At 36.3% G+C, this 115,343-nt stretch carries 109 protein-coding genes, 1 tRNA gene, 1 pseudogene and 2 riboswitches (2 of these 113 only partly in view); of the genes and pseudogenes, 30 read left to right on the top strand and 81 right to left on the bottom strand.

Translation table 11 applies throughout. From position 1 onward, the window contains the following. Positions 1-323 carry the start of a CdaR family transcriptional regulator gene (locus NST63_RS03010; protein ID WP_341041231.1) on the bottom strand. It extends 775 nt beyond the left edge of the window, so 323 of the gene's 1,098 nt are visible here — the first part of the coding sequence; the start codon lies at positions 321-323; the stop codon falls past the left edge of the window. Between the two features lie 355 nt (positions 324-678). Between NST63_RS03010 and NST63_RS03005 the strand changes: the two genes are divergently transcribed. After that, positions 679-1,818 (top strand): glycerate kinase, encoded by a 1,140-nt coding sequence (locus NST63_RS03005; RefSeq protein ID WP_341041230.1) that lies wholly within the window; start codon positions 679-681, stop codon positions 1,816-1,818. A gap of 55 nt (positions 1,819-1,873) precedes the next feature. Continuing rightward, positions 1,874-3,220 (top strand): GntP family permease, encoded by a 1,347-nt coding sequence (locus NST63_RS03000; protein WP_180213683.1) that lies wholly within the window; start codon positions 1,874-1,876, stop codon positions 3,218-3,220. Between the two features lie 182 nt (positions 3,221-3,402). On the opposite strand, the gene NST63_RS02995 is transcribed toward NST63_RS03000, so the two are convergent. The 8 genes from NST63_RS02995 to NST63_RS02960 form a co-directional block, all read right to left on the bottom strand. Continuing rightward, the gene (locus NST63_RS02995) at positions 3,403-3,567 is read right to left on the bottom strand and encodes a hypothetical protein (RefSeq protein WP_212946344.1); all 165 of its coding nucleotides are present in this window, start codon (positions 3,565-3,567) and stop codon (positions 3,403-3,405) included. 133 nt (positions 3,568-3,700) lie between these two features. Continuing rightward, the gene (locus tag NST63_RS02990) at positions 3,701-4,081 is read right to left on the bottom strand and encodes a VOC family protein (protein WP_341041229.1); all 381 of its coding nucleotides are present in this window, start codon (positions 4,079-4,081) and stop codon (positions 3,701-3,703) included. A gap of 203 nt (positions 4,082-4,284) precedes the next feature. Continuing rightward, positions 4,285-5,412, bottom strand: coding sequence for a DNA polymerase III subunit beta (dnaN, locus tag NST63_RS02985; RefSeq protein WP_341041228.1), 1,128 nt, complete (start codon positions 5,410-5,412; stop codon positions 4,285-4,287). A gap of 231 nt (positions 5,413-5,643) precedes the next feature. Then, complete coding sequence (locus tag NST63_RS02980) at positions 5,644-6,420, bottom strand: SDR family oxidoreductase (RefSeq protein ID WP_212946285.1); 777 nt, start codon at positions 6,418-6,420, stop codon at positions 5,644-5,646. Positions 6,421-6,532: 112 nt separating this feature from the next. Further along, complete coding sequence (locus NST63_RS02975; RefSeq protein WP_212946286.1) at positions 6,533-6,778, bottom strand: hypothetical protein; 246 nt, start codon at positions 6,776-6,778, stop codon at positions 6,533-6,535. A gap of 21 nt (positions 6,779-6,799) precedes the next feature. Next, positions 6,800-7,498, bottom strand: a complete 699-nt coding sequence (locus NST63_RS02970; RefSeq protein ID WP_212946287.1) for a class I SAM-dependent methyltransferase — start codon at positions 7,496-7,498, stop codon at positions 6,800-6,802. Between the two features lie 30 nt (positions 7,499-7,528). Further along, positions 7,529-7,981: an NUDIX domain-containing protein gene (locus tag NST63_RS02965; protein WP_078109120.1), complete on the bottom strand. Its 453-nt coding sequence runs from the start codon at positions 7,979-7,981 to the stop codon at positions 7,529-7,531. A 10-nt stretch (positions 7,982-7,991) separates the two neighbouring features. Then, positions 7,992-8,480, bottom strand: a complete 489-nt coding sequence (locus NST63_RS02960) for a tetratricopeptide repeat protein (protein ID WP_341041227.1) — start codon at positions 8,478-8,480, stop codon at positions 7,992-7,994. 66 nt (positions 8,481-8,546) lie between these two features. Between NST63_RS02960 and NST63_RS02955 the strand changes: the two genes are divergently transcribed. Then, entirely contained in the window at positions 8,547-8,996 is a 450-nt protein-coding gene (locus NST63_RS02955) for a DUF3888 domain-containing protein (protein ID WP_212946289.1), read from the top strand. 84 nt (positions 8,997-9,080) lie between these two features. Here NST63_RS02955 and NST63_RS02950 read toward each other — a convergent pair whose 3' ends face one another. The 9 genes from NST63_RS02950 to NST63_RS02910 form a co-directional block, all read right to left on the bottom strand. Continuing rightward, on the bottom strand, positions 9,081-9,530 hold the full coding sequence (locus NST63_RS02950; protein ID WP_341041226.1) for a GNAT family N-acetyltransferase: 450 nt from the start codon (positions 9,528-9,530) through the stop codon (positions 9,081-9,083). A gap of 14 nt (positions 9,531-9,544) precedes the next feature. Continuing rightward, on the bottom strand, positions 9,545-9,802 hold the full coding sequence (locus NST63_RS02945; RefSeq protein WP_180213675.1) for a DnaA N-terminal domain-containing protein: 258 nt from the start codon (positions 9,800-9,802) through the stop codon (positions 9,545-9,547). A gap of 591 nt (positions 9,803-10,393) precedes the next feature. Beyond that, positions 10,394-11,407, bottom strand: coding sequence for a S66 family peptidase (locus NST63_RS02940; protein ID WP_341041225.1), 1,014 nt, complete (start codon positions 11,405-11,407; stop codon positions 10,394-10,396). A gap of 190 nt (positions 11,408-11,597) precedes the next feature. Beyond that, a complete protein-coding gene (locus NST63_RS02935) occupies positions 11,598-11,777 on the bottom strand; it encodes a hypothetical protein (RefSeq protein WP_058004115.1) in 180 nt (59 codons plus the stop codon). 77 nt (positions 11,778-11,854) lie between these two features. Further along, the gene (locus tag NST63_RS02930) at positions 11,855-12,280 is read right to left on the bottom strand and encodes an NUDIX hydrolase (RefSeq protein WP_078109129.1); all 426 of its coding nucleotides are present in this window, start codon (positions 12,278-12,280) and stop codon (positions 11,855-11,857) included. Between the two features lie 93 nt (positions 12,281-12,373). After that, positions 12,374-12,754, bottom strand: a complete 381-nt coding sequence (locus tag NST63_RS02925) for a nucleoside 2-deoxyribosyltransferase (RefSeq protein WP_078109130.1) — start codon at positions 12,752-12,754, stop codon at positions 12,374-12,376. Positions 12,755-12,821: 67 nt separating this feature from the next. Beyond that, a complete protein-coding gene (locus NST63_RS02920) occupies positions 12,822-13,448 on the bottom strand; it encodes a class I SAM-dependent methyltransferase (RefSeq protein ID WP_078109131.1) in 627 nt (208 codons plus the stop codon). A 186-nt stretch (positions 13,449-13,634) separates the two neighbouring features. Further along, a complete protein-coding gene (locus tag NST63_RS02915) occupies positions 13,635-14,363 on the bottom strand; it encodes an MOSC domain-containing protein (RefSeq protein ID WP_341041224.1) in 729 nt (242 codons plus the stop codon). Positions 14,364-14,400: 37 nt separating this feature from the next. Beyond that, a complete protein-coding gene (locus tag NST63_RS02910) occupies positions 14,401-14,721 on the bottom strand; it encodes a MazG nucleotide pyrophosphohydrolase domain-containing protein (RefSeq protein WP_078109133.1) in 321 nt (106 codons plus the stop codon). Positions 14,722-14,809: 88 nt separating this feature from the next. On the opposite strand from NST63_RS02910, the gene NST63_RS02905 reads away from it, so the two are divergent. Next, on the top strand, positions 14,810-15,385 hold the full coding sequence (locus tag NST63_RS02905) for an LOG family protein (protein WP_078109134.1): 576 nt from the start codon (positions 14,810-14,812) through the stop codon (positions 15,383-15,385). 31 nt (positions 15,386-15,416) lie between these two features. Here NST63_RS02905 and NST63_RS02900 read toward each other — a convergent pair whose 3' ends face one another. The 4 genes from NST63_RS02900 to NST63_RS02885 form a co-directional block, all read right to left on the bottom strand. Beyond that, complete coding sequence (locus NST63_RS02900; RefSeq protein WP_341041223.1) at positions 15,417-15,845, bottom strand: NUDIX hydrolase; 429 nt, start codon at positions 15,843-15,845, stop codon at positions 15,417-15,419. Positions 15,846-16,056: 211 nt separating this feature from the next. Then, on the bottom strand, positions 16,057-16,593 hold the full coding sequence (locus NST63_RS02895) for a GNAT family N-acetyltransferase (RefSeq protein ID WP_341041222.1): 537 nt from the start codon (positions 16,591-16,593) through the stop codon (positions 16,057-16,059). A 77-nt stretch (positions 16,594-16,670) separates the two neighbouring features. Further along, a complete protein-coding gene (locus NST63_RS02890) occupies positions 16,671-17,546 on the bottom strand; it encodes an MBL fold metallo-hydrolase (RefSeq protein ID WP_078109137.1) in 876 nt (291 codons plus the stop codon). Between the two features lie 44 nt (positions 17,547-17,590). Further along, a complete protein-coding gene (locus tag NST63_RS02885; protein WP_341041220.1) occupies positions 17,591-18,475 on the bottom strand; it encodes a LysR family transcriptional regulator in 885 nt (294 codons plus the stop codon). A 155-nt stretch (positions 18,476-18,630) separates the two neighbouring features. Between NST63_RS02885 and NST63_RS02880 the strand changes: the two genes are divergently transcribed. The 4 genes from NST63_RS02880 (at position 18,631) to NST63_RS02865 (ending at position 21,050) form a co-directional block, all read left to right on the top strand. Continuing rightward, on the top strand, positions 18,631-19,638 hold the full coding sequence (locus NST63_RS02880) for a YeiH family protein (RefSeq protein WP_180213693.1): 1,008 nt from the start codon (positions 18,631-18,633) through the stop codon (positions 19,636-19,638). Positions 19,639-19,742: 104 nt separating this feature from the next. Then, positions 19,743-20,327 carry a TetR family transcriptional regulator gene (locus tag NST63_RS02875; RefSeq protein WP_058004104.1) on the top strand — a complete coding sequence of 195 codons (585 nt, stop codon included), beginning with the start codon at positions 19,743-19,745 and terminating at the stop codon, positions 20,325-20,327. 79 nt (positions 20,328-20,406) lie between these two features. Further along, complete coding sequence (locus NST63_RS02870; RefSeq protein WP_078109140.1) at positions 20,407-20,736, top strand: DMT family transporter; 330 nt, start codon at positions 20,407-20,409, stop codon at positions 20,734-20,736. Further along, positions 20,736-21,050: a DMT family transporter gene (locus tag NST63_RS02865; RefSeq protein WP_058004102.1), complete on the top strand. Its 315-nt coding sequence runs from the start codon at positions 20,736-20,738 to the stop codon at positions 21,048-21,050. Before NST63_RS02870 ends, NST63_RS02865 begins: the two co-directional genes overlap by 1 nt. 61 nt (positions 21,051-21,111) lie before the next feature. Here NST63_RS02865 and NST63_RS02860 read toward each other — a convergent pair whose 3' ends face one another. Continuing rightward, positions 21,112-21,651: a GNAT family N-acetyltransferase gene (locus NST63_RS02860; protein WP_341041218.1), complete on the bottom strand. Its 540-nt coding sequence runs from the start codon at positions 21,649-21,651 to the stop codon at positions 21,112-21,114. A 230-nt stretch (positions 21,652-21,881) separates the two neighbouring features. Here NST63_RS02860 and NST63_RS02855 point away from each other — a divergent pair, with 230 nt between their 5' ends. Beyond that, complete coding sequence (locus NST63_RS02855) at positions 21,882-22,643, top strand: class I SAM-dependent methyltransferase (RefSeq protein ID WP_078109142.1); 762 nt, start codon at positions 21,882-21,884, stop codon at positions 22,641-22,643. A gap of 290 nt (positions 22,644-22,933) precedes the next feature. Here NST63_RS02855 and NST63_RS02850 read toward each other — a convergent pair whose 3' ends face one another. Further along, complete coding sequence (locus tag NST63_RS02850; RefSeq protein ID WP_212946298.1) at positions 22,934-24,277, bottom strand: HD domain-containing protein; 1,344 nt, start codon at positions 24,275-24,277, stop codon at positions 22,934-22,936. 118 nt (positions 24,278-24,395) lie between these two features. On the opposite strand from NST63_RS02850, the gene NST63_RS02845 reads away from it, so the two are divergent. Beyond that, positions 24,396-25,265, top strand: coding sequence for a hypothetical protein (locus tag NST63_RS02845; protein ID WP_341041217.1), 870 nt, complete (start codon positions 24,396-24,398; stop codon positions 25,263-25,265). A 27-nt stretch (positions 25,266-25,292) separates the two neighbouring features. Here NST63_RS02845 and hflX read toward each other — a convergent pair whose 3' ends face one another. Both hflX and NST63_RS02835 read right to left on the bottom strand, forming a co-directional pair. Beyond that, positions 25,293-26,549, bottom strand: a complete 1,257-nt coding sequence (hflX, locus tag NST63_RS02840) for a GTPase HflX (protein ID WP_078109146.1) — start codon at positions 26,547-26,549, stop codon at positions 25,293-25,295. Positions 26,550-27,119: 570 nt separating this feature from the next. Then, complete coding sequence (locus NST63_RS02835; protein ID WP_341041216.1) at positions 27,120-31,454, bottom strand: S8 family serine peptidase; 4,335 nt, start codon at positions 31,452-31,454, stop codon at positions 27,120-27,122. A 684-nt stretch (positions 31,455-32,138) separates the two neighbouring features. Here NST63_RS02835 and NST63_RS02830 point away from each other — a divergent pair. After that, positions 32,139-33,608, top strand: coding sequence for an MDR family MFS transporter (locus NST63_RS02830; protein WP_341041215.1), 1,470 nt, complete (start codon positions 32,139-32,141; stop codon positions 33,606-33,608). A 75-nt stretch (positions 33,609-33,683) separates the two neighbouring features. Here NST63_RS02830 and liaG read toward each other — a convergent pair whose 3' ends face one another. The 3 genes from liaG to NST63_RS02815 all read right to left on the bottom strand — a co-directional run bounded on the left by liaG (position 33,684) and on the right by NST63_RS02815 (position 36,113). Next, a complete protein-coding gene (liaG, locus tag NST63_RS02825) occupies positions 33,684-34,541 on the bottom strand; it encodes a LiaG family protein (protein ID WP_341041214.1) in 858 nt (285 codons plus the stop codon). Between the two features lie 118 nt (positions 34,542-34,659). Further along, positions 34,660-35,121 carry an NUDIX hydrolase gene (locus NST63_RS02820; RefSeq protein WP_212946303.1) on the bottom strand — a complete coding sequence of 154 codons (462 nt, stop codon included), beginning with the start codon at positions 35,119-35,121 and terminating at the stop codon, positions 34,660-34,662. Between the two features lie 17 nt (positions 35,122-35,138). Further along, positions 35,139-36,113: a 2-hydroxyacid dehydrogenase gene (locus tag NST63_RS02815; protein WP_212946304.1), complete on the bottom strand. Its 975-nt coding sequence runs from the start codon at positions 36,111-36,113 to the stop codon at positions 35,139-35,141. A 275-nt stretch (positions 36,114-36,388) separates the two neighbouring features. Here NST63_RS02815 and NST63_RS02810 point away from each other — a divergent pair, with 275 nt between their 5' ends. Both NST63_RS02810 and NST63_RS02805 read left to right on the top strand, forming a co-directional pair. Beyond that, positions 36,389-37,582 (top strand): MFS transporter, encoded by a 1,194-nt coding sequence (locus tag NST63_RS02810; protein ID WP_341041213.1) that lies wholly within the window; start codon positions 36,389-36,391, stop codon positions 37,580-37,582. 47 nt (positions 37,583-37,629) lie between these two features. Further along, positions 37,630-38,472, top strand: coding sequence for an aldo/keto reductase (locus NST63_RS02805; protein WP_341041212.1), 843 nt, complete (start codon positions 37,630-37,632; stop codon positions 38,470-38,472). 262 nt (positions 38,473-38,734) lie between these two features. Here NST63_RS02805 and megL read toward each other — a convergent pair whose 3' ends face one another. The 4 genes from megL to NST63_RS02785 all read right to left on the bottom strand — a co-directional run bounded on the left by megL (position 38,735) and on the right by NST63_RS02785 (position 44,078). Next, a complete protein-coding gene (gene megL / locus NST63_RS02800; protein ID WP_341041211.1) occupies positions 38,735-39,916 on the bottom strand; it encodes a methionine gamma-lyase in 1,182 nt (393 codons plus the stop codon). A 114-nt stretch (positions 39,917-40,030) separates the two neighbouring features. Further along, on the bottom strand, positions 40,031-40,849 hold the full coding sequence (locus NST63_RS02795) for a carbohydrate ABC transporter permease (RefSeq protein ID WP_071975448.1): 819 nt from the start codon (positions 40,847-40,849) through the stop codon (positions 40,031-40,033). Between the two features lie 4 nt (positions 40,850-40,853). Beyond that, on the bottom strand, positions 40,854-41,822 hold the full coding sequence (locus NST63_RS02790) for a carbohydrate ABC transporter permease (protein WP_341041210.1): 969 nt from the start codon (positions 41,820-41,822) through the stop codon (positions 40,854-40,856). Between the two features lie 972 nt (positions 41,823-42,794). Further along, on the bottom strand, positions 42,795-44,078 hold the full coding sequence (locus tag NST63_RS02785) for an ABC transporter substrate-binding protein (protein WP_078111266.1): 1,284 nt from the start codon (positions 44,076-44,078) through the stop codon (positions 42,795-42,797). Between the two features lie 262 nt (positions 44,079-44,340). Further along, positions 44,341-44,442, top strand: a riboswitch (cyclic di-GMP riboswitch). Positions 44,443-44,567: 125 nt separating this feature from the next. Between NST63_RS02785 and NST63_RS02780 the strand changes: the two genes are divergently transcribed. Next, a complete protein-coding gene (locus tag NST63_RS02780) occupies positions 44,568-46,259 on the top strand; it encodes a methyl-accepting chemotaxis protein (RefSeq protein ID WP_341041209.1) in 1,692 nt (563 codons plus the stop codon). A 462-nt stretch (positions 46,260-46,721) separates the two neighbouring features. Here NST63_RS02780 and NST63_RS02775 read toward each other — a convergent pair whose 3' ends face one another. The 5 genes from NST63_RS02775 to NST63_RS02755 form a co-directional block, all read right to left on the bottom strand. Further along, on the bottom strand, positions 46,722-47,144 hold the full coding sequence (locus NST63_RS02775; RefSeq protein ID WP_058004083.1) for a Fur family transcriptional regulator: 423 nt from the start codon (positions 47,142-47,144) through the stop codon (positions 46,722-46,724). 243 nt (positions 47,145-47,387) lie between these two features. Then, positions 47,388-48,839: a catalase KatA gene (gene katA, locus NST63_RS02770; protein ID WP_078109450.1), complete on the bottom strand. Its 1,452-nt coding sequence runs from the start codon at positions 48,837-48,839 to the stop codon at positions 47,388-47,390. Positions 48,840-49,053: 214 nt separating this feature from the next. Then, complete coding sequence (locus NST63_RS02765; RefSeq protein ID WP_235813319.1) at positions 49,054-50,568, bottom strand: response regulator; 1,515 nt, start codon at positions 50,566-50,568, stop codon at positions 49,054-49,056. A 13-nt stretch (positions 50,569-50,581) separates the two neighbouring features. Next, positions 50,582-52,015, bottom strand: coding sequence for a sensor histidine kinase (locus tag NST63_RS02760; protein ID WP_058004080.1), 1,434 nt, complete (start codon positions 52,013-52,015; stop codon positions 50,582-50,584). Continuing rightward, positions 52,012-53,004: a sugar-binding protein gene (locus NST63_RS02755; protein WP_341041208.1), complete on the bottom strand. Its 993-nt coding sequence runs from the start codon at positions 53,002-53,004 to the stop codon at positions 52,012-52,014. The genes NST63_RS02760 and NST63_RS02755 overlap by 4 nt, the downstream gene beginning before the upstream one ends. A gap of 219 nt (positions 53,005-53,223) precedes the next feature. On the opposite strand from NST63_RS02755, the gene NST63_RS02750 reads away from it, so the two are divergent. Beyond that, the gene (locus NST63_RS02750; RefSeq protein WP_078109448.1) at positions 53,224-54,003 is read left to right on the top strand and encodes a class I SAM-dependent methyltransferase; all 780 of its coding nucleotides are present in this window, start codon (positions 53,224-53,226) and stop codon (positions 54,001-54,003) included. Positions 54,004-54,097: 94 nt separating this feature from the next. Here NST63_RS02750 and pepF read toward each other — a convergent pair whose 3' ends face one another. Both pepF and NST63_RS02740 read right to left on the bottom strand, forming a co-directional pair. After that, positions 54,098-55,885 carry an oligoendopeptidase F gene (pepF, locus tag NST63_RS02745; protein WP_341041207.1) on the bottom strand — a complete coding sequence of 596 codons (1,788 nt, stop codon included), beginning with the start codon at positions 55,883-55,885 and terminating at the stop codon, positions 54,098-54,100. Between the two features lie 239 nt (positions 55,886-56,124). Further along, positions 56,125-56,982 (bottom strand): CvfB family protein, encoded by an 858-nt coding sequence (locus tag NST63_RS02740; protein WP_341041206.1) that lies wholly within the window; start codon positions 56,980-56,982, stop codon positions 56,125-56,127. 353 nt (positions 56,983-57,335) lie between these two features. Here NST63_RS02740 and NST63_RS02735 point away from each other — a divergent pair, with 353 nt between their 5' ends. Both NST63_RS02735 and NST63_RS02730 read left to right on the top strand, forming a co-directional pair. Further along, on the top strand, positions 57,336-57,473 hold the full coding sequence (locus NST63_RS02735; protein ID WP_158022182.1) for a hypothetical protein: 138 nt from the start codon (positions 57,336-57,338) through the stop codon (positions 57,471-57,473). After that, positions 57,470-57,595: a DUF6254 family protein gene (locus NST63_RS02730; RefSeq protein ID WP_235813315.1), complete on the top strand. Its 126-nt coding sequence runs from the start codon at positions 57,470-57,472 to the stop codon at positions 57,593-57,595. Before NST63_RS02735 ends, NST63_RS02730 begins: the two co-directional genes overlap by 4 nt. Positions 57,596-57,996: 401 nt before the next feature. Here NST63_RS02730 and NST63_RS02725 read toward each other — a convergent pair whose 3' ends face one another. The 5 genes and pseudogenes from NST63_RS02725 to NST63_RS02705 all read right to left on the bottom strand — a co-directional run bounded on the left by NST63_RS02725 (position 57,997) and on the right by NST63_RS02705 (position 62,982). Beyond that, positions 57,997-60,597, bottom strand: coding sequence for an endonuclease (locus NST63_RS02725; RefSeq protein WP_341044138.1), 2,601 nt, complete (start codon positions 60,595-60,597; stop codon positions 57,997-57,999). A gap of 409 nt (positions 60,598-61,006) precedes the next feature. Continuing rightward, positions 61,007-61,189 (bottom strand): cold-shock protein, encoded by a 183-nt coding sequence (locus NST63_RS02720; RefSeq protein ID WP_058004073.1) that lies wholly within the window; start codon positions 61,187-61,189, stop codon positions 61,007-61,009. A gap of 147 nt (positions 61,190-61,336) precedes the next feature. Then, a pseudogene (locus tag NST63_RS27750) lies at positions 61,337-61,414 on the bottom strand (YjcZ family sporulation protein); the annotation flags it as partial. A 96-nt stretch (positions 61,415-61,510) separates the two neighbouring features. Beyond that, positions 61,511-61,600, bottom strand: a complete 90-nt coding sequence (locus NST63_RS02710) for a YjcZ family sporulation protein (RefSeq protein ID WP_071977175.1) — start codon at positions 61,598-61,600, stop codon at positions 61,511-61,513. A 245-nt stretch (positions 61,601-61,845) separates the two neighbouring features. Further along, positions 61,846-62,982: an acyl-CoA dehydrogenase family protein gene (locus NST63_RS02705; protein WP_341041205.1), complete on the bottom strand. Its 1,137-nt coding sequence runs from the start codon at positions 62,980-62,982 to the stop codon at positions 61,846-61,848. Positions 62,983-63,159: 177 nt separating this feature from the next. Here NST63_RS02705 and NST63_RS02700 point away from each other — a divergent pair, with 177 nt between their 5' ends. Further along, positions 63,160-63,603: a site-2 protease family protein gene (locus tag NST63_RS02700; protein WP_058004071.1), complete on the top strand. Its 444-nt coding sequence runs from the start codon at positions 63,160-63,162 to the stop codon at positions 63,601-63,603. A gap of 156 nt (positions 63,604-63,759) precedes the next feature. Here the strand turns inward: NST63_RS02700 and NST63_RS02695 are convergent, their stop codons facing one another. The 6 genes from NST63_RS02695 to pdxS all read right to left on the bottom strand — a co-directional run bounded on the left by NST63_RS02695 (position 63,760) and on the right by pdxS (position 68,967). Further along, positions 63,760-64,398 carry a PspA/IM30 family protein gene (locus NST63_RS02695; RefSeq protein ID WP_341041204.1) on the bottom strand — a complete coding sequence of 213 codons (639 nt, stop codon included), beginning with the start codon at positions 64,396-64,398 and terminating at the stop codon, positions 63,760-63,762. Between the two features lie 55 nt (positions 64,399-64,453). After that, positions 64,454-64,804, bottom strand: a complete 351-nt coding sequence (locus tag NST63_RS02690; protein ID WP_058004069.1) for a lmo0954 family membrane protein — start codon at positions 64,802-64,804, stop codon at positions 64,454-64,456. Between the two features lie 218 nt (positions 64,805-65,022). Next, the gene (locus tag NST63_RS02685; protein WP_341041203.1) at positions 65,023-65,436 is read right to left on the bottom strand and encodes an APC family permease; all 414 of its coding nucleotides are present in this window, start codon (positions 65,434-65,436) and stop codon (positions 65,023-65,025) included. Further along, entirely contained in the window at positions 65,436-66,368 is a 933-nt protein-coding gene (locus tag NST63_RS02680; protein ID WP_341041202.1) for an APC family permease, read from the bottom strand. The genes NST63_RS02685 and NST63_RS02680 overlap by 1 nt, the downstream gene beginning before the upstream one ends. 18 nt (positions 66,369-66,386) lie before the next feature. Next, a complete protein-coding gene (locus NST63_RS02675; protein ID WP_071977180.1) occupies positions 66,387-67,106 on the bottom strand; it encodes a cysteine hydrolase family protein in 720 nt (239 codons plus the stop codon). A 543-nt stretch (positions 67,107-67,649) separates the two neighbouring features. Further along, a riboswitch (Lysine riboswitch) is annotated at positions 67,650-67,833 on the bottom strand. Positions 67,834-68,082: 249 nt separating this feature from the next. Next, positions 68,083-68,967, bottom strand: coding sequence for a pyridoxal 5'-phosphate synthase lyase subunit PdxS (gene pdxS, locus NST63_RS02670; protein WP_058004068.1), 885 nt, complete (start codon positions 68,965-68,967; stop codon positions 68,083-68,085). A gap of 170 nt (positions 68,968-69,137) precedes the next feature. Here pdxS and pdxR point away from each other — a divergent pair, with 170 nt between their 5' ends. Then, entirely contained in the window at positions 69,138-70,571 is a 1,434-nt protein-coding gene (pdxR, locus tag NST63_RS02665; protein WP_341041201.1) for a MocR-like pyridoxine biosynthesis transcription factor PdxR, read from the top strand. A 192-nt stretch (positions 70,572-70,763) separates the two neighbouring features. Here pdxR and NST63_RS02660 read toward each other — a convergent pair whose 3' ends face one another. The 4 genes from NST63_RS02660 to NST63_RS02645 form a co-directional block, all read right to left on the bottom strand. Further along, entirely contained in the window at positions 70,764-71,447 is a 684-nt protein-coding gene (locus NST63_RS02660; RefSeq protein ID WP_071977182.1) for a response regulator transcription factor, read from the bottom strand. Positions 71,448-71,449: 2 nt separating this feature from the next. Beyond that, positions 71,450-72,904 carry a sensor histidine kinase gene (locus NST63_RS02655; RefSeq protein WP_212946336.1) on the bottom strand — a complete coding sequence of 485 codons (1,455 nt, stop codon included), beginning with the start codon at positions 72,902-72,904 and terminating at the stop codon, positions 71,450-71,452. Between the two features lie 265 nt (positions 72,905-73,169). Then, complete coding sequence (locus tag NST63_RS02650; protein ID WP_445663887.1) at positions 73,170-74,150, bottom strand: DUF4822 domain-containing protein; 981 nt, start codon at positions 74,148-74,150, stop codon at positions 73,170-73,172. 596 nt (positions 74,151-74,746) lie between these two features. Next, positions 74,747-74,833: transfer RNA gene (locus NST63_RS02645), tRNA-Ser, on the bottom strand. Between the two features lie 168 nt (positions 74,834-75,001). Here NST63_RS02645 and NST63_RS02640 point away from each other — a divergent pair. Then, positions 75,002-75,181, top strand: coding sequence for a hypothetical protein (locus tag NST63_RS02640; protein ID WP_078109346.1), 180 nt, complete (start codon positions 75,002-75,004; stop codon positions 75,179-75,181). Between the two features lie 153 nt (positions 75,182-75,334). After that, complete coding sequence (gene nagE, locus NST63_RS02635; protein WP_341041200.1) at positions 75,335-77,296, top strand: N-acetylglucosamine-specific PTS transporter subunit IIBC; 1,962 nt, start codon at positions 75,335-75,337, stop codon at positions 77,294-77,296. A gap of 48 nt (positions 77,297-77,344) precedes the next feature. Here the strand turns inward: nagE and NST63_RS02630 are convergent, their stop codons facing one another. The 5 genes from NST63_RS02630 to NST63_RS02610 form a co-directional block, all read right to left on the bottom strand. Next, positions 77,345-77,488, bottom strand: coding sequence for a YvrJ family protein (locus NST63_RS02630; protein ID WP_341041199.1), 144 nt, complete (start codon positions 77,486-77,488; stop codon positions 77,345-77,347). A gap of 79 nt (positions 77,489-77,567) precedes the next feature. Beyond that, positions 77,568-77,786: a DUF2922 domain-containing protein gene (locus NST63_RS02625; protein ID WP_212946319.1), complete on the bottom strand. Its 219-nt coding sequence runs from the start codon at positions 77,784-77,786 to the stop codon at positions 77,568-77,570. A 38-nt stretch (positions 77,787-77,824) separates the two neighbouring features. After that, positions 77,825-78,043, bottom strand: a complete 219-nt coding sequence (locus NST63_RS02620) for a DUF1659 domain-containing protein (RefSeq protein ID WP_212946320.1) — start codon at positions 78,041-78,043, stop codon at positions 77,825-77,827. Positions 78,044-78,139: 96 nt separating this feature from the next. After that, on the bottom strand, positions 78,140-78,556 hold the full coding sequence (locus NST63_RS02615; RefSeq protein ID WP_058004059.1) for a VanZ family protein: 417 nt from the start codon (positions 78,554-78,556) through the stop codon (positions 78,140-78,142). Between the two features lie 17 nt (positions 78,557-78,573). After that, positions 78,574-79,239: an SOS response-associated peptidase gene (locus NST63_RS02610; protein WP_341041198.1), complete on the bottom strand. Its 666-nt coding sequence runs from the start codon at positions 79,237-79,239 to the stop codon at positions 78,574-78,576. A gap of 331 nt (positions 79,240-79,570) precedes the next feature. On the opposite strand from NST63_RS02610, the gene NST63_RS02605 reads away from it, so the two are divergent. Further along, on the top strand, positions 79,571-79,837 hold the full coding sequence (locus NST63_RS02605) for a hypothetical protein (protein ID WP_180213825.1): 267 nt from the start codon (positions 79,571-79,573) through the stop codon (positions 79,835-79,837). A 185-nt stretch (positions 79,838-80,022) separates the two neighbouring features. Here the strand turns inward: NST63_RS02605 and NST63_RS02600 are convergent, their stop codons facing one another. The 6 genes from NST63_RS02600 to NST63_RS02575 form a co-directional block, all read right to left on the bottom strand. Continuing rightward, the gene (locus NST63_RS02600; protein ID WP_276514010.1) at positions 80,023-81,024 is read right to left on the bottom strand and encodes an ABC transporter ATP-binding protein; all 1,002 of its coding nucleotides are present in this window, start codon (positions 81,022-81,024) and stop codon (positions 80,023-80,025) included. Positions 81,025-81,036: 12 nt separating this feature from the next. After that, entirely contained in the window at positions 81,037-82,038 is a 1,002-nt protein-coding gene (locus tag NST63_RS02595) for an ABC transporter ATP-binding protein (protein ID WP_058004056.1), read from the bottom strand. 35 nt (positions 82,039-82,073) lie between these two features. Then, entirely contained in the window at positions 82,074-83,003 is a 930-nt protein-coding gene (locus NST63_RS02590; protein ID WP_071977189.1) for an ABC transporter permease, read from the bottom strand. Further along, complete coding sequence (locus NST63_RS02585) at positions 83,003-83,932, bottom strand: ABC transporter permease (protein WP_071977190.1); 930 nt, start codon at positions 83,930-83,932, stop codon at positions 83,003-83,005. Before NST63_RS02585 ends, NST63_RS02590 begins: the two co-directional genes overlap by 1 nt. Before the next feature lie 68 nt (positions 83,933-84,000). Then, complete coding sequence (locus NST63_RS02580; protein ID WP_251339736.1) at positions 84,001-85,683, bottom strand: peptide ABC transporter substrate-binding protein; 1,683 nt, start codon at positions 85,681-85,683, stop codon at positions 84,001-84,003. A gap of 461 nt (positions 85,684-86,144) precedes the next feature. Beyond that, positions 86,145-87,065: a DUF1002 domain-containing protein gene (locus NST63_RS02575; RefSeq protein ID WP_212946322.1), complete on the bottom strand. Its 921-nt coding sequence runs from the start codon at positions 87,063-87,065 to the stop codon at positions 86,145-86,147. A gap of 179 nt (positions 87,066-87,244) precedes the next feature. Here NST63_RS02575 and NST63_RS02570 point away from each other — a divergent pair, with 179 nt between their 5' ends. From NST63_RS02570 to fdhD, 4 genes are all read left to right on the top strand, one after another. Then, complete coding sequence (locus tag NST63_RS02570) at positions 87,245-87,709, top strand: hypothetical protein (protein WP_242598354.1); 465 nt, start codon at positions 87,245-87,247, stop codon at positions 87,707-87,709. Positions 87,710-88,231: 522 nt separating this feature from the next. Continuing rightward, entirely contained in the window at positions 88,232-89,497 is a 1,266-nt protein-coding gene (locus NST63_RS02565; protein WP_341041197.1) for an L-lactate MFS transporter, read from the top strand. 34 nt (positions 89,498-89,531) lie between these two features. Beyond that, a complete protein-coding gene (locus tag NST63_RS02560) occupies positions 89,532-91,883 on the top strand; it encodes an FdhF/YdeP family oxidoreductase (RefSeq protein ID WP_341041196.1) in 2,352 nt (783 codons plus the stop codon). A 74-nt stretch (positions 91,884-91,957) separates the two neighbouring features. Then, entirely contained in the window at positions 91,958-92,752 is a 795-nt protein-coding gene (gene fdhD / locus NST63_RS02555) for a formate dehydrogenase accessory sulfurtransferase FdhD (protein WP_341041195.1), read from the top strand. 146 nt (positions 92,753-92,898) lie between these two features. Here the strand turns inward: fdhD and gntK are convergent, their stop codons facing one another. Next, the gene (gene gntK, locus NST63_RS02550; protein WP_341044135.1) at positions 92,899-94,431 is read right to left on the bottom strand and encodes a gluconokinase; all 1,533 of its coding nucleotides are present in this window, start codon (positions 94,429-94,431) and stop codon (positions 92,899-92,901) included. A gap of 122 nt (positions 94,432-94,553) precedes the next feature. Continuing rightward, positions 94,554-95,897 carry a GntP family permease gene (locus NST63_RS02545; RefSeq protein ID WP_341041194.1) on the bottom strand — a complete coding sequence of 448 codons (1,344 nt, stop codon included), beginning with the start codon at positions 95,895-95,897 and terminating at the stop codon, positions 94,554-94,556. A 512-nt stretch (positions 95,898-96,409) separates the two neighbouring features. On the opposite strand from NST63_RS02545, the gene NST63_RS02540 reads away from it, so the two are divergent. Continuing rightward, on the top strand, positions 96,410-97,270 hold the full coding sequence (locus tag NST63_RS02540; protein ID WP_341041193.1) for a MurR/RpiR family transcriptional regulator: 861 nt from the start codon (positions 96,410-96,412) through the stop codon (positions 97,268-97,270). A 301-nt stretch (positions 97,271-97,571) separates the two neighbouring features. Here the strand turns inward: NST63_RS02540 and lepB are convergent, their stop codons facing one another. From lepB to NST63_RS02500, 8 genes are all read right to left on the bottom strand, one after another. Then, positions 97,572-98,090, bottom strand: a complete 519-nt coding sequence (gene lepB, locus NST63_RS02535; RefSeq protein WP_251345580.1) for a signal peptidase I — start codon at positions 98,088-98,090, stop codon at positions 97,572-97,574. Positions 98,091-98,107: 17 nt separating this feature from the next. Continuing rightward, on the bottom strand, positions 98,108-98,689 hold the full coding sequence (locus tag NST63_RS02530) for a hypothetical protein (protein WP_341041192.1): 582 nt from the start codon (positions 98,687-98,689) through the stop codon (positions 98,108-98,110). A 94-nt stretch (positions 98,690-98,783) separates the two neighbouring features. Then, positions 98,784-99,548: a hypothetical protein gene (locus tag NST63_RS02525; RefSeq protein ID WP_341041191.1), complete on the bottom strand. Its 765-nt coding sequence runs from the start codon at positions 99,546-99,548 to the stop codon at positions 98,784-98,786. 38 nt (positions 99,549-99,586) lie between these two features. Next, on the bottom strand, positions 99,587-100,003 hold the full coding sequence (locus tag NST63_RS02520; protein ID WP_341041190.1) for a hypothetical protein: 417 nt from the start codon (positions 100,001-100,003) through the stop codon (positions 99,587-99,589). A 1,375-nt stretch (positions 100,004-101,378) separates the two neighbouring features. After that, positions 101,379-102,995 (bottom strand): long-chain fatty acid--CoA ligase, encoded by a 1,617-nt coding sequence (locus NST63_RS02515; RefSeq protein WP_341041189.1) that lies wholly within the window; start codon positions 102,993-102,995, stop codon positions 101,379-101,381. 18 nt (positions 102,996-103,013) lie between these two features. After that, on the bottom strand, positions 103,014-104,618 hold the full coding sequence (locus NST63_RS02510) for a fatty acid--CoA ligase (protein ID WP_341041188.1): 1,605 nt from the start codon (positions 104,616-104,618) through the stop codon (positions 103,014-103,016). 42 nt (positions 104,619-104,660) lie between these two features. Continuing rightward, a complete protein-coding gene (locus tag NST63_RS02505) occupies positions 104,661-105,797 on the bottom strand; it encodes a thiolase family protein (RefSeq protein ID WP_212946343.1) in 1,137 nt (378 codons plus the stop codon). 25 nt (positions 105,798-105,822) lie between these two features. Further along, the gene (locus tag NST63_RS02500) at positions 105,823-106,968 is read right to left on the bottom strand and encodes an acyl-CoA dehydrogenase family protein (RefSeq protein ID WP_341041187.1); all 1,146 of its coding nucleotides are present in this window, start codon (positions 106,966-106,968) and stop codon (positions 105,823-105,825) included. A gap of 417 nt (positions 106,969-107,385) precedes the next feature. Here NST63_RS02500 and NST63_RS02495 point away from each other — a divergent pair, with 417 nt between their 5' ends. The 3 genes from NST63_RS02495 (at position 107,386) to murB (ending at position 109,518) form a co-directional block, all read left to right on the top strand. After that, a complete protein-coding gene (locus NST63_RS02495; RefSeq protein WP_341041186.1) occupies positions 107,386-108,000 on the top strand; it encodes a DNA alkylation repair protein in 615 nt (204 codons plus the stop codon). A gap of 106 nt (positions 108,001-108,106) precedes the next feature. After that, positions 108,107-108,349 (top strand): hypothetical protein, encoded by a 243-nt coding sequence (locus NST63_RS02490; protein ID WP_341041185.1) that lies wholly within the window; start codon positions 108,107-108,109, stop codon positions 108,347-108,349. 242 nt (positions 108,350-108,591) lie between these two features. Then, complete coding sequence (murB, locus tag NST63_RS02485) at positions 108,592-109,518, top strand: UDP-N-acetylmuramate dehydrogenase (RefSeq protein WP_212946331.1); 927 nt, start codon at positions 108,592-108,594, stop codon at positions 109,516-109,518. A 284-nt stretch (positions 109,519-109,802) separates the two neighbouring features. Here murB and NST63_RS02480 read toward each other — a convergent pair whose 3' ends face one another. The 5 genes from NST63_RS02480 to metH form a co-directional block, all read right to left on the bottom strand. Next, the gene (locus tag NST63_RS02480) at positions 109,803-111,017 is read right to left on the bottom strand and encodes a coiled-coil domain-containing protein (protein ID WP_212946332.1); all 1,215 of its coding nucleotides are present in this window, start codon (positions 111,015-111,017) and stop codon (positions 109,803-109,805) included. A gap of 290 nt (positions 111,018-111,307) precedes the next feature. Beyond that, entirely contained in the window at positions 111,308-111,790 is a 483-nt protein-coding gene (locus tag NST63_RS02475) for a hypothetical protein (RefSeq protein ID WP_212946333.1), read from the bottom strand. A gap of 47 nt (positions 111,791-111,837) precedes the next feature. After that, positions 111,838-112,473, bottom strand: a complete 636-nt coding sequence (locus NST63_RS02470; protein WP_341041184.1) for a permease prefix domain 1-containing protein — start codon at positions 112,471-112,473, stop codon at positions 111,838-111,840. Continuing rightward, a complete protein-coding gene (locus NST63_RS02465) occupies positions 112,473-112,799 on the bottom strand; it encodes a PadR family transcriptional regulator (protein WP_212946335.1) in 327 nt (108 codons plus the stop codon). Before NST63_RS02465 ends, NST63_RS02470 begins: the two co-directional genes overlap by 1 nt. A 381-nt stretch (positions 112,800-113,180) precedes the next feature. Beyond that, positions 113,181-115,343 carry the 3' portion of a methionine synthase gene (gene metH / locus NST63_RS02460; protein ID WP_341041183.1) on the bottom strand. It continues 1,278 nt past the right edge of the window, so 2,163 of the gene's 3,441 nt are visible here — the last part of the coding sequence; its start codon lies off the right edge, out of view; its stop codon occupies positions 113,181-113,183.

Genomic DNA, 115,343 nt, shown 5'->3' with positions numbered 1-115,343 from the left:
GTTATCATCTTTACTAATTCGCTGAACTCAGCTATTTCATCCGGATGTCCGGTAATTCCTATGACTCCGATGATTTTCTCTTGAAACACAATTGGAAGATTGATCCCAGGTAGTGAACCCTCCCACTTATGAGGGTCCTGTTCGTATATATATAATGGCTTGCCCGATCGTAAAACTTCCATTGCTCCGAAGTGGGCCTTATTCACCCTTGTAGGATCACTTGAAGCAATAATCGTTCCTCGGTCATCCATAATATTTATATTTCGGCGCAGTCTTAACGTGGTTTGTTTTACGATTTCTGTCGCTATCCCCTGTGTTAACAATTTTATCCTCCTTTTTTACATAAAGGCCTGTTTCGTATAGTTTGTTAGTTTAGTATAAAGCCACCTTTCAGCTCTCCTAATAAAGGGTTCCTCGGTTCTAAGAAGGATTTTCATCTCTCTTCTCGCCCTATGTTTGAAAAAGTGCATAAAGAAAAAACGACGCTTCATTGGCCCACTTCATGTTCTATTAATCGATACGATGCCCTTTTATCAATGAGGATTTATTCTTTTTTGTATAGTATAAACAAAAAATATTCTAAAATCATATAAAATTTCATACATTTTGTACGATGTATAACGATTATTGCAAGATTATAATATTTTTAAAAGTTATTTAGTAAGGTGGTAATTTTTAATGAAAATTGTAATCGCACCTGATTCCTTTAAAGGCAGCTTATCAGCCTTTGAGGCAGCCTCTGCAATAGATCGCGGAATTAAGAAAGCGCTTCCCGGAGCGGAAACCTTAGTTGTTCCCGTTGCAGACGGTGGAGAAGGCACGATGGATAGCTTAGTAGCTGCTACAAATGGACGTAAAGTGGATGTAACTGTGACAGGTCCATTATTAGACAAGGTTCAAGCTTCTTATGGCATTCTCGGAGATCAACAAACATGTGTGATTGAAATGGCTAGTGCCTCTGGGCTTTGTCTGATTCATCCTGAACAAAGGAATCCACTTCTAACCACTTCATACGGAACGGGTGAACTCATCAAAAAAGCGCTGGATGATGGATGTAGAAAATTTATTCTTGCTATCGGTGGAAGCGCTACCAATGATGGTGGGATTGGGATGCTTCAAGCATTAGGAGTAAAATTGCTAGATTCAAAAAGAAAGCCAGTCGGCTATGGTGGGGCCGAGTTATCACAAATCGTAGCCATTGATATGGAGGAATTTGATGCACGAATTTCGACTTGTGATTTTATTATTGCCTCCGACGTACAGAATCCTCTAATAGGAAGGAATGGTGCCAGCCACATTTTTGGCCCACAAAAGGGCGCAACACCTGAAATGATCACATTTTTAGATCACCATCTATCAATCTGGGCAGATTTAGTAGAGGAGACAACTGGGACTCGTTTACATGATAAGCCAGGAGCAGGTGCTGCAGGCGGCATTGGTGGAGCCTTTCAAGCCTTCTTTCCTTCCATAACTAAAAGAGGAATCGATATCGTCATTGAGTATACAGAATTGGAAAGGAAATTAGCTGGAGCACAATGTGTATTTACTGGTGAGGGACAAATTGATGCCCAAACTGCATCCGGTAAAACACCTATGGGCGTCGCACAAATTGCGAAAAAACATGGCATACCTGTTTTTGCCCTTGCTGGTTCAATTGGTAAGGGAATTGAACGATTATATCCTTATGGAATAACAAGTGTGCATAGTATTGTAAACGCCCCTATATCATTGGAGGAAGCTATAGAGAAAGCAAATGAATTATTAGCAGCAACTGCTGAACAAGTGATAAGAACTTACACTGCCACACTAAATGGCTAGGTCAATTCACAAATTTTGGCGATCAGATAACAAAATATTAAAGGAGCTGAATATCATGTTATTTTTAGTATTAATTATTGGGGTATTATTAATTGTTTTAGCAACAACTAAGTTCAAGCTTCACCCGTTCTTATCCCTTTTACTCGGAACGCTTTTCGTTGGATTTGCCTCTGGTATGCCGTTGACAAAAATTGTAGAAAATATTAACGGTGGTTTCGGTGGATTAATGACTAGTATTGGTCTTGTGATTGTCTTCGGAACCATCATCGGTACGATTTTAGAAAAATCAGGTGCTGCCTTACGTATGGCAGAGGTCATTCTCCGAATTGTCGGTCCCAAAAGACCACAGCTTGCTATGAGTTTAATTGGATACATTGTTTCTATACCTGTATTTTGTGATTCTGGATTTGTTATTTTATCGAGTCTAAGAAAAGCATTAGCTAAACGAGCTAAAGTCGCTGTTGCCTCCATGTCTGTAGCACTTGCCACCGGATTATATGCGACACATACACTTGTTCCACCTACTCCTGGTCCAATTGCAGCAGCAGGAAATATCGGTGCCGATGGATTTTTAGGTACAATCATCCTTATTGGACTAATTGTCTCTATTCCTGCAACAATTGTTGGCTACTTTTGGGCAAAAAAAGTGGCAAGTAAAATTGAAGTTGAAGATGATCGAAATGAACTAGAATACGATTATGATAAAATTGTAGAATCATTTGGTAAAATGCCATCCGCCTTCCAAGCCTTTTTACCGATCATCTTACCAATTATTTTAATCGGAATTGGTTCTATCATCACCGTCGTTGGTGGTAATGGAAATATTGCAGCTTTCTTTATATTCTTAGGCCAGCCTGTCATTGCCTTATTAGCAGGTGTAATTGCAGCATTTACTTTATTGCCAAACTATACTGAAGAAACCTTAACCAAATGGGTTGGTGAAGGTCTATATGATGCTGCACCTATTCTATTAATAACTGGTGCTGGCGGCGCCTTTGGAACAGTCATCAAAAATACTGGGATTGCCGACGTGATTCAAGGCTGGGATCTCGCTAATACTTTCGGAGGAGTATGGTTCTTACTCATTCCTTTCCTTATTGCAGCTGCCTTAAAAACGGCTCAAGGTTCTTCCACAGCAGCTTTAGTCATTACCTCTTCATTAATTGCACCTATGCTGCCATTAATGGGAATTGAAGGTGCAATACCACTTGCATTAGTTGTCATGGCTGTTGGAGCTGGTGCAATGACTGTCAGCCATGTCAATGATAGCTTCTTCTGGGTGGTGACACAATTCAGTGGAATGAAGGTAACAGATGCTTATAAAGCACAAACGATAGCAACGTTATTACAAGGAGTAGTCACCATTATTTTTACGATGATTCTATGGATGATTCTCGTCTAATTCGTTAGTATACAACAAGTTTAAATCGTTCAAAGCACTTGGTTTATCCAGGTGTTTTTTTGGCTCTTTTCTCAAATGCTATTTAAGTAAAGTTTTATTTTACTATGCCATAAGAACCTGTAGAATCCTTTAATCGGAGCAAATGTGTAGTTTGCTGCTACAAGAGTAACAAACTACAGCGTTTATTTCTTTTGAGTGGTTCCAAATGCTGCACCTAGGGCAATACCAATTCCCAGACCTAAAGCAAGTTGATCGAAAAGTAATCCAAAAACTACTCCAAGTGAAAGGCCCATTGCTATACCATAACTAAAGGAATGATTTTGTTTCTTCTTGTTATCTTTCGTCAATTGAAAAACTCCCTTGATGAAAAATGATAGGATATTACTTCATACGGATGGACGATCAAATGGTTTCAACTTTCGTATGTTTGAAATACAAAAAAGAGGCGGTTTATCGCCCCTTCCCCTCTCTATTCATTATTCACTTTTTCTCCATTACCGCAAAGTAATTATTTTCATTATCAGCAAAGTTAAATACTTTACCCGTAGGTAGATGAACCATTTCCCCTACAGTAATCTGTTTATCTTTAATTTCCTTATATAATTGATCCACATCATTGGCGAAAAACATTAACGAAGGTGTACCCAGATGCAATTCTGGCTCCATCTTTGCAATGATTTCCTTATTATGAAGAATAATACTTGTTTCTGCCTCTTTCGTTGGTGCGAGCTCAAACCATTTCATTCCTTGACCATTATCTTGCTCAGAAACAATGACAAATCCTAACTTCTCTGTCCAAAATTTAACTGTTTCCTCTTGATTATTTACATATAGCATGATTTGACCGACTTGATTAATCATTTGCTTCCCCCATTTCCTCTATCTCCGAATTTTATTCCTATTTTTCACATACAAAGCAATGGTTAAACACTATCGGATTTTTTTAATGTAGTACTTAACATTACATTCCCTTATTATACTTCCATATTTCCTTTGTTTAAAATTAATACTGGATTTTAAATGAACCCATTTTCACTACTATAAAAAGCTTTATAATCATTGATCTAATAAGACCTCACCGGTGAAATTAAATGAAGCTGAGCGGAATTCCCGACAGGTTCAATTAAAATTGGTTTCATCGTTCCTCCAAAGCTTATTTTGATTTCCTCGTCACTTATTGCCTTTAAAGCATCCATTAGGAATCGTCCATCTAATGAAATACTTAGTTCATTAAAACCATCCATTGATATTATCGCTTGTGTCTCTTCGATCTTTCCTATTTCAGAAGCATTCGAAGAAATTTTCAACTTCTCCCCTTCGATACTTAAATGGACATTATTATTTCTCCATTCATTGGCGAATAGACAAGCGCGGTCAATACCTTGTAGGAATTGGTTTGTATTTAATATAATTTTTGTTTTACCATCTTTCGGTATAAGTCCAGCTATATTAGGATATGCCCCCTCGATTAGTCGTGAATAGAGAGTAGTAGCTTCAGATTTTACAATGAAATAATTGTCGGTAATATACAGATCTATGACACTCGATTCAAATTCGGAAAGCTTAATTAGCTCATTCAAGCTAAATCTTGGGATGACAACTGAGCATTGAAGATTAGATTCGACTGGCTGTTCACATAATGCTAAGCGATGAGAATTGGTCGCTGCACAAACTAGTTTATTAGGAGAGAAAGACATATTCACACCTGTTAGAATCGGTTTCATCTCATTTTGTGAAGCGGCAAAGGCAGTTCGTTTGATTGTATCGAACAATTTACTCCCTACCATTCTTATATGTCCTTCATCATTGAATACTGGTAGATTTGGATACTCCTCTGAATTTAATCCATTAATATTCGTTATTATTTCACGCGATTGAATGGTTACAACATTTTTATGATTCACCTTAATATGCAGATCATCTGGCATTTTTTTAACGATCTCGCTCAAAAACTTTGCGGGGACGACCACACTTCCTTCACTTTGAACCTGGATCATTTGCTTACCATCACGCATTAATGGGATATACTTTTCAATAATAATATCTGAATTACTACCGATTAAGATTACTCCATTTTCATCTACACTCATCTTTATTCCTGTCAAAATAGGAAACGGTGTTTTTGAGGAGACCGCTTTACTTACATCGACTATGGCTTGATTTAAACTCTCTTTATTGATGATAAACTCCATTTTGATAGTCCTCTCAATTTTGAATAGTATATTAATCTAACAATTCGTCATGATTCGATAAAATCCCTGTTAGATATTTGTCTTACAGCCATAAAAAAAGATTTACCCCACTGTAGAGCAAATCTCCATTATCATGAACAACAATTATATTATCTATTTGAATAAGAATGTTCTTTAAATTTTATATCTATGTAAATTAATCTCTGTTAAGATGGTCCAATTAACCTCTAACTAATCCCAGAAGCCTCCATCGGAATGAATAATTTGGCCTGTAATCCATCTAGCGTTATCACTTGCAAGAAAAGCAATTAAGCGTGCAGCATCCTCAGGTTGTCCAATTCTCCCCATAGGAAACTTCGGTATTAGATACTCCTTAAGCTCCGGATTCATCCATCCCGTATCTGTTGGACCTGGGTCCACTGCATTCACTGTAATAAATTGCTTGGCTAAATCAGGGGCAATCGATAAGGTGAAGGCAGAAATTGCTCCTTTCGTTGCTACATATGCTAAATTTCCAGGCTCAGGTGCTTTATCTTGACCAGAGATAAGGTTGATCACACTTCCACTCTGTTTGCCCTCGATTCTTTTTGCAAATTCAACCGTAAGCATACAGGTACCGCGAACATTCACTGCATAATGCAGGTCAAGCATTTCAGCTGTCATCGTTCGATAATCAACATCTACACTATAGGTTGCGTTATTTACTAAAATAGCGGGGAGCCCAAGTTGAGCTTCAACCTCATTTAAAAGGATGGAAGGAGCTTCTGGCTTACTTATATCTAATTCCATAGAACCCACTCGTCTGCCCATTTCTTTTATTTGCCGTTCTAATTCTTTAGGGAAGTCTTTTTCTGGAATATAATAATCCATCTTTTGATCATATGGACGGAGGTGGGTAAAAAATATATCTGCTCCACTTTTTGCAAGTTCTAAACAAATAGCCGCACCAATTCCTTCCCTTCGACTAGCTCCGGTAACGATAGCAATTTTCCCATGTAATTGGTCCATTTAATTTCCCTACCCCCTTGTTAATCTTTGTATCTGTTTATTATCCTCTGTAACAATTTGTTTTTTTTATGTTAAATGATGTGTAAATAGAAAACGTATTAGTTAAATAAATTTAGAGAAAGTATTGCTTAAATAAGTTAAATAAAATAATAATTCCTCCAATGATCATAAATGAGATTCCAAGAAAATATGGGGCTAAACCATTAATCTGATCAAGTATTGTTGCAAGCTTACCGGGAGGATCACCCCATCCAGTTAGATGTGGCACATAAATCGCAAACGCAAGGTGCATCATTCCAAATAAGAAAACACCAGCTAGAAACAAGATATAGCCTAATATTTGTACATCTTTTCTCAATGTATCCGTCCCCCTGTATATCTATCTTTTCCTAACAACAAAGGTCACCGCATTGGTTTTCATTAAAATATCATTCTCATTTCTTTGAATCTTATATTCGAGTGGTTTAACCTGCATTGTAAGCTCATCCCATTTAGAGTATGTGTCTCTCAATTTCTCTAGCATATGATCCGTTGAAAGATTAACCTCCATCATTGGTTCTAACTTCTTACCACTTTTAATATCTATCTCTTGGACATTTGAATTTACGACTAAACAGTTGATTCCGCCTCGTATTGTTCCTTTCACCATTCGATTTAGAACAAGATCCAAGCATTCTTCCGAGTCAACATGCTCTATACTCGATACAGCGACAATATAATGAAACGCACATTTTTGAATTTCAAAGCAAGCAATATCTTCTTTTATCGGATAAATCCTATCTTCTACCCCAAATCTTTGGCTATAAAGACTCAGCTTTTGTATAGCAGAATCAAGTATATCGACGCAAACCACTTTCCCTTTGTCTAGCTTCTGGGCCATCGGAATGCTATTTCTTCCTATACCACTACCTAAGTCGAGAATCTTTACCTCTTCGATCCCCTCTAAAAAATCCATATAATCCAACACTGTTTTCACTGGTTTATGTAACCATGATCCTTCAGTAAATAATGAATATTGGTCATAGCAATAATCGTGATAGTTCTTTTCTGCTTCCCGTATACTTTTGATTCTATCCATTGATAGTCCCCTATATTTATAAAAATTCACTCATAAGCATTGTTCTTTATTTAATTTCATGTTCTCCTTTAATAAACAATGAGCATGTTGGATATTTCTCCTCAAATAATCAGGCAATTCCTCATTTGTTACAATTTGTTCAGTAGTCAGCCAAAGAATGCCATCCACTTCTTCCGGACTTTTGGCATATGCCTCACCAGATACATGCTCACATAAAAAAACGATATCCACTACATGTTCTCCCATATCCGTTAAAAAAGAGGAACTATTCACATACCCGTGGATTTTTACCTTTATCCCCACTTCCTCTTCAATTTCTCGGTGCAATGTTCTTTCTAATATGTCAAATGAAGGTCCCTCTCTATCCACCTTGCCCCCAACTAATGATAATTCTCCTCCTGCATGTTCTTCCAATATACTTCGCTCAATCAAAAGCCATTTCCCATCCTTAAAAATGGCACCTTCGACATTAACAATAAACATACACTTCCCCCTATTTCCAAACTTCATCTAATTTATCTGAATAAAATTCCAATGCTTTTTTATATTCAAGAATATTTGTATCTACAGTTGTTTCTACTAAATTTCTCAAAAGAATTTCCATTGCATGATGATGCTCATTCAAATTGTATAAAGTCAATGCATAGAATACTCGAATCGCACGGTTATTTGGAAATTGCTCGATTCCCTTTGTCAAAATTCCCTTCGATTTCTCGTATTGTCCTAATGTACGATAGGTGCTGCCTAATCCTAATAGAGCACCTTCTAATGCTTCATCTTGAAGTCCCAGTGAAATCGCTCTAGTATAGTAAGGAACCGCTTCACTTTCTTTCCCCATTACATCAAAGCTCCAAGCACATTGATAATTCACCATTGGATTATCTGGTTCATGTTCAGCTAGTTGGATTAACATTTCGTTGGATTCCTTGAGATGTCCTTCCTTTCTCAAAAGCAAGGCTTGATCCATTAGATTCATTTCCATTCCCCCTTTTAATTTTCTATGTATATTCAAAATTCCTTTGGAAACATTAATTTCGAGGTGATATATATGAAAAAATTCACAATACTATTCTTGGTATTTTTCCTTATCGGAAGCGGTTCAATTGGGGTCAATGCAGAGACACTTAAACCGGCCAAGAAAACAAAGATTAATGTAACAACGGAAAACATTTTTGTCGATTTAGTCACTCCTTATGTAACAGAAGCAGTTAAGAAGGAACATGGAAATAAGGCATCATGGAAGTCGGAAGGTGTAAAGCATCTTTCAATCAATAATGACCACACGGTGGATCCACCTAAAAGCTGGTATGAGGTAAGACTGAATATTTTAGTTCACGACAATGAGAAAAATGAAAACCATTCGGATACTGTGATAGTAAAAATTGATACAAACACATACCTAGGAAATTCTCTTCAAAAAGATATCAACTTGGACAATGTATCAATCCAGGTTAAGCAATACATTCATGGTGAACAAAGTGAAAAGCAAATGAACTAGGATTTTATAAAAGGCACGGATTCGTCTCAAATCGCCTATTGTATACGAAACCGCTGCCTTTTTTCTAAGAACTAATAAAACTGGCTAAAAGCTGATTTCATAATTTAACCATTCCGAATTTGTTTGTTTTCCGCCCATTTTCTCATATAATGACTGAGCATGGTAATTATCATGTGCTGTCTTCCAAGTCATTGCCGCATAGCCATGATTTTTCGAAAATGTTAAGCTTTCTTTAAATAACTGTTCTCCCACCTTTTTCCCCCTAGAGTCTGGAGCAACAAACAAATCATTTAATATCGCTATTTCCTTTACCCTTGTCGTACTAAACGTAAAATATAAAGTGGAAAAACCAATTAGCTTTCCATCCTCTTCAGCAACAAATTGAATTCCTCTTTCAGGATGTATGAATAAAAGATTGATCAGTTCCCGTACATCCTTCTCATCTGGACGAGGCCGTCTATAAAAATCAACAATATATTGATACATTAAAGGGATTAAAGCATCTACATCCTTTTCATTCACTCTGCGTATCATATCTAGACTCCTTTTTATTCTTGAGAATTCTCTTCATAGGATATTTTCACTTTATCAATTGTAGGGAGTACCTTTTTCACTGCACTTTTTACTTCTTGTAGAAAATGCTTCCTCATCCAATCTGCAGCAAACTCGTTTGTTGCATAAATCACCATTTCTGATTTATCAATATTATGTATTCTTGCATGCTTAAACCATGTCTTTAAAGCATTGGGCTCAATCGATAATTTTAATTCTTCCATTACTTCCTGCCATAATGCATCATTCTCCATCTGCACTTCCCTCACTTATATTCTCATCTTCGATAGATATGAATCGAGTTAGCTCCCCAAGACTTTAATAATTGACCAAGGGAATAATCTGCCATCCGTTAAATATTGACTGTCCATCTTTCTAGGGCTCTTTTCACATACATGTTTTTTACGCATGTAGCTGGAATCCTGAATAGAGTAGGCTACGTGCTCTTTTCTACATCCTATACTCTACTTGATAGCGGATAACACTCGTAAAAATCCTAAAGCCCATTTTTACTTTATTAGAAATAGTAATCAATTTTTAGAAAAGAGCTTTATTAAAGAACCAACCTTCTCCCAAGTAGATGAAGTATGGATCATCTGACCATTCTGGTCTTCCTGAAACATTTCAACTAGGATTAGAATGGAGAGGATATAAAGAAGTAACCACTTCTATGAACCATTTAAATCCAAAGGATACTTTGATTTGGCAGGCTATGTTCAAGCCTGTATTCTTTTACTTCCTCTAGTGTAAAATACATCATATCTTCTTCTCCCAGGATTGGATGACATCTCCTCTATATCCATCATTCTCTCCGCGTTTACCATAACTCTCCCGCCTTTAGAGCCTTATTTAAAATATTGCCTAATTGTTCCTTTTCCATCTGCTACTTTAACCTCAGCAAATGCACCATTAATGAGTGTGATTTGCGGTGGAACATGACCACAGTCGATATCATAAATAATTGGAATTTGTAGCTCATTTTCAAGTTCCTTATATACATCTATCGCTGTATAATTATCAACTGGATGATTCGCTGGGCTACGGCCAAACATAATCCCCGAAGCTTGATCAAACCAACCGGCTAATTTCATCTGAACTAAGGATCGGCGTAAATCAGCTGTATTTAGCTCGCAATTTTCCAAATACCATAGAATCGGCTCTTCATTTATATAGTTCTTCCTAAAGTTCTGGACATCCCCAAATGGTGTACCAATTAAGTGCCTAATCACATCGATACATCCACCAAGTAATCTTCCTTGAATATGAACACTTTCCCTATCGAGTGTTTTCCATTCAGTTTGTTCTGTTAAATGATAAACACATGGTGAAGGTTGATCATGTCGCCATGCTTTCTGATATTTCTCAGATGATGATTGAAGAACAGAGGCACCTGCTTTAGTAGCTAAAACTGTTTGCCACATTGCTGTAGTTGGATCGGAATACTCTCCTCGCAAATCAACGAGGTTCACTCCATGAGCAGTTGCAATCCCTGTCTTTAATGTAATTGCCAACAACAAAACACTTACATCTGAGTATCCGAGTATCCATTTTTCTTTCATATTATCAAAGTGAATTTTTTCAAGAATCTCAATTAATAATTCTCCACCCCAAGGAGGAATAATCAAATCAATCTTTTCATCAGCGATCATTTGATTCAATTCATTCGCTCTTTTTCTAGCAGGGGCAGATTTCGCCTTATCTTGTGTCCAAACCGTATCACCACAAATGATATTGAAACCATATTCCTCCATACGTGTACAGGCCTGTTTGAACATATTATGCAATTCAACTTCGATTCCAGAAGAAGGGGCAGTAACACCGATGGTTGCATTTTTGTCTAATAATGGATATCTAATCATCATTCTTCCTCCTCTATCTTCATGATTCCTTGTTAATGATTGTCCTTTTAATAAGTAAAATGAAAGGTGTAGTGGTCTTTTAGCCGATAGTTATTTGTTAAAACATTACTTAAATAGCAACAATGTTTGAGAAAAGAGCCATCAGTTGAAAATATTACCTATATAGTAGTAATGTTTGAGACAAGAACCTTTAATAAAGACCAACTATCCAAAACATAAATAATCCTATAAAAATAAAGCTAAGTGTAGCACCAAGTATAATCTGATTTTGACAAGCTTTTTCTTCTTTTATTTTCTTTATTAAAGTAACTAAATTTAAAAACCATAGCATTCCAATCAAGGGTAAAAAAAAGAATAGTAATAAGTCCATAAATTCTCCCTCATTTAGATCATTACAGCTTAGTTATAATTATTTATTCGACACAAATAAGTTTGAAACCTTTATTGTTAAATAATTCCTTTATTTATGTAGGAAATGGATGTATTCTTTTTGAGTAGATCCTTTGTTTCCGGAATACCGATGTATCTTTGCGCCAGTTCCAAGTCCATCCATACCACTTCTTCAATTTCATCAGGATAAGAAATTTCAATTTCTCCACCAATCCATTTCCCTCTAAAATGAAAAAAGACTGCATGGTGTCCCCTGGCTTTAAAGAATGCTTCATGAATTCCTACTATTCCATTGACTTCTACTTCTAAACCAGTTTCCTCTTTTACTTCTCTAATAGCCCCCTCAACGAGAGTTTCTCCAGGTTCAACTGCACCACCTGGAAGAGTATAGTAGGATGATTGTTCCCCCTTATTTTTTACCATTAATACTTTACTCTCCTGCTCATCATATAGAAGAACATATGCCACATCTACTCGTTTCATCGTAACTCTCCTTTATCCTATTATTTAATCTTTAATCGATTAAGTAAGTAGTTTTCTATTATAATTGCTGATCCTTATCAACACTGCTTGAATCTATGAAATTACGCGATTAACCAACTCTTCGATTGATCCAATGACCTTTTCTACTTCTGGTAAATGATAAAAAGTGCTTGTTGCATGAGGTTGATTGATATCTGAAGTTGCTGAATAAAGGTAGATCCTTTTTTCTTGGCCAAGCGCCAGTCCCAATTCAATATGCGTTCCTTTCCCTCCTGGTAAAAGAACAATGACCGTATCCGCCTCTAAAACTGCATCTTTTTCTTTTTGGCCTATCTCTCTTAATTCTTCAATAGTTGATATATGCTCATTTTTCGTCCAATCATAAGTATGAATATGCCCTTTCTCTTTTAACTGGTTGGCAACATCCCTTACTATTTCTTTATTTTGCAAACCTGAAGCGATATAAAATTTCATTCTTCACTTTCCTCTCCTAAAAGTAGAAAAAGGAGATGAGTCATCCATCTCCTTTTTCACATTTGTACTAAACCGAAAGAATAAATACACCACCACAATGGGAAATAGGGTGAAATTCACACTGACATAACGCTTTTAAAGATGAAATCATTTCATCGGCCACGAAATAAAATTCATCATCATCCCAATAGGCTAAGCTATCCTTTTTACATTGTTCGAGGGATTGTCTTGTTTGGAACGAAATATCTCCAATATAGATTTTCCCCTCTTTCTTTAATAAAGGCAGCAAGCTTTTAATGAATTCTATTTTTTTCTCGTCCGTTAAGTGGTGTAACGCATACGTACTTATGATTGAATCATATTTCTGCCCGTTTAACTGCTCGGGTAGACCTTCTGTGAAATCAAATTCTATTAAAAGAGCAGACGGCATTTTTAATTGTGCAATTTCAATCATTTTATTAGAAAAATCAATTCCGGTAATTTCATGTCCATTTTCATATAATTTATTGGTTAATACTCCCGTCCCAAATCCGATATCTAAGACAGACTGATTTCCACACTGCATCACTTCATTAAATATCGTATTTAAGATGGTTTTGTATCCAGCAAATGGATACAGATTACTTTCTTCACTTAATTGAACAGTTTGATCATAATCGTTTGCCCATAAATCGAAACCAAGTTTATTTAACAAGAATGCTCCTCCTCATATACCGAGCATTCCTCTTTAGAATGCTCGATTAGCTATTTAATTCCCCTAAATATAAATGGTGATTGTTCTCTAAGTGCTTCATCACGTATCCCACCTTTCTTATACTATTATCTATAATATCCCAATTTTCTTTACATTGGAATAATTTATTTCAAATCCCATTTGGTGTTAATCAAGTAGATGAACCTCATCACCTATCTGTAAATCCCCTGTTTTTATGACAGATGCATAAACACCAAAGTGATTATTTCGATTTTTCACTATCGTTTTCAGCAAAGAAGAATTTCTTTCCGCATTTTCAGGATTTACTGTAATAATCATGCATCTTTCACAATGCCTTTTTAGTTGAAGTTCAACTGCACTTCCAATCTTTATTCTTTTTCCAAACCATTTTTCTTCGATAAATGGAGTTTTTTCCTTTAATGATAGGAGTAAATTTGGACGAAACCTCCGATAATCCACCTCTGTTTCTCCCCATAATTGCTCCAATGCAGCTAAAGATGCATCCGTAACTAACAGTATATTCTCTTCTTCAATCGCCCCCACTGGGACATGTGTCGGACTATATTGAACGAGAGAAACCATTCGTTTCGATTTGTTTTGTATTTCTTGAGTAAGATTCTCATCTCCCCAATGAAGAATCTCTCCAGTAGGCGTCGTAATTTCGACTTTAGGATACTCATCCAACTTTTCTGTCCCTATAAATCTCGCTATATATTGAGCCATTTCTGGGAATTGCGTAATAGTCAGGTACTTATCGCGCCTTGTTTCATCTTTAAAGGCATGGCTACGATCTCCGTACAAACCATATTCCATGATTTTTGTCTTTGCCACATTCTCTCCCTGAAAGGATTTTATAGGATAACGAACGATTTCTTCGATATGACCGATTAACATGTCACTCCCCCTTAATATACTAACTTTGTACTCCTTCCTAATTACGAGAATAACGTTCAGATAACTTCTGTTTATGAGCATGAAATACTTCTTCTAGTGGAATATCGTACTTATTCGCAATGACGATGATATTCCCTAAAACATCTCCTAGTTCTTCCGTTAACTCTTGCTTATTCTCTTCATAAGAACCATCCACCTCATCTGGTCGATCTCTCCCAATCTCTAGGGCTCGAATTGCTCGTGCAACCTCACCTGTTTCTTCTGCTAAAAAGCCAATTCGAATAAAAATATCTAATTCTGACCATCCCCTGCTATCATAATAATCCTTCACCCATTGTTGAAATTCAGTAACATCCATTTTTTTCCCTCCATTTCAATACCTTAAGTTTAACAAAATACTGAAACTTTTATATAATTGTTCATGATATTTTTAAGGGGGAGATCATATGAAAAAGTTAGCTGTATTTTGCGGATCTAGTAGCGGAGCATCTAGTATCTATATAGAAGAAGCAAAAAAACTAGGAAAAGAACTAGCGAAGCGAAACATTGCATTAGTTTATGGTGGAGCTAGTGTTGGAGTCATGGGTGCCGTAGCAGATTCACTTCTAGAAGAGGGTGGTCACGTAATTGGTGTTATGCCAACTTTTCTAGAAAATAGAGAAATAGCCCATAAAAAATTAACTGAATTATTTATTGTTGATACGATGCATGAGAGAAAAGCAAAGATGGCAGATTTAGCAGACGGATTCATTGCATTACCAGGAGGACCTGGAACATTAGAGGAGTTCTTTGAAATTTTTACATGGGCTCAATTAGGTCTTCATCAAAAACCATGTGGTCTCTTAAATATTAATCATTATTATGATCCTCTCCTTGCATTATTTGACCATATGACAAAGGAACAGTTTCTACATGAAAAATACCGTCATATGGCGCTAGTGTCTAATGATTCAAAGGATTTACTTGATCAATTTAATACATATGAACCGCCAGCAGTAAAAACTTATTCAACGAATAAATAGAAGGAAGGGATGGTTTTAAAATAACCATCCCTTACATTATTTGTTTAATCAGCTCTTGTAATCCATTCGGATATAAAATAAGTGATTCGATATTCCCAAGGGAAATCCATTTAGCCTGAGTAATCCTTGAGCCTTCTACTACTTGAAAGGTATCTTTCTTATATAGTAGTTCATCCTTAAATTCAACTTCATATATTTGCGTGATTTCATGCCCGATTCGTCCATTAATTTCATAAATATTTTCTAAGCAGTGTATGTACCTTTTTATTGCTATTTCTACATCTAGCTCTTCCTTATATTCTCTTATAAGCGTTTCATAAGATCTTTCACCAAGCTCAATCGTTCCCCCAATTGGACGATAAAAGTAGCCTATTCCTTTAGAATGGACTCCCTTTTGTTCTTCAAGAAGAATTTGATCATCTTTTCTTAATAATCCTAATGCATTTGCTCTTGGAACCATTTCTTCATCCCTTCATCTAATCCATTTTGACTGTTTTCGTAAGTCTGTTGCTTTCCCTACTGCCGGCTTTTACACTAATAAAGGCTCAACGTTCTTATGAAGTTTGCAGCTCTTTTCTTAGTGGAATTAATGAGCTTGACGGGCTTGAACCTATTTTTAGTTAAAACATAGCTTAAGGAGCCACAAAATTTTGAGAAAAGAGCCTTGGTTTTTAAAATGAATATTCCTCCATTTTGATTGGTGTTATTGTCCCATTTTCCCAATCATCTCTAATGATTGCATAGCATAAAGAATCGGAAACACTCCCATCGTCATTTTCCCATGAGTTTCGTAAATACCCTTCCTTTACAAATCCACAATGAAATAGTGTTTTACGCATTGGAATATTATCTGCCCGAGTATAAGCCTCTATCCTGATTTTTTTCTCAGGTAATTGAAATAGGTACTTAACTATCCAATGTACACAGTATTTTCCTATCCCTTTACCTCTATACTCTTCACTTAAGCGAAGATCAAATAAAGGAATAGTATCTGAAATATCATGAATTATTGCTAGTCCTATTTTCTCCCCATCTATTTCAATCCAGAAAGTCTCCCTGTCCTCGTGATACCAACCATTCCTAAAGCTTTCACTTATTTTTTCCGCTGAACTGATAGTATTTCCATGATATTCCCACTGATTCATTGTCATAAATGAGATTAATTCTTCAAGTTCATTTTCTAATGGTCGAAAATATAAATTTTCCATATTCTTTTCCCTTCTCCTGAACTATAGATTCTTTTAAGTACACCGATAAACTAATTTTAATATTCTGTTATTTATTACTATAGTAAACTACTTCTATACGTTTTTAAAAACTCTATATTGGAACTAAAATGCTCCGAATGATTCCACAAACTGTATTTATTCGGAATTTCGCTTGGAAGATCAAACAAATCGACTAGATATTGTTTTAACTTATTTAAGTCATCTTTTAAACCTATTGGTCCATGTCCTGGAACAGCGATATGGAAGGATAGCTTCGATATTTTCTCTAATATTTCAATCCATTCTGTTGGGCTTCCATCACCTATCATTGGATGATTTTGTATGACTAATAAGTCTCCCATAAAAATGACCTGTTCCGTTGGAACATATAAAAAGGCATCACTTTTTGTGTGACCTCCACCATATGTTATTAGCTGTACTTCTCTCTTACTTCCTTTTATACTATATTGCTTATCAAAAACGATATCAGGTAGTACGAGTTTTAATTGAGGTAAAGTCTCTTTTATTTCTTTTAGTTGGGAAATGACATCCTTCTGTGGACTTGGCTCTTGTTCTAATGTTTGGATATATTCAATTAACTGATCAATTGTTTGTTGCTGCTGCTTGATGCGTGGTGGATGAATTTCTTCCATTAATTCTCTAGTGTAGACTGTGGATATAATTTTACAATCTTCAAAGCTTTGATTTCCACGGATATGATCGCCGTGCCAGTGACTATTAACGACATATGAGACTGGATTTCCTATAAGAACTTCCGCTGCTTTTCTCAAATCTCTTGCCGCTTGAGGAGTATTAAAGGTGTCAAAGATCACTGTTTGGTCACCTAAATCAATAATACCTGCATTTCCAATCCCCCCTCCATATTCCGTTACAATGGCCGCATAGATTCCTTCCTTTATCTTCTCCAATGTAAAATGCTTCGATTGATACATATGAATCCCCCTTCCCTTATCTATTTTCATTGTAAGGTTTTTACTTAATTTAAAGCATCATATTTCTTCAGTAAATCAATGAACACCTCAAGCGCTTTCGTTTTAAATGATGTGCGTAAAACAATGGAAAACTTCCGTTTAAAAGGAGTCCCCACGATTGGAATGATTTTTAATAGGCCCATAGACATTTCCTTACGAATAGTTAGTTGAGATAAAAGTGTAATCCCTAGACCTGATTCAACCGTTTCTTTAATTAATTGCGTACTTCCAAATTCCATGACATCCTTTGGAGCAATAGACATGTGGCGAAAAATTTTCTCTGCCGCCATTCTCGTACCTGAACCTAATTCACGGACAATCCACGTTTCCTCCTCTAAATCGGAAATGCTCACTTCTTTTTTTTGAGCTAAGTGATGCTTGGTTGAAGCGATGACATACATGATATCTTCCGCAAATGGCTCAACTGTTAATTTAGAATCTTTATAGTCTCCTTCAATGATTCCTACATCTAATTGATGTCCCATCACCAGTTCCGCAATTTCTTTTGTGTTCCCGATAATAATTCTTGGCTTTATCAATGGAAATTTCTCATGTAATTTTGCTATAAAATGCGGCAGCACATATTCACCAAATGTATAACTTGCACCAATGGAAAGGGGACCACTTGCTCGATTTGTCAAATCATCAACTAAGTTCTGCATTTTCGAATAAAGGCCCAGAATTTCCTTTGCATGATAATAGATAATTTCTCCTGCTTTGTTTAAACGCACAAATTTATTCGTCCGATCTAAAAGTTTCGTCCCATAAGTACGTTCTAACATTTGTATATACTGGCTGACAGCTGGTTGTGTCATGTGAAGCTCCTCAGCCGCACGTGAAAAATTCCCTTTCTCAACCACTGTTACAAATACAAGTAAGTGTTGATCCATTCATATCCTTCTTCCCTCTATTATAAGTTATTACTTATAATTAATATCATATATATTTATTTTCCTTATCGTCAATATTGGCTTATGCTAAAACTATAGAAAAATCACTGGAGGTGTTATTTATGCAAGTAGAAAAAGCTCTACAACTAGAACCAATGGAACCAAAAAAGAAACCCTCCGCTCTATATTGGATCAGTGGTATTGCATTTACGTTCTTTATCGCTCTTCTCGGTTTCTTTTTAGCCATGGTGCCTGGATTCGACCATGTCGGACAATTGGCTTCTGCCATTATTATTGCAGTTATCTATCGTCAAATTTTTGGGTATCCTGAAATGATTCGTTCTGGTATAACCTTTTCTTCTAAACGACTATTGCGTTTTGCTATTATTTTATACGGTTTAAAATTAAATATTGATACAGTTTTACATGATGGGATCGGACTTTTAATTCGTGATGCAGGAGTGATTACCTTTGCCATCCTTTTAACGATTTGGTTGGCTAAAGTGTTTAAAGCTGATAAAAATATTTCCTTATTACTCGGAGTTGGAACTGGAGTATGTGGCGCAGCTGCCATTGCAGCTATTGCTCCTATTGTTAAGTCTAAAGATGAAGATACTGCTATCGGTGTTGGCATTATTGCATTAGTAGGGACGATTTTCGCCATTACCTATACCATTTTACGACCCTTTTTACCTTTATCTGCAGTAGATTATGGAATTTGGTCTGGTATTAGTTTACATGAAATAGCCCATGTTGCCTTAGCTGCAGCACCTGGTGGCGAGGATTCTCTTGCAATCGGACTACTGGCTAAATTAGGACGTGTTTTCCTTCTTGTTCCCTTATGCTTTATCTTTATGTATTTTATGAAACGGAAAAGCCATGGGCAGGAATCTGGTGATAATAAAATTGAGTTTCCTTGGTTTTTAATTGGTTTTATCCTCATGAGTTTATTTGGAAGCTATATTCTAGGAAGTCATATTCCTGTGACAGATGGATTTAAAAACGGAGTATCTAACCTAACTACTTGGTGCTTGACGGCTGCTATGGTTGGACTTGGGCTTAATGTTAGTTTAAAAGATCTTCGTACAAAAGCATTAAGACCTTTGATCGCTATGCTTATCACTTCCGTTTGTTTAAGTATAATCGCCTATTTTATCGTTTAACGATTATTACTAGTTGCCAGCCTTTAACTAAAAGGGTTGGCTTTTTAGTTTTCTTTGTGCTATCATAAATGAATGACAGTCATTCATAAAAAGGGTGATACTCAATGACCAAAAAATCGGAAGAAAAATACGATAAAATATTACAAGCAGCGATTCAAGTCATTTCCGAAAAAGGATATGAAAATACGTCCATCTCAGATATCGTTAAAAGTGCGGGAATTGCACAAGGAACCTTTTATTTATACTTCCCATCAAAAAGTTCCTTAATTCCTGCAATAGCTGATCATTTACTGACGATTACATTTGAAAAAATGAAGCTAGTCGTTTCTGACCAGGACTCATTTTGGATAGTTTTAGAAAAAGTCATTCGTACGACCTTTGAAACTACGGAGGATTTTAAAGATATCATCATTCTCTGTTATTCAGGTTTAGCGATTGAACATTCGATGGAAAAATGGGAGATCATCTACCAGCCTTTCTACCAATGGTTTGAAGAAAAAATCAATCTTGCCATTAAACATCAAGAAATCATTGATACGATTGATGTTAAACTTACAACGAAAATGATCATTAATCTCATGGAAAACACTGCGGAAAGATATTTTATCGGTAAAGAACATGATGCACTAGAAGAAGAATATCAAAAGGAAATTTATAACTTTATAAAAAGATCCTTATCAGCTTTTTAAATATTGGATACTTACATCCAATATTTTTTAGATAAAAAAAATGAATGATAGTCATTCATTTGGAAAGAAGGGGAGAAATATGGAATGGTTATTATTATTACTAGCTGGCGCTCTTGAAGTCGTATGGGCGACATTATTAAAACATGCAGATAGCCTAATGGATTGGTTGATCACTCTAGTCGTTATCATCATAAGCTTTCTTTTACTCATTCGTTCATATAAGAAAATTCCTGTTGCTGCTGCTTATACAGTTTTTGTTGGAATCGGAACAACTGCAACCTACTTTGTTGGAGTTATTTTAGGAGATCCATTTTCTTTTAAGCAATTAATATTCCTAGTATTTTTAATTACTGGAATCATTGGAATGAAGGTATTTACCACTACTAATAATGAAAGGAGTGAACAATAATGGTTTGGGGATTACTATTGCTTGCAGGAATAGAGGAAGTCATTGCTACTATATCCATGAAATACTTAGATGGATGGAAGAAAAAATGGCCAATTATTGTAATAGTCGTCGGTTTTTCACTGTCCTTTTATTGCCTTTCAACCGCTATGCAAACCTTACCCGCAGGAATAGCCTATGCCGTCTGGACAGGAATTGGTACCATCGGGATTACATTAGCTGACCTTTTTTGGTTTAAAGAAAAGATCAATAAATTTCAGGCTTTCTCACTGCTCTTTATATTAATTGGTGTCATTGGTATGAGTCTCACTTCTTAATGCTGTTATTTTTATAGTTAAAAATGCTGCTCCAATTGTCTTATGTGGAGCAGCATTTTGTTTATTCATTTTTGTACCATTTCATAAAATTGTCTTTTTGAATAACATGAAGAACACATGGAGACTGGGTTTGCCTTTCAATTTTTACATGCTCATCTGGAAAGATCGATTCCACATTAAAAGTGATATAAGGTAATTTTTCTTGTGCCTTTATGGACCGAATATTGTCCTTTTTTGCCCCAGCAAATACAAGCTCTAAATTAAGCTGTTGAAAAGCAAATATGAGAATTTCCTTTTTCGCCCATTCATTATATCCTTTACCCCAGTAGTCAAATCCAATCCAAGTACCAATATGACAGCTCTTTTTGTTATGATCGATATCCTTTAATGTGATCACGCCAATTAAACCTTCTGTTTCACTGTATATGACCCGCGAATACTGTTTACCTTCCTCTTCCTCTTTTTTAATAAATTCGATAAAGCTAATTGTATCCTGAATCGTTTTCACAGATAATCCTAGTGCCTTGCTTACTTGAGGAGCACTAGATAGTTCAAACATGCGACTAGCAAACTTAATATTGTGCGGAACTAACCTATTCATGAAATCTCCCCTTTCTGATGTTTCATTCATTGTTCGACATTTCTTTGAAATTCCCTTCGATGACAGCAGGAATATTGAAACTTTTGAAGAAATGAAGTTATTAAGAGAATATATATAAGGGAGGAAAAAATAGAATGAATTTGTTAGAACACAATATATAAAAACGTATAAGAGGACCTCCTCTACTAAACAATTAAAATTGTTAAAAGAAAATCTGGAGGAGATCAATCATGATAAAAGACGAATTATTTTCTACTTATATACAGGAAAAAAATCAAACCTTTTCAGGATGGGATTTTTCATATCTATCAGAGACTGGGCGCGTGCAAAATGGAATCCTTTCTTGGTCCTATGGAAGTATCGTCCTTCCGCTTATAAAAGAAGCACAAGCCATGCTGGACATGGGGACAGGTGGTGGAGAATTTTTATCTATGTTGACACCATATCCACCAACTATTTGTGCTACGGAATCCTATCCCCCAAATGTTCCAATAGCTAAAAAAAGGCTAGAACCTTTAGGAGTAAAAATTGTGCAAATTGACGATGATAATGAACTTCCATTTGAAGACAATAGCTTTGACTTAATTATTAATCGACATGAATCTTACTCACCAATTGAACTAAAAAGAATTCTTACTAATCAAGGAATTTTTCTTACTCAACAAGTTGGAGGCACTGATTGCTCTCAAATAAACGAACAATTAGGGGCACCTTTAAATGAAGAATTCAATCATTGGAATTTGCGCTATGCAGTTAATGAATTAGAGGATCATGGGTTTAAAATTATTGATCACCGTGAAGAATTCCCTATGCAAAGATTCTATGACATTGGCGCATTAATCTATTATTTAAAAGCAATCCCTTGGCAGGTACCTGATTTCACTATTGAAAAATATCAGGATCGACTCTATCAAATCCATAAAATCATACAATCCAAAGGCTATTTCGATGTACAGCAATCTCGATTTATAATTAAGGCCGTCTTAGAATAGAAAAAACCGGTTATACCGGTTTTTTCTGCTTAATTGGGATTTAGCTACGGGGGCATCTGGTTATTATGTGCTTCCACTTTCCTTTTGAGACACATTTTTGGGCTATTTTCTTCATTATGTGTCTCCACTCTTTCCTTGGAGACACATTTTTGGCCTTTTTTCCCGATTATGTGTCTCCACTCTCTCCTCTGACACACATTTTTGGCTTTTTTCTCTCATTATCTGTCTCCACTCTTGCCTCAAAGACATTTCAATCTTTCTTCCTCATTCTGTTGCTCCATTCTAACTTTTTAAAGTATTTCTTTAATTTCCTTCAACGCTTTGGCTGTTTGAATATGGTTTAACCAACTAGCTTGAACAGTGGTTTGGTTAGTGATAACTAATTCAACAATATCCGCATCATGGAGTACGGTATAGATTGGTTTTTTCAGTCCATTTATCCTTGAAGCAGACATTTTTCTAGCGAGGTGAGGGTTTAAATGAAAAGCAAAATCAATAACCGTGGATTTTTCTGGTAATGTGATAATATCCATTTTCGGTGTAAACACTGTTAGTTCCTTTTGAAATAACTCAAATGAAATCAAGTCGTGAAATTCTATTGGATTTGTTGTTACCGATTGAACAGATTTAATCGTATCTTTTAATATTCTGCTACTAAGCATTGGTATAGGATCGTTCTTTAATAATTGGAAGATACTTGTCTGCTCGGTTTGAATAATAAATGTTACTTCTATTTCATTAATGAGAACTTTTGTAGTGAGATGCTTTGAAAACATACTTTTCTCTATGGCAATATTGTCTTCGAAATGTTGAAGGGGTTGAAACAGTTGGTGCACAATTCCAAGAGCAGTGTAGCAATGAATGGATTCTTTAGTTGTTAGTTTAATCATGAATAATTCAGCTAGTGGTTTTTCTTCCTGAATAATAGATGCTGCTTTGTAGATTGGTTCCTTTTCCCAGGTCATCTCCATATCAAGATTTCCCTTACTGCTTATTATTCTGTCTGAACAGGAATCGAAAATAGGAAGAAATGTTTTAGTATAATTATTGACTAGCTTTTGAACTTCGTGAAATCTTGGCGGGTTTAGATACTTAAAGGATAATTCCTCTAATTCCTCCTGCATTTGATACAACCCTAGCCGTTCCGCTAATGGAGAAAAAAATAATAATGTTTCATTGGCATATGGAACCTTCTTTTCTATTTTCTTTACTTCCAGTGTTCTCATATTATGTAACCGATCGGCAAGTTTAATAATAAGAATACGAATATCCTTCACCGAAGCAGATAATAGCTTCTTTGCATTTATTGCACTATATTCCTCTTTGTGTAGATTCCCTTTTTTCTCCTTCGTTAAGCCTTCAACAATGAAAGCAACCTCTGAACCAAAGGAAGCCGCGATTTCCAGTAAGGTCACACTCGTATCTTCCACAACATCATGGAGTAGAGCAGCAATTAGCGTAGTATGATCAGCTTGGTAATTCATTAAAATTTCACACACAGCTATCGGGTGAATAATGTAAGGTTCTCCGGTTGCTCGTTTTTGACCTTTATGTGCATCTTTTGCGAACAATAAGGCACGTTCTAAACTTTCAATCTCATCCTCTTGTAAATATAGGGCTTGGTCAAAATTCACATTCATACCTCCTTGGTTATATTTACAATTATAGGTCTATCTGTGAATGAATTGCTTATGAAAATTAGAATTCAAGGGAATAATACGATGAGTATTCAACATTATGGAGTGAATAGAATTGAACTTCAATTCATTTTGGTATTTCTTATTACTTATATATAGTGTAATAATATTTATGTTTACCATATTTAAAAAGAGAAATATACAAACATTATTATTAGTCTTTGCGATGATCGGATTTGGTTATTTCATTGAGACGATAATCTTTAACTTTTTAGGAAGCTATGATTATTACCCTCATATAATAAAATCCCCATCCTTTTATGATAATAATTTGGGGGCATTCTTCTCCAATGCATTAGCACTACCAGTGACAGCTACCTTCATCGTAACCCTTCATTTGCATTGGGTTTGGATGATTTTATTTTCACTTTTCTTTGTAGGAGTAGAATGGCTGTTTTTGAAGCTTCATATTTATTCACATAATTGGTGGACTTTAGTGCATACAGGGGGCGGAATTTTTGTATATTTTGCAATAGCAAAGTTGCTTTATCAACAAATTCTACGTCGAAAAAATGTATTCTTCCATTATTTAATTCTTTATTTCATTGTCGGGAGTATTTCGGGAAGTGCACATATTCTACCCATTATCTTTTTTTCGAATCGAGTGTATCACCCTGGCTGGTTTGCTGATCCAGGGCGTGATTCTATGGCATTAGCAGCTGTATTTTATTTATGTGCTAGTTTTTACTATTGTCTATTAACAGTACTGGCCTGGAAAATTGAGTGGGCAAAATATGTTCTAACAGGAATCTTGATATATATAGTAAACCTATTTCTTATCTCCGCAGGCTTTCTCCAGAGTCTAGTATGGTGGGATATCCCGTATTATGTTGTATTGTCTTTAGTACTTTTGAAGATCTCAATAGTAGTTGAAAAAAGGTTGGCCGGCACCAATGATCCAGCAAATCAAGAAAACTATTTTTAATTTCCTTTATTGGTGCCTGACACCGACTTAAATTATATATTCCTGATGCTTTTCGTAATCACTTTTTTTGCATTCAAGTATGAGCTTTGTTCCTGTTTCTTCATAGCTCGTGTTAATCACATGGGCATATTCGTTGAAATAAGAAATGATGCCTCCCTTGTCATAAGGGATTAACATCTCACATTTGATATAATCTGTAAAGATTTCTTTTCTTATTAGTCCAACCAACTCATCCATTCCAATTCTCTGTTTAGCTGAAAGAAATATATCTTCCCCTCTAACCGTTGGAATTTGCATATCCTTTAAATCGGATTTATTGTAAGCATAGATCGTTGGGATATTTTCAATTCCAATATCCTTCAATGTTTCATTTGTAATATTGATTAATTGCTCATAATTTGGATTAGAATAATCAACGACATGGATGAGTAAATCACTTTCTGCCACCTCTTCTAAAGTTGAGCGGAATGCTTTTACTAGATGATGTGGTAGCTTACTAACAAATCCAACTGTATCCGTTAATAAAAATGATTTTTGATCTGCTAATGAAATATTTCTTACGGACGTTTCCAAGGTAGCAAAAAGCATATCTTTTTCAAAAACCTGTTTATTTTCAAGTGGATTAAACTTTTCCACCAATGCATTCATAATTGTTGATTTACCTGCATTCGTATAACCAACTAATGAAACAACAGGTACATTATTCTTTTTCCGTTGTTTACGTTGCGTTTTGCGGTGGGCCACTAAAACCTCCAGCTCTTTATTTAATGCTGTAATCTTGGCTTCAATTTTACGACGATCCAGCTCCAATTTTGTTTCACCGGCACCTCTATTCTTCAAGCCAGACCCACCACCTTGGCGTCCTAAGGATGCACGTAATCCCACTAATCGAGGAAGCATATACTGCAGTTGGGCCACTTCAACTTGAAGCTGGGCCTCTTTTGTTCTAGCACGTTCAGCAAAAATATCTAAAATTAAAATCGTTCGATCAATGACTTTACAATCAATATCCGCTTCTAAGTTTCGAATTTGTGATGGAGATAATTCATCATTAAAAATCACTACATTCGCATCCAGCATTTCCACAAGTGCACGAATTTCATCAATTTTCCCGGTACCTACATAATGGGACTTATTTATTCTTTGTAAATTTTGTACGATTTCTCCTCCAACTTCTATATCACATGCATCAGTTAAATTTCGCAACTCTTCCATTGAATAGTCAAAATCAGGCTGATGATTTAGATTAACACCGACTAATATTGCTTTTTCTCTTTGTTCCATATAATTGACCTCCATTGTAAAATTACCCTGTCTGTACGAATCTGAGTAACGGATATGATTAGCATCCCCCAAAAAGGAGTCACTAAAAAACAATAAACTAAGGGAACAGCCCCACTGATTACTTATACATTCCTATTTTGTTAGGTAAAAAAATTGAAAAAAAGACAACAAAAAAGAGGGTAGAATCGTCTCTCCCTCTACTTGTTATATATTTTGGAAAATCAACACTATGATTTTCTTAAAGAATATAAAATAGGTTCCCTGAAGTAGGCAGACCAATCCGGTTACTCTGTACAAAGACAGAGCCTTTGAGCACTATTCAATTAGTAGCACAAACCATTTAATCGGATTGAAATGAACTTCAAGGCAAACCCTCCGTTCTGTAAAAAAGTTATAAATATCTTACCATAAAACAAATTATGATGACAACATCTGATCACCTTAATTTTCAGTTTTTTTACAAAAAGGTTGTTTTTCCAATATGCAGGCTGCGAAAGCTCATCTAGCACCTTAACCTCCAGAATAGAAAATACCTAGCAAGGGCAACCCTTGCTAGGTATTTATTCTAGCTTAATCAATAATATTAATTTTACCTTCTGCTAGTTTTGTTGCCACATTACCGAAATCGTCTACTACTTTGACTTCGATGACGGCACCTTCAACTTTTATGTTGTTTGTTGCTGTCCAGTAACCAACATAATGGCCTTCAGATGTTTCCATCATTGGCAATTCTGTTGCATTTTCACCTTCAACATTTGTTAAAGGCATGTGGATCGCAAATGTTGCTTTAAGTCCAGGTTTACTATCAAATTCAATTTTGACAGTGCTGCCTGGCTTCAGGTTTTTATTTTCTGTTGGCAATAGGTTTTCGATTACAGGTCCATCGTATTGTGCAGTGACTGTAATCTTTTGAGTCACTTTATTGCCTGCTTTATCTTGAGCAACCACTTTGATTTCATTTTCTCCGTTTTCTAGCATGATACGCTTAGAATATTTTCCATCTTTTACAGTTGCTGCTTGACCGTTTACTTTTACCCAATCAAGGTTAGCATCTTCAACAGTACCTTCTACAGTCACTGTTTCTTTGTTTGTTTTTTCATTGTTTTTCGGACTATCAATTGAAAGAGTTGGTTTTGTTTTATCCAATACCACTTTAACCGGAGCGGATTCTTCCGTTGATCCAGACTCCACAGAAGCTTTCACTGTTAAAACATTTTCTCCTTCTGCTAACGTAACATCAGAAGCAAATGTTCCATTTTCGGAAGCTTTAACAGTTGCGACTTCTTCACCATTATTTAAAATATGCACATCTGTAGCTGGAGAAGCTGTACCTTCCACTTTTACTGTTTCTTGATTAGTAAACTCTCCATCTTTTGGAGATGTAATGGTTGGCACTTCCACTTCATAGCTAACACGTGCACGAATCATATAGTTTCCTTCATCAGCAGGTGATGGTGACCAAGCCCCACCAACTAATTGCCAGCTACGTTTTGCATTTGGTCCATTCTCATCTGTTCCTAATCCTGGAGCATTAGGATTTGGTCGTGATTGAATATAAACCATATAGAAGTCTCCATTTACGACAATTCCTTGGGCCGAAAGGTCGACAACTGTCCAATCACCATTTCGTAGTGCAGTGGCATCAATTGGTCCAGCAAGTTTCTTACCTGGTGCTCCATCAGCTCCAGAAGCATCCCAAACTTCTACCTTGAACTCTGTGCCACCTGGTACAGGCCATTCTGTATCCCAGAAACGGAATACACCTGCTGTAACAATGGCAGATTTTTTCCCTTCTGGTAATGACATTTTCACTGCCCAGCCATTTCCTGCATCATAGAATGCATGTGCATTTTCGGCTGTACCATCATCATAACCGATATCACCGCCAGGATAGCTGATGATTGGCTCTAAATCAATATTGATATTGTCTGTTTCTCCACCATTTACTGTCACTTCAATTTCTTGACCATGATAGTAAGGTGCAATGACTTTTAATGTGTAAGTTCCTTCATATGCAGTTAGATCATAATTTCCACTTGCATCTGTTTGAACCGGAGCGACAGCCGCATCCTCTACAAGTAGAACAGTTGCCCCTTGTACTGGTTCCCCAGTTGAGCTATTTGTTACAGTACCACTAACATTTCCTTTTGCTAATTCTTCTAAGACAAAATTCGCTGTTGCCACACCATTATTTTGAATGTTTACGCTCTGTTGTACAGGGCGGAATCCATAAGCATCAGCTTGTAAGGTATATGTGCCAGCTGCATGAGACATTTCATATTCACCATTCGCTGGATTTGTTGCTACGGAACGTCCAGTCTCTACTACACTTACTTGCGCACCTATAGGTAATAGTGTAGGATTAACTTGTTCCTCTTTGGTAGGAGGAGCATCTTTCTTAGGTAACTCTGGCTTAATTGTAGCTGGATTTACCTTTTCTTTTTTCGCTGAGTCTTTTACATCATCTTTAACCACACCTAATGTACCTTTACCTGCAGAAGTTTTTCCACTAATTGATGTTGCTGAAAGCTTCACATCATCAATATACCAGCCTTGTTTCTGAACACTTCCGTCGGATTTTAAATTGAATCCAATATAAATACGTTGTCCGCTATATTGCGATAGATTTACTTCTTGATTTGTCCAGCTACTTGTTGTGCCATTTAATCGTAAAAGCTGTGTCCAGTTCTCACGATCAGTTGAAACAAATACATGGGCAAAATCATAGTTATTCTCTAATTCATACCAATTTTTGAATTGTAGGTATGTGTTTCCTTCTGGAAGATCGATTGGAGGCATAACAAGTGTCATATTGGCACTATTATCATAGTTTCCAGCAAGATTCGTTGCATATACCTTTTCACCAGAAGCAGCACTTCTTGGTCCAGAAGTTGGCACACCCCACTGCCATGTATCTTTAGTTCCAAAGGAAGTCCAACCAGTTGGAGTGGATTCGAAGTCTTGAGAATATCCAACTGTGATACCAGCTAGGACATTAACTTCATAGATTTCGCTTGTCACTTCATTATTGCCAAAGTCTAATACTTTCCAACGATATTTTAAAGAAGGTTCTTTAATCTTGTCACCAGGGATGACTGCTGAGTATTCTCCAGATTTGAAATCTCCGGATTTTCTTTCAGCATTTACGCTTTGCCATTCCCCATTTTCATTTTGATACTCTACTGTAACAGTTGATACACTAACATTGTCACTTACTTGCGCAGATACAGTTAAATCCATGCCTGAATATGTTTCAGAAATTGCACTGTGCTCTAAAGTAGGTGCTTCCGTATCATCCCCTGCTTTCGCTACTTGACCTTTTACTTTTCCAAGTCCATTCATAATGGAAGATACTGCGTCAAAGGCGTTTACTAAGCCATGCCCATATCCATTGTTCGGAGAGTTAGGGAATGTTGAATCTGTTAATGGTGTTGCTGTATCCATTAGAATTTGTTCAATTTCATCAACAGTAATAGCCGAATTGACTTGACGTAATAATGCAGCTACTGCCGAAACATGTGGGCCTGCCATCGATGTTCCATTCCAACCACCTTCATAAGCACTACCTGGAACTGATGAGCGAATATTTACACCCGGTGCTGATACTTCAGGCTTAGTCTCATTATATGGAGATGGTCCTTGTAATGAGAAGCTTGCCAATTTATTGTTGATATCTGTTGCACCTGTAGCAAAGCTTTCTGGATAGTTTGCTGGATTGGCGACTGAACCAGGTCCACCTGGATTGAATATATCTGTATTACCTGCAGAGAATTCCGGGAAGATTTCTGCTGCTCTCCAGTTTTGAACCATTTCACGGTACCATTCATCTAATCCAGGTCCGCCTCCCCAAGAATTATTTACTACATCAGGAGCCATTTCTGGGTGTGGGTTCCCTTGGGCATCTTTAGGAGCTAAAACCCATTCACCTGCTTCTAGTAGATCAGCATCTGTTCCACCAGCGGCTGTGAATGCTTTTACAGCAATCCATTTTGCACCAGGAGCGACACCAATTTGATTAGCTCCATTTGGTTCAGAACCAACCATCGTTCCCATCGTATGTGTACCATGTCCGTGATCATCGTATGGTGTTGCTCGACCGGCAGTTGCATCGAGCCAGTTCATGGCATTATTCGGTGAATTTGGATTGGCAGGATTATATCCTCGGTACTTTTCTTTCAATGCTGGGTGATCCCATTGAACACCTGTATCAATACCTGCAATGACCGTTCCAGTACCATCGATCCCCATATTCCAAACTTGAGGTGCACCGACACGGTCAATATTCCATTCGATACTATTTGTTTTTTCTTTTGGTTCAACAGCTGGTTTTACTACTTTATTTGGCGCTTGAATTACATTACTAAACAGCTGACGCGTTTCATTCGGAAGAACTTTTCCAACAGCCTCAAAGCTTGAAAGCTTTTGCATGACTTCCTTCGTCGCTGTTACCGCCATTCCATTAACAATATAGAAAGATTCGAAATCCTTCACATTGCCATTCTTCTGTTCTTTTTCAAGGAACTTAATGACTTCAGCTTGTGTACTCATCGCAGTTGCTCGCAATTCAGATACAACAGCTGAACGTTTTGCTAGTTCTGTTTTCACGGCTGAAAGGTTTGCCTTGTTTGCATTTTCGGCTGCTTTTTTAGCGACCTTTTTCGTGTCTGCCTGCTCTTTGAATTTAATAAGGAAAGTAACCTGATCATTGTCAGACTTAAATTGTTGTAAAAGCCTTTCACTGACCTTGGAACTTGTTACCCCTCCTTTATTGTCAAAGAGTGAAGTGTGTGGTTTTTTCGTTACAGATAATGATTCTGCATTTGCAAAACTTGGTGTAAGCAAGGATACAGACATCAGTACGGTAGCTAAAACCGAGGTGGCCTTTTTGACCTTTTTTCTTTTCATTTCTAGTTTTCCTCCCCTCTCAAAATAAAAGATGACAACTACTTTCCTCCTTTCTATAGACTGCTTGGTGAAGGTTCTTAGTTGTCAAAATAAATATATCTCTATAAGCAAAAAATATTTGTCATAATTTGTCGCTGTTGGTCTGAATTTTCAGAAATTAGTAGAATCGTATCAATTAACATTTTCATAAAGTGCCAAAAGAACTACACAAGCCCATTCTTTTTAATGAAAAAGGTTGAGATCTCAACCTTTTTATTACACCCCTATATAGGTACACTCAACTATTGTTTAAAAATTTCCATATCACTACTGAAAAACACGAATTTAAACCTACTTTATCCCCCTTGTAAAAGGTAAAAAAGAAGCAATATTAGTCTTAAAGTACCTAAGGAAGAGCATAAGGAAAAAAAATTGATGGTATATTTACCCATATAATAATGAATATCCATTTAGGACATCCTTCTTTTTACATATGAAGCGTTTATTTTTATTGACAAAGCCAAAGACTAGAATGATACTAGACTTTAGCAATGAATCGTTTCTTGAATTTTGTCGGCTTTGAAGTCCTAATCATTTAGCAGAGAAAAGCCCTGCTAGAATTTAATATATACAGATTTGACTCACGTACAAAATAAGCAATGATTATGAATCTAGCTTTATCATTTTTTTAATTGGAGGGTTTAAATGCAAAAAACAAATACAAAAATGGTTACAATTGCCCTTTTTGTCGCTACTTTTCTAACCGCTATTGAAGGGACAATTGTCAGCACTGCAATGCCGACAATTGTAAGTGATTTAAAAGGGATCGAATTAATGAACTGGGTATTTGCGATTTACCTATTAACATCCGCAGTAACTGTACCAATTTTCGGCAAGCTGTCAGATTTATATGGTCGAAAATTTATTTTTATGGTTGGCACTATTATTTTCCTTATCGGATCTGCACTATGTGGTTTAGCTCAAACAATGGAACAATTAATTATTTTCCGTGCAATACAGGGAATTGGTGCAGGTGCAGTCATGCCTGTAACAACGACGATCATTGCAGATATTTACCCATATGAAAAAAGAGCAAAAATTCTAGGTCTTATGGGAGCCGCTTGGGGAATAGCCGGAGTAATTGGACCACTTGTTGGTGGATTCTTCGTAGACCAATTATCTTGGCATTGGATATTCTATATTAATGTACCGTTTGGCATTCTTGCAATGTTAATGGTTGGTTTTTCTTTAAAAGAAAATATTGAAAAAACGAAAAAGAAAATTGATTTTGCAGGAGCAATTACATTTTCAATTGGTATGTTAGCCTTGCTCTTCGCCCTGCAAAGAGGAGGAGATACTCATCATTGGACCTCACCTTCAATTATTCTTACATTTGGGATTGGAATAGTATTATTAGTCTTATTTATCTTTATTGAATCAAAAGCAAAAGAGCCTTTAATTCCACTACAACTTTTCCGATTAAGAGCAGTATCCATCGCAAATGTTGTCGGTTTTCTTGCAAGTGCTGTACTTATCGGGATTACCGTTTATATCCCAATGTGGGTACAAGGGGTTACGGGACACGGAGCAACCATATCTGGTCTTATGCTCGCTCCTATGTCTCTTACCTGGATGATTGGTTCCTTTCTTGGGGGAAGATTGTTATTAAAATATGGTGAACGGTTGACTGTCGCTATAGGTACTGCAGTTATTTTCATTTCAACCATTTGGTTAATGTTTTTCAATATTCATACGGCTGAATTTTATTTCTATTTATTAGCCGCTCTAATTGGAGTAGGATTTGGAATGGTAATGACTATTACTATGGTTAGTGCTCAATCCGCTGTTGATTGGTCAATGAGAGGGGCTGCTACGGCTTCCAATACATTTTTCCGGACATTAGGGCAATCTGTTGGGGTCGCACTTCTTGGAACTTATTTCAACTCATCAATTTCAGTTAAAACAACTCAATCCAATGTGAATACTGAAAGCTTGAATCAATTAATTAATCCGAATCTCGCAAAAGAACTACCTGAACAAATACGTGCATCATTACGGGAAATTCTCGTATTTGGTTTACACCATTTATTTATCGCTATGATGATTATTGCTTTGGTTGGCTTTTTTATTTCGTTCCTTTTACCAAAGCTAAGTGCAGAAAGAGAAGTTAACTAAAAAAGGGGTTGTTATTAAGGGGATTAATCCCTTAATAACAACCCTATTTTTTGTACAATATTTTCAACCTAACGACTAATAAATTTTCAGTTTACCGCTTGAAACCTTAGCATCTATCTTATACTCACCTGAACCATGAGTGCCTTTGACTACTTTTTCATTATTTTGTTTATTATTTAGCGGAAAATCACAAGAGAAAATTCCACTGCCTACTTCTCCATTTAACGTAAAGCTCGCATCCTTCGGAAGATCAAGATTGGCCATTCCAGAGTTTACCTTCATCATAATTGAATCATTTAATTCTGCCATTTGAATATCCATTTTACCTGAAGAAAGTTTTGCATCAAGCTTTCCTTTATATTGATTCACATCTACAATACCAGACTCCATTTTAATTGTACCTGTTTTAGCAGTGATCGCATTTATATTAGATTTACCAGAAGACCCTTTATGGTAAAAACGCTGGACATCTAAGTTTTCTAATTTCACTATTCCGGAGCCCATTTTCACATTAAGATTCTTTAGTTTCATTGGGCTATTTTCGGCTCTCCCTGACATCACGATACGGCCAGATCCAATAGATAGATCAATATCCTTATCATAGCTTTCCGGGATATAAACATTTAATCTGCTTTTAGACCAGAAATTAATTCCATCTAACCATTTCCGTGTTACCTCAATCTGAATCGTATCTCCACTACGATTCATGATTAACTTCCCTTTTCCAGTTATTTCAGCTTTTATATCCTCACGATCATCTGGAATGACTTTTACATCATAACTGCCAATATCTAAGTCAATCTTATCAATATTCTTTATTGATTCCGTTTGTTCTCCTTTGTTCCCAAACGGAAACCATGACGCTTGCTTTATATTTGAACCGACAAAATATAGAACAATTAGTACAGCTAGAAAAATCAATAATTTTTTCATCCCTTATCTTCCTTCCTTCAACTTCTTATTTTCATCATAAGGAATAATTCTACCTGCAACAATGTACTATAGATTTAAAAAAAGTTAAGACCTTAGACGTAGGATAAAAAAATTTTTCTCACTGTTTCTTTGTTAGAGCTAGATAATCCATTACAACTTTACGATGGCTTTTTACAATTCCTTCTGGAAGTTCAAGCGGATCTTTAAATTGACAGTCATTTAATTCAACCTGATCGACTACGATCGTACCACTATACTTTTCCGTGTAATAGGCAACCGTTACTGCAAAAAATTCATCACCATTTTCTGCCTTACTATATTGACCAGGTCCTGAATAAACATTTATTAACTTAAGATCCTCAACAGTTAGACCGGTTTCTTCAAAGACTTCCCTGCGAGCCACATCTTCAGTTGATTCCCCTAATTCCATTAAGCCCCCTGGCAAGCCCCATGATCCCTTTGGAAATTTTCGTTGCTGTAATAAAATGCGGCCATGCTCATCAACCATGACAACTACTGCACCTACCAAAATTAATGGTCGATGACCAACCAGCTTACGTATGTCTTCAATATATCCCAAATTTAATAACTCCCTTATTAGATTTTATATTCATTTACAGGTGTAAGAGGCTCTCCACCAAGTAAAACTCTTATAAGATTCTCCGCAGCCAACTCGGCCATTTTTAGTCTTGTTTTCTGACTAGCACTTCCGATATGTGGCAGTGTGACTACGTTTGGTAATGATAATAATGGAGAACTCAGTTCAAGAGGCTCTTTTTCAAAAACATCTAATCCTGCCGCCCATATTTCTCCATCCTTCAAGGCTTCATATAAAGCCTTCTCATCAACAATCCCACCACGAGCAGTATTAATTAAAATAGACGAGTTTTTCATCATTTTCAATTCCCTTGCACCAATCATGTGATGTACTTCTGGACTATAAGGAATTAAAATACTAACAAAATCAGAGTGAATGAGAAGTTTATCTAAATCACAATATCCTAATCCCAATTCCTCCTCCAAGTTAGTCTTACGTGTACGACTGTAATAAAGGATATTCATTCCGAAACCTCTTGCTCTTCTCGCAACGGCTTGACCTATTCGTCCCATACCGATTATTCCAATGGTCGATCCATAAATATCTTGACCGGTTAACTGCATAGGTGACCAAGTTTTCCATTGATCACTCCGTAGATATTCAGAAGCTTCCACTATCCTTCGTGCAGTAGCCATTAATAAAGCAAATGTGAGATCAGCAGTTGTTTCCGTCAAAACACCAGGGGTATTAGTGACAATGATTCCCTTTTGTGAGGCAGCCTTCATATCAATATTGTTATAACCTACAGCTAGATTACTAATAATCTTCAGATGGGATGCATATGAAAGAAGCTCTGCATCGATGGTTTCTGTTAAAAGACAAAGCAAACCATCTACCTGCTGAATTTCTCGTATTAGAATCTCCCTTGGAACTGGTACATCTTCTTTATCCCACATACGTATATCTACATGGTCAAGCAAGTAATGATAGATTTGTTCAGGAATTTTTCTTGTAATATAAATTTTTGGTTTCATTTCATCACCCCCTACTTACTTCTAGAAGGATGAATCATTTCCCTCTAATTACCTCAAGTGTTGCTTCCACTGAAATATTGTATTTCTTTTTTTGCATAATGATCCTCCTCTTTTAACAGGAACTAAAAAGTTCCTATATCACTCTTAGGTTCCTATATAACAAAAAAGTGCGTACTTCCCAAAATCATTTCTATCCTCCATAATAGCATTTGCCGGTCGAATGATACTATAAGTTTTTATTCATATATATTTCAAAAAAAGAAGGAGGAATAAACATGTCTTTAAATAAAAGACGAAGTACGATGGCATTATTAGCACTCGCAGTAAGTGCGTTTGCCATTGGTACAACTGAATTTATTAGTGTGGGTTTATTACCACTCATTGCAAATGACTTAAATATTCCCGTTACATCAGCAGGTTTAACGGTTTCCTTATATGCATTGGGAGTCACTTTCGGAGCTCCTATCCTAACATCTGTGACATCTAGTATGTCACGCAAATCTTTATTACTGTGGATTATGATCATCTTTATCATCGGAAATAGTCTTGCTTTTAGTGCGACATCTATTGGTGTTCTTCTTGTTGCACGTGTAATTGCAGCCTTTTCTCATGGAATATTCATGTCAATTGGATCAACCATAGCTGCAGATTTAGTACCAGAAAATCGCCGTGCAAGCGCCATTTCCATTTTGTTTACAGGATTAACTGTTGCTACAGTCACCGGTGTTCCATTTGGTACATTTATCGGTCAACAATTCGGTTGGAGACTTGCCTTTTTATTAATTGTTATTGTCGGTGTTATAGCTTTTTTTGCGAACTGGATTCTTGTTCCATCCGATTTAAAAAAAGGAGAAAAGACATCCTTTCGGGATCAAGTTAAATTAGTAACAAATGGTCGGCTAATGCTCTTATTTATTATTACTGCTTTGGGATATGGAGGTACATTTGTTGTCTTCACCTATTTATCCCCTCTATTACAGGAAGTAACGGGTTTCAAAGAAGGTACTGTTGCCGTTATTTTGCTCATTTATGGGGTCGCTATTGCTATAGGGAATATGCTAGGTGGAAAACTTTCTAATCGAAACCCTATTCGCTCATTATTTTATATGTTTATTGTCCAAGCCATTGTGTTATTTATTTTATCCTTTACTGCACCTTTTAAAGTAGCAGGACTTATAACCATTCTTTTCATGGGATTGTTAGCTTTTATGAACGTTCCTGGTTTACAAACATATGCAGTTATTTTAGCGGAGCGATTTGTTCCAAGCGCGATTGATGTTGCCTCTGCCGTAAACATTGCCGCTTTTAACGCTGGTATAGCGCTTGGATCCTATTTAGGCGGTATAATCACACATTCGATCGGGCTTATTCATACCGCTTGGATCGGCGCATTAATGGTACTTGGGGCTGTTATTCTTACTAGTTGGAGCATGAAACTTGAGAAACAGGATCAACGTAAAGTTAACTAATAAAACAATTGATAATATAACTATTTTATCTATTAGGAGGAAAAAAAATGATTCAACATTTACAAGATACAACAACATTGCATAATGGAGTAAAAATGCCATGGTTTGGGCTAGGGGTATTTAAAGTCCCGGATGGGGATACAGTAACCCAGTCTGTAAAAGCAGCGATCATCAATGGATATCGAAGTATCGATACAGCAGCAGTATATGAAAATGAAGAAGGTGTTGGTCAAGGAATCAAAGAAGCAATTGAAGAAACAGGACTTTCACGCGAGGATCTTTTCATAACCTCAAAGATATGGAATGATGACTTTGGATATGAATCTACCTTAGCAGCTTTCGAAACTAGTTTAAAAAAACTTGGATTAGACTATTTAGACCTTTACCTTGTCCATTGGCCGGTAGAGGGGAAGTATATCGACACATGGAGAGCATTAGAAACACTTTATAAAGAAGGAAAAATTAAAGCCATCGGTGTAAGTAACTTTAACATTCATCATTTAGAAAGCTTATTGAAACAAGCAGAAATCAAACCGATGGTAAACCAAGTAGAATACCATCCTCGTTTAACTCAAAAGGAACTCCATGAATTTTGTAAAGAACATGGTATTCAGTTGGAAGCATGGGCACCGTTAATGCAAGGAGGACTATTTGATCATCCTACATTACAAGAGATTGCATCGAACCATCAAAAATCAGTTGCCCAAGTTATCTTACGATGGGATTTACAAAATGGTGTTATCACCATACCGAAATCAACAAAGGAAGAAAGAATGATTGAAAATGCAGCGATCTTTGACTTTGAATTATCTGCAAATGAAATGAAGCAGATTGATGCATTAAATGAAAATCATCGTGTCGGTCCCGATCCAGATAATTTCGATTTTTAACTCTATCCATTTTTAACTTAAATAAATAATAAACTCTAAAAGGGTCTGACCTCACATACAAGCATATTCTAGAAAGAAACTACTTTTTTCAGAACTAGAATATGGCATTGTGAGGTTGACCCTTTTTTCTTAAACATGGTTGCTATTTAAGTGAAGTTCTATCTGAAAACTATTGACTGTAGACCAAAGAGCGGCAATCTTCCATAAAAACCGGCAATTGGGCTTTTACAAGAGTAACAAACTATACGAAAACAGCCCTTATTTATAACTGATCTAATGCCTGCTTAAGATCGTCCCAAATATCCTCCCACGCTTCAAGACCAACCGATAAACGAATCAGTTGATTAGTAATGCCCATTTTTATACGCTCTTCTTCAGGAACAACTGCATGTGTCATCGTTGCTGGATGCTGAATTAATGTTTCAGAATCCCCTAGACTAACCGCAATTTTTATTAATTGACAATGATTTAAAAACTGCTGTGCCTCTTCTTTAGTACCGTCAATCTCAAAACTGATCATTCCACCTGGATGCCTCATTTGGCGTTTAGCAAGTTCATACTGTGGAAAATCTGGATCGCCAGGGAAGTACATCATTTTCACCTTAGGGTGTTTTTTTAGCTGATTCGCAATTTTAGTTGCATTCTCACAATGGCGATCCAAGCGAACTGGCAATGTTTTTAATCCTCTAATTAATAACCAAGCATCAAAAGGACTAATGATTCCGCCAATATCTTTAAGCGTCGTCATCATCATTTCGCTCAATTCTTCCTTCCGACCTACAACCAATCCAGCAATCACATCTCCATGACCACCAATATACTTGGTCGCACTATGAATCACATAGTCACAACCTAGGGTTAAAGGTTGTTGTAAATAAGGAGAGCAGAAAGTATTATCAACAACAACTGGAATTCCCTTTTCTTTCGCAATCTGTACGATCATCTCTAAATCTACTAATTTCATCGTTGGATTAATAGGCGTTTCGATATAAATACATGTGGTATTATCCTGAATAGCAGATCTTACTGTTTCCTCATTTGAAAAGTTAATTAAATCATGACTAATCTGATGCTTATTTTCCATTAATTGAAGTAAACCAAACGTGCAGCCATAGATTCCTTCTGAACAAAGAATATGATCCCCTGTCTTTGTTAAATAAAAAAGGGTTGCCGAAACAGCAGCCATCCCAGATCCAAAGGCCAAAGCCATCTCTCCCTTTTCAAGAGCGGCGATCCTTTCTTCAAGCACTCGTACCGTTGGATTCCCTAATCGTGAATAAATATACCCCTCTGTTTCACCCGCGAAACGCTTTTCCCCCTCTTCAGCAGTTGGAAAAGTAAAGGTTGACGTTTGAAATAATGGTGGCACAAGACTCCCTTCATGCAGCATGGAATCGTAACCATTATGAATAACCTCTGTTTCAAATCGCTTCTGCTTTACCATCTAAGTGACCTCCCCTAATAATATAAAGCTATATATCTATCATATGATAGATAGTTATTTAATGGAAGCGTTTTCAACGATTCTATTCATATCAAAAAGGCTGCCTCAATGAAGCTAGCCTTTTACTGATCCAGCTAGTAATCCCTTAACAAAATACTTCCCTAATAGGATATAAACTAATAATGTTGGTAGTGCTGCTAGTACAGCTCCTGCCATCTGAACATTCCATTGTACAATTTGACTTCCCGATAGATTTTGTAATGCTACCATGATTGGTTGCTGATCCGAAGTGGTAATCGAGATAGCGAATAAGAACTCATTCCACACATTTGTAAACTGCCATATTGCAACTACAACAAATCCAGAAATAGATAAAGGTAGCATAATATTAGTAAAAATTCGTAAAAAACCGGCCCCGTCGATTTTTGCTGACTCAATCATTGATAAAGGGATATTCGCATAAAAGTTGCGAAACATTAACGTAGTAATTGGTATCCCATATACGACATGTACTAACACTAAACCTGGAATCGTATTATAGAGCTCTATGTTTCTTAAAAATTGGATTAATGGAATCAAAATGCTTTGGTATGGGATAAACATCCCAAATAATATAAGCGTAAAAAGGACTTCCGATCCTTTGAATTTCCATTTTGAAAGAACATATCCATTCAAGGCACCTAACAAGGCAGAAAGTATGGTTGCAGGAATAACTAGATAAAGTGAATTCATAAAATTAGGCGCCAATTTTTCAAACGCTTGCCCATAACTGCTAAAATCAATTTCAGAAGGAAGCTTCCACATATTGACCAATGTTACTTCATCTAAAGGTTTAACACTTGTGACTAAAATAACATAAACAGGAATTAAAAAAAGACACGCAAGCAGGATAAGAATGATATAAATCAATGGTTTTGAAAAGCTCCTAAGCACCACGTTAATCACCTCTCCTACTCATTATTAAGTAAGGTACGATAAAAATAGCGACCGATAATAACATCATAATCGCAATTGCTGCCCCATTGGCATAATAGTTGCCACGGAAAGTCGTTTCAAACATATACACTCCTGGAACATCCGTAACATAATTCGCACCTGGTCCAGTCATAGCAAATATCAAATCAAATATTTTCAATGAAATATGAGCCATGATGATCACCACGCTTATTGTAATCGGACGTAAAAGTGGAATAATCACTTTTCTATAAACTTGAAATTCGGTTGCTCCATCCATCCGTGCCGCCTCTTTCAATTCATCAGGTATTCCACGAAGTCCAGCTAAATACATCGCTACCGAAAATCCTGTCATCTGCCAAACGGCTGCAATCACTACTGCAAGAATTGCTACAGGAACTCCCACTTCGATGTGACCTAATTTAAACCCTGCCAAAATATTTGTATCTGTATACCATAGAGGTTCAATTCCAAATTTCTTTAAAAAAAGATTAACACCAGTCGATGGATTTAAAATCCATTGCCATACCACACCTGTTACAACAAAAGATAATGCCATTGGAAAAAAGAAAATATTTCGAAATATCGATTCACCACGTATTTTTTGATCAAGAAAGATGGACAAGACGAGTCCCATCAATAACACTAAGCCAATAAATAGAACGGTAAACACCACCGTATTACGGACATCTGCCTGAAAACGATAATCGTTAAATAAATACAAATAATTTTTCAAACCTGCAAATGAAAAATCTGGGACGAGCGTATTCCAATTACTTAACGAAACATATCCAGTCCATCCAATGAATCCATATACAAAAATAGCAATTAATATAATAGAAGGTAATAAAAAGCTAATCGCTAAGACATGATCCTGTGTTAGCTTCTTTCTGCGTTTTTGTTCCGGATGAACAATAGCCGATTGATTCTTTATTAAATTTGGTGTCTCCATTCGTGCCCTCCTCTCGGTACTCACTAGTAAATTGTCTTTGACTGGTTTTCTCCTTTTTTAGTTTGGTTCCTCAACTTTTGTATGGTTCTGACTCTTTTTTGTGTGGTTCTTCCTTTTTATTGAATGGTTTCTTTCTTTTTTTGACTGGTCTTCTCTTTTTTTTGTTTGGTTCCTCGATTTTTGTATGGTTCTGGCTCTTTTTTGTGTGGTTCTTCCTTTTTATTGAATGGTTTCCTTCTTTTTTTAACTGGTCTTCTTTCTTTTTTGTTTGGTTCCTCGACTTTTGTATGGTTCTGGCTCTTTTTTGTGTGGTTCTTCCTTTTTATTGATTGGTTTCCTTCTTTTTTTTAACTGGTCTTCTTTCTTTTTTGTTTAGTTCCTCAACTTTTGTATGGTTCTGGCTCTTTTTTGTGTGGTTCTTCCTTTTTATTGACTAGTTTCTTTCTTTTTTTGACTGGTCTTCTTTATTTTTTGTTTGGTTCCTCGATTTTTGTATTGTTCTGTCTCTTTTTTGTGCGGTTCTTCCTTTTTATTGATTGGTTTCCTTCTTTTTTGACTGGTCTTTCTCCTTTTTTGTTTGGTTCCTCGACTTTTGTACGGTTCTAGACCTTTTTTGAGTGGTTCTTCCTTTTTATTGAATGGTTTCCTTCTTTTTTTAACTGGTCTTCTTTCTTTTTTGTTTGGTTCCTCGATACTTGTATGGCTCTGGCTCTTTTTTGTGTGGTTCTTCCTTTTTATGACTAGTTTCCTTCTTTTTTTAACTGGTCTTCTCTTTTTTTTTGTTTGGTTCCTCGACTTTTGTATGGTTCTGACTCTTTTTTGTGTGGTTCTTCCTTTTTATTGACTAGTTTCCTTCTTTTTTTGACTGGTCTTCTCTTTTTTTTGTTTAGTTCCTTTCCAAATTCTAATGACTTATATTCAAACTTCAAAAAGAGGAAGAGAAAGCTCTCGTCCTCTTTTATAAAAACTTATTTATTTCAACTCAGCCTGAGCAGTTTTGAGTGAATTTAATAGGCTATCTACATCTAATTGTGTTACAAAAATATTAACTGCCTGATTTGCCTTTGTTAAGAATCCTTCAGCTGCTGCGGAACCATGAGCTAGGCTTGGAGCCAGTTCAGCAGTTTTGAAGTCTTCGATCGTTGACTTTCCGTAATCATCATATTTTGATGTGTCGGCATCTACTCGTGCTGGAATGGAACCTTTTAAAGGATTAAAAGCATCTTGCCCTTCGACAGATCCAAGAACACCTAAGAATGTTTTAACATCTTCAGCATTTCCCACTCCTTTTGGCAGACCAAATGTATCTGTTATTACTGTGAATATTCCTGATGAGTCAGGAGTTGTTGTATAGCCAAAGTCTTCATTCAATGTAAGTTTTAAATCATTTACGAAATACCCTTTTGCCCAATCTCCCATTATATTCATCGCTGCATCTCCATCGGCTACTAATTGAGAAGCGTCTTGCCAGTTTCTAGAGCTGTGATCTTTATTGATATATCCCATCATTTTCTTAAAAATTTCTGCTGATTCCTTCACTTTCGGGTCATCAAAGGCAAGCTCCCCTGTCCAAAGCTTGTTATATCCATCGACACCAAGCTTTGCTACCAATACATTTTCAAAAATTTGTGTGGCTGTCCACGGTTCTTTATCACCTAATGCTAATGGAGTAATCCCCTTTTCTTGTAATTTATCTGCTACAGCAAAAAATTCATCAAATGTTTTTGGTACTTCCAATCCATTGTCTTCAAATACTTTTTTGTTGTACCATAATACATTTCCACGATGAATATTTACGGGAACAGAATAGATATTGCCATCTTTGCTTACCATATCAATTAATGATTGTGGGAATTTATCACTCCAACCTTCTTTTTCATATACATCATTGATTGGTTCCATTTTTCCCGCAGCAACCCAGCCTTCATTCAATTCCGCTCCTCCATGAACCTGGAAGGTAGATGGTGGATCATCCCCTTGCATTCTACTCGCCAGTACAGCTTTTGCATTGGTTCCTGCACCACCAGCTACAGCTGCATTTTCAACTGAAATATCTGCATGCTTTTCCTTAAATAATGCTAATAATGCCTTTAATCCATCCTCTTCACCTGCACCTGTCCACCAACTGAAGATCTCAAGTTTTTCCTTTTTCCCCTTAGATTTCTCACCATCGCTGCTGGAGTTTTTTGAACTACAAGCACTTAATGCAAATACGAGAATAATAGCCAGCATGACAAAAATACTTTTACGTTTCATACTTCTTCCCCCTTTGTTCACTGTATTTAACAACTCCTACACTCATAATTTATCAAACTAATTCTTCCTGAATGCATGTAAGCGCCTTCATTATCTTGCGAATATCTGTATTATTTTGTTGTGCACTTATCTCCTTTTAATAGCAGAAAAATAGTAAGCCTTTGCATAAGAATAAATGGTATAAAATAATACAATTTTGTTGTATATTGGCGAACAATAGGTTATTATAACCAAGTCGCTAGTTAAAATGAACTAAGAATATGTGAGATAAAGGCAAACTATTTGAAAAAATAGGACGCAAAACCTAGGGTCTAAGGTTGGATAGATAATTATCCATTCATACTATGATCGCCTGGCTACCTAATCATTGGCTATTTCACAATCCGGGATAGTCTCTTTGTTATATACATAAACCAAAAGCAAGGTGATTTTCCCTTGTCTAGCTTACATATTAAATCAACAAATCTAACAAGAAAGGAGTACTAGACAATGAGAAGTATATTTTCATTTAAAAGTATAAAAGCGAAGATGTTATTTGGTTTTTCCTTAGTGATCTTACTTGTCATCGGATTAGGTATTTATAATTTTTCCGTGACTGTATCAAGCAATAAAACGGCACAGAATATTGCTAATTCTGAACTCCCTCTTTTATCTGCTAATAAAGGATTGGTCGCAACGATTGCGAATAGAATAGCTACTGCTCGGGGGTATGTATTATTTGGAGGAGACTATAAAGACCGCTTTAATGCCTATACAGAAGAGGGACAAAAATATGAAGCAATCGTTCGAGGTGTACATGCATCAGATGAATTCAATCGCTTGATGGGCCAAACGAAGGAATGGCGTGAATTTATTCAGGATAAAGTATTTGATGAATATGACAAAGGGAATGTGGAAAAAGCAAAGGATAATCTACAAGAATCGATAACCATTGGCCGTGATTTATTAAACGGTTATCAAAAACTTGCTGATGAAAGTGAAAAGGAGATTAATCAAAAAGAACAAGATGTAATTGAAAGTGGGCAAACGTCCTTACTTGTGGGAACCATTGTAACAATTCTAGTAATTATTATTAGTTTTGCCGTAGCATTCATTACATCAAACAAGATATCAAAACCAATTAAACATGTCATGCAGCGCATGAAATTAATTGCAAATGGTGATTTGAGCCAAGAGCCATTACAAACTACTTTAAAAGATGAGGTTGGACATCTTATTATTGCAACCAATGAAATGAATCGGCAAACTCGTGATTTATTAAACCGAATTAATACAGTATCCGGCTCTGTAACAAGTCAGAGTGAAGAGCTAAGCCAATCAGCAAATGAGGTAAAATCAGGATCGGAGCAAATTGCCATTACCATGCAAGAACTGGCTTCTGGTACTGAGGTACAAGCGAATAATACAAATGAACTTTCCTCCATTATGGGATCATTTACACTTAAAGTTGAGGAAGCAAATGAAAAAGGAAAGCTTATTCAACAATCATCCAATCAAGTACTTTCAATGGCTTCAGAAGGTAAAAAATTAATGGAATCCTCCAATGAACAGATGGCTAAAATAGATCAAATTGTTCAAGGTGCCGTCCAAAAGGTTCAAAGCTTAGATTCACAATCACGAGAAATCTCAACATTAGTTTCTGTCATTAATGATATTGCAGAGCAAACGAATCTCCTCGCATTAAATGCAGCGATTGAAGCAGCAAGAGCAGGTGAGCATGGAAAAGGTTTTGCTGTAGTCGCTGACGAGGTACGAAAACTTGCAGAGCAGGTTTCCCATTCTGTAACGGATATCACAAGCATTGTAATCAATATTCAAAAGGAATCAGGTATGGTGGCAGAATCATTACTGAATGGATACTCTGAGGTTGAAAAAGGGACCTCCCAGATTCAAACAACTGGTAAGACATTTACTGAAATTAATGAAGCTGTGATAAAAATGGTAAACAGTATAACAACCATTTCAGATAGCTTATCTGAAATGGAAGATAATAGCCTAAAAATGAATCGCTCCATTGAGGAAATTGCATCCATATCTCAGGAATCAGCTGCTGGAGTTGAGCAAACCTCTGCCTCCTCACAGCAAATAAGCAGTTCAATGGAAGAAATCGCAGGAAATTCAGAAGATCTCTCCAAATTAGCTGAGGAATTAAATGCTTTAGTGAATCAATTTAAACTATAATTCTGAAGCAATAGTTGTCTAGTAAGTATTTTGATTACTTATTAGACAACTTTTTTTATTTGGCTCTTTTCTCAAATTGTTGCTATTTAAGTAAAGTTTTAACGAATAACTTTCGGCTAAAAGACCATTACCCCTTTCATTTCACTGAGAAAAGTGCTGCAAACTCCATAAGAATCGCTGAATCCTTTATAGGGTGTAAAAGCCGACAATTGGGCTTTTACAAAAAGATACGAATACAGCCTTTATTTTTTAGCTCTAAATGAAAAAAACGATTCTTACAAGAAGAATCGTTCATCACTTAAGCGATAGATTTTGTATTTCTACATTTCATTCCACACTTACAAAGAATACTATGCTTTAAATATTTGATCTTTGTATGGCAGATGGGGCAGACCGTTTTTTTCATCATCATTCACAGCTCCCTATTAGCCCCTTCGTTTCCAGCTCTGGAATAGGAGCTTACTATTTGGATAATTCCTGACATTCCTTACATATGCCATACACCTCAAAATGGTGCAATTGAATAGAAAAGTGAGAGAGCCTTGAGGCAACTTGCTCTACTTCTTTTAACTTCGGATAATTAAAATCTTCTATTTTTCCACATGATTCACAAATAATATGATAATGATCCGTTGTGGAGAGTTCATATTTACTTATCCCATTACCATAAGGCAATTCCTTCAAAATACGTAGTTGAACGAATAATTTGACATTGTTATAGATCGTTGCCAAACTAATATAGGGTAATTCTCGATGTATATCTTCCACAGTCGGATGTATGTTGAGCTTTTGAATGGTACTCAAAATTAACATTCTTTGCGGTGTAATCCGTAATCCTCGTTCTTTTAGAAAAGGAATAAGCTCCATCATCTGTTCTTCTTCCATAACCTTGTCCCCTTATAAAAAAACTCTTTCATAAGATTCTCCAATAACTATGTACTTTTTTCCCCACTCTATGGTTAATTCTTCTGCCCACCATTTAATTTAATGTAAAAAAAGGTTTTTAAAATAGGGACTATCTCGCATTGAGACAGCCCCCTATAGTTGAGAATATGAGAATCAAAATGAGAATGATTGATTACTATTTGCATTTTTGCCAATCGAACAAGTGAACTTATACCCCTCTTTTTACACTTCTTGTGGTATAGGTAATCCTAAGCCTTCTGCAATACGAGTTCCATACTCTGGATCTGCTTTATAGAAATGTCCAATTTGACGTAATTTGATTTCCTCTAGTTTAACGGGTTTCATTGCCTCTACAATATTATTCACTAAACGTGTACGTTCTTCTTCGCTCAATAGTCGATATAAATCACCTGCTTGAGTATAGTGGTCGAAGTGATCATATGCAACTGCATCTGCTACCCCGCTTACTGAATATGGCTGTTGTTTATCCTCTGGTGATTCTTTCGGTCCATCAAAGCTGTTTGGTTCGTAGTAAACAGAACCCCCGCCATTATAGAAGCTCATTTGACCGTCACGTTGATAATTATTTACTTCATTTTTTGGACGGTTAATTGGTAATTGATTATGGTTTGCACCTACACGGTACCGATGTGCATCAGCATAAGCGAATAGGCGCCCTTGTAACATTTTATCAGGGGATGCTTCAACACCAGGTACCATTGATCCAGGTGAGAAAGTCGCTTGCTCTACTTCTGCAAAATAATTTTCTGGATTACGGTTGAGAACCATACGACCTACTTCAATCAATGGATAATCCTTTTGGGACCATACTTTCGTTACATCAAATGGATCGAATCGATACGAATTCGCATCCTCAAAAGGCATAATTTGTACATATAGTTTCCATTCAGGGAAATCCCCTTTATCAATTGCATTAAATAAATCTTCTGTATGATAATCTGGATTTTCACCAGCTAATTTTGCTGCCAATTCAGGATCCAGGTTCTTCACACCTTGTTCTGTTCTAAAATGATATTTTACCCATACAGCTTCACCATCATCATTTACCCACTTGAAGGTATGACTTCCATAACCGTGCATATGGCGGAGTGTTGCTGGAATACCACGATCAGACATAAGAATAGTTACTTGATGTAACGATTCTGGTGAGTGTGACCAGAAATCCCAAACAGCTGTAGGGTTTTTCAAGTGTGTTTGTGGATCTCTCTTTTGTGTATGAATGAAATCAGGAAATTTAATTGCATCACGAATAAAGAAAACTGGAGTATTATTACCGACAATATCATAGTTTCCGTCTTCTGTATAAAATTTAACCGCAAAACCACGTGGATCTCGAACGGTATCTGCAGATCCAAGTTCACCTGCTACTGTTGAGAATCGAATAAATAGTGGAGTTCGTTTTCCTACTCCATTAAACACTTTTGCCTTTGTATAGTTTGAAACATCATTCGTTACTTCAAAATAACCATGCGCCCCTGCACCTTTCGCATGAACGACACGCTCAGGTACACGTTCTCTATTAAAATGAGCTAATTTTTCTAGTAAATGTACATCTTGAATTAGTGTTGGACCACGAGATCCTGCTGTCATTGAGTTTTGATTATCCCCGACCGGTGCTCCCCAACTAGTTGTTAGTTTCTTATTTGTACTCAATCAAATCACCTCATTAATAATTTTTCGACAGACGAGTCATCGACTCTATTCTGCTTTTCTATAAAACTATGATAACACTTCTCAAAATAAAATCAATACTTTTTTATAATAATTATAATTTAAAAAGAAATATTAGGTGACTTACATTTCATAAAAGGACAATACTTCCCTTTATAAAGGTATTCGTGATTGAGTAAATTATGTCCAATTTTATTCAAGTTGTTTGATTTCGATATATCGTCGGTGATAGACCGGTTTTCTTCTTAAATACACGACTGAAATAATTCGGATCATTATAGCCAACACTGTAGCAAATTTCCTTTAGGCTTTTATTTGTATGGATTAATTCCCTTTTTGCATGTTCCAATCTTACATCAGTTAAATAATCAATAAAGGTAACCCCAAATTTCTCCTTGAACATTTTTGTAAAATGGAAAGGACTTAACTCTACAAAATCAGCTACTTCTTCCAATGAAATATTTTTCTCATAATTGTTTTCTATGTATTCTTTCGCTGTTTGTAAGTATCCTTTCTGATGGTTTGCTCTCCACGCTTGAACAAGTTCTACCGCCTTCATTACGAACTGCCGTAATGAAATAATCCATTGTTCTTCCTGTATTGGCTTTTGTTTAATCTCAAAATGTATCCCATATTCCTTTAGCATTCTTGTAATCACAATAGATAATTCTTCATAAATATGGCTGTTTTTATCTTTATTTACTTCCATATAAATTTCAAATGCCTGAAGTGCACGGTGATGATCACCTAATTTTATCGATTCAAGTAGATGTTTTTCTTTTTCAATAGAGGCTTGTTCAGTTAGATAATTGGTCTTTTCATATAGATGGGCAGTTCCCCATTTTTTTGATTCCAGTGCTAAAATCGCTTCATGATAAGAGTTCATAAGTCCATCGATGGTCTCAAAAGGCTGTCCTAAGCCCACCATCCATTGAGTATGATGGAATCTTTCCTTTAATGTTCGTACAACAGATCGAGCTAATGTTATCGCATTTGATCGCTTTATTTCATGACTTGATCTCATTAGAACAAGTACAGGAATTTGATTATCTGCCATAGGTCCTACTATACAATTCTCATCAAGCTTCGTTTTTAATAAGGATTTAACCCCGCTATATATTGTCCGCTTCTCATCATTGGATTGTATATGATCTTGGCATTGCATAGAAAATATCATCATATATCCAGATCGCACTTCAATCCCTAGTAACTTGCTCCATTCATCAACATTCATTTCCTCAATATGATTCATTAATAAAGTTGATAGCCATTCTGATTCAATGACCGATAAAGCACGGGATAAATTTCTTTTCATCTGCAATGATTCCATATATCGTTTCCGCTCTTCGAGTATTTCTTCGCGAACTCTTTTTAAAGCCGCTATCACATCTTCTTGCTTACTAGGTTTTAAGATATATTCTTTTACCCCTTGTTGCATAACTTCCTTAGCGTATTCAAAGGTATTAAAGGCGGAAACCATAATGAATTTGATCTGTTTATCCATCTTTTTTATTTCTCTCACTGCCTCTACTCCATCAATACCAGGCATTTTAATATCCATCATTATCAAATCCGGCTTTAACTCACGTGCCAATTCAATGGCCATTCGACCGTTTGGAGCCTCAGCAATAATTTCTATTTCCGGGATTCCGTTATGTATCATTTTAGCTAAGCCTAAACGTTCCAATCTTTCATCATCGACGATGATCACACGCAAGATGGTTTCACCCCTTTTTGAGCTTCAAACGAAAAACAGTCCCCTTTCCCAGCTTTGATTCAATGTCCATTACATCCTTTTGCTGGTAAAAGAGTTGAAGACGCTTCATGACATTTTTCACACCAATTCCTGTTGAATGTCCGCTTGCTCTCTTACCAGTTAACCGTTGTTCATTTGTTTCACCCTTTAATAATTGGCTTATGATTGACTGCTCCATTCCATTTCCGTCATCTGCCACTTCAATCACGATTTGATCCTTAGTTTGGTAAATGGTAAGTGTGATCCTTCCCCCTTCCTCCTTTGACTCCACACCATGGATAAAGGCATTCTCTACAATAGGCTGTAACGTTAAACGTGGAATGTTTGCATACATACATCTTTCATCTATTACGGTTTTAAATGATATACGATCCCCAAAGCGGGTTTGCTGAATATAAAAATATTCTTTTACACAATTCACCTCATCCTTTAATGTTGATGGTTTATCAATATTCTCAAGATTATACCGAAGCAAGGTAGATACCGCTTCAATTAATCTTGTTGTCTCATGCGCATCCTCCAAATAAGCCATTTTTGAAATATTGTTTAACGTATTAAATAAAAAATGGGGATTGATTTGATTTTGTAAACTCTTAAGCTCCATTTCTTTTAAAAGTGTATCTAGTTCAGATTTATCTTTAATTTCATTCACAAGACCTACAATATTTCGCCGCATTTGGTTAAACGTTTCTGTCAATAATTTCAATTCATCCTTACTTGTTACTTCAATATCCCTTCCAGTTAATCGTCCTGCAGAAATCTCCCTTGCTGCTTGCGATAGACGCGCAATCGGCCTTGTAATCCCACGAGAAATATATAAAGCGAGTATCCCACAAATAATTAATAACGAGCCTAGTAGAAAAATAGTCGATAACCGATAATAATGATTTCGTTTCTTAAGCTGCTTAAAAAAGGATTGATAATTCGTTAATTCCTGATCAATTAAGGACATCGTTGTCTCTTGGATAAAATTAGCTACATTTGTAGCTTCATTAAAATAAGCTGCATACTGATTTATATCGCCCGTTTCAAAAGCATGTATGGCAATATAACTATCCTCCAAGAAACTTTCGAGCATGTTCTCATAGTTGCCAAGAGTGACAAAGTTTGATTGAGTTTCTATTTCTTGCTGCAATTTCTTTTTGTTTTTTCGAAGCTCATTACTAGTTGTGATAAATTCTTGTTGAAACATTGGGTCCTTTTTTACAATATAGGCATTCATTTTTTCTACCACGGTGTTCGTTTGCTGGGCGATTTCATTTAATAAAAGAAAACGCCCAAAGCTTCGATTATATTCTTTCATAATTTTTTCGCTACTGTCATATACGAAAAAAGCTACACCATTAACTAAAACAACTAGAATAATAAAATAAATGAGGAGCTTCGTTCGAATCCGGATCATTGCGGTAATTCCCCTTTTTGCTCTATTAGGTCTTCCCTATGAATCACCCGAGTATCCGTGTTATTAATTTCTGGTATAGGTTTTCCTTCCTGAATTTGAATCATCATCTCAACTGCCTTGTATCCCATTTCATAAGGCTTTTGTACAATCGTCGCATCAATCACACCTTTGCGAATATAGTCCAGTGTTTCATTAATCGTATCAAATGCAATGATATAGGTAGATTGTACGCGGTTTAAACGCACGACTGTTTGAGCAATTCCAATACCGTCTAGAGCACTTGTCCCATAAAAAGCATTCGTCTCCGGATGTTCAGTTAGGATTTTATTTGCCTTTTCGGCTGCACGAATTCTAGTAATATTGGACTCTTCAACAGTGATTACATGTATTCTGTCTTCATTAGCAATTGCATCCTTAAATCCTTTTACTCGTAGCTTTTGATGCTCAGCCTTGAAGCTACCAGTAATAATCGCAACATTAATCTTTCCCTTCGTGTCAGCTATTAAAGAAGTTCCTGCCAGAAATCCTGAATAATAATTATCTGTTCCAATATATGCCCTTCGCTGACTTGAGGGGGCGTCCGTGTCCACTGTAATTACTGGAACCCCTTTATTCACTAAATGGTTGATAACTGGGGTAAATTGCTTATCATTATATCCCTGAGTTAACACACCATCCACCTTCGAGGCTGCTGCTATTTGCAGCTTTCTTAAGTGTTCATTTATATTGGATTGCTTTGGACCTACATACTCAAGTAAAATATGATTGGCCTTCGCCGCTGCCATCGCCCCTTTTTCGACTAGCCGCCAATAATCATTGTCCAGCTCTTCTGGTATTAACATAAAATGATATTGGTAATCGGGCATTATCTCACTTGGGTTTTGCTTACCAAGTGTATGCATCTTATTAGCATATAAACAAGCTAATGTAAACGTTATCAAAAACAATAGGATGCCTACGATATAAAATAGTTTTGCTACGCGAGTCATATTATGGGATGGGCCTCCATACAAATAGTTTTTCTTTTCAGAATAATTAATCTTATCATAGCATGTTTATTCTTTGTTGAAAATATTTACCCCTTCTCTCAAAATGATGTATCTACTATAATAAAAACTTATTGATAATAATAAATATTATAAAATTTACTAATATACCATTATTAGTTAATCTAAAGGCAAGAAATCTCTGAATAAGGAGGAGTCATCATGTCTTTAGATTTTCTTCAACCTGATGATCAATTTACTTATGCAAAAAGAAAAACCGATGAATCTTGGATTCAATTCATGAAAGAAATGATTAATTTTGAAGGAAAAAAGGTACTAGATATCGGCTGTGGTGGTGGAATCTATACAAAAGCTATCGCTGAAATGGGAGCAGCACAGGTAATCGGCGTCGATTTTTCAGAAAAGATGCTTACCGCAGCAAAGGAATATTGTCAGGGTTATGATACTGTTCAATTTATTCACGGAAATGCTATAGAAACAGGTTTGGACAGTGATCAATATGACATTGTGCTTGAAAGGGCGCTCATCCACCATATTAGAGAATTAGAACCGTGCTTATATGAAGTATTCCGTTTATTAAAACCTGGTGGCACATGTATTATTCAAGATCGCACACCTGAGGACTGCCTACTTGAAGGTAGCCCAACACATATTCGAGGATACTTTTTTTCAATGTATCCTCATCTGATTGAGAAAGAAGTAGCTAGAAGGCATACTAGTGGAGAAGTAATACGAAAACTACAACATTTAGGTTTTCAAAATATATCAGAAAATAAACTATGGGAGATAAGGAGAGTTTATGAATACCAAGAGGATTTATGGGATGATTTACGAAATCGAACTGGACGATCTATTCTCCATGAATTAAATGATCAGCAGCTAAATTCTCTTATTAAAGATTTACAATTAACTTTAAAAGATTGCTTCCCCCTTATTGAAAAGGATCGTTGGACAGTATGGGCTGCAAATAAGAATTCATAAAAAGGTTTATTAAATAACATAGTGACTGACCATATCATTCTATAGAGGTAGTCACCTATATAAAATGATATGGCTCAGACCCTAACCATACTTTTTACATTTCCGAAAATTCTTCAACTAAATCACTGAACTGTTTTAACGCATTTTGAATTGGTTCTGGAGATGTTAAATCGACACCTGTCTTCTTTAAAAGCTCAAGTGGATAATCTGAGCTCCCACTTTTTAAAAACTCAATATAGGATGCTAATGTTTTCTCGTCGCCTTTAAGAATTCGATCAGCTAAATGGATGGCAGAAGCAAAGCCCGTAGCATATTTATAGACATAAAATGGTCTGTAGAAATGTGGGATTCTTGCCCATCCATATTTGACTTCTTCATCAAATATGATTGCATCGCCATTGTATTCCCTAAACAATTCTTCATATATTTCACTAAACACTTGTGCATTAAGTGGTTGTCCTTGTTCAGCTTTTTCATGGGTTATCAGTTCAAAATCAGCAAACATCACTTGTGTAAATAATGTTCCTTTAAATTTATCAATAAAATGATTGAGTAAATACCAACGCATCGTTTCATCTGTTTCCTGGTTCAATAGGTAATGAATCAGTAATACTTCATTCACTGTTGATGCAACCTCTGCCACAAAAATACTATATTTTGCTGTATTTTGCGGTTGAGTTTTATGAGAGAAATGGCTATGCATTGCATGACCCATTTCATGTGCTAGAGTGAACAGGCTACTTAAATCATCATGATGATTTAAAAGTACATATGGATGAACTCCGTAAACCCCTAAATTATAGGCACCAGATCGTTTACCAGGCGTTTCCCTCACATCAATATATCTAGCATTTTTAAATGAATCTAAAATTTTTATATATTCCTCACCTAAAGGCTTCAGTGCATTTAACATGGTACTGTAAGCCGTTTCATAACCTATTTTTTGTTCTACTCCTTGAACAATAGGCACAGATAGATCATACTGGTGAAGCTCCTTAAGACCTAGCTTCTCTTTTCTTATTTCCGAATACCGATGTAACGGAGCGATATTTTCCTTCGTTGTAGAGATTAAATTTTCATAGACCTCTTTAGGAACATTATCACTAAATAAAGCTTTCTCTAAGGCAGAAGGATACTTTCTAATTTTAGCCGTCGTTACATTATTTTTTATAGCAGCGGCAAGTGTTGAAGCTATGGAGTTTTTTAATTGCACATAAGGCTGATAATACGCTTTGTATGCTTCCTTCCGCTTCGTGCGATCTTGATCTTCAATTAATTTTGAATACATTCCACGAGTAAGTTCAACTTTTTCACCATTATCATTTGTTACAGTTCCAAATTTAATATCAGCATTATTGATCATGCTATATGTATGACTTGGTGAAGAAAGCGCCTCACCTAATTGAGAAAGTAACTCTTCCTTTTCTTTCGTCAAAACATGTGCTTTATAGCGATAAGCTTCAAGCAAATTCTTCTCGAAATATTTCAGTCCTTGTTCTTCTTTCAGATAAGCTTTTAACGTTGATTCATCTAGACTCAATAGAAATGGCATAAAAAATGCAGTAGAAGAACTGATCTTCACTCCAAGTTGTTTTGCCCTATCCTGTATTGACTGTGCTGAAGATTCCCTCGTATCTATATCCACCTGAAGCATAGCATATGCCGATACTTTGCCAAACATAAAGGATAATTTTTCACTTTCAGTTAAGTAAGAAAGTAAGGTTCCCCCGTCATGAATCTTTCCATCATAGGATCGCAACACGTCGGCGATTTTCTCAATCGCCTTGACATCCGCTTCCCAATCCTTTTGAGAATTATAAATATCCTCAAGCTTCCATTTTTCAATTTCAGGTACATCGTTCCTTGAAGAATAAGTAATCATATAGAACTCTCCTTTGATTAGTTAAGAATCACTATGAAAATAAATTTTTGACATAATACATACTATAAACGAAAGCGCTTGAAATGCGAGAATTTTGCAACAACAAAAAATCTCTCCTATTCGACAATATTCTCGTTTCTCTGGATATTGTTACTTAATAAATTCACGCCCGCATTTGAAAAACGTCCATAGCGTTGAATGAAAAAAGCAAATCATAAAAGATTTGCTTCTTTAGAACATTATTCTTTTATATAGGTCCAACCTTCTTCTTGTCTTACCTTTCCAGCTTTCATGAGTCTACCTAATGCACGTTTGAAAGCTGCCTTACTCATGTCAAATCGTGCAGAAATATCTTCTGGTTCACTTTTATCCCAATAAGGCATTTTTCCACCGCGCCCCTGCAGATAGGAATAAATTTTCTCTGCATCTTCATCTAATGTTTCATGAACACGGCCTAACAAGGAAACATTAATCGTTCCATCTTCCTTTACATCAATAATCCGACCTTCGACCTTTTGACCAAGACGCGGCTCCTGCTTACGCTCTGACTCATGGATAAATCCAATGAAGTTCTCTTCCGTTAATAAGAAGGTCCCAATTTTCAGCAAACGATAGGCCCACCCAGTTATGTTTCGATTAAAATCCTTTCGTGTTGCCTTCTCTGCTACCTCACGTATAATATTTTCTGTTGCTAATTTCCCAAATAAGCGTCCATTTTTATCAACTTTCAACGAACAATATAGTCGATCTCCGATAGTTGGCCACAGACTATGAAGGGCTGGTAGATCATCTTTTGAGACAAGAATGTCTTTACTAATTCCAATTGAAACAAAAACACCTAATGACTCTTTCACTTCAACTACCTCAACCCAGTCATATGTTCCGATTTGAACAGTTGGTATCGTTAATGTCGCTGCAAGTCTCCCTTGATGATCCTGAAATAAAAAGACTTTTTGGGATTTCTCAGGATCAAATTCCTCAGGAACTTCACTATTATGAAGAAGAACATCTTCCTCACCATTTGTTAAAAAATAGCCAAATGGGGCTTCCCGTTCTACATCTAATGTTACTACAGTTCCAGCTTCTAAACTTGTCATATAAATAAATCCTACTTTCCAATAATTTGTTAATGTTTTTTATTAGCGATCAATTATTCCGGCTTTTTAGCCTTATTGGGCTATAGCACTCTTTTCTAATTATCATACTGAAACGGTTAAGAGAAAACAATGAAAACATGATTTCCAAACAGTAAATTAAGCCTTGTCATTATATCATTGTTTTTCCCCATTAAAGAATAAACAATCACTTCAGGAAGAAGAATATAATTGAAATTAATTACGAAGGTGAGCTGATTCCCATAGATCGCGAAAAAAACATTCATGTCAATGCTGACCCTCATCTTAATTCCGAATATGAGGGAATTGAAAATGATTCATTCGGGGGACCCACAATGGGCCTTCTTATCGATACAAAAAAAGCAAATAATCCATTTCATGTTACCTCATTAAGAAAGGATCCTGAAATGGAAAGATTTTCAAAATGGTTTGATGGAAAAATCCCAGGAAAAGAAGGAGATGAAAAACAATGACCCAATCTAAAAGACAACAAGAACGTCAATGGACAGTAAGAAAGCAATCCCAGAATCCTCATGGGAAAATAAAATCTTTGGAAGAAATCGCAGATGAAATGACTCCAAATAAAAAGAAATAGGAAATGGATGGACTGGATTAAGGGCCTATTCCTTTTGATGTGTTTCCATCGACTGGGGTGAGACACATTTTCAGGCAAAATCTCTTGTTATGTGGTTCCATCGACTGGGGTGACACACATTTTTGAGCAAAATCTCTTGTTATGTGGTTCCATTGACTTGATTGAGACACATTCTTGGGCAATATCTCTTGTTATGTGGTTCCATCGACCGGATTAAGACACATTTTCAGGTAAAATCCCTTTTGATGTGTTTCAATCAACTGGCCTATTGTCAAAACCAATCATCATTTGTTTTAATCTACTTGAATAAAACAAGCTAATAAAGCCAAAATTTATTTAAACAAACGTTTGATTAATTTTCAAAAGTATAAAGGGGAGGCATCATACCTCCCCTTTTCTACTTATAACGTATCAATTAAATCTAATAGATCACTTGCAAATTTGGAATCAATTTTCTTTCCTTTTTGTGCTTGAATTTCATTGGAAAGAGCATTTATTTTTCCTTGTCTAGCGTTTTCGTTTTTTGCCTTTTGAATTCCTTCTACTTTAGCCATTAGGCTATTGTAAATCCCTTTATTTGTAATATACCCTTTATCATATCCATATGTGATCCATTCATCTAAATGATCAAGATCCATTACGACAGTAAGGGTAAATTCTTTAATACTCTCATTCCCCAGTTTATCTATTGCTCGAACTACAATCGTATGATTCCCTACCTTCAGTGAGAATGGCTCAATTTTTATTGGATTAGAAATTTCTTTTCCATCTAGAGTGATTAGAACAGACTCCACTCCACTGCCCTCATCGGTTACCGTAACAGACTGTTCATAGGCTTCAGTTTGATAAAAACGTAATTGATCCAAATCATGAATAACTGGACCATCTGAGTCAGCTTTTACAAAATGGTCAAAGCTAAGTGGCTTAAGTTGATACATATCTTTAAAAATAGATGAAATTCCAATGATATCTATGACATCTCCATTTTTATATGCTTTTGAAAATTCATCATAGGTTACACCCGTTCTCTCATCCACTCGCACTTTCGTTGTTTTTCCATCTTTCATTGCATCAAATTCAAATGCACGTCCTGCTACAACTAAATGATCGATTTTTACCTGTTTCAGTGTAACAAGCTCGCCTTGATTTTCATTCGTTAGTTCATTCACCGTTTTAGCTTGTGGTAAAGATTTTGTTCCTGTTTTTTCAATCGAGATTAAATTAGCAAGTTCCAATTCACTATTATACAGTTCAGTTGTACCTGTAATTTTTAATACATCTCCGGGCACATATCCGGCTTCATTTTGAAATACATAAATACCTGCTGAATCATCTTGAAGATAAAATCCTTGTCCTCCGAAGACACCTGGTTTTGAAGTAACGACTCCTTCAATTGTTACCGTCTTACCGACAGTCTCATTTCTTACTTCCTTGATAGAAATTTTCTCTGGTAGACTTGGTTTGTCCTCTGGAAGTGGCTCACTATCTACATTTCCAATCGTTACTGATTTAGTGACCAAATTTTTGCTACCACTTTTTAAACGTAAGCTTGCAGCACCTTCTTTATTAGGATTGATGCTTACCGTTAAATCCTTGCTTGCATGACCTGTTTTATCAGCTGTCACTGAGAACTCAGAGCTATAGTTATACGATGTTGGCCATGAACCATCCTCGTTCTGGAATTTAGCAATTTGCTCTCCTCCAGTTAAATATATTCCTGCCTTTAAACCAGTAACTGTTTGTCCCGGTGCTAAATGATCAACTGTTACACGAATTTGGAACTCTTGTTTATTAGGTAATATATCTTGATGAACAAATGAATATTCCGCATTTACTTCAGCAGGCTTAGATGACCCGTATGAACCAGCCGCAAATGTAGATGGATCATACCATTTATATCCCGCAGCAGGAGCAGACCATGGTTCTGGCTGTGGTTCTGTCGATTTACTTGGAATCTCCATATCTAGCATTGGTGACACTTCATCTAAAGTAATTCCTGTTTCTTCAAAACTTGTATATTCCTCTTGCTCAGCTAACCAATCAATTAGATTTGTTAATAAAACAGCATCATCTTGTTCTTTAAAGCCATCATATGTTGTTTTCTTCGCGCCATTTTCTTCACGTGTATATTTCGGTGATGAATCCTCTACTGGAGAAGAATCACCAATAAATGCAGCCTTTCCTTTTCCTAATTTGGAAATCGCCACATAAGCCCCTTCATCCACACCGCCACCAAAGTAAACACCTTGGTCAACCGCATTATTCCATTTATCTCTTGAAGATAATGCTGGAAGATAGACAAGGCCTTTAGCATGAGATGGATCAGTAATCGCTACTGTTGATCCTGCATGAACGGCAACGGAGTCAACCCCACTTGTTATTCCAAATGTTTCATTAGGTGAAACAATCGTTGTTGCGTTCACATCACCTACTGCATTGTATCTAAATCGAACACCAAAATGATCTGATAACCAATCAGAGCTTTCTACTCCTTGCATAGCAGCAGAGTTAGCTTCTTCCGCTGTCATTCCTTTTGCAGGGTTATCAAAAGCGCCTCTTCTGTATCCATTAAATACTTCTGAAGCATCCCAACGATTTTTATTACGATCCGCATTATAATGATCAGCAATAAAGAAAATACTTCCACCAGATTCAACATATTGAATCATGGCAGCCTGCTCAGATGCTTTATAAGGAATATTAGCTTCCCCAATGACTAACACATCGTAATCCTTTAAATCATCATACGTAATCGGTGTTGTCTTTCGAAGTTCTTTGACATAATAACCATTTTTAGCAATTGCATTGCCAAAGTCAGAAAAGCCACCATCAATAACCCAATCTGCAGCACCAGCTGTTTGGCCATGAGTGTTATCAAATAATACCTTCTTACCATTCGCATTTGTAGGTTTAATCTCTGGTGCAGGATCATTCGGTCCTTCCGCTTGAACAGCATGCATCCCAGTAAGTGATGGCAGTGTTCCTAAAACAAGAATCGCCATGACCACTTTTAAAAACAGACTCTTAACCTTCTTCATGTGTGACCTCCCATAGGAATTTTGTAATATGACACACTTTTTTACAAGATTCATAGAAATGTGACATACCTATCAATAACTTTATCAGCATTTTTTTTTACGATATATAGGACAAAAGACAGGAAGAAGGAAGAGGTCTGGTTAAGGTATAGTTCTAAGCGAATAGGTATTTTTAACCAAAATCAGAATATAAAAAAAAGACTGCCAAAAATGCAAAAGATCATCCCCCTATAAAAAAAACAGTATTAAAAATATACTGCATGTGATGAGTTATGATCCTTTTTGACAGTCTTTCTACTATCAATTATTGAGAGTACAAATAGTTTGTTGCTTTGCTTTTCAATTTTTACGAAAGCAACAAAATAGGATTGCTTTATTCAATTACAGGTAAAACTCTTGTTTCCTTACTCATATCCGATTCACAAAGTGGACATTTCGGATTTTCGTCAAAGGTAAAAGCTTCTCTCATCCACCCCTGGCAGCTTTCACTTGTACATGACCAAACATTCGTTTCAACTTCGGGAACAGGCTCTTTCTGGCCTTTAAAATATGCCATATTCGTTCTTCTCCCTTCTATGTACTATCTTTAGTATAACCTATTTAAAGAAATTAAGATATATTATTGAAATCTTTTTAAGGAATGTTAATATTAGGAATAAAAAGGGGGCTGCCCCAAATAGACACCCCCATTTATACATTTATTTTATAACCATGCTGCTCCAACAATAATAAGAAGGATAAACAATACAACGATTAACGCAAATCCTGCTCCAAATCCTCCCCGTGCATAACCATATCCTCCATATCCACCATAGCCGCCACAACCGCAACCATATCCAAACATTCTTGTAGCCATCTCCTTTTTATTAAATAATTTTTAATACAGATAAGCTGCTCCAACAATGATTAACAAAATAAATAGGACAACGAGCAATGCAAACCCTGTTCCATATCCAGCTCCACCCATTTATTAACACCTCCTCTTTGCTTTACATTAATAGACTATGGCAATTCGCCTTCAATCGATTGGGGGTTTGACTATTTTTCTAAAAAATAATGGCTCTTTTCTCAAACATTGTCGCTATTTAAATAAAGTTATCAATATAAATTCTGCTGTGACATCTAAAAAATACATGCCTATAAAAAATAGCAGCAAACACTTTTATATTGTGTATCGCTGCTATTTTATTCTTTTGATATACATTTGGTCCCTTACACTCTTTTTGCCAACAGCATTAATGTCATATCATCCATCGGTGGATTGTGTAGCCCTGCACGTACATCTCGGTAGTAACGTTGTAATGGATTTTTTTCGGATAAACTTCTTGCCCCGACAATTCTCATCGCTAGATCAACAATTTCTACTGCCTTATTCGTTACTGATAATTTAACCGCACTTAGCTCTGGTGAAAGTTGATTTTGTTGTTCTATTGAAGACTCATCCCAAATCTTTGCAACCGAATAGAGGAAATGCCGTGATTCCAACAGCTTAAGCTCGATTTCACCAATTTTTTGCTGGATAGCAGGTAATTCGAATATTGGATGCGGCAAACTGTTCGGTTTATAGTTTTTCGCAAAGTGAACGGCTTCTCTCTTTGCAGCTTCAGCAATCCCTAAATAACATGCTGGGATATGTAATAAATAGCCTGTAGCTGTCTTTTTCCTCTGCACTAGTTTTTCAGTCAAATACTCCAATGGAATCTCTACATTTTCCAAAACTAAATCATGACTCCCCGATGATCTCATTGCGATACTGTCCCATGTTTCTTCTACGGATATACCATTTGCTTGGCTAGGAATTAAGAAAAAACCTACTTCATCCGTTTCTTCAATCGTTGCTGATACGACAAAGAAATCAAGCATTTGAGACATCGTTGCAAATGATTTCCTTCCACTAATGACCCATGTATCACCATTTTTGACCGCCGTAGTCAGTGGTCTGCCACCTCTTGTGGGGCTGCCCGTTTGTTCTTCCGTTGCACATACATTTAGGAGTGCACCATTTTGCACTTCTTGACAGATAAAAGTAAATAGACTTTCCTTCCATGGTCGATTTTTTGCTAAATTCATCATCGTCCCCATATGCCAGCCAATGGATAAAGCTGTGGCACCATCTCCAATCGCTATCGCTTCTTGGAATCGAACAAAGTCATATAAGGGAATTTCTCCGCCCCCAAACTCTCGTGGAGCAGTAAGTTGTGTATAATTACTATTCTTTAAGTCTTGTATATTTTCAAAAGGAAAACGACCTGTAGAATCATTGTTAGCGGCACGTTGTTTAAAAGCTGGAATAAGGTCATTAATTGCATGTAATCGATCTTCCAAGGTCTGCATTGATAATAAATCCATTGACTACACCTCACCAGTTTAGTTTTGTATTTATTTTATACGTTCTTCAATTAAATTTCCACTAAACCGGTCGGAATTATCAACAAAAAAATATATCGCTTCATTTATGACTAATACAATTTCGTTAACAAAAATGAAAGGTAAAATGTTAAAATAAAAGCAAAAAGGTCGTTTGACATGATTATTCTTTTATTTTTATTTATTTTTGCCCCATTGACCATTTTGATCCATGAGTTCGGACATGCATTGGGCGCTATGGTAATGAGAGCAACTCATATAGAAATGATGATTGGAACTGGAAAAAAGATTTTTACTTTAACAGGTCGAAAGTGGAAACTCTCCTTACATCTTTTATACTTTCTCGGAGCACATACATCATGTGAGCGCCAACCCTTTTTTTCAAAAATTGAACGAATCATCATCAGTAGCTCTGGCCCCTTATTAAATGGCATTGTTGGTTTTTTCCTTCATTATTATATTCCTCTTAATCACTTAATGATTTGGGAACTTTTTGTGCTATTTAATTTTTGGCTCTTCTTGATAAACCTTATTCCCTACCGCATCGGTGGAAAGCCATCCGATGGATATACAATTTTACAATTACTAAAAAGGCGCGACTAATTCGATATCTAAGGGGAGAATTTGCTCTTTGTATCGGGGAGCTAAGCGCGGAGAATCGATTATGGCCGACTTAACCTAATATCAATTATGACATGTATCACTACTTAACCTAAAAAAGGTCGACTAAAACGGTGTTTTAATCAACCTTTTCTAAGATTATTTATTATTGTTTTTCTCATTCAGTTCTTTTTCCAATTGTGCAATTTTTGCATCAAATGAATTTCGATCAAATCCCGGATTTGTATTCGTTTCAAGCTGATCCATATAGCGCTGTGTATCCTCGAATCTAGATGATGCCTTCCCGTCTGTAGAATGATCAAGAACTGAATTTACCTTCTTATTTACTTGAATGGCATTTTCACGCCCCATTAATTCTAAACGTTTTATATGCATATCCTTTAATTTCATTTGCATTTCCCTATGCTTTTTCTCAAGGTCCTCTAATTGAACCGAAGTTTGCTGATAGGCTTCTTTTAATCTTTCTGCCTGCGCCTGGTACAACGCCTCTTCATGTTTAGCTGTTTCATGTAATGTCATTTCATTTGCTTTTAAAGCAATTTCAGCTTGTTTATTCCGTTTTGCTTGCATTTCTTCTACTTGTGTCAATTCTCTTTGAAACTCTTCTTTCAACATATGCTGTCTCTCAATTAATTTCGCGACCTTATTGGTCTCCTCTTCACTTTCACGAAGATACTTATTTAATAAGGCAATCGGATGTGTATCGTCTTTTTTTTCCATACCAACTTGTAAATCTTCTTTTATTATATTTTTAATTTTTTCAAATAATGTAGTCATATTTCATTCTCCTTCATTTTATTAATGATTTTGCTATATACATGGGGCCTATCTATTACTTGAATTTCCCTTGGATTTCATTCCATTGTTGATCAAAATTTGTGAATGGATCTTTTGATGCTTTTGCTGGTTTTTCTTCCTTTTTCCAATGTTTATAACCTACATATAAAAGATAGATGGCTAAAACCCCTGCTAAGGCAGGAAGATTAGCAAATGTTGCAGATACTCCCATTAAACCGATGATCGCCCATACTATTTTTCCACCTAATGAATCTGATTTAAGAAATTGCTTAAGTGAAAAATATGCGACAATCACACTGATGACCAATCCAATCAAATTCCCTAAACTGGATAAAGCTATAATCCCTAACCCAATACCTATACAAACCATCAAGAATTTTTTCATTTTCATTTCTCCTTTCGATACCTTTATGATAAAGAATTCTCTTAATGTATTTAACGCACCCTAGCTTTATTTTTTTATCAGACCTGCGACCTACGAGACCTTATAATGTTTAAGCAAAAAAAGAAGCATCCTCTTGTGATGCTTCCTGTAAGTTAATATTCATTTAATGAATGATTCCATTTAGAATATAAATAGGTTTTCCCAAGCAAAATTTCAATTTATAATCCTTCCATAGTAGGTGGCTTTTTCCTAAACCCTTTAGTCGTAATAATGGCGTATACAAAACCGATGGCCAGCCATATAAATCCTACTTTTAATGTTAATGGGGAAAGATTAATGAACAGATAAAAACAAATTAAAAATCCTAAAGCTGGGATTAAGAAATATCGGATAAACTTCCTCTCTTTTTTTCGGAAATAATAATATATGATTACAGAAAGATTCACAAACATAAACCCTGTTAGCCCGCCAAAATTCATTAATTCCGCAACAAAGGAAGCCGGAAGAGCAAGAGCTCCTACTACACTAATTACGCACATTAACATAATATTAAGAATAGGCGTTTTATATTTCGGGTGAATATATGTAAAGAATCTTTTCGGTAGTACTTCATCACGCCCCATGCTAAACATTAAACGTGAGGCACTGCTTGCCCTGTCATACCTGCTGTAAAGGTTGAAACAATAATTGCAATCGTATATACCGTTGCTAGAGCCGCTCCTCCTGCTACCTTAGCAATATCAAAAAGGGCTGTATCTGCTGAACTAAACGAATGAACATCAGGCCATACAAGCTGTGACACATATGCTTGTACAATAAAAATGATGCCTCCTATTAAACATGAAAGAATGGCTGCTTTCCACATATTATCTTTAGGATTAATCGCCTCTTCTGATAATGTTGTAATACTGTCAAAGCCTAAAAATGAGAAGCACGCCATGGCAGCCCCTGCAACAATAGCTGATGTGGCGAACGAACCATCATTAAAAAATGGCTTAATCGAAAGAATGGTAGCTTCACCCTCTCCACCAATAACGGCTTTTATACAAAAAACGACAAAAATGACAACCACAATCCCCATAAAAAGAACAAGAATGTTATTTGTCTTCGCTGCCATCTCAATCCCTAGTATATTAACAAATGTTATGACTGCCGCAATAATCAATACCCAACCCCAATATGGTATTGCAGGGACTAAAGCATTGGCATAAGAAGCACCAACCATAAAGACAATGAGTGGCACTAAAACATAGTCCATAAACATTGCCCACCCTGCAAAAAAACCTAGATGTGGATTAATAGAGCGCTGTGTATAGGAATAGGTAGAACCCGCAACCGGGAAGGCAGCTGCCATACGCCCATAGCTATACGCGGAAAACATCATCGCAATCATAGCAATTAAATAAGCTAGTGGGAGCATACCTTTAGTTGAAACTGCCGCATATCCATAAATATATGCTGGAGCAATTGGTGTCATAAAAGCAATTCCATAGATTACAAGATCTCTTAAATTAAGTACTCTCTTAAACTGCGGATGATTTCCGCTATTATTAATCACGCTCATTTTACAAGCTTCCTCTCATTATGCTTCCTGTGGAGTTTTCTCCATTTGACTAGTAATAAGCTTTATCGTTTCGTTTGTACTCATAACCTTGCAATAAATTTGATTCATAATCATAATTTCGGCATCATGTAATTCTTGTGTTGCTGCACAGCATGCATCCTCTACAAGAATAACTTCAAAGCCTGCATCCGCTAAGCTTCTAACAGTAGATGCCACGCATTGATCAGTAACTACCCCTGTACATACTACCGTTTCGATCCCCATATTTCGAAGTAAGAATTCATAATTCGTGCCACTAAGCACACTATCCGTTGTTTTTTCTACAACAATCTCATCTTCTAAAGGCTTTAATTCGTCAATCATTTCTGCACCATAATGACCGATTGGAAGCAAGATATTATTCCAGCCTGGTCTTCTTTGAACAGGTGAACGGTCACGTCCATCCTTATGATGACAAGCAATTCTACCGAAGGTAACCTCTAATTGATTGCTTCTAAAATACTCTAGTAGTTTTTGATTGTTTGGAATAACAATATCCTCAAGACGATTATAAAAATACTCCCATTTATCCCACATCCCTTTTTCCCTAGCTACCTCAGCATCACCGAAATCCTTGCTTACAAACTGATTTTGCATGTCGACGATTAAAAGAGCGGTTTTATTCGGATCCAACTTAAATTCCTCATCACCAGCTGGTTCAAATTGATAGTACAAAGTTTGTTGCGTTTGTTTTTCCATTATCGTTTCCTCCTAAACATGTAAATAATTAAAAAAGGATGTTTCATAAAGTTTGTAAAAGTCCAACTGCCGACTTTTACACCCAATACTAGATTCAGCGATTCTAATAAAACTTATAGCTCTTTTCTCAGTGAAATGAAAGGTGTAGTGGTCTTTTATCCGATAGTTATTTGTTAAAACGTTACTTAAATAGCTACAATGTTTGAGAAAAGAGCCAAAAGAAAGAGAGGCTGTTTTCGTATAGTTTGTTGCTTTGTAAAAGTCCAACTGCCGACTTTTACACCCAATACAAGATTCAGCGATTCTAATAAAGCTTGTAGCTCTTTTCTCAGTGAAATGAAAGGTGTAGTGGTCTTTTAGCCGATAGTTATTTGTTAAAACGTTACTTAAATAGCTACAATGTTTGAGAAAAGAGCCAAAAGAAATAACATAGGCCCACATGTTATCCCTTTTTTTGGCAATAAAAAAAACTACAAACCAAATCCGAGATGAACTCAGAAAAACGTTGTAGTATTTCTAAAGTCCTCAACCCTTTATCCCATTTGATGAGATAGCACAACTCAATAAACTAGGCAATTTATTGAGACAGTCCTGCAATTATTCACTGCAGACCCAGCATGTAACATCGAGAACTATTACACACTTCGGCGACATTTCCTTCTCTTTAGTATCACAGCACTCTCAAGCTCCTCTAAAGACTGTTAAATATCGCGCCTCTACCTCACTAGACAAAAAGTGAGGTTTATTCAATTATTGTGTTTATTCTAAAATAATAATATTTTAATGTCAATAGCATAAATAATCACTATTTTCTTAGATTACTAAGGTATCCCCCATTTTACAGGCTAGAATACATAGTACACACAAAAATAAATATTATTATTTTTGAAAACTATAATACAGGGTAAATTTAAAAAAATAGAAAGGACACCTTTTTACCATATAGGCTGTCCTTTCTTTCATTTGACTGAATAGATTACCAACCTCTATCTTGCATTCGCTCACTTGCTGCAAGTGTAGAAATTTCTATGCCTTTCATCGCCGTGCCAAGGTTTTTAGACAATTTCGCAATAAGATCATAATCAGTATAATGAGTAGTTGCCTCAACGATCGCACGCGCAAATTTTTCAGGATTATCGGATTTAAAAATTCCTGATCCAACAAAGACTCCATCTGCACCTAATTGCATCATTAATGCCGCATCTGCAGGTGTCGCCACTCCACCTGCTGCAAAATTAACCACTGGAAGTTTTCCAGTTTCTTTAATTTCTAGCAATAATTCATATGGTGCCCCTAAATTTTTTGCTTCTGTCATTAACTCATCTGTCGACATACCTACAACCTTTTTGATTTGTGCTTGCATTTGACGCATATGCCTCACAGCCTCAACAATATTACCAGTTCCGGGCTCACCTTTCGTACGGATCATAGAAGCACCTTCACCAATACGGCGACCTGCTTCGCCTAAATCACGTGCACCACATACAAAAGGTACGGTGAAATCACGTTTGTTTAGGTGATACAATTCATCTGCTGGTGTTAATACTTCACTTTCATCAATATAATCAACACCCATTGCCTCTAAAATACGCGCCTCAACAATATGACCGATTCTTGCCTTTGCCATAACTGGGATTGTAACAGCATTCATTACTTCTTCAATGATCGTTGGATCTGCCATACGGGCAACCCCACCTGCTGCTCTTATATCTGATGGAACACGTTCTAACGCCATTACTGCAACTGCCCCTGCTGCTTCAGCAATTTTTGCCTGCTCTGCATTCACGACATCCATAATGACGCCACCTTTTTGCATTTCTGCCATCCCTCTTTTAACACGATCTGTACCTAATTGACTCATTCTTCCCACTCCTTTATTCTCCTACTCTCAATCAACCTCTTTCTAGTTTAAGAAAGGAGTTTTTTGACAATAAAAATTATTTTCATCTTAGTGGTAGTATATCGGGGTTTGGATTGGTAAGATATATCCATAACCATTAATTTTTATCAATCCATAAAAGGAGGGGTATTATGATAAAAATAGATCGAAAAAATCAAAAACCAATCTGGAAGCAATTACTTGATCAAACGATAGAAAATATTACAAGCGGAAAATGGAAGGCTGGCTATAAACTGACCCCGACTCGGGAGCTAGCTCAACAATTAGGCATTTCTCGTTCAACCGTACAAGCAGTCTATGAGGAGCTTTTCAGCAGAGGCTATATCGTGACATCACGCAGGGGTGGGACAAGAGTTAGTGATTGGAATCCTTCGGTCATTTCACCTGATGAACAAAGCGCCTATTATTTATCTCCCCCAGCCATCCCTATACTTGAGGAGAGTGTTCAACGATTACAGAAATGGTCAGGAAGCAGAGGGCAAAGTGAAATAAGTATTGATTTTTCCCCCCATGAACCATATATCGATACTCTATTTCAGAAAAAATGGAGACAGTCCTTCATCCATTCCACTTCTGGAGAAGATTTATCTTGCTGGAGTTATGGAAATTCTTTAGGCTATGAGCCTTTACGTATACAAATTCAACATTATTTATCTGTTGAGAGGGGAATTCATGTTGATATAAATCAAATTTTATTAACCTCTGGAGCCCAACAAAGTGTGGACTTAATCTCACAGGCTCTCTTATTAGAAGGAGATACTGTTTCCGTTGAGGACCCAGGTTTTCCACCTGCTTGGCTTGCTATGAAGTACCGACGAATGAACGTCGTTCCTGTACCAGTTGATGAGAATGGAATTAAAGTTAATCGTATTCCAAAATCGTCAAAGCTGATATATGTAACACCCTCTCATCAGTCTGCCACTGGTGTCATTATGTCTTTCAAAAGGAGAAAAGAATTAACGGAGCTAGCAAAGAAAAATCATGCCTGGATTATTGAGGATGATTATGATGGTGAGTTTAGATACAGTGGGGAACCTCTCCCGACATTATTTAGTCAAGAACCAGGATGCACCCTTTATCTTTTAAGTTTTTCCAAAATGACTGCACCAGGGGTTCGGATCTCTGCGATTATCGGACCTGTTGAGGCCATTTCACAAATGTCTCGTGTATACGAGCTTACTTCTCGTCATCTTCCGATTATGGAACAACTAACCCTCACTCATTTTATTGAGCAAGGCCATTTTACAAGACATATGAGACGCACAAGAAATATCTATCGAAGAAGACATGAGGCAATGATCAAGGCGATCGCGGAAACGAAATTAGAGGAAATATTTTCTGTTAAAGGGGTAGAAACAGGTCTTCATATGCTGCTTGAGGCGAATGAGGAATTTAATGAAGAGGGGATAATGAAAAGAGCCATTAAAAATGGCATACGTGTCTATCCGCTTAGCCCTTATTGTCTGAAAAGCAAGCGTAAAGGCTTAGTATTAGGTTTTTCAAAAGTGGATGAAGAAACAATTGAATATGGAATTAATCAGTTATCAGAACTCGTTAGAAGTTGATTTCGATACTATTCGAATCAACTTCTTTACTGAATGAGGGGGACGGTTTTCAACCGACATTTGAGTTAGTACTTTCCCAAAGAGAGGAAAGATCCATGTAAATAAAATAGATCTTTATTATGAATGGTTCTATTTTTTGTATCTTAGCAGGAAAGAGGCTTCAACTCCCTTAACATTGAAAAAATTTAAGATTTATACATTGAAACGGTATCCGGCTCCCCATACTGTTTCTAAATATTTTGGATGTGCAGCATCTCTTTCGATTTTTTCACGTAACTTTCGAATATGAACAGTAACCGTTGATACATCTGCGGCAGAATCTACTCCCCACACTCGTTCGAATAACTGTTCTTTATTTAATACTTGATTAGGGTGCAGAACCAAAAAAGTTAACAGGTCAAATTCCTTTGTTGTAAAAAATACATATTCACCATTAATATGAACTTTGCGAGCTACTTTATCAATTGTAATTCCATGAACATTGATGATTGTTGATACATTCCCACCAGCCAGTCTTTCATAACGTGTTAAATGGGCTTTCACTCTTGCAACAAGTTCACTAGGACTAAATGGCTTTGTAATATAATCATCTGCCCCAAAGCCAAGACCTCGAATTTTATCAATATCTTCCTTTTTAGCTGACACTAAGAGTATCGGAATATCTTTCACTGAACGTATTTTTTGACAAATTTCAAACCCACTAATTCCAGGAAGCATGATGTCTAGAATAATCAAATCATAATTCTGTTCAAGTGCAGATTGGAGACCTTGTTCACCCGAATGTTGGATATCGACACTAAAACTATTTAATTCTAGATAATCCTTTTCTAATTCTGCAATACTTATTTCATCCTCTATAAGTAATATCTTTTTCAATGTTACTCACCTTTTTCCATAGCTTTATTTAACGTAAAACAAATACTTGTCCCCTTATTTAACTCACTAGTTGCCCAAACCTCTCCTCCATGCTCATTGATTATTTTTTTGACAATGGCTAATCCTAAGCCACTACCACCTGTTTGAGAATTTCGAGACTGCTCTGCACGGTAAAACCGATTAAATATATAAGGCAAAGCTTCAGGTTTAATACCACAACCATTGTCAGTCACTTGAACGACTATATCCTTATCCCTCTCTCTTAGAGCAATAATAATATGCTTTTCACTTTTATCCATATATTTAACACCATTATTTATTAAATTGGCCATAACACGTTTTAGCTTTTCTCTATCAGCAATGACAAAAGTTTCCCCCAGCGTATGGATTAATTCTAAAAGGATACCTTGTTGAAGTAGATCAAGTGATAGCTCCTCTACATAATCCTTCATGTATTGAACAAGTTCGATCTTTTCAAATGAAAACTGTTCCTTTTGTAAATCTAGTTTGGAGAATAAAAATAATTCATCTATCAATAGGTCCATGTCCTTTGCTTTTGTGTAAACTGTCGTCAAATACTTATCCATTTTTTCTGGCGTATTCGCTACACCATCTTTTATTCCTTCAACATATCCAATAATCGATGTAATAGGGGTCTTTAAATCATGCGAAATATTTGATAATAATTCTTTTCGATTTTCTTCATATTGGAGCTGTAGGTCGATAGAATCTTTTAATTTGATTCTCATTTCTTCAAATGCTTGGTTCAATTGTCCAATCTCATCCTTTGAGGAGGGAATAATTTCAAAGTTTAAATCTCCAGATTTTATCCGTTCCGCCCCCTCTCTTAGAATAGATATTGGCTTGATAATGCTTCTTGACACTAAGTAATTCAGGACACCAATCATCATAATAAAAAGAAGGAGCAGTGATCCTAATAAAATTGGAAATAACTCTTTAGATAACTCAGCGTAAGAACTTACTTTTCTTAAAACAAAAATACTTCCTTTTTCTTTATCTGAAAAGCGGAAATCAAATTTTACATAAGTAAAAAATAAACGATTTACTTTTATCGTATCGCGAGAATTTATATTTGTCTCTTCGAAAGGTGGGAGCACTTTCAGTAAGGATTGACCATCAAAGGTAGGTGACTGATAAGTGATTTTAGAGTCCTTTCTTACAATAATGCTTATATCCTTTTGGTCGATCTTCCTTACTAGTTCTTGATCCAGTAGCTTATCAGGAGTATGCTTGGCCAGAAGCTTTAAATCAAGGAATGCATTTTCCTCTGCAGGGGTTAAAGGCTTTTGAACATAAGTATTTTTGTAAAAATGCTCGATGGATTTTAAATCGCCCGTAATCGAAAATATAATCAAAAAAGTAGCTGCTAATAATAAAACAATTGAAAAAACAATTACTCCAATATAAGACAACAGAAACCTTATTTTTATAGATATTGTCATTCCCTCCCCTCTTATGCTATATTCAAGAAATGTCATCTGCGTGGTGTTAATTTTAAGATTATCTTATACAAGAAGTTACCAAAACATATTACTTCTTCTAAAAAACAAATCGATTGTGGAATATTTGTTGTTTTTGTAAAAGCATTATAACAGCGATTCTTATGAAGGTTCGTTCTGTCTAATTCTTTCCATCAAATAAGTTGGGGAATGGTTCCCCATTCCCTCTTTAAAACTAATATGCTTGTCTTATAAGACTTTATTAATGGGTAAATTCCGGTTTTAACTCTCCTTTATAAGGTTCATGCTCAACGAATACAGTTATATCGCTACCATCTTTAGCCTTACCAGTCCTTTTATACGTAAATTTATTATTATTAAGCTCGGTCAGTTCAAGTGCTGCACCATATTTATTATTTCCTAAAGAAACATGTGCTCTAATTTTATTTTCGTGCACAATATCGAAATAGCCATAATCTCCACGACTTTCTCCAGTTTCTGGATTGAAAAATTCATATTTATTCGTCTGACTATCAAATTTTGCAATACTAATAAAGTTCTTATTATATGCTGTTACATCATTACCCTCTTCATCTAATACCTTTGTTCCATGCCATAAAGTGTGTGATAAAATCTCATCTCCATCAATGTCTGTTACGATCTCTCCTGTAGAAGTGTCTAACTTCTTGTCTTGATCAGTAAAAGAAAGTTCTTTGTCTTGATATGGAATATGTTCAACAAATACCTCTACCTCATTACCATTAGCGTCTTTACCTATTCGTTTATATGTGAAAATATCTTTATTTAATTCCGTAATGTCGACAACTGCTTGATAATTCATTGATTCTGAAATTAATATTCGTTTCTCTCCATCATTAGTGATAAAGAAAGTTCCTTTATCTCCTCTACTATCACCTGTTTTAGCATCGAAAAATTCATATCTACCAGTTTTAGCATCGTATTTCGCAAGACCAATGAAATTTGCATTCTCTTTTGTTAAATCATTATTATCTTTATCATACACCTTTGTACCTTGCCAATTTGTACTACTAAGTATCTCTGCCATTTCTTGGCCTTTAGTCAATTTAGCTTCAGAAGTTTTTTCCTCATTTGTTTTAGTTACTTCAGTTTTTGTTTCTTTCTCTTTAGATGCAGAATCATTTACCTCTTGCTTTGATTGACATGCTGCAAGCAGGACTGCAACCGCAACACATGCTACCATCATTACTTTTAATTTATTCATATATTTACCTCCGTTGTGTGCAACATAAAATTTGTAAAGCGTATTTAGACCCCGAAGAATCCATGTTGTAGCAGATCATATAAATGATTTGCCGCGTAATTAGCAGCGAGTAATAACCATGGGGTATTCTTCCTTTTTTACAGACAAAATTATCTCTCCTTATCTATAAGTAAAATCATGAACATCCTTATCGTACATCTAACACATAAACTGCCAATAAACTGCATCTTAAATAAATAGAAAAAAAAGATAAAAATTTTTTAAGATTTATCCTAAGCGGATACGATCGGTCACTTGAAGAATTTCTATTGTGGAGGAATATCAATAATGAATTTGAGGATTTGTAATATAGCACGGTAAATTAAAGAACTTCAGCCTTCTTCATTCTACTGATAAATGTGCTTCAGTCTATATCAAATGTAGTAAAAACTATAGAGGTAAGAACATCATTGATTAATGAGCTTTAACTTCGAAGATTCTAACGAAAAAGAAAAAATGCTTTTTTATATTGAACGTTCAAATATTTTCCCAAAAAAAATAAAAGATGGTTTTATGTAACCATCTTAATCAATCAAAAGTGTTATTCACATCTCCTACGGAGAAGGTGGGATTTGAACCCACGCGGGCTGTTAACCCCTAACGCATTTCGAGTGCGTCCCCTTCAGCCTCTTGGGTACTTCTCCAACATATTAATTATAATAAATTCCTTCTGACCTCTGCAATCTTTTTGATTAAGGAGGAAATCAATAGAATAGTGCCAGATATTTTCGGTTAAATTATTGATAATTCTGCTCCAGATGAACATGTAAATACTTTCAGGAAAACACGTGATATAAGGAGGAATATTAGTATTGGAAAATATCGATTTTTTAAATTTCAAGGAAGACTGGACATATATCAAACGAATGATTATTAGTGTAGCTGTCCATTTAGAGGAAAAGCATGACTACATTCGGGAACGTGCTGTAGGGGATCTTATTGATATTATTCAGGAAATGGATAAGCGGGAGCCTAGACGAGATTATTCGTAAATTACTAATAATTTAATTATTTCGATATAGTAAAATGTGTAAAACTGGTATAGACATCTTTATCACTTTATACTATTCTTACATTACGTAGTTTCTTCGATAAATTTCACCATTTATCGAGCTTACGTAATAAAATTTCTTGAGGTGGGCATTATGCTATCATTTTTACAAAAAATCGGTAAATCACTTATGCTGCCCATTGCTGTACTTCCAGCTGCTGGATTACTGTTACGCCTTGGTCAACCAGATTTACTTGATATTAAATTTATTGCAGAAGCTGGGAATGCTTTCTTCGGAAGCATGACATTGGATCCCGCCAATGATCCTGGAGCAGTTTTTAGCAATTTAGCTTTACTTTTCGCGATCGGAGTAGCCATCGGTTTTGCGAAGGATAATAATGGAGCTGCCGCTCTTGCAGGTGCCATTGGTTATATGGTATTAGTTTTCACTACACACGCGATTGATCCTTCCGTAAATATGGGGGTTCTAGGAGGAATCATTTCGGGGATTGCTGCTGGATTACTTTATAACCGCTTTCATGACATCCAATTGCCTACATGGCTTTCCTTCTTTGGAGGACGTAGATTCATCCCAATTATTACCGCTGTTGTAAGCGTTATAATAGGAATTGCCTTTGGATATGTATGGCCGTATGTCCAAAATGGTATTGATTCGTTAGCTCATTGGATTACTACTAGTGGAGCATTCGGATATGGAGCATTTGGTTTCCTAAACCGACTACTTATTCCACTAGGATTACATCATATTATCAATACGTTAGTTTGGTTTGATTTCGGAACATTTACAGACGCTGCTGGTGCTGTTTATCACGGGGATATCACAAGATTCCTTCACGGTGACAAAACGGCCGGTGTCTTTACAACTGGATTCTTCCCGATTATGATGTTCGGATTACCAGCTGCATGTATTGCTATGATTATGGCTTCAAAAAAAGAAAGACGGAAGAAGGTAGCAGGACTATTACTTGGTATGGCGTTAACTTCATTTGTAACAGGTGTTACGGAACCAATTGAGTTCTCCTTTATGTTTATTTCACCTTTACTTTACGGAATTCATGCTTTACTAACTGCATCTTCTTTTGCTATTACGTATTTATTAGGTATTCATACATCGTTTAGCTTCTCTGCAAGCTTAATTGATTATATTTTGAATTTTGGAATTGCCCAGAAACCGCTTTTATTAATCTTAGTTGGTATCATTTACGCAGTTGTTTATTTCGTTGTCTTCTATTTCTTTATTAAATGGCGTGATTTAAAAACACCAGGTCGTGAAGATGAAGACGAAGTAAATGATGAAGTAGAAAATGTTACTGGTGATGATAAATATACAAGAATGGCTACGGGATTTTTAGCTGGACTTGGCGGCAAAGAGAACTTAACTAATATTGATAACTGCGCTACTCGTTTACGTCTTGATGTTAAAAATAGCGGTGATGTTAATGACAGTATGATCAAACGCTATGGTGCAAGAGGCGTCATGAAAACGAGCAAAACGAGTGTACAAATTATTGTTGGTCCAGATGTAGAATTTGCTGCTAATGCTTTAAAGAAGCTTTATGCCATGGATCAACCTCCCGTACCGGCAACATCTCCAATACAAGAGAAGGCTGTCGAAACTGAGGATCAAAAAGCACATGTGAACATTCAACAATTCTCCTCCCCTTTATCTGGGCAGATCATGGAGATTGAAAAGGTTCCTGATCAAGTCTTTTCACAAAAAATGATGGGGGACGGCTTTGGTATTGATCCACAACATGGTGAAGTATATGCTCCATTTAATGGTATTGTTAAATCAGTTTTCCCAACAAAGCATGCAATCGGACTTGAATCCGAGGACGGTCTCGAAGTATTAATTCATATGGGGCTCGATACAGTTAATCTTAAAGGTGAAGGATTTACTGTCTATGTAAATGAAGGTGATCAAATATCAATTGGTCAAAAATTAGCTGATATCGATATTGAAGCCATTAAAAATAAAGTACCATCATTAATCACGCCTGTTGTGTTTACTAATTTAAAAGATGGACAGCAGGTAAAAGTGGTAAAATCAGGTTTCATTCATCATGGTGATAAAGAGTTTTTTGAGATTCATTAATAATGATCTTTGTTGAAAAGGGCTATAGTGAGATAGCCCTTTTCAAATTTACTCTACTTTTTTCAATCGTTCTGGAAGACTTTGAATAGATTGGACAACTGCATCTAGCTTTGATGCAATTCGATAGAGAAGATACAGGGTCACAATGATTGGAAAGCCTACCTCACTGATGAAAGGCATGAGATGGTCCACTTATTGCCACTCCCCCCATTATTAATAAATAAAGGCCTGTCCATTGTTGTGGACGCAGACCTTTACTTTCAAGCTTAGATTAATCAATCATAATCTCTGTGATATTATTTTCAATCAATCTAGCCCCCTTCAATTCCATATATGCTGAACCATTTGAAGTACGAAAGACATTTGATTCAATAATATCTGCCATCGCAGCCTTTACCTGATCTGTATCAACTGGTTCAATTGGAGCTTCTATTGTAATTCTTGCCGTTTTATTATCATCGGTCGTGAATTGTAATTCTAACGTTTTCAAAACTATCACCTCCATATTAGTTAATAAGTGAACGAATCTTATGCTTTAACATCTGAGTTGTCATTTCTCTCAATACTAAAAAGATTCTTCTGAGATAATGAGCCGATTGCTTGTGCAGCTTGCAGAAGTTCATCTGGTGTGGCTTCAAGACGAACATTATTGAAGGTCCTTGATTGATAGACTGGCTTGCCATTATCGTCTACACCATTGTCAAATACTAATTTTAAGCTTGAACCCTTTAAAAGCACCTGTGCCATGTTGTTCACCTCCTTTCACTCCTTATATATAAGTGAAAGGAAAAAATAGACACCCCAAAAGAAAATAAAATAAAAAAATCAGTGAAGAAAGAATCCTCACTGATTAGTTTTATTTGCTCTTTTTTTGTTCATTATTTGCTTAACAATAAGTATTGCTAGTAGTGCCCCTCCTGAATCTAGTAACACATCTGTGACTGAAGCTGTCCGATTTGGTACAAGTGATTGATGATATTCATCACTCGCAGCAAACAAAGTTGTTAAAAACCAAGCAAAAAAGAGCTTATTTTTTCGAAATGCAAAATATAACAAGATCCCTAATAACCCAAAAATACAAATATGGGTTAGCTTTCGAATAATGAAATTCAACACTTCTGCTGCGCCACCATTCAATCCGGTTACACGCTCGATCCAATCTTGCGTATTAGATCCTGTTGATTCTGGTGAAGCTGTGAAACAATAAATAATCACACATAAAATGATGGCTATAGCCCACCATATCTTTTGCTTTTTCATCCAATCCTACCTTTACATTAAAGTGAGTTTAATATTTCGATTCCTTCGTTTCGGGGGCTATTAACAAATTCAGAAATAGGATATGCATCCATTGCAGTTGAATCATAGGGAACTAATAAGGATTTTAATTGGTCTTCATCCTGAATTTTACGATCAAGCCATTGCCGCTCTGACTCCTTTGTTAAAATAACAGGCATTCGATCATGAATATCAGCCATCAATTCATTGGCCTCCGTCGTAATGATTGTACATGTTTGTATTATTTCCCCTGCTTGAATCCAGCGATCCCAGAGTCCTGCAAAAGCAAATGGTTGTTTATCTTTTAAAAAAATGTGAAATGGCTGCTTCTTATTCTCATCCTTTTTCCATTCATAAAAACCATCAGCTATTACTAAACATCGTCTCCTTGTTAGCAATCGTTTAAAGCTTGGCTTTTCATGGATTGTTTCCGCCCTAGCATTAATCATTTTATACCCAATTTTTGAATCATTCGCCCAAGAAGGAATAAGCCCCCAACGTAAATACCCGCCTCGCCTTCCATCTTCCCCTTCTATTACCGCTAAAACATCCTGACTCGGAGCAATATTAAATCGAGGTAAAATTTCAAACAAATCACCATTAATAAGCTCAAACTGATCTAATAAAATATCGATATTTGAATACAAATTAAAACGACCGCACATACAATCCCTCCTGTGCACCCAACTTATTTTAACTTATTTGCTCATTTTTTTGAAAGACACTGTTCGAATAGTTTGTAACCTGAATAAAATAAGCCACATTCTTTTACTAAGGTTGTTTTTCGTATAGTTTGTTGCTTTTGTAAAAACCTAACTACCGGCTTTTACTACCAATAAAGGATTCTAGCAGGTCTTACAGAGATTGCAGCCTTAAATTTACTAGCAAAAAAATTCTAGAAAATAAAGGATTTACAAATAACTTATCGAATATTCATTAAATATACATATTTTAGACACAAAATAGACAATTTATTTATGGAAGGTGGATTTTTCTATGACTGTACGAATAAATCTATATTCATTTTTATTAGCATTCATTAGCATACTTCTTTTTACGTTTGTTTATCTTTTTGATTTTCCCGCTACAATTACCGCCATTCAGCCATTATACATTACCTTTATATTATCACTAATTACATTCTACCTCAGCATAATAGGCTTATTCTCAGTTAAGGATTGGAAATCTGGAGTACGCAGTCTTTTGTCCATTATTATCTCTTTAGGTCTTATTGCTGTACAACTATCCATAATTATATTTTAAGGATCATGGTCAATTATATCCTAAAAACAACAACCATTTTGATTTTCTTTGGTGATTTTGTCCTTCAAGGAATGAGCACTTATAAAATCCCCCTATCCTATAGATCGGGCAAATGATACACAACCTAAAAAAGCTGAGAGAATCTAATTTCAAACATTCTCTCAGCTTTTTATTGATTCAATAACCTATTTACTATCATTATAAAGATGACAACTTACAAAATGTCCTGGCTTTGCTTCTTTCCATTCAGGTTTCTTCTGTGCACATATGTCCATTGCGTGGCGGCAGCGAGTTCGAAATACACAACCGCTTGGTGGATTGATTGGACTTGGAACATCTCCTTGTAACACGATCCGTTCCCGTTTCAACTTCGGATTTGGAATTGGTACAGCCGATAATAATGCCTGAGTGTATGGGTGAAGTGGCTCCTCATAGAGTTCTTCACTCTCACAAAGCTCCATCATATTTCCTAAATACATAACAAGGATACGATCAGAAATATATTTTACCATTGAAAGGTCATGGGCTATAAATAAGTATGTTAGACCCATGCTTTTCTGTAAATCTTTTAACAGGTTTACAACTTGGGCTTGGATAGAAACATCCAGAGCTGAAATTGGTTCATCACATACGATAAATTTAGGATTTAACGCAAGTGCACGAGCAATTCCAATCCGTTGACGTTGCCCTCCACTGAATTCATGTGGAAAACGATTGATATGTTCAGGGTTCAAGCCGACTAGTTTTAATAATTCAAGGATACGCTCACGTTTCTTTTTACCAGTTAATTCTCCATGAATGGTTAGTGGTTCACCAATAATTTCTTCTACAGTCATTCGTGGATTTAAGGAAGCATATGGATCTTGGAAAATCAGTTGAATATCTTTGCGAATTTTCGCCATTTCACTGCTATTATTATCGTAAATATTTTTTCCATTATAAAGAACTTCCCCTTCAGTTGCCTCATATAAACGAATGATCGTGCGACCCGCTGTTGATTTTCCACAACCACTTTCACCTACAAGCCCAACTGTTTCGCCTGGATAAATGTCTAAATTTAAATCATCCACTGCCTTTAATGGCTGACCACCAATATTGAAATACTTTTTTAAGTTTTTGATTTCGATAAGAGGAGTAAGAGTGCTCGTCTCGTTTGTTTGATTGGCTTCCATTGTTTTCGAATTCATCTTTTCTCCTCCCTATTTCCCGCTTGCCTTTTTCATCGTCGCCATTGGATGATGAAGCCAACAGGCAGCTGTTTGTCCTTTATCAACCTCTTCTAGCTCAGGTGAGTAATCTTTACAAATCCTCATTGCCATTTCACATCTTGCATAAAATGAACAACCCTTCGGTGGATCTAACAGATCTGGTGGTGTTCCAATAATTGGGGCAAGTGGTTCTTTTTTATCCATATCCAGTCTAGGAACTGACTTTAACAGTCCTTTTGTATACGGATGCTGTGGCTTTTCAAAGATTTCTTCAACCGTTCCCGTTTCTACCACTTTTCCAGCATACATAACGATTACACGGTCACACATTTCCGCAACGACACCCAAATCATGAGTGATTAATATAATAGAAGTTTCCGTTTTTTGTTGTAGATCCTTCATTAACTCTAAAATTTGTGCTTGAATAGTCACATCCAAAGCTGTTGTCGGTTCATCAGCAATTAATAATTTCGGGCGACAGGCAAGTGCCATAGCAATCATTGCCCTTTGTCTCATACCACCGGAAAATTCATGTGGATACTGGTCTAATCTTTTTTCAGGTTGTGGTATACCAACTAGTTCAAGCATTTTCCTGGCAACTTCTCTCGCTTCTTTTCTAGGAATCTTATTATGCTGCAGGACTGCCTCCATAATTTGATTACCAATTTTACTTGTTGGATTCAAAGAAGTCATCGGATCCTGAAAAATCATACTGATTTCATTTCCACGTATTTTTTGCATTTCCTTTTCACTCTTTGGAATCATATCTGATCCATTGAATATAATCGATCCACTTTTATAATTAGCAGGTGGTGTAGACAATAGCTTCATAATCGATTTTGCCGTTACACTTTTTCCACATCCTGATTCTCCAACAATACCAACTGCTTCCCCATGTTTCACTTCAAAACTAACGCCACGAACCGCTTGGACTTCACCTGCATAGGTCCCAAAGGAAACATGTAAGTCTTTAACTTCTAGTAAATTACCCATGGTGATATCCTCCTTTACCTTCATATTTGACCTTTTTATCTCGGATCAAGTGCATCTCTTAGCCCATCTCCAAAGACATTAAAAGCAAACATGGTTAACGAAATTAAGATTGCTGGAATTAAGAGTTGATAGAAGTTTCCTATCAGAATGCTTTGAAGTGCATCACTTGCCAATGTTCCCCAGCTTGCTTGTGGTGCTGGAATACCTAACCCTAAGAAACTAAGTGTTGCCTCACCGAAAATCGCTGTCGGAACTGTTAATGTAATATTAACGAGAATGGGTCCCATTGTATTGGGGATCATATGCTTTCTTAATATCCAAGACGTTTTACCTCCTGCTAATTGAGAGGCATGAACATATTCAAATTCTTTCAATTGTAATACTTGTCCACGAACTAGCCTAGCCATTTGTATCCAGCCAGTAATGGTCATAGCGACTATTATGGAAAACATTCCACGTCCTTCTTCCGGGAATACAACCATGATTAAAATAACCATTAACAAATATGGAATCGCATACAATACTTCAGCAATTCTCATCATAATATTATCTGTTTTCCCACCTCTTAATGCTGAGATTCCTCCATATATAACACCTATAATAAAGTCAATCACAGCTGCTGCGAGACCAATAAACAATGATATTCTTGCTCCTGACCATGCACGAGTAAATAAATCTCGTCCCAATGTATCTGTCCCAAACCAATGCTCAGCACTTGGTTTTAAATTCTTTTGATCTAGATGCATTTCATCATATTTATATCCATTCAAATGTGGACCGATAATTGCCATAATTATTAACAGAGCAATAATAATCAGGCCAATTAAAGCTAATTTATTTGCTTTTAATCTTCTCCATACGCCTGACCAATAAGAAGTAGTCGGTCGGGAAATTTTTTCGGCCTCTTTAAAATTATCTTCTGCTGGTAAAAACATCTCTTCAGTAAATTTTAAGTCATTTGCCATTATTTACTCTCCCCCGAAACTTTAATTCTTGGATCGATCCATGTGTAAGCAATGTCAACAATGAATATCAGCAAGATAAGAATCGCACTATAAAATACTGTAGAGCCCAGTATCACAGGATAGTCCCGATTGAAAATACCTTTTACGAACATTTCACCCATCCCTGGGATCCCAAAGATATTCTCAACAATAAAGCTACCTGTAACAACATTGGCAATTAATATTCCTAACACAGTAGTAACAGGCAGAATCGCATTTCGGATGGCATGTTTAATAATAACCATGCTTTTTCCTACGCCTTTTGCCTTTGCGGTTAATATATAATCTTGCCCGAGCACCTCCAGCATACTTGAACGCATCAGTCTTGCAACATAAGCCATCGGCATTAAAGCTAAAGATATTGAAGGTAGAATGGTATGTGCCCATGATTTCCATTGAGCAACAGGGAACAATTTCCATTCAACTGCGAAGTAGTTAATTAAAATTGTTGCTAGAATAAAGTTTGGGATAGAGATTCCTAAAATCGCTAAAATCATAGAAAGATAATCAGGCCAACGGTTTTTAAATAAAGCAGCAATAACTCCGAAAATGATCCCAAAAGGAATGGCGATGACCATTGCCTGCAATCCTAAATGTAATGAAATTGGAAATCCCGTTCGAATATAATCGTTAACAGTAATGGATTGTGACTTTAATGAAGGTCCAAAATCAAATTGTAATAGCCCTTTTAAATATAAGAAGTATTGAACAACTAAAGGCTTGTCCAAATTATAATAGGCTTGAAGATTATCAAAAACGGCTTTTGGCATTACCCCTTCCTTCGCAAATGGATTTCCAGGAATACTATGCATAATGAAAAAGGTAATGGTAATAACTGCCCAGATTGTAATGAGTGCCATTACTAATCTTTTTATAGAATATTTTAGCATGCATATTCACCCTCTCTTAAGAAAAAGCAGGGGTATGTCTTGTTGACATACCAACTGCTTTCATAGTTTTACTTCTCAATATCTGCATAGATGTATTGAGGGTATCTGTTAATAGGTGTAAAGAAACCTTTAACATTTTCTTTTAAGACATAAGGTTTTGTATAGAAATAGATTGGAACAATTGGCATTTCATCCATTAGGATTTTTTCTGCATCATGCATTGCCTTCATACGAGTTTCTGTATCCATTGATGTTTTAGCAGTTTTGATCAGTTGATCGTATTCTTTATTGCTCCAGTCAGCATCATTATATGCACCATCAGTTACCCAAAGATCCATAAATGTCATAGGGTCAACATAGTCTCCAACCCAACCTGCACGTGACATTTGATATTCTCCAGCTTTTTCACGATCAAGTTTAACTTGGAATTCAACATTCTCTAGTTGTACTTCAATACCTAAGTTTTCCTTTAACATTGCTTGAACGGCTTCAGCAATTTTCTTATGTCCTTCGTTTGTATTATAAAGGATGGAGAATTTAGGCATTTTATCCATACCTTCTTCTTTAAGTCCTTCTTCTAAAAGCGCTTTTGCACCCTTTAGATCCTCTTTAAATAAATCTCCGCCATTTTCTTGGTAATCACCATTATCCCCTTCTGGAATTCCTGGTGGTACAACAGAATAAGCAGGTTGTTGTCCGCCTTGAGCAACATTTTCAACAATAGATTTACGATCGATAGCCATAGAAATTGCTTTTCTTACTTTTACATTGTTTAATGGCTTAACTTTTGTATTTAAGTTGTAGTAGTAAGTAGATAGATCTGGTCCATTATGATATTCTTTCTTCCCATCAAGAGTAGGTAAAACATCTTGTGGTAATGGATAAACCATGTCTAACTCGCCGTTTTGATACATTTGATATGCTGTTGATTCATTATCGATAACAGCAAAGTCTACTTCATCAAGCTTGATCTTATCTTTATCATAATAATTTTCATTCTTCTCTAACTTTAAGCTTTCCTTATGCTTCCACTCAGTTAACTTGAATGGTCCGTTAGATACAAATGTATCTGCTTCTGTATACCATTTTGGTGTTGCTTCTTGTACCTTTTTATTTACAGGATAGTACGTATAGAAAGATGTTAAATCAATGAAATACGGTGTTGCTTCCTTCAATTTTACTTCTAGTGTTTTATCATCAAGTGCTTTTACTCCTACTTTGTCCTCTAACGCTTTTAACTCATCTGCTGATAATTTCTTGATGTCAGCACTGTTGTATTCCTCTCCACCTTCAAGATAGTAAAGTTGGTAGGCATAATCAGCTGCTGTATTAGGATTTAAAGCATACTTCCATGCATATTCGAAGTCCCCCGCTGTTACCGGGTCTCCATTTGACCATTTAATATCATCTTTAAGATGGAATGTGTAGGTCTTACCATCTTCACTTATTTCCCAACCTTCTTTTGCCATTCCGTCTACAATTTTTCCTTCAGGTGTTTTCTTTGTTAATCCTTCAAATGTTCCCTCTAAAATCCATGAGTCATGAGTTCCTTGTGCTTTACCAGGATGAAGCGCACCAGGTTCTTCTGTATTATTCAAATGAAGTACTTTTGGTCCTGCGTTTTCTTCCTTTTTCTTGCCGCTATCACCATCACCAGATTTCGATGCTTCTTCCCCACCGAAACAACCTGCTAGTAAAAGCATAGCTGCTAGGAAAACCGCAAAAAATGAGAAATATGACTTTTTCTTCAAGCTCTTTCCCCCCTATTTTTTTAGGTATTTCTAAAGTTATGAGTCTACATGCCCAATATAAAACTATTAGAATTCTTTCGTCTGTATTCCGATGGTCGAAAAATTTTTCTCAAAAAACTTTACGGAAGACGAAATATATCATAAATAGCCATTTATTGTAAGCGCTTCAAACATGTAAACTACATAAAAGGATAAAAAATTTTGATTATTTTTTATCCTATGATATTTCAAAATATACCCCAATTTTAAATTATCTGTCAATAATTTATTCAAATTTTGTTGAAAATTGCATAAAGATGAAATATTTAATTAATTATAGTTATCTCACGTTCCCTTTCTAGTAAACTAGTCATATTCAATATATATTAAAGGAGTACAATAGGCCTATATAACAAAAAACAGGCTCACCTGCATAAAAATTATGCAGAATGACCTGTCTCTTTCAAAAACTCTCTATTGCTTTATCCAAATAAATTACTAAAGAAATCAGCTATTGCTTGAAATATCTTTTTGAAAAAGTCTGCAACTCCTTGCCAAAATCCTTTATCACTAGCTACATCCTTTAATTTTTCTTTAATATTTTTGGCAATATCCCCTAGCTGATTTTTCATATTATCAAAATTGATATTAAGATCTCTCATTCTATCAAATAATTTTACGAGAAGCTCACGATCCTTTGGACTTAGTTCAATTTTTAATGATTTTAGCTTTTCATCAATTATTTTTTCAATATCTTCTTTCGTCGCAGGGTTTTGATCTGCAATCGCCTGTTTAATTTCCGTTAAAAGCTGGGTAACCTTTTCTTGATCCATTCCTTCTTTTTTTGCTAAATTTGTAGCCAAGTCTAGCTCATCATTAGCGACTTCCATACGATCCTTGTTAAGATCTCCTCCACTTTTATCATAGGCTTTGTAAATTCCTACAAGAGCAGAATGGCCGCTTACCTTGACAGGAGAAGCAACCTCAACATTTGCATCCTCTACTCCCGCTGTTAATAACGCATTCGCATACATTTCTTCCGTTACCTCTGTAATATTATCAGGTGTAACGATGGAAATAGCTAGCCCCTCACCTTTTTCTTTTCTAGTAATTTTTGCTGAAGAATACAAGTTTGAGTGGGGATCCCCGTTAATATATTTAACAAGATCATCAACCGTCACTGTAACCTCATTGACTTGACTACTATCATTTACGCCTAATAGCTCTTTTACCTTTTGTTTTTGGTCTGCTGATAATTTTTCACCATATACAACAATAGGTGCACCAAACTTTTCATTTATGCTATCACTATTATCATTAGTAGATGCTTTAACTACATTATTCAATCCAATCCCAAACAGAAAAATAGCAACTAGGATTATTTTACTTATTCGTTTGATCATCATTTTCTACTCCTTTTATTTTCAAAGTGATCCTCCTATAAGGTTTGTTATCTATAACCTTATAAGACACACTATTATATAAGACGGATTTCTATTCTTTTTTGTTTCATTTTTTTACTAATGGACAAATCATCATATTTTTTATTTTCCCGCATAACCTATCAATAGGTGATAAATATATGAGAAGAAAACAGAAGCCTATTTTAAAGATGATTGTCTTCATTAGTATCTTAATATTGTTTTGTCTATTATTATATGTCATCTTTTCTCAATCAGCAAAGGACCGTGCGACTAGTTTAGTAGATGACTTTTATCAATATGAAAAATCGGGAAACTTCGGTGGTTCATGGATTCTCTTCCATCCATTGATGAAGAAAAAATTCAGTCAAGATGATTACATCCAAAAGAGAGCCCACGTTTTCATGCAGGACTTTGGTGTAAAAACATTTAGCTATACAGTAGGAAAAGCAAAGCATCTGAAAAGCTGGAGATTTTCCAAAGAGAGTCCTAAACTAAAAAATGTTTATCAAGTTCCTATTACGCAAACATTTAAAAGCACTTTCGGAAATTTCACCATCCATCAAAATGTATACGTAGCAGAAAATAAAGATAAATGGACCATTCTCTGGTCCTATGAAAAGTAGAGCCATTAGTATCCTCTCACTAGTGGCTTGATTTATGCTCTTTTCCCATATATTTTTGCTATTTATGAAAAGATTTTACTAATAAGACCACTTTACCTTTCTGTTCTCTGGGAAAAGAGCTACACACTACAAAAAACCGCTTCACCCTTTTTTACGGGTAAAAGCCGGCAGTTGGGCGTTTACAAAAGCTACAAAATTTTACGAAATAGCTTTCATTTATGCTCTTTTCTCAAGGTTTGTTACTATTTTAGTAAAGTTTTAACTATCACATTTCGGCTATAGGCCGCTACACTTTTTTTCTCTAACAAAATACTAATAAAAAAGAGTTGTCTGTAAGCGCTATCTTGATACAATAGATTTATATAAAATTTAATTCATCTGAAGATTTTCCGCTTCTTTGCTAACCTATTGAACATTGAAAAAATGAATGAAGTCATTGTTCAACATTCCTTCATAGATACATGTACTAATAACATACAAATAGAACATGGCCATTCTATATAAAAACAAGGGAGGAATTTTGTGAAGAAGACAAAAAACAGATGGTTGATTGCCTTGTCTGGAGTTGGGATTCATATTTGCATTGGCTCTGTATATGCTTGGAGCAATTTCACCAATCCATTAATTCAAGAATTTGGCTGGTCTGCCAGTCAGGTACAAATGACCTTTAGTGTTGCCATCCTCTTCTTAGGTCTCTCAGCTGCATTTTTAGGTCATTTTGTTGAAAAACATGGACCTCGGAAAGCGGGATTACTTGCATCCATCTTCTTTGGAATTGGTGTTTTCGGTTCTGGTTTTGCTGTTCATGCCGGATCCTTGCCATTACTTTATCTTTTTTATGGAGTATTAGGGGGAATTGGTTTAGGTGTTGGCTACATCACTCCTGTATCCACCTTAGTAAAATGGTTCCCTGACCGCCGTGGCCTTGCAACAGGCCTTGCTATTATGGGATTTGGATTTGCCGCTGCGATTAGTAGTCCCATCATGGATGCACTTATTAAAGGATTGGGAACCGCTAATGCGTTCTTCATCCTAGGTATTGGCTATTTTATCATTATGACATTATCTTCACTTTATCTTGAAAAGCCTGCAGAGGATTGGAAGCCTAAAGGATTTTCGGAGCAAAATAGGCAAAGAAAAGCTCGAGTAACTACCGATCTGTCTCAACTAACTGCAAATGAATCGATAAAAACGGCACGGCTTTATTACTTATGGTTCATGTTATTCATTAACACCACTTGTGGAATTGCCATTCTTTCTGCAGCAAAGCCGCTAGCTCAGGAAAGTATCGGGCTAACAACAACGGAAGCAGCTGCACTTGTTGGAATCCTTGGTTTATTCAATGGCTTTGGTCGCTTAGGCTGGGCATCCATCTCAGATTACTTTGGACGTGCGAATACGTACACGACCTTCTTTGTTTTACAAATTATTTTATTCGCTGTTCTCCCGCATACGACTATTTCCATTCTGTTTCAAATCATGCTAGCGATTATTTACACATGCTACGGTGGTGGTTTTGCTACCATTCCTGCCTTCATAGGTGATTTATTTGGAACCAAACAATTAGGTGCCATTCACGGATATATTTTAACTGCTTGGGCAGCAGCAGGATTAGCCGGCCCATTATTTGCTGCCTGGATTAAGGATATTACTGGAAGCTACGCAAATAGCTTAACTTTTTTCTCAGGATTATTCATTATCGCTTTTATTATCTCCTTAATTATTCGTATTGATATTAAAAAGCTTAGAGAGAAAAAGATTCAACAAACAAATGCAAAAACTGCATGAACTTGTACACAAATAAGAAGGAAAGGTGGACAAAATGGGAAAAACAAAACATCAAGGTCCAATTAAACTACCAAAAACACCTGATCCGAAGCTTTGGGTCAGTCCTATTCCTTTTGGGCTTGGAAAAATAAAACCAAAGCATATTCGGGATACGATGAAGGTCGTCTGGGAAAATCGTGACAATCTTCCCTACGCAACAAGGATACTAACACAGGGAGTATGTGATGGATGTGCATTAGGAGTAGCTGGTCTAAGAGATCAAACTTTGACAGGTCCCCATGTTTGCACAACACGTTTAAATGTTCTTCGTTTAAACACGATGCCTGCAATGAAAGAATCCATTATTCATAGTGATATAGACGAACTACAAAAGTTTAGCAGTGCAGAACTTAGAAAACTAGGCAGGATCCCCTATCCCCTTTCAAGAAAAAAAGGAGAAAAAAGGTTCACTCGAATTTCTTGGGACGATGCATTAAACCGAATAGCCAAAAAAATAAAAACCATTGATCCAAAACAACTTGCCTTTTTCTTAACATCTAGAGGGATAACAAATGAGGTATATTACACTGCAGGAAAAATGGCTCGATTTCTAGGCACGAATAATATAGACAATGCATCGAGAATTTGCCATTCACCAAGTAAAACTGCCTTGAAACGCTCACTTGGTATTGGTGCATCGAGTTGTAATTATCAAGATTGGATTGGGACCGATATTCTTATCTTTTGGGGATCTGTTGCAGCAAATAACCAGCCAGTTTCGACAAAGTATATGTATGCAGCAAAAAGAAAAGGAACGAAAATTATTTGTATTAATCCATACCGTGAACCAGCTATGGATGGGTATTGGGTACCTTCTATTCCTGATTCTGCCTTATTCGGAACAAAGCTTGCTGATGATTTTTACCAAGTAAATATCGGTGGAGACATCGCCTTTATGAATGGGGTGATGAAGCATTGGTTCGAGATGGAAGAAAAAGAAGTAGGATCTGCTATTGATCACCGTTTTGTTAATGAGCACACAATTGGTTTAGAAGAACTCAAAGCGCATATAGCAAAGCAGGACTGGGAGCTATTGGAACATTCTTCTGGGCTCTCGAAACAAAGAATGCTTGAATTTGCACAGTTACTCGCAAATGCCAAAAGTGCTGTATTTGTCTGGTCTATGGGCTTAACACAGCATCGATTTGGGACGGATAATATTTCACAAGTCGCCAATTTAGCGATGCTCCGTGGTTTCATTGGTCGTGAACATTGTGGTGTTATGCCAATCCGTGGTCATTCAGGGGTTCAAGGTTCAGGTGAAATGGGAGCCGATCCTTTTGTCTTACCTGGTGGAGATTTTGATGCAAAGAATATTGAACGCCTTGAAAAGATATGGGGATTTGAAATTCCTAAATGGCAAGGTGATATTGTTGGCGTTTCGATTGAAAATGCCATGCTTCCTGAAAACCATGAGCGAAGATTGAAGGTATTCTACACCTCAGGTGGAAATTTCTTAGAGACGATGCCCGATCCGACGTTCGTCAGGGAATGCTTATCCAATGTAGAACTTCGCGTTCATCAAGATATTATTTTCAATACATCCACGTTAGTTGAAGCAAAAGAAGAGGTTATTGTTTTACCTGCAATGACACGTTATGAACAACCAGGTGGTGGTACATCTACATCTACTGAGCGGATGGTCTACTTCTCCCCAGAAATTAAAGGGCCACGAATAGAGGAAGCCCGTTCAGAATGGGAAATCTATGTTGATTTAGCTTCTCGTATTAAACCAGAAGCAACGAAATATTTAAATTTCACATCTGCCGAGCAAATACGTAAAGAAATTGCAGTAGCCAACCCAAATTATGATGGAATTCAATATTTAAAGGAAAAAGGCGATGTTTTCCAATGGGGTGGTGCCTGGTTATGCGAAGATGGAGTATGTCCTACTGAAGATGGACGTGGACATTTGTTAAGCATTGAACTCCCTGAGTTACGAAAGCCACAAGGACATTTTTATGTGACTACACGCCGAGGGAAGCAATTTAATTCAATGATTTACAATGAAACTGATTCCTTTAACGCGGCAGACCGTTATGATGTGCTTATCAATGAAGAGGACGCAGCTGATTTAAATGTATCCGAAGGTGAAGCAATTGTTCTATTCAATCAATATGGATATTTCCACGGTCGTGCCAAATTTGCGGATACGAAACGAGGAAATCTTCTACTCTTCTGGCCTGAAGGCAATGTTCTTATTCCAAAGGGCGTGTATGAAGAATATGCAGGGATACCTGAGTACAATACAGCGGTTATTGTTGAAAAAGCAGAAACCTATCATGCCCATAAAGATACAAAATATATTGAAAAGCGAATTGAAGATTTGGAAATGGAAATTAGTTAACCCCCTTCCTTGCCTGGCATACTTTCAGTTCAAGGGATACACAATTATACAATTTAAGGGAAAGAGGGGATGCCATGAAAAATATCATTACACACACAAAGACACTTAAATATAGTGATGGAACATTAACAAATATACAGGATGATATCGCCATTGAATTTCCTTTAACGATTATCATTGATGGAGAGGAATTTGCGACGATGGTTTGCTCCCCCACCCATCTAGAAGAGCTCGTTATAGGGTTTCTCGCGGCAGAAGGTCTAATACGACTCTCTTCTGATATTGAGCATCTTTCTATCGATGAAAGTCTTGGATTTGCCTATATAAATTTAAAAAACAAGCAATCCATTAATAAGGATTTCTATTCGAAACGTTTTATTGGATCTTGCTGTGGAAAAAGCAGACAATTTTACTTTCATAATGATGCACGAACAGCAAAGACGATTCAAAGGACTACCACCTTAACCATCGATCAATGCTTTCATCTAATGAAACTAATGCAAGAACAATCAACAGATTTCAAACAAACTGGCGGTGTCCACAATGCGGCACTATGTACTTCAGATGAATTAATCATTAGTCGTACCGATATTGGTAGACATAATGCACTTGATAAAATTTATGGATATTGTCTGCAAAAGAAGATTCCCCGAGCAGATAAAGTCCTCGCCTTTAGTGGTCGTCTTTCTTCTGAAGTATTATTAAAGGTAGCAAAAATTGGCATAGGAATTATTCTTTCCAAATCTGCTCCTACAACTTTAGGAATTGACCTTGCAAATGATTTAGGCATTACGATGGTAGGATTTATTAGACAAAATCAATTAAACGTTTACTCCCACCCTGAGCGAATTATCTCAAATCATGAGTAGTTATAGACATTAATTTTTCATAAAGGCTCTTACCTCAAACATTATATCGGGATCGACTAAACTTTAGAAACTGTATTAATTTTTATACTTCCCATCTTTCAAAAAAGCCGTCTGAAGCATTTGTTTCAGTCGGCTTTTTCATGGATTTATTCATTCTTCCCTAATTTACGTTGATACTCAGCAATTCTGTGATAATCCTCTTCCATTTTCCTACTGATTGAAAGAAAAATGGACATTAATTCTTCATACGTTTTAGTATTCTGAGCATTGGGTTCGATATCGTTAGTGGAGCCAATCATTTCTTCTACCACTTCTAATTGCTCAATTTCACCTAATGTATATAATCCTAAAACTACTGCTCCTAAGCATGAGCTTTCGAAGCTCTCAGGTATGGTCACAGGCTGTCCAAAAACATCTGCCATAATTTTACACCACAGCTTTGAACGAACGAAGCCGCCACTCGCATGAATCTTTTTCGGTTCCCCGATTAATTCCTGTAAGGCAAGCATAACACTATAAAGATTATAAATAACACCTTCAAGCACCGCACGGACAAGATGGGCGCGGGTGTGATATAGCGCAAGTCCAAAAAACGATCCTCGTGCATCGGCATTCCAAATTGGCGCACGCTCGCCCGCCATATACGGGTGGAAGATTAGTCCATCTGCTCCAGGAGCTATCTTTTCAGCCATTTCTGTTAGTAGCTCATATGCATCTGCACCGGCCTTTTCTGCTTGTTGAATTTCAGTTTGGCCAAATTGATCTCGGGCCCATTGGAAGGTAACTCCACCATTATTTACTGGACCACCAATCACCCAGTGATCCTTTGTTAAGGCATAACAAAATGTTCGTCCCTTCGGATCAGTTAATGGCTTATTGCTAACCGTCCGTATTGCCCCACTCGTACCGATCGTAACAGCTAAAACACCTGGTTTAATGGCGTTTAATCCTAAATTGGAAAGAACTCCATCACTTGCTCCTACTACAAAAGGGGTCGCCTTGGAGATATTCATTTCATTAGCAAACTGATGGTCTATTTCATGCAAAACATGTGTTGTTGGCACAAGGATTGGGAGCTTCTCCTCTGTAATTCCTGCAATTTCTAATGCTTCCTTATCCCATTGCAATGTATTTACATTAAACATTCCTGTAGCTGAAGCTAATGAGTAATCCATTACATATTGATGAAACATTTTATAAAAAATATATTCTTTTATGCCGATAAATTTATATGTCTTCTGAAAAACATCTACATGTTCATTTTTCAACCATATTAATTTCGTAATCGGTGACATCGGATGGATTGGTGTTCCTGTTCGACGATATAAATCTAATCCTCGATTAGATGCCTTTAATTCTTCCGCATATTTCACACTTCGATTATCTGCCCAAGTAATACTTTTCGTAAGTGGATTGCCTTGGTCATCAACTGCAATGACACTATGCATAGCTGAGCTAAAAGAGATAAAACTTAGCTCATCCTGTCGTATTCCACTTTTATTCATTACTTCTCTAATAACTGTAATCACCGCTTGAAAGATTTCTTCCGGGTCCTGTTCAGCAATAGATGGAGTCGGATTATAAAGAGGATACCCCTTTGAAAAAGTTGTAATAACCTCGCCACTTTTTGTAAAAATGACTGCCTTTGTGCTTGTTGTTCCTATATCCACACCCATCATATATAACTGTTTCATGTTTTATTTCACCTCAAGTTATGGTATAACTAAAAAATCGGCAAGGGGCTGCTACATAAGTGTCTAACACTTTGCTTATAGCAGCCCCAAATGATCATTTACTAATATTATACTATTACACTTAATAATAGCACGATAATGAGTGAAACGATGGAAAGAAGTGTTTCCATAACCGTCCAAGATTTTAATGTTTGAGCGACACTCATATTGAAAAATTCTTTCACCATCCAGAAGCCCGCATCATTCACATGTGACAGAATCAATGATCCTGAACCAATAGCTAAAACGATTAATTCTGTATTAACACCATTCACATTGGCTAAAACTGGTGCAACAATTCCAACTGCTGTTGTCATCGCAACAGAAGCTGAACCTGTTGCTACACGAATTAACGCTGCTACTAACCAAGCAAACAAGATTGGAGAAATATGCGTATTTACAGCAAGGTTAGCTATAGCATCTCCAACCCCGCTCGTAATTAAAACATTCTTGAAGGCTCCTCCCCCACCAATGACTAAAATAATGGTAGCGGTAGGTGCTAAACATTCACCCATAAAGCTTGAAAGCTGCTGCTTATTAAAGCCCCTAGCATATCCAAGAGTGAAAAAGGAAACGATGACTGAAATCAATAGTGCAACAATTGGTTTTCCTAGGAACCCACTCCATTCTGATAATGTCTTACTCTCTTCTAAAACATCACTTAAAGATCCAATTAACATTAAAATTACAGGTAAGAGAATGGTAAACAATGTAATTCCAAAGCTTGGTAACTCCTTTGAATCCTTCTTTGAAAATTGTTCTGACAATGCTTTTGGCATTTCAAGACCTGATATCCTTTTTGCGATAAACGAACCAAAAACTGGCCCAGCAATTATAACGGATGGAATTGCTACAATTAATGCGTAAAGTATAGTTTTAGCGACATTTGCATTCAAGCCTTCAACCGCGATCATCGGTGCTGGATGTGGTGGCAAAAGACCATGAACAGTTGATAAACCTGCTACCATCGGAATTCCTATTTTTAATAGTGACATCCCCGATTTCCTTGCTACTGTATAAACTAATGGGATTAAAAGTACAAGTCCTACTTCAAAGAAAACAGGAATCCCAACGATAAAGGCAACAATCATCATTGCCCAATGAACCTTACGCTCTCCAAACTTATTCAATAGTGTATTAGCTATTTGGTCAGCTCCTCCGGACTCAGCCAGCATCTTTCCGAGGATTGTCCCTAAACCAATAATAACTGCTATAGAGCCAAGCGTATTTCCTACTCCATCTTGGATGGCATCTGCCACATCAGGAAGTTTCATTCCTGCTAGCATACCTAGTATGACAGAAGTTAATAATAGAACAACAAATGGATGCCATTTTACTTTTGCAATCAAAAAGATTAAAAGGATAATAGCGATCAAAGTGTAAATTAATAGACTTATATCATGACCTGACATCTTTTCCAAACCTCCTAGAAGAATCCCATTGACAAGGCTTACATTTCTAACCGTAACCGGTTCCATTTTGTTATAAATCCATTCCCTACTACGTTGTTTATATTAAAGACGTAATAGTAAAGGAAAAATATTAAACGTTTACATTTATGTTGAAGAAATATTTTTTCATCACATTACTATTTTACGATAAAAATTTTTTATTTCAACATTTTTGATTAAGAATATTTTTCCTATATATAAAATATTTCTTGAGCCCATTTACTGAGAAAAATATATAAAACTGAAGCGGATGAGTAATCACTCGTAAAACAGATAAGAAAAAAACTTAAAAGTCTGTTATTTCTTGTATACGAGGGGGGAAATAATTTTCTACAATATTTTTCTGATAATATTTATCTAGTATTCTTAACAAGAAACCTTTACCATCAACTTTTTTCGAAACCGTTTACAAAAACAGTGAGAATTGTATTACAATATAATAGATATAAGTAATAGAAAGAGGTTTTTTACAGATGGGAGCAAATTTTAATAACTTCCCCTGCTTACCTAGAATCCGAACAATGTACTCTCAATTTAGTGAAAAGGAAAAAACGATTGCCGATTATATATTAGAACACCCTGAAAAAATCATTCATTCTACGATTAACCAAGTGTCTGATGATTTATTTGTTGCTGATGCAACGGTCTTCCGTTTTTGTAAACGAATCGGTTTCAATGGTTTTCAATCAATGAAAATCGCACTAGCTTCAGAAATTGTCAACCCTATACAAGATATTCATGAAACCATCCAGGAGGATGATTCTGAAAAAGAAATAGCAGAAAAGGTGTTCAAAGCAAATATTCGGACACTAGATGATACATTAAATATTTTTAATGAAAATCGTTTTGAGGATGCTATCGAAATGATTATGAACGCAAGAAGAATTGAATTTTACGGGAATGGGGGTTCAGGGGTTATTGCAATGGATGCCCATCATAAATTTTTAAGAACTGGCATACAATCAGTCGCTTATACTGATTCCCATTTTCAAATAATGTCAGCATCACAATTAACGGATCAAGATGTAATCGTGTTGATTTCTCACTCAGGGTCTAATAAAGATATGATGGATGTTCTACAAATTGCAAAAAAAAATGGAGCAAAATCAATTGGAATCACCAATCTAGCGAAATCCCCCTTAAGCCAAAAGGTAGATATACCATTATTTACTGCTTCCCAAGAGACGGATTACCGATCTGAAGCACTCTCCTCACGTATTGCGCAATTAAGTATCATTGATGCTCTTTATGTAAATGTCATGGCCAAACTTAATAATGCTGGCCATGAGTCACTTCATAAGATGCGTGAAGCTGTTTCTTTAAAAAAGTTATAATCCAAAAGGGGCATTTATTAATGTTTAAACCATTAATAGATGCCCCCTTTATATGATAAGTTCTTTACCTGTGAGTACATCCATAGCTATTATAATAAATTCTTAGAAAGGATACTATACTATGATTGGACTCTTCTCAAACAATATCACTTTTAAATATTTTAACTAGTATATAAGTTGAAAATTTCCCACATCAATTCACCGATAAAAGAGCATCTAGCTTCACAAGTATCATTGAATCTTTATTAGCTGTAAAAGCAGGCAGTAGGGCTTTTATAGACTATACGAAAACAACTTATGATTAAAATAATTTTTCGCCAACTATTTGTTCCTTTGATATCGTACCAATGCTCGGATCACGGCTATCAAGGCTTTCACCCGGGGTTCGATTGTCACCCATAATAAAATAACTGTCAGTGCCGACGACCACTTCATCGATATCCATCGACTGACCGATTATGTATGGCTCATCCAATACTTGCTGATTAATATAAACAATACCATCCTTAATTCGAACATGATCATTTGGGAGACCAATCACTCTTTTGACAATGTCAAACCCCTCTGGGTCTTTTACTACAATTATATCTCCTCTTTCTGGAGTAAAGAAAAGCTTACTTACAACAACTATATCTCGATCCTGAATCGTAGGATTCATTGAATCCCCACTGACAATTTTTATACCGATCGTATAATGTATAGCTCCATATAATATTACAATGATAAGTACAAATCGTATCCAGCTAATCCACTCTCTTTTCACAGTTCGAGGAACATCCTTTATATCAATTTCAGAATGAAGTATTTTTTCATTACTCATTAAACAGGCCTCCAGCTCTATTTTTGCTCTACATCCTCGCTTTCATTTGCACCATTATCTTCCTGATTGGTTTCTCCCTCGGATTTGTCTTTTTCATCATTTTCCGCTTCATTATTTTCATCGGGCTCTTTTGGAGACATCTCCTCTTTTTTCGGTATTGTTTTCTCCATCTCATTGATTGCTTCATTCATAATGAATAGTAGTTTTTCACTCATTTGCTGTTTTTCTGCTTCATTATCAATATGTAAGTTAGCAATGAGGTGGTTAGTATACTCTTTCAGCTCATTGATACGATTCATTCTTTCTTGTTCCGTAAATGAGATAAGATCATCCTCGGATCGCTTTAATTCTAGTTGCAATTCTTCTTTTAACCGCATCTTCTGCCTATCTTTTTCTGTCATAATAGCCTGCTCAATCGTGAGAATCGATTCGCTCCCTTTCTTGTCAAACCATCTGGATAATAAACCATGAATGTCTTCATCAGCATAAACAAAACCAATGCTACTACCTATTGTTATACTTAAAAAAAGAATTCCAACTAGAAGCCTATATTTATTATGCTTCCTTTGTTTTAAGCTACTTCCCTTTTTACTATCCATTTACTTCCCTCCACTTCAATCAAATCAGAGCTCCAAAATGGAACTCTGATCACATGTCCACCCACTATTATTTTCCTTATATTAGAATATTGATTTAGATTCCACTAATCACTGAATCTAATTCATTTTTAGCTATCTGCTCAAGTTCTGTAGCTTTTGCGGCAATGATTTGTTTTTGCTGAGATAATAATTCATCTGCTTTTTGATTAATTAGCCCTCTTAACTGCACAATTTTGGCATCTATTGCTGCCTTTATCTCTGTTGTAGAGGCTTCTGTTTGATAGTCAAGCTGCTTTTGTATTTCCAGCTTTGCCAAATCAATGGCCTCTCTTAATTCATTAACTGCTTTATCCTTTGAAGCTGTCAACTGTGTCGTCATATTAGTGAGCGCCTTCTTGCCCTCCGCATCTGTATATTTTCCTAAATCACTTGTTGCTAGAGCATATGCTCTGTCTCCTGCACTATTAATTTCTGTCTGAGCATCAGAAACGATGTCGTCAAAAGCAGCGCCCATTTCGTTGAGAATTTTTTCCTTTTGATTATTTAAATTTCTAATATGGCTATTCTTTGCATTCTTGATGGCATCATCAGCCATTGATGTTTGCATATCCTTTGCATCAGAAATTTGCTCACCTTTTTCATCCTTTAGATTGTTATATTCTTCTTTCAGACCCGGTGCTTTTGATTTTGCATATGCCTTTGTATCATCTGCAATAACCTTTGCTGATTTATCAAATTGTGCCTTATACCAAGCTTGCAATCTTGCACCTGCATCTGTATTGGCAAATACAGCACCTATTCCTGATATTAATCCTAATGCAATGACTCCGGTAACAATTTTCCCTTTAACTGATTTCATCCACTCATTAGCTCCCTTTTTAAAAAGTAGGATTAGACTTACTCCTTTGTTAAGTCAGTTAATATATCTGTTAGGTCCTTTACGATTTGCTCGCTTTCAAATTGTTTCTTTTGTTCCGTATAAACTATTATTCTATCTAGTTGTTGATATTTAGCTTCTTCGGAAAATAACTGAACTTGGCTAAGACGGTTTCTTTGATACAATGTTATATTATTTAGTACATCAACTAGGCTATTGGATTCATAATCACCTATGTCCTTCTCTGATTTTGAATTTACTGCTTTTATATCTTTTTTGAATTGTTCTATGGAGGTTTCTATTTCATTTGTTGGAGTCTCGCTAGTAGTTACTTGTAAGTTGGAGTTAGATCCTTTTAAATAGTTGCCGCTCGGATCCAATAATGCATAGGTTGTCCCAGCACTGATGAGTGAAAAGATGATAAAAAGTATGACCATTGTCCGTTTAATTGTTTACCGCCCCCTTCTTTTACTTTGAGTATACGTTTTTTAGCTTCTAGCGCCTGCCCCTCAGGATCAATGAACTCCCCTAAAATGAAGGTAAAGTTTGGTTTTCAGACTACCAAGGCACCTACGCTTTTTATTGCCATGTCCATTATTAAGAACATTTGATATAATTATATTTTTTATCTCTACTTAAAGAAACAGTACGAAACACCTAATTTTACTAAATTTTCAATTAAATTATAGGTATTTTGGTTTATTTTCGCTTAGTCGCATCATTTCTATATAGCTCAATACTTTTCTACTAAAAAATACATAGAAAAGGGATATCTTGTTTCGTTCTTTACAAGGAACAGGAGGAAATCACCTAGGCACGGTAAACTAAGGGAGGGTTTGGTCACCCGGATGGAGAAATTTACGGGGGATCAGTAACTAATAAGAGCGTTTGATTACCGGGATGGACAATATTGCGCGCGTTCGGTAACTATTGAGAGGGATTGGTTACCCGGATGGACGATATTGCGCGCGTTCGGTAACTATTGAGAGGGTTTGGTTACCCGGATGGAGAAATTTACGGGGGCACGGTAACTAATGAGAGCGTTTGATTACCGGGATGGACAATATTGCGGGCGTTCGGTAACCATTGAGAGGGTTTGGTTACCCGGATGGACGATATTGCGGGCGTTCGGTAACCAATGGGAGGGTTTGGTTACCCGGATGGACGTATTTGCGCGCGTTCGGTAACCATTGAGAGGGATTGGTTACCCGGATGGACGATATTGCGCGCGTTCGGTAACTTTTGGGAGGGTTTGGTTACCCGGATGGACGTATTTGCGCGCGTTCGGTAACTATTGAGAGGGATGGGTTAACCGGATGGAGAAATTTACGGTGGATCAGTAACTAATAAGAGCGTTTGATTACCGGGATGAAGAAAATTGCGCGCGTTCGGTAACTAATGAGAGCGTTTGATTACCGTAAAGATAGAAAATACCGATTCATAATAGCTAGTCTCCTTTCATTTCACAAGAAAAGAGCTGAAAATTCCATAAGACCGCTATGAATCTTTACTGGGTGTAAAACAAAACTTACAGTTGGGCTTCGACAAAAGCAACAAACTTGCGAAAACAATCTTCCAAAAAAAAGAGTGTCTGAAAAGTAATATATCAGACACCTCATATACTTAGAATCTACTTACATTTTAATCATTTTTACTAAAAATACAGTTACCAAAAAAATTATCCCCAAATACTCTTTTAGTGAAGCTTTTCTAATTCTGCATTGCTAGGAATACCTACCACCAAGTTCTTTTCTATTGGTTCGCTTTTATTTATGAAGCATATGACATAGAAAAAGCTTTTGTAATAAACTATTAAGCTTCTACAAAATAGTCTTTTAGCCTTGATCTTAGTTCACGTTTAAGAAATTTTCCTACGGATGTCTTTGGAATATCATCCATAAAAATAATTTCATCGGGCAACCACCATTTAGCGAATTGTGGTGCAATAAAATCAAGTAATTCCTGTTTATTCACCTTTTCCTTAAAGGCATCCTTCAAAACAATACATGCAACTGGACGCTCCTGCCATCGCGGGTGGGGAACTCCAACAACCGTTGCCTCAAATACAGCCTCATGTGCCATTAATGCATTTTCTAAATCAACAGACGATATCCATTCCCCACCACTTTTCACTAAATCCTTCGTACGATCAACAAGTTTAATATTTCCCTCTTCATCCACGGTTGCTACGTCACCGGTATAGAGCCATCCATCCTTAAACGCTTCACTCGTACGATCATCCTTATAATATTCATTCGCAATCCAAGGGCCTCTAACAAGTAGTTCTCCCATTTCTTTTCCATTCCATTGAACCTCATTGTCACCTGCAATGACTTTCATATCTAATCCAGGTACTAGTAAGCCTTGTTTAGAGCGAATGGTTAATATCTCCTCTTGCTCTAGGTCCTTTTGATAGCTTTTTAATGTTGAAATGGTCGCAAGCGGTGTTGTTTCGGTCATCCCATAGGCATGTAGGAAAGGGATATTATATTTTTGCTCAAAGGCCTGGATCATCGCCTTTGGTGCAGCTGAGCCTCCACAAAGAACTCCTCTTAATGAAGATGTATCATAGTTTCCTTGCTCTAATTCCTTTAATAATCCCAACCAAATTGTAGGTACTCCCGCTGTCACCGTAACCTTTTCCTCTTGAATAAATTGGGCAAGCAGCTTAGGTGTGAACATTGGACCCGGGAATACTTGCTTTGCTCCAAACCATGTAGCTGCAAAAGGTAGACCCCAAGCATTTACATGAAACATAGGAACAACGGCCATTGATGTATCCTTTTCAGATAAGGCAGTTGTATCTGCTAATCCTAATGCAAAGCTATGGAGAACAATGCCTCTATGAGAGTATACAACTCCCTTTGGGTTTCCCGTTGTTGCTGATGTATAGCACATTCCAGCAGGGTCATTTTCATCAATGTTTTGAATGAAGGAGTGTGTAGGGTCCCCCGCTTCTATTAGTCTTTCATACGAATAGACAGGCTCCAATGTAGTTGAAGGCAATTTGTCCTTATCTGTCATAATAATAAATGCTTTTACGGTTTTCAGATGATCTTTTACTGCTTCAACAAGTGGCAAGATATCTTCGTCAACAAATAGTACTTGATCCTCTGCATGGTTAATAATATAAGAAATATGTTCTGGAGATAATCGAAGATTAATGGTGTGTAAAACGGCTCCTATTCCTGGAGCAGCAAAGTATATTTCAAGATGGCGATGGTGATTCCAAGCTAATGTTCCTACTCTATCCCCTTTTTGAATACCAAGTCTTTCTAGTGCACATGCAAGCTTACGTGTTCTTTGTCCGATTTCCTTGTACGTAAAACGGCTTATTCCAGACAATGTTCTTGAAACGATTTCCTTTTTCGGAAAGAACTTTTCAGCCCTTTCTAATAAAGAACCAACTGTTAATGGTACCTGCATCATGACACATATCCCCTTTATCTATGATAAATTTTTTAAATCACCTATTTGATTCTCTGTATCATTCCTTAGGGTGTCAAAATTTCTTAATCTTTCTCTCAATAGAAACTTTTGTATCTTACCACTTGCATTTCTAGGTAACATATCACAGAAGATATATGTCCTCGGGCGCTTATAATTGGCAAGATGCTCACTGTTCTTACACCATTCATCTAGTTCCATTTCTGTTACTGCTGGATCCTTTTTTACGACGAAAGCGATAACCCTTTCACCCCAATGCTCATCTGGCTGACCAATTACTGCTATATCTAACACGCCTTTGTGTTCATAAAGAACATCTTCAATTTCTCTTGGAAAAATGTTCTCTCCTCCACTAATAATCATGTCATCCACACGGTCCTTTACCCAAAGATAACCATCCTCATCGATATAACCGATATCTCCTGAATGGTACCAGCCTTTATACATCGCCCTCTCTGTTGCTTCTTCGTTTTCAAAATAACCACTCATCATACAAGGACCTTGGACAATAATTTCTCCTTCTTCCCCAATCGGAACGAGATCATCCGGGTCTGAAGGACTATCTTCGCGTGGCTTAGCAATCCGGATTTCATGATTTAAACAGGCTTGACCTGCAGATCCAGCTTTTATCATTTGGTCATCTTCTAAAAGAAAGGATATAGCAGGACCCATTTCTGTCATCCCATATGCTTGAACAAGAGCAATACCTAACTGTTGCTGGCAAGCACGGACTAAAGCTGGAGCCATTGGCGCCGCACCATACAGACCAAGTACTAGGCTGTCAAGATTATATGATTCTAGGTCTTCCTGTAGGAGCATATTCCACATTGTTGGTGCAGCAAAGAATTTCGTGATTCTTTCCTGCTCAATTAATGATAGAATTTGCTTTGCGTTAAATTGGTGTAAAATCGTATTTTTAGCTCCAACATGAATTCGCGGTATTAGTGCACAATGTAACTCAGCACAATGAAACATTGGGGCAGTAACAAGTCCGTGATCATTTGTATGGAGCTTCATTGCACTAATGACAATAAGGCTTTGTTCGATCACCTCACGATGACGATGTATAACTCCTTTCGGGCGTCCAGTTGTACCACTCGTATACATTATGGCATAATCATCATTTTCTTCGTTTGCGATTTCTTCTAGAACACTTGAAGCTTCTTGGAGCTTATGTTGATAATTGGCTGCATAGGATGGTGTTTGATCATCAATAAACCAAAACGAAATTTGTGGATAGCGCTGTTCAATTGAGGCAATTGTAGATGCTAGCATCTGTTCAAAAAGGACAACTTTAGGCTTTGCATCATCTAAAATATACGCGAGCTCCTCCGACATTAATCTGAAATTTATCGGGTTCAAAATCGCTCCGATTTTAGCACAAGCAAAAATAGCAGTTGCTAATTCCTCATTATTAAACAGATAGGTAGAGACTCGATCTCCTTTTCGTACTCCTTCCCCTTTCAGAGCATTTGCTAAACGGTTCACCTGTTCATCCCATTCTTTATAAGTAAATCTCCTATTTCGTCTAACATCATATATTGCTTCCTTATTAGGAAACTTTTTAACCGTTAAATCGAATAGTTTACCAATTGTTGTGGACATATACGAACCCCCAGCCTAAATGAATTTTTCATTTTAATTAAATTACCCTAGCCTTTCAATAATGGTTGCATTTGCCATTCCATAGCCTTCACACATCGTCTGTAAACCATAACGCCCACCTGTTCTTTCAAGCTCATGCATCATTGTTACCATTAGCCTCGCCCCACTTGCACCTAAAGGATGGCCAAGAGCGATTGCTCCTCCATTTGGATTAAGCTTCTTGGGATCAGCACCCGTTTCCTTTAACCAGGCTAATGGAATAGGGGCAAATGCTTCATTCACCTCAAAAACATCAATCTCTTTAATTGTAAGTCCCGCCTTTTTTAACACTTTTTCTGTGGCGGGAATCGGTCCCGTTAGCATAAGTGTAGGGTCAGATCCAACGACAACACGGGTATGAACTTTAAAACGAGGGACCATTCCGAGATCTTCAGCCTTTTCTCTGGACATTAGTAGGAGTGCTGCTGCACCATCACTTATTTGACTTGCATTTCCTGCATGGATAATGCCATCTTCTTTAAAGGAGGCTTTTAATGAATTTAATGCCTCGATCGATGTTTCCTTTCTAGGACCTGAATCATTATATATCTTTGTATCACCATTGCTAATTGGGATGATCTCCCGTTGAAAATATCCTTCTGCTTGGGCCTTTAAAGCCTTTTGGTGACTCTCATACGAAAAACGGTCCAATTCCTCTCTCGTGAATTGATAGTTTTCAGCAATTCGCTCTGCAGACAATCCTTGGTGAATCATTTCATAACGATCTGTTAATCTTGCACTAAAACTAGCTCCTTGGAAATTTGAAGCAATTGGAACTCTCGACATGCTTTCGACACCGCCAGCAATCACAATATCCATATCCCCTGATAGAATAGCTTGTGCTGCAAAATGAACTGCCTGTTGACTCGAACCGCACTGACGATCAATCGTTGTACCAGGTACGTCTATTGGATAACCTGCAATTAATGCTGCCACCCTTGCAATGTCACCTGCCTGTTCACCTGATTGCGTGACACAACCTAAAATTACATCATCTATCATCCCAGGGTCGATACCACTACGATCGACAAGTGCTTTCAGGACGTCTGCAGCTAAATCATCTGGACGTATATTTTTCAAATCACCATTTTTTCTTCCGATGGGGGTTCGTAGTCCTTCGACAATGACAACTTCTCTCATCTTCATCTTCCTTTCCACTGACTAACTATAATCCTAGTTTTTTTGCAATAATCGCTTTCATAATTTCATTTGTTCCAGCATAAATACTGGCAACTGGAATATCACGATATCTCCTTGCAATCTCATATTCTTCCATATAGCCATATCCACCATGTAATTGCATACATTGGGTAGCTATATTTCTAGCCATTTCCGTCAACTTCCATTTCGCCATTGAAACTTTTGTAACGACGTCTGCCCCTTCAATATGTTCAGCTATTAATTGATCTAAAAAGGTTCTCCCCATTTCAATATCAGTAGCCATTTCGACAAGCTTAAACTGGTTATGTTGGAACTGGCCAATCGACTTTCCAAATGCCTTACGCGATTTTACATAATCAATGGTTAATTCCAGCATCCTCTCTGCCGAAATCTGTGCAGCAATTGCAACTATTAGTCGTTCCTGCTGCAGCTTTTCCATCATATACGTAAATCCTTCTCCTTCAATTCCAATCAAATTCTCCTTAGGAACCCGGCACTCTTCAAAGATTAACTCTGCCGTATCTTGAGAATGTAACCCTACTTTATTTAACTTTCTTCCTCTCGAAAAACCAGATGTTCCACGTTCAATAGCAAGCAAGCTTATCCCTTTATGTTTTGGAACAGCCTGCGGATTCGTTTTACATGCCACTATTACAAGATCTGCATGAATTCCATTCGTAATAAATGTTTTTTGCCCATTTACGATATAATGATCCCCATCTAGTCTTGCGGTTGTTTGGATATTAGCCAAATCTGAGCCTGCTCCGGGCTCTGTCATTGCAATAGCTGTAATCAGTTCTCCTTTTGCACACAAAGGAAGCCATCGTTGCTTTTGTTCTTCTGTTCCATAAGTTGAAATATACGGAATCACAATATCATTATGTAATCCAATTCCGATAAGACTGGAGCCTACCCTTTCTAATTCCTCATTAATGATAACTGAAAATCCCCAATCAACCCCACTTCCTCCATAGGCTATGTCTATATCGGGACAAAGATATCCTTGCTCCCCCATTTTCAACCAGAAGGATCGTGGAATCATTTGATCTTCTTCCCACTTTTCATAAAAAGGAAGACATTCTTTTGCAAGAAATTTTTGCAATGTGCGACGAAATATTTCATGTTCCTCCTTAATATAAGGATGTTGCATGAGAAACAATCCCCCTTATACACGCTTTCCTCTATTGTAACTGATATCACAGATAATTATTAGAATATTTTGACTTAAAAACTAAAAAATATTTTATACTCTATTAAAAAGTTGTATGATGAATGTAAAACGAATATGTTAGAGGTGATGAATGATGTTACCTATCAAAAAGATAGAAGATGATTTGCAGGAACGAGCGAATAAAAACGAAGCCATTCTAATAGAAGGATGCTTTCTTTTAGTTTGTTGCTTTTGTAAAAGCCCTACTGCCGGCTTTTACACCTAATAAAGATTCATCGATTCTTATGAAGATTGCAGCTCTTTTCTCAGTGAATTGAAGGGTATTAAGGGTCTTCAACCTATATTTATTTGTTAAAACTTTAACTAAATAGAAACAATGGTTGAGAAAAGAGCCTAATGCAAAAATATATGAAAAATAATTTCAAGTTTTTCGGGTTACGCGCACCTCTTGTAAAAGAAGTTTTCAAAAACTTTATTTCATATTATTCAATCCAACAGAATGAATTAAAGGATTTAATTACTTATTTATGGGTAAAGGAAGAAAGAGAATATCAAATGATCGCCATATTGTTTTTAAATCACTATAAAAAATGGTTGAGAGAAGAGGATTTAACTCTTATTCAATATTGTATTACCCATAAATCTTGGTGGGATTCTGTTGACTCAATTGCAACGAATATTTTAGGACATTATATGAAAACATACCCACAGCACATTCACCCAACAACAGAAAAGTGGTTGGAATCGAATGACATCTGGTTGCAAAGGAGCATCTTACTATTTCAATTAAAATATAAAACTAACACTAATCTATCTATCCTTTTTAATAGCATTTTATTTTTAAAGGATTCTAAAGAATTCTTCATCCAAAAAGCGATTGGCTGGGCACTAAGGGAATATTCAAAAGTCGACTCTGAAAAGGTCATTCAGTTCGTTGAATCCACCGATCTTGCCCCTCTTAGTAAAAGAGAATCATTAAAATGGATCAAATCAAAAAATAATCTAAAGTAGATGGTTACCTACCGCCGCCTTTTACACCAAAAATCTAGCTTTATAGTCTGCAGTTCTTTTCTAATTAGCAACAAAAAAAGAGCCATTGAAAATTGGGGGTGCACGATTGAAGACAAAAAAAGGTGTTTCACTTTTTCGGATTTTCTGGGTTATATTCTTAATCTTCATCGCCATTTTTTTCGTTTATCTTTATCGACTTCATATCGAAGGAACCTTAGGAAAGCATCTCCTTCAAATCAGTAATGAAATATCTAAAATTTTCAAGAAAAATCCCATCCTCATTTGGTTGCTACTTAGCTATATAGTTATTTTCTATTTCGGTTATTTACTTGGAAAGAACCGGAAATAGAGAAGGATAATATTAACTCATTTCCCTTTTAACATTAAATACTTTGTCAGCGTTCATTAAATAGTCCTTTTTCCAGTTGATAATTAAGCATTTTATTACTATCATTAGATTATTGTCTAAAACTTTTCTACTTAACAATTTTGCGCATAATCTCAAAAAAGTCGCATATTTTTTGTAAAGACAAATTCAGCATCTAGAATGGGATGCCCATTGGCATTATCTATGTAAAAGGAATGATATGAATGACTGATTATACGAATATTTATAATAAATTAACTTCAATCATTGATGAGAGAAATATTAAAATAAATGAAATCCTAAAAAACCATACTTATACAAGACTAGGTGGCAAGGCCGATATTTTCTTAACACCATCTACTTATGAAGAAGTACAAGCGGTGGTCAAGTTTGCCAAGTTAGAAAACATCCCTTTTACCTTATTAGGGAATGGTTCCAATCTTATTGTAAAGGATGGCGGTATTCGAGGCATTGTCATCTTGCTTAAAAACTTCAATCGCATATCAACAAATGGAAATCAGCTTGTGGCACAAAGTGGGGCTGCCATTATTGATGCTTCTAGATATGCGTTAAAAGAGCATTTATCCGGATTAGAATTCGCATGTGGGATCCCAGGAACAGTTGGTGGAGCATTGTACATGAATGCAGGTGCCTATGGAGGAGAAATTAAAGATGTCCTCGATTATGCAATTGTTGTTGATAAAAATGGTGCTGTCGTTAAGAGAACAGCAGCAGATTTGGAGCTAAGTTATCGGACGAGTAATATCCCAGAAAAGGGTGATATCGTTCTTGAGGCAACATTTAATTTAAAACCTGGAAACTATGATGAAATTAAAGCGGTAATGGATGATCTTACATTCAAAAGAGAATCAAAACAACCATTAGAATATCCTTCCTGTGGTAGTGTATTTAAAAGACCGCCTGGTTACTTTGCAGGAAAGCTGATTCAAGACAGCGGGCTCCAAGGTACTCGATTGGGTGGAGCTGAAGTATCGACGAAGCACGCAGGATTCATTGTGAATAAAGATAATGCTACGGCAGAAGAGTATATTTCGTTAATCAAGCATGTTCAAAAAACAGTGTTGGAAAAGTTCAATGTTGCGTTAGAAAGAGAAGTAAAGATTATTGGAGAAGATCTAGAAAAGAAATAATGAGTGAGGGGTTGTCTATTAGAGGGTCTAACCCTTAATAGACAACCCCTTTTTCAAGCTTCTTATCATATAGATATCGAATATAACTTGTAACATGAAAAAATGAAGATTCTTCTTTTGGGTAGAAAAGGGGTTAAAAATATCTATAAATAAAAACACTCTAATGATAGAGTGTTTTTATTAGGCTCTTTTCTCAAACATTGTTGCTAATCTTTATTAAGTGTAAAAGCCGACAGTTGGACTTTTACAAAAGCAACAAACTATACGAATACAGCCTTTATTTATTATTCAACTACGCGTCTAACGACACCTTTAAATGTTGATCTCCAGTAAGAATTACTCATAGAGTCAATTGATACCCCGTGTGAGCTGTTATCATTTAAGAAGGTTCCGTTCCCTAAATAAATTCCTACATGCCCATTTCTCTTATACGTATCAAAAAATACTAAGTCTCCACGTTTCATCTCTGAGGCACTAACTGCCCTACCTTGAACTACTAATGAATCAGTTGTTGTGCCTGAAATAGGTCCTAAATTCACTCCTGCTTCTGCATATGCCCAACGTACGAATGATGAGCAATCAAAAGAACGGTTTGCAATATCACTCGCAGAACGTCCACCACCCCAATTATATGGAGAACGCCCAACTATGGATGATCCAACACTAATAGCTGTTTCGATTCCACCAGAGCCTATATTGATAGTTACATTATTTGATTGAGGTGGTGCACTATAACTAGAATTATCTGAAGATGTAGTAACTCTTGCTTGTTCCTGTGCTGCTTTAGCAGCTTGTGCAGCTTTTGCAGCAGCTCGTTCTTGCTCTGCAATTTTTGCTGCTTGCCCCTTTAACTCTCCAAGTTCATTTGAGGCAACTTTTTGTTCTTCCTTAATTTTTGCTAGAATACTATTTTTATCATTAATTTGATACTGTAATGCTACCTTCATATCTTCTAGTTCTTTTAAATCCTTCTCAACTTTTGCAAGTTTATTTGAAAGATCTGCTTCAGCTTTTTCTAGTGATTCCTTGTCTTTTTTCTGTTCATTTACTATATCCTGATCTGCATTGACAATCGTTGTTACCGCCATTGCCCGATCAATGAAATCTCCAAAGCTTTCTGCACCCAAAAGCACATCTAGATAGCTTGAGCCACCATTCTCTTGCATTGCACGCGCACGTTTTTCTAGTAGTTCATTACGTTCTTCAATTCTCTTTTTTGTTTTTGCAATTTTTACTTTTAACTCTTCTGATTCTTGTTTCGTAGTAGCTATTTCTGCCTTAGTTTGTTTCATTTTTTCATTTGTATTTTCAACTTTTGCGTTAATTTCAGCTACTGTCGCTTTTAAACTCTTTTCATTCATTTGAAGTTCTGAAATTTCTTGTTGTTTATTATTAATTTTTTGATTTAAATTCTCGGCTGCAAACACGCTATGGGTAGTAAATAATCCGCTCGTCCCAATTACAGACGCTAAACTAAGTGAAAGTAATCTTCTCTTCATTTTCTATATTCCCCCGATTCATAGTCGATTCCTGTTGCATTCTGTAGATATATATTTAAGATCTTATCGTCTATTATTATGTAAAAATAAGAATTAACTGTCTTTTTCACAAAGGCTATTATAGCATCAAACTATGTTAAAATGGGGGTTTTTCATATTACAATTATATTTCAATTCTATTACTACAATATAATTCAATTAAATTAACTTAAAATCATCATCGAAAGAAAATTATTTATTATAGTAGAAAATAGGAAATTTGTCGAAAGTGGAATGAATAAATGAGTACCCTAATGATTAATATTTTTATAGGGCAATAAAAATGTAATGAATCCAAGAATGATTGCAAAAAAACTAATAATCACACCAATCAGATAACCAAGCCCAGACATAAACATATCTTCTCCTGGATAGGAAGGTTCAAGGGTAAAAAAACCATAAATAAAATATAGTAAAAGAATGAAGTAAATAGAATGCCCTATAAAAAAGGCATACAATCGTTCTACAAATGGTTTTCTAAAGCATATCCTAATACAATTCCAAGAAATTACACTAATTACTGGTGATAACACAATAAAAAAAGGGGTTGAAATGGGAAACAAGACTACTCCTAAAATTGTCATTCCAAGTAAAAGTATATTTATACCTAACAATGCACTACCAGCAGACCAAAAATACTTAAATACAAAATTTATCTTTCCATCTATTCTTGTAAATTTCAGTCCAAAAAAGGCTAAAATGAGTGCAATAAACGATAAAGATGTTAGAGACATTCTCTCTCCTCCCAATACATAGAATTTCTATGTATATGTATAAAAAATTAAAGACCGTGAACGATCCCATAGTTAAAAGCTACTCTACTGATCGAATAAAAAAGTATTGTGGCAATCATACAAAGAATAATAAATATTGGATCTAGAAGTGGTGAATAAAACTCTTTGGGAATCATATTACTCAGTACAAGAATCATTAATAACAGATTGGGAATTAATGCTCGCATTACAATTTGACTAATACATTTTTTCCCTTTTGGACCATAAACTTTTCCAATAGTGAAGCCTAAGAAAAACCAGTAAACGGAATAAAGTAAAAGAATATATTGAGATATTCGCTCTAATACAATCCAAGCTTGATGCAGACCCGGAAAATGAAACATTTGATTCATTATTGTTAATAATATTCCGCCGATGAAGAAACACCAATTTAATAGAATTGCCATAGTTGTTTTATTTTGACCTTCTACTGGTAAATGATAGTTCTGTCCAAGTTCAGTTGGGTCACCTAAGTCACTTAAAATCGTATCAAGAGCTTCTTTTTCACTTATTCCATAAAGCATTCTTTCCCGTATGCCTTCAGCAATATGTGATGAAATTTCACGGCAAATCAAATCTTTTTCGGGATGATTGCCTAGTGATTGTTTCAGTTTTTTTAGATATACAGCCTTTTGATCTAACATTATGATTCACCTAGCATTTTAGAAATAACTCCAACAAAACGATTCCATTCTTTTGACTTTTGTAGCAATACTACTTTCCCATCTCCTGTAATACGGTAATATTTACGTGCAGGACCTTTTTCTTGCTCGACCCAATAAGAATCAATATATCCCTTTTCCTCTAATTTTTTTAATGCAGGATATAGGGTCCCTTCCTTTACATGAAGAGCCTCTTCACTTCTACGTTCCATTTCTCTCGCTAATTGATAGCCATACATATCATGTTCATTCAATAAGTGAAGTAAAAGAAGAGAAGTACTTCCTTTGACCAATTCTCGATTAAACAAATAATCACCTACCTAGAATTAAGATGTATATTAATTTTTTCCATAATTAGAAAATGGCAGCAATATTAGTTGCAAACAAAAATAAGAATCTGCTGCCAGATTCCCAAAAAATCCTATTATTCAAACGTTTGATTAAAATAGATAGATCGCTATCTCAATAGATGCATCAACAAAGAAAATAATTAATCAAACGTTTGATTAGTATCGTTTGTTGCGTATGTAAAAGAAAAACCCAAACCCTACTACTAGCTTTTACACTTAATAAAGTATTCATCGGTTATTATAAAGGTAGCAGCTCTTTTCTCAGTAAAATAAAAGGGGTTAGGGTTTTTCACCCACTAAGATCAATAATGTTTGAGAAAAGAGCAATACCCATCAAATTCACATAACATTAAAATACCTGGCTTCAGGATGGGAAAAAACAATCGCCGTTACCGCTGCTTCAGGTTCCATCATAAACCCTTCTGTTAATTGAAGACCAATCCTTTCAGGGTGGAGTAGCTTAAAAAGTTTTTCTTGGTCTTCAAGATTTGGGCAGGCTGGATAGCCAAACGAGAAACGTTGTCCTTGATATTTAGCAGCAAATCGTTGCTGCATCGTAAACTCTGGCGCATCTGGAAATCCCCATTGATCCCGCATAAGCTGGTGGACTCTCTCCGCAAAGCCTTCAGCAAATTCAAGAGCCATCGCTTGCAATGCATGACTTCTGAAATAGTCCCCTTCTGCTTTAAAGCGCTGAGCTCGTTCACGAATGTTTTTCCCTGCAACCACTGCAAACATACCTACATAATCCATCACACCACTATCTTTCGATCGTAAAAAATCTGCAAGGCAAAGATACGGTTTCTTGTTCTGTCTCGGAAATGTAAATCGTTCAAGTATTACGCTCGGTGTATCAGGGTCATATATAATTACATCATCACCATCGGACTGAGCAGGAAAAAATTGAAAGATGGCAGATGGCACAATAATCTTTTCCCTCTTTGCTAATTCTAAGAGTTCGTCTACCTGTTGTGATAGCTTCAATGCTTTTTCGTCTTGTTCGGCAAGGAGTTTCGACAACTTTCCTTTAAGACCTAAATGATGGCCAAGTAACATTTGCCTATTTACATAAGGCTCGATGTGTGACACCGAATAGTCTCGTAAAATATGTGTTTTCAAATCAGAAGGTATATATACTTGCGCATCCTTCGCGACAGATGAACGTTCAATCACCTTCTTCGCAGGGCGTTCAATTGTTCGGTCAATTTCTAATTGTTGAAGCTGTTTTTGCCGCTGTTCTTGTAATAGAATTTCTCTTTCCTTCTCATCCTGTAATCGATTGGCAAGTGATAATCCATCCATCGCATCCTTTGCGTAAACGACCAAACCATCATACTCAGGTACGATTTTATTAAGGGTAAATTTTCTCGATAAAGCTGCCCCTCCCACTAACATCGGAATACTAATGTCAGCTTCTTTCAAGTCTTGAGCAGTAGCAACCATTTGCTGGGCGGATTTCACTAATAATCCTGATAATCCAATCAACTTGGGCTTTTCTCTTCTAATGGCTTCAATGAGTTCCGCTGGAGCTACTTTAATTCCAAGATCAACAACATCATAACCATTATTATTTAAAATAATATCCACTAAATTTTTCCCTATATCATGAACATCACCTTTTACTGTTGCAAGTAGAATTTTTCCTTTCGAACTCGATGTATCATTTTTTTCCATATACGGTTCTAAAAAAGAGACTGATGATTTCATGACCTCAGCACTTTGTAATACTTCCGCTACGATCAACTGATTATCATTAAAAAGACGCCCTACTTCTGCCATTCCATCCATCAGTGGTCCATTAATTATTTCCAATGGAGAAGGGTATTCCTTCAATGCCTTTTGCAAATCATCAATTAATCCTTCCTTCGTCCCTTCGATGACATAACTAGCTATTCTCTCAGGGAGTGATAATTGCTGTACATCTACCTTTTTTTCTTTCTTCTTCCCACGATAAAATTCTGTAAACACCGTTAGTGCCTTTTCACTCGTATCAAATAGAAGCTGTTCAGCCATTTGTACCTCTAATTCAGGGATCGAAGCAAAACGTTCCAGTTTCTCCGTATTTACAATCGCATAGTCTAGTCCTGCTTTTGTACAATGGTAAAGAAAAACCGAGTTTAATACTTCACGACCGGCAGGAGGTAAGCCAAATGAAACATTACTCACCCCTAAAATTGTTTGGCATTTAGGAAGCTGTTCCTTAATTAGACGAATCCCTTCAACGGTTTCTTTAGCTGCTCGGAAATATTGCTCATCCCCTGTACCAGCAGGAAAAACAAGAGGATCAAAAATAATATCATGAGGATTGACTTTATACTTATTTACTAAAAGATCAAAGGATCGTAAGGCAATTTCCAGCTTCCGTTCGGCTGTAACTCCCATGCCTTTTTCATCAATTGTCCCAACAACAATTGCACCACCATACTGATGCAAAAGGGGGGTTACTTTTTCAAATCTCTCCTCGCCATTTTCTAGATTTATCGAATTGATTATATTTTTCCC

It is taken from the genome of Heyndrickxia sp. FSL W8-0496, from assembly GCF_038007825.1.
In the GTDB taxonomy this organism is placed as follows: Bacteria; Bacillota; Bacilli; order Bacillales; family Bacillaceae_C; genus Heyndrickxia; species Heyndrickxia oleronia.
Note: the sequence above shows the minus strand (reverse complement) of the source record. Positions and strands in the feature narration are given on the sequence as shown.

What these genes read in the sequence shown, in the direction of transcription:
- NST63_RS03005 (WP_341041230.1), top strand. Translation starts at nt 679, where the DNA reads ATGAAAATTGTAATCGCACCTGATTCCTTTAAAGGCAGCTTATCAGCC.
- NST63_RS03000 (WP_180213683.1), top strand. Translation starts at nt 1,874, where the DNA reads ATGTTATTTTTAGTATTAATTATTGGGGTATTATTAATTGTTTTAGCA.
- NST63_RS02990 (WP_341041229.1), bottom strand. Translation starts at nt 4,081, where the DNA reads ATGATTAATCAAGTCGGTCAAATCATGCTATATGTAAATAATCAAGAG.
- dnaN (WP_341041228.1), bottom strand. Translation starts at nt 5,412, where the DNA reads ATGGAGTTTATCATCAATAAAGAGAGTTTAAATCAAGCCATAGTCGAT.
- NST63_RS02980 (WP_212946285.1), bottom strand. Translation starts at nt 6,420, where the DNA reads ATGGACCAATTACATGGGAAAATTGCTATCGTTACCGGAGCTAGTCGA.
- NST63_RS02970 (WP_212946287.1), bottom strand. Translation starts at nt 7,498, where the DNA reads ATGGATAGAATCAAAAGTATACGGGAAGCAGAAAAGAACTATCACGAT.
- NST63_RS02965 (WP_078109120.1), bottom strand. Translation starts at nt 7,981, where the DNA reads ATGTTTATTGTTAATGTCGAAGGTGCCATTTTTAAGGATGGGAAATGG.
- NST63_RS02960 (WP_341041227.1), bottom strand. Translation starts at nt 8,480, where the DNA reads ATGGAAATGAATCTAATGGATCAAGCCTTGCTTTTGAGAAAGGAAGGA.
- NST63_RS02955 (WP_212946289.1), top strand. Translation starts at nt 8,547, where the DNA reads ATGAAAAAATTCACAATACTATTCTTGGTATTTTTCCTTATCGGAAGC.
- NST63_RS02950 (WP_341041226.1), bottom strand. Translation starts at nt 9,530, where the DNA reads ATGATACGCAGAGTGAATGAAAAGGATGTAGATGCTTTAATCCCTTTA.
- NST63_RS02945 (WP_180213675.1), bottom strand. Translation starts at nt 9,802, where the DNA reads ATGGAGAATGATGCATTATGGCAGGAAGTAATGGAAGAATTAAAATTA.
- NST63_RS02940 (WP_341041225.1), bottom strand. Translation starts at nt 11,407, where the DNA reads ATGATTAGATATCCATTATTAGACAAAAATGCAACCATCGGTGTTACT.
- NST63_RS02935 (WP_058004115.1), bottom strand. Translation starts at nt 11,777, where the DNA reads ATGGACTTATTACTATTCTTTTTTTTACCCTTGATTGGAATGCTATGG.
- NST63_RS02930 (WP_078109129.1), bottom strand. Translation starts at nt 12,280, where the DNA reads ATGAAACGAGTAGATGTGGCATATGTTCTTCTATATGATGAGCAGGAG.
- NST63_RS02925 (WP_078109130.1), bottom strand. Translation starts at nt 12,754, where the DNA reads ATGAAATTTTATATCGCTTCAGGTTTGCAAAATAAAGAAATAGTAAGG.
- NST63_RS02915 (WP_341041224.1), bottom strand. Translation starts at nt 14,363, where the DNA reads ATGTTAATCGGTCATATCGAAGAAATCGTTCGTTATCCTATAAAATCC.
- NST63_RS02910 (WP_078109133.1), bottom strand. Translation starts at nt 14,721, where the DNA reads ATGGATGTTACTGAATTTCAACAATGGGTGAAGGATTATTATGATAGC.
- NST63_RS02905 (WP_078109134.1), top strand. Translation starts at nt 14,810, where the DNA reads ATGAAAAAGTTAGCTGTATTTTGCGGATCTAGTAGCGGAGCATCTAGT.
- NST63_RS02900 (WP_341041223.1), bottom strand. Translation starts at nt 15,845, where the DNA reads ATGGTTCCAAGAGCAAATGCATTAGGATTATTAAGAAAAGATGATCAA.
- NST63_RS02895 (WP_341041222.1), bottom strand. Translation starts at nt 16,593, where the DNA reads ATGGAAAATTTATATTTTCGACCATTAGAAAATGAACTTGAAGAATTA.
- NST63_RS02890 (WP_078109137.1), bottom strand. Translation starts at nt 17,546, where the DNA reads ATGTATCAATCGAAGCATTTTACATTGGAGAAGATAAAGGAAGGAATC.
- NST63_RS02885 (WP_341041220.1), bottom strand. Translation starts at nt 18,475, where the DNA reads ATGGATCAACACTTACTTGTATTTGTAACAGTGGTTGAGAAAGGGAAT.
- NST63_RS02880 (WP_180213693.1), top strand. Translation starts at nt 18,631, where the DNA reads ATGGAACCAAAAAAGAAACCCTCCGCTCTATATTGGATCAGTGGTATT.
- NST63_RS02875 (WP_058004104.1), top strand. Translation starts at nt 19,743, where the DNA reads ATGACCAAAAAATCGGAAGAAAAATACGATAAAATATTACAAGCAGCG.
- NST63_RS02870 (WP_078109140.1), top strand. Translation starts at nt 20,407, where the DNA reads ATGGAATGGTTATTATTATTACTAGCTGGCGCTCTTGAAGTCGTATGG.
- NST63_RS02865 (WP_058004102.1), top strand. Translation starts at nt 20,736, where the DNA reads ATGGTTTGGGGATTACTATTGCTTGCAGGAATAGAGGAAGTCATTGCT.
- NST63_RS02860 (WP_341041218.1), bottom strand. Translation starts at nt 21,651, where the DNA reads ATGAATAGGTTAGTTCCGCACAATATTAAGTTTGCTAGTCGCATGTTT.
- NST63_RS02855 (WP_078109142.1), top strand. Translation starts at nt 21,882, where the DNA reads ATGATAAAAGACGAATTATTTTCTACTTATATACAGGAAAAAAATCAA.
- hflX (WP_078109146.1), bottom strand. Translation starts at nt 26,549, where the DNA reads ATGGAACAAAGAGAAAAAGCAATATTAGTCGGTGTTAATCTAAATCAT.
- NST63_RS02835 (WP_341041216.1), bottom strand. Translation starts at nt 31,454, where the DNA reads ATGAAAAGAAAAAAGGTCAAAAAGGCCACCTCGGTTTTAGCTACCGTA.
- NST63_RS02830 (WP_341041215.1), top strand. Translation starts at nt 32,139, where the DNA reads ATGCAAAAAACAAATACAAAAATGGTTACAATTGCCCTTTTTGTCGCT.
- liaG (WP_341041214.1), bottom strand. Translation starts at nt 34,541, where the DNA reads ATGAAAAAATTATTGATTTTTCTAGCTGTACTAATTGTTCTATATTTT.
- NST63_RS02815 (WP_212946304.1), bottom strand. Translation starts at nt 36,113, where the DNA reads ATGAAACCAAAAATTTATATTACAAGAAAAATTCCTGAACAAATCTAT.
- NST63_RS02810 (WP_341041213.1), top strand. Translation starts at nt 36,389, where the DNA reads ATGTCTTTAAATAAAAGACGAAGTACGATGGCATTATTAGCACTCGCA.
- NST63_RS02805 (WP_341041212.1), top strand. Translation starts at nt 37,630, where the DNA reads ATGATTCAACATTTACAAGATACAACAACATTGCATAATGGAGTAAAA.
- megL (WP_341041211.1), bottom strand. Translation starts at nt 39,916, where the DNA reads ATGGTAAAGCAGAAGCGATTTGAAACAGAGGTTATTCATAATGGTTAC.
- NST63_RS02790 (WP_341041210.1), bottom strand. Translation starts at nt 41,822, where the DNA reads ATGGAGACACCAAATTTAATAAAGAATCAATCGGCTATTGTTCATCCG.
- NST63_RS02785 (WP_078111266.1), bottom strand. Translation starts at nt 44,078, where the DNA reads ATGAAACGTAAAAGTATTTTTGTCATGCTGGCTATTATTCTCGTATTT.
- NST63_RS02780 (WP_341041209.1), top strand. Translation starts at nt 44,568, where the DNA reads ATGAGAAGTATATTTTCATTTAAAAGTATAAAAGCGAAGATGTTATTT.
- NST63_RS02775 (WP_058004083.1), bottom strand. Translation starts at nt 47,144, where the DNA reads ATGGAAGAAGAACAGATGATGGAGCTTATTCCTTTTCTAAAAGAACGA.
- NST63_RS02760 (WP_058004080.1), bottom strand. Translation starts at nt 52,015, where the DNA reads ATGATCCGGATTCGAACGAAGCTCCTCATTTATTTTATTATTCTAGTT.
- NST63_RS02755 (WP_341041208.1), bottom strand. Translation starts at nt 53,004, where the DNA reads ATGACTCGCGTAGCAAAACTATTTTATATCGTAGGCATCCTATTGTTT.
- NST63_RS02750 (WP_078109448.1), top strand. Translation starts at nt 53,224, where the DNA reads ATGTCTTTAGATTTTCTTCAACCTGATGATCAATTTACTTATGCAAAA.
- pepF (WP_341041207.1), bottom strand. Translation starts at nt 55,885, where the DNA reads ATGATTACTTATTCTTCAAGGAACGATGTACCTGAAATTGAAAAATGG.
- NST63_RS02740 (WP_341041206.1), bottom strand. Translation starts at nt 56,982, where the DNA reads ATGACAAGTTTAGAAGCTGGAACTGTAGTAACATTAGATGTAGAACGG.
- NST63_RS02735 (WP_158022182.1), top strand. Translation starts at nt 57,336, where the DNA reads ATGGGCCTTCTTATCGATACAAAAAAAGCAAATAATCCATTTCATGTT.
- NST63_RS02730 (WP_235813315.1), top strand. Translation starts at nt 57,470, where the DNA reads ATGACCCAATCTAAAAGACAACAAGAACGTCAATGGACAGTAAGAAAG.
- NST63_RS02725 (WP_341044138.1), bottom strand. Translation starts at nt 60,597, where the DNA reads ATGGCGATTCTTGTTTTAGGAACACTGCCATCACTTACTGGGATGCAT.
- NST63_RS02720 (WP_058004073.1), bottom strand. Translation starts at nt 61,189, where the DNA reads ATGGCATATTTTAAAGGCCAGAAAGAGCCTGTTCCCGAAGTTGAAACG.
- NST63_RS02710 (WP_071977175.1), bottom strand. Translation starts at nt 61,600, where the DNA reads ATGGGTGGAGCTGGATATGGAACAGGGTTTGCATTGCTCGTTGTCCTA.
- NST63_RS02705 (WP_341041205.1), bottom strand. Translation starts at nt 62,982, where the DNA reads ATGGATTTATTATCAATGCAGACCTTGGAAGATCGATTACATGCAATT.
- NST63_RS02700 (WP_058004071.1), top strand. Translation starts at nt 63,160, where the DNA reads ATGATTATTCTTTTATTTTTATTTATTTTTGCCCCATTGACCATTTTG.
- NST63_RS02695 (WP_341041204.1), bottom strand. Translation starts at nt 64,398, where the DNA reads ATGACTACATTATTTGAAAAAATTAAAAATATAATAAAAGAAGATTTA.
- NST63_RS02690 (WP_058004069.1), bottom strand. Translation starts at nt 64,804, where the DNA reads ATGAAAAAATTCTTGATGGTTTGTATAGGTATTGGGTTAGGGATTATA.
- NST63_RS02685 (WP_341041203.1), bottom strand. Translation starts at nt 65,436, where the DNA reads ATGTTTAGCATGGGGCGTGATGAAGTACTACCGAAAAGATTCTTTACA.
- NST63_RS02680 (WP_341041202.1), bottom strand. Translation starts at nt 66,368, where the DNA reads ATGAGCGTGATTAATAATAGCGGAAATCATCCGCAGTTTAAGAGAGTA.
- NST63_RS02675 (WP_071977180.1), bottom strand. Translation starts at nt 67,106, where the DNA reads ATGGAAAAACAAACGCAACAAACTTTGTACTATCAATTTGAACCAGCT.
- pdxS (WP_058004068.1), bottom strand. Translation starts at nt 68,967, where the DNA reads ATGAGTCAATTAGGTACAGATCGTGTTAAAAGAGGGATGGCAGAAATG.
- pdxR (WP_341041201.1), top strand. Translation starts at nt 69,138, where the DNA reads ATGATAAAAATAGATCGAAAAAATCAAAAACCAATCTGGAAGCAATTA.
- NST63_RS02650 (WP_445663887.1), bottom strand. Translation starts at nt 74,150, where the DNA reads ATGAATAAATTAAAAGTAATGATGGTAGCATGTGTTGCGGTTGCAGTC.
- nagE (WP_341041200.1), top strand. Translation starts at nt 75,335, where the DNA reads ATGCTATCATTTTTACAAAAAATCGGTAAATCACTTATGCTGCCCATT.
- NST63_RS02620 (WP_212946320.1), bottom strand. Translation starts at nt 78,043, where the DNA reads ATGGCACAGGTGCTTTTAAAGGGTTCAAGCTTAAAATTAGTATTTGAC.
- NST63_RS02615 (WP_058004059.1), bottom strand. Translation starts at nt 78,556, where the DNA reads ATGAAAAAGCAAAAGATATGGTGGGCTATAGCCATCATTTTATGTGTG.
- NST63_RS02610 (WP_341041198.1), bottom strand. Translation starts at nt 79,239, where the DNA reads ATGTGCGGTCGTTTTAATTTGTATTCAAATATCGATATTTTATTAGAT.
- NST63_RS02605 (WP_180213825.1), top strand. Translation starts at nt 79,571, where the DNA reads ATGACTGTACGAATAAATCTATATTCATTTTTATTAGCATTCATTAGC.
- NST63_RS02600 (WP_276514010.1), bottom strand. Translation starts at nt 81,024, where the DNA reads ATGAATTCGAAAACAATGGAAGCCAATCAAACAAACGAGACGAGCACT.
- NST63_RS02595 (WP_058004056.1), bottom strand. Translation starts at nt 82,038, where the DNA reads ATGGGTAATTTACTAGAAGTTAAAGACTTACATGTTTCCTTTGGGACC.
- NST63_RS02590 (WP_071977189.1), bottom strand. Translation starts at nt 83,003, where the DNA reads ATGGCAAATGACTTAAAATTTACTGAAGAGATGTTTTTACCAGCAGAA.
- NST63_RS02585 (WP_071977190.1), bottom strand. Translation starts at nt 83,932, where the DNA reads ATGCTAAAATATTCTATAAAAAGATTAGTAATGGCACTCATTACAATC.
- NST63_RS02575 (WP_212946322.1), bottom strand. Translation starts at nt 87,065, where the DNA reads ATGATCAAACGAATAAGTAAAATAATCCTAGTTGCTATTTTTCTGTTT.
- NST63_RS02570 (WP_242598354.1), top strand. Translation starts at nt 87,245, where the DNA reads ATGAGAAGAAAACAGAAGCCTATTTTAAAGATGATTGTCTTCATTAGT.
- NST63_RS02560 (WP_341041196.1), top strand. Translation starts at nt 89,532, where the DNA reads ATGGGAAAAACAAAACATCAAGGTCCAATTAAACTACCAAAAACACCT.
- fdhD (WP_341041195.1), top strand. Translation starts at nt 91,958, where the DNA reads ATGAAAAATATCATTACACACACAAAGACACTTAAATATAGTGATGGA.
- gntK (WP_341044135.1), bottom strand. Translation starts at nt 94,431, where the DNA reads ATGATGGGTGTGGATATAGGAACAACAAGCACAAAGGCAGTCATTTTT.
- NST63_RS02545 (WP_341041194.1), bottom strand. Translation starts at nt 95,897, where the DNA reads ATGTCAGGTCATGATATAAGTCTATTAATTTACACTTTGATCGCTATT.
- NST63_RS02540 (WP_341041193.1), top strand. Translation starts at nt 96,410, where the DNA reads ATGGGAGCAAATTTTAATAACTTCCCCTGCTTACCTAGAATCCGAACA.
- lepB (WP_251345580.1), bottom strand. Translation starts at nt 98,090, where the DNA reads ATGAGTAATGAAAAAATACTTCATTCTGAAATTGATATAAAGGATGTT.
- NST63_RS02530 (WP_341041192.1), bottom strand. Translation starts at nt 98,689, where the DNA reads ATGGATAGTAAAAAGGGAAGTAGCTTAAAACAAAGGAAGCATAATAAA.
- NST63_RS02525 (WP_341041191.1), bottom strand. Translation starts at nt 99,548, where the DNA reads ATGAAATCAGTTAAAGGGAAAATTGTTACCGGAGTCATTGCATTAGGA.
- NST63_RS02520 (WP_341041190.1), bottom strand. Translation starts at nt 100,003, where the DNA reads ATGGTCATACTTTTTATCATCTTTTCACTCATCAGTGCTGGGACAACC.
- NST63_RS02515 (WP_341041189.1), bottom strand. Translation starts at nt 102,995, where the DNA reads ATGATGCAGGTACCATTAACAGTTGGTTCTTTATTAGAAAGGGCTGAA.
- NST63_RS02510 (WP_341041188.1), bottom strand. Translation starts at nt 104,618, where the DNA reads ATGTCCACAACAATTGGTAAACTATTCGATTTAACGGTTAAAAAGTTT.
- NST63_RS02505 (WP_212946343.1), bottom strand. Translation starts at nt 105,797, where the DNA reads ATGAGAGAAGTTGTCATTGTCGAAGGACTACGAACCCCCATCGGAAGA.
- NST63_RS02500 (WP_341041187.1), bottom strand. Translation starts at nt 106,968, where the DNA reads ATGCAACATCCTTATATTAAGGAGGAACATGAAATATTTCGTCGCACA.
- NST63_RS02495 (WP_341041186.1), top strand. Translation starts at nt 107,386, where the DNA reads ATGCAAAAATATATGAAAAATAATTTCAAGTTTTTCGGGTTACGCGCA.
- murB (WP_212946331.1), top strand. Translation starts at nt 108,592, where the DNA reads ATGACTGATTATACGAATATTTATAATAAATTAACTTCAATCATTGAT.
- NST63_RS02480 (WP_212946332.1), bottom strand. Translation starts at nt 111,017, where the DNA reads ATGAAGAGAAGATTACTTTCACTTAGTTTAGCGTCTGTAATTGGGACG.
- NST63_RS02475 (WP_212946333.1), bottom strand. Translation starts at nt 111,790, where the DNA reads ATGTCTCTAACATCTTTATCGTTTATTGCACTCATTTTAGCCTTTTTT.
- NST63_RS02470 (WP_341041184.1), bottom strand. Translation starts at nt 112,473, where the DNA reads ATGTTAGATCAAAAGGCTGTATATCTAAAAAAACTGAAACAATCACTA.